The sequence below is a fragment of the Streptomyces klenkii genome (assembly GCF_003626645.1).
GTDB classification, from domain to species: Bacteria; Actinomycetota; Actinomycetes; order Streptomycetales; family Streptomycetaceae; genus Streptomyces; species Streptomyces klenkii.
Genome location: NZ_RBAM01000001.1, coordinates 741,225 through 853,019 on the forward strand (window position 1 = coordinate 741,225; position 111,795 = coordinate 853,019).

110 protein-coding genes and 2 pseudogenes (2 of these 112 running past the window's edge) are annotated in these 111,795 nt (G+C 70.1%); 52 read left to right on the forward strand and 60 right to left on the reverse strand.

What is annotated here, in order from left to right; genetic code table 11:
- On the forward strand, positions 1–1,875 hold the 3' portion of the coding sequence (locus tag D7231_RS36915) for an eCIS core domain-containing protein (protein WP_199739291.1). It extends 78 nt beyond the left edge of the window; the window shows 1,875 of its 1,953 coding nt (coding positions 79–1,953); its start codon lies beyond the left edge, outside the window; it ends in the stop codon at positions 1,873–1,875.
- A gap of 49 nt (positions 1,876–1,924) precedes the next feature.
- Here the strand turns inward: D7231_RS36915 and D7231_RS02450 are convergent, their stop codons facing one another.
- A complete protein-coding gene (locus D7231_RS02450) occupies positions 1,925–2,725 on the reverse strand; it encodes a GNAT family N-acetyltransferase (RefSeq protein ID WP_120753201.1) in 801 nt (266 codons plus the stop codon).
- Positions 2,726–2,796: 71 nt separating this feature from the next.
- Positions 2,797–3,807, reverse strand: a complete 1,011-nt coding sequence (locus D7231_RS02455; RefSeq protein ID WP_120753202.1) for a GlxA family transcriptional regulator — start codon at positions 3,805–3,807, stop codon at positions 2,797–2,799.
- Positions 3,808–3,859: 52 nt separating this feature from the next.
- Here D7231_RS02455 and D7231_RS02460 point away from each other — a divergent pair, with 52 nt between their 5' ends.
- The gene (locus D7231_RS02460; protein WP_120753203.1) at positions 3,860–4,255 is read left to right on the forward strand and encodes a cupin domain-containing protein; all 396 of its coding nucleotides are present in this window, start codon (positions 3,860–3,862) and stop codon (positions 4,253–4,255) included.
- Between the two features lie 153 nt (positions 4,256–4,408).
- Complete coding sequence (locus D7231_RS02465; RefSeq protein WP_120753204.1) at positions 4,409–5,011, forward strand: CAP domain-containing protein; 603 nt, start codon at positions 4,409–4,411, stop codon at positions 5,009–5,011.
- A gap of 120 nt (positions 5,012–5,131) precedes the next feature.
- Here D7231_RS02465 and D7231_RS02470 read toward each other — a convergent pair whose 3' ends face one another.
- From D7231_RS02470 to D7231_RS02480, 3 genes are all read right to left on the reverse strand, one after another.
- Complete coding sequence (locus D7231_RS02470; protein ID WP_194961926.1) at positions 5,132–5,449, reverse strand: hypothetical protein; 318 nt, start codon at positions 5,447–5,449, stop codon at positions 5,132–5,134.
- A 284-nt stretch (positions 5,450–5,733) separates the two neighbouring features.
- Complete coding sequence (locus D7231_RS02475) at positions 5,734–5,919, reverse strand: putative quinol monooxygenase (protein WP_120753205.1); 186 nt, start codon at positions 5,917–5,919, stop codon at positions 5,734–5,736.
- Positions 5,920–5,981: 62 nt separating this feature from the next.
- A complete protein-coding gene (locus D7231_RS02480) occupies positions 5,982–6,377 on the reverse strand; it encodes a hypothetical protein (protein WP_120753206.1) in 396 nt (131 codons plus the stop codon).
- 359 nt (positions 6,378–6,736) lie between these two features.
- Here D7231_RS02480 and D7231_RS02485 point away from each other — a divergent pair, with 359 nt between their 5' ends.
- From D7231_RS02485 to D7231_RS02495, 3 genes are all read left to right on the forward strand, one after another.
- Complete coding sequence (locus D7231_RS02485) at positions 6,737–7,156, forward strand: hypothetical protein (protein WP_120753207.1); 420 nt, start codon at positions 6,737–6,739, stop codon at positions 7,154–7,156.
- Positions 7,153–7,482 carry a winged helix-turn-helix domain-containing protein gene (locus D7231_RS02490; RefSeq protein ID WP_120753208.1) on the forward strand — a complete coding sequence of 110 codons (330 nt, stop codon included), beginning with the start codon at positions 7,153–7,155 and terminating at the stop codon, positions 7,480–7,482. The genes D7231_RS02485 and D7231_RS02490 overlap by 4 nt, the downstream gene beginning before the upstream one ends.
- A gap of 253 nt (positions 7,483–7,735) precedes the next feature.
- On the forward strand, positions 7,736–8,413 hold the full coding sequence (locus D7231_RS02495) for a DUF4232 domain-containing protein (protein ID WP_120753209.1): 678 nt from the start codon (positions 7,736–7,738) through the stop codon (positions 8,411–8,413).
- A gap of 537 nt (positions 8,414–8,950) precedes the next feature.
- Here D7231_RS02495 and D7231_RS02500 read toward each other — a convergent pair.
- A complete protein-coding gene (locus tag D7231_RS02500; RefSeq protein ID WP_241999525.1) occupies positions 8,951–9,655 on the reverse strand; it encodes a FadR/GntR family transcriptional regulator in 705 nt (234 codons plus the stop codon).
- A 118-nt stretch (positions 9,656–9,773) separates the two neighbouring features.
- Here D7231_RS02500 and D7231_RS02505 point away from each other — a divergent pair, with 118 nt between their 5' ends.
- Entirely contained in the window at positions 9,774–10,256 is a 483-nt protein-coding gene (locus tag D7231_RS02505; protein ID WP_241999526.1) for a flavin reductase family protein, read from the forward strand.
- A 44-nt stretch (positions 10,257–10,300) separates the two neighbouring features.
- Entirely contained in the window at positions 10,301–11,503 is a 1,203-nt protein-coding gene (locus tag D7231_RS02510) for an acyl-CoA dehydrogenase family protein (RefSeq protein ID WP_120753210.1), read from the forward strand.
- 195 nt (positions 11,504–11,698) lie between these two features.
- On the opposite strand, the gene D7231_RS02515 is transcribed toward D7231_RS02510, so the two are convergent.
- Positions 11,699–12,124, reverse strand: coding sequence for a hypothetical protein (locus D7231_RS02515; RefSeq protein WP_228775176.1), 426 nt, complete (start codon positions 12,122–12,124; stop codon positions 11,699–11,701).
- Positions 12,125–12,391: 267 nt separating this feature from the next.
- On the opposite strand from D7231_RS02515, the gene D7231_RS02520 reads away from it, so the two are divergent.
- The 3 genes from D7231_RS02520 to D7231_RS02530 all read left to right on the forward strand — a co-directional run bounded on the left by D7231_RS02520 (position 12,392) and on the right by D7231_RS02530 (position 14,704).
- The gene (locus tag D7231_RS02520) at positions 12,392–13,384 is read left to right on the forward strand and encodes a hypothetical protein (RefSeq protein WP_147449672.1); all 993 of its coding nucleotides are present in this window, start codon (positions 12,392–12,394) and stop codon (positions 13,382–13,384) included.
- Positions 13,385–13,515: 131 nt separating this feature from the next.
- Positions 13,516–14,271 carry an ATP-grasp domain-containing protein gene (locus D7231_RS02525; RefSeq protein WP_120753213.1) on the forward strand — a complete coding sequence of 252 codons (756 nt, stop codon included), beginning with the start codon at positions 13,516–13,518 and terminating at the stop codon, positions 14,269–14,271.
- Between the two features lie 151 nt (positions 14,272–14,422).
- Positions 14,423–14,704 (forward strand): VOC family protein, encoded by a 282-nt coding sequence (locus D7231_RS02530; protein ID WP_120753214.1) that lies wholly within the window; start codon positions 14,423–14,425, stop codon positions 14,702–14,704.
- A 103-nt stretch (positions 14,705–14,807) separates the two neighbouring features.
- Here the strand turns inward: D7231_RS02530 and D7231_RS02535 are convergent, their stop codons facing one another.
- The 10 genes from D7231_RS02535 to D7231_RS02580 all read right to left on the reverse strand — a co-directional run bounded on the left by D7231_RS02535 (position 14,808) and on the right by D7231_RS02580 (position 26,962).
- Entirely contained in the window at positions 14,808–15,380 is a 573-nt protein-coding gene (locus D7231_RS02535; RefSeq protein WP_120753215.1) for a nucleoside 2-deoxyribosyltransferase, read from the reverse strand.
- Between the two features lie 8 nt (positions 15,381–15,388).
- Entirely contained in the window at positions 15,389–16,006 is a 618-nt protein-coding gene (locus tag D7231_RS02540; protein WP_120753216.1) for a class I SAM-dependent methyltransferase, read from the reverse strand.
- Positions 16,007–16,133: 127 nt separating this feature from the next.
- Entirely contained in the window at positions 16,134–18,035 is a 1,902-nt protein-coding gene (locus D7231_RS02545; protein ID WP_120753217.1) for a hypothetical protein, read from the reverse strand.
- 184 nt (positions 18,036–18,219) lie between these two features.
- On the reverse strand, positions 18,220–19,482 hold the full coding sequence (locus D7231_RS02550; RefSeq protein WP_120753218.1) for an MFS transporter: 1,263 nt from the start codon (positions 19,480–19,482) through the stop codon (positions 18,220–18,222).
- 82 nt (positions 19,483–19,564) lie between these two features.
- Entirely contained in the window at positions 19,565–20,860 is a 1,296-nt protein-coding gene (locus D7231_RS02555; protein ID WP_241999527.1) for an ATP-grasp domain-containing protein, read from the reverse strand.
- Positions 20,857–22,035 carry a DegT/DnrJ/EryC1/StrS family aminotransferase gene (locus D7231_RS02560; protein ID WP_120753219.1) on the reverse strand — a complete coding sequence of 393 codons (1,179 nt, stop codon included), beginning with the start codon at positions 22,033–22,035 and terminating at the stop codon, positions 20,857–20,859. The genes D7231_RS02555 and D7231_RS02560 overlap by 4 nt, the downstream gene beginning before the upstream one ends.
- Positions 22,032–23,258, reverse strand: coding sequence for an arginine 2,3-aminomutase (gene blsG, locus D7231_RS02565; protein ID WP_120753220.1), 1,227 nt, complete (start codon positions 23,256–23,258; stop codon positions 22,032–22,034). The genes D7231_RS02560 and blsG overlap by 4 nt, the downstream gene beginning before the upstream one ends.
- Before the next feature lie 109 nt (positions 23,259–23,367).
- Positions 23,368–24,339, reverse strand: coding sequence for a CGA synthase-related protein (blsF, locus tag D7231_RS02570; RefSeq protein ID WP_241999528.1), 972 nt, complete (start codon positions 24,337–24,339; stop codon positions 23,368–23,370).
- Positions 24,327–25,397 carry a cytosylglucuronate decarboxylase gene (blsE, locus tag D7231_RS02575; protein ID WP_241999529.1) on the reverse strand — a complete coding sequence of 357 codons (1,071 nt, stop codon included), beginning with the start codon at positions 25,395–25,397 and terminating at the stop codon, positions 24,327–24,329. The genes blsF and blsE overlap by 13 nt, the downstream gene beginning before the upstream one ends.
- Before the next feature lie 170 nt (positions 25,398–25,567).
- Positions 25,568–26,962 (reverse strand): hydroxymethylcytosylglucuronate/cytosylglucuronate synthase, encoded by a 1,395-nt coding sequence (locus D7231_RS02580; RefSeq protein WP_120753222.1) that lies wholly within the window; start codon positions 26,960–26,962, stop codon positions 25,568–25,570.
- Between the two features lie 422 nt (positions 26,963–27,384).
- Here D7231_RS02580 and D7231_RS02585 point away from each other — a divergent pair, with 422 nt between their 5' ends.
- Positions 27,385–29,049, forward strand: a complete 1,665-nt coding sequence (locus D7231_RS02585) for an ABC-F family ATP-binding cassette domain-containing protein (protein ID WP_120753223.1) — start codon at positions 27,385–27,387, stop codon at positions 29,047–29,049.
- Between the two features lie 68 nt (positions 29,050–29,117).
- Here D7231_RS02585 and D7231_RS02590 read toward each other — a convergent pair whose 3' ends face one another.
- The gene (locus tag D7231_RS02590; RefSeq protein WP_120753224.1) at positions 29,118–29,918 is read right to left on the reverse strand and encodes an inositol monophosphatase family protein; all 801 of its coding nucleotides are present in this window, start codon (positions 29,916–29,918) and stop codon (positions 29,118–29,120) included.
- Positions 29,919–29,985: 67 nt separating this feature from the next.
- Positions 29,986–30,486 carry a nitroreductase family protein gene (locus D7231_RS02595; RefSeq protein ID WP_241999530.1) on the reverse strand — a complete coding sequence of 167 codons (501 nt, stop codon included), beginning with the start codon at positions 30,484–30,486 and terminating at the stop codon, positions 29,986–29,988.
- Positions 30,487–30,538: 52 nt separating this feature from the next.
- On the opposite strand from D7231_RS02595, the gene D7231_RS02600 reads away from it, so the two are divergent.
- From D7231_RS02600 to D7231_RS02615, 4 genes are all read left to right on the forward strand, one after another.
- The gene (locus D7231_RS02600) at positions 30,539–31,030 is read left to right on the forward strand and encodes a TetR family transcriptional regulator (protein WP_241999531.1); all 492 of its coding nucleotides are present in this window, start codon (positions 30,539–30,541) and stop codon (positions 31,028–31,030) included.
- Between the two features lie 172 nt (positions 31,031–31,202).
- Positions 31,203–32,237: an AraC-like ligand-binding domain-containing protein gene (locus D7231_RS02605; RefSeq protein WP_120753225.1), complete on the forward strand. Its 1,035-nt coding sequence runs from the start codon at positions 31,203–31,205 to the stop codon at positions 32,235–32,237.
- Between the two features lie 77 nt (positions 32,238–32,314).
- Positions 32,315–32,683, forward strand: a complete 369-nt coding sequence (locus D7231_RS02610) for a hypothetical protein (RefSeq protein WP_120753226.1) — start codon at positions 32,315–32,317, stop codon at positions 32,681–32,683.
- A 285-nt stretch (positions 32,684–32,968) separates the two neighbouring features.
- On the forward strand, positions 32,969–33,163 hold the full coding sequence (locus tag D7231_RS02615) for a DUF5708 family protein (protein WP_120753227.1): 195 nt from the start codon (positions 32,969–32,971) through the stop codon (positions 33,161–33,163).
- A 187-nt stretch (positions 33,164–33,350) separates the two neighbouring features.
- On the opposite strand, the gene D7231_RS02620 is transcribed toward D7231_RS02615, so the two are convergent.
- The 4 genes from D7231_RS02620 to D7231_RS02635 all read right to left on the reverse strand — a co-directional run bounded on the left by D7231_RS02620 (position 33,351) and on the right by D7231_RS02635 (position 38,236).
- Complete coding sequence (locus D7231_RS02620; RefSeq protein WP_120753228.1) at positions 33,351–34,463, reverse strand: hypothetical protein; 1,113 nt, start codon at positions 34,461–34,463, stop codon at positions 33,351–33,353.
- A 386-nt stretch (positions 34,464–34,849) separates the two neighbouring features.
- On the reverse strand, positions 34,850–36,151 hold the full coding sequence (locus tag D7231_RS02625; RefSeq protein WP_120753229.1) for a ricin-type beta-trefoil lectin domain protein: 1,302 nt from the start codon (positions 36,149–36,151) through the stop codon (positions 34,850–34,852).
- A 184-nt stretch (positions 36,152–36,335) separates the two neighbouring features.
- The gene (locus D7231_RS02630; RefSeq protein ID WP_120753230.1) at positions 36,336–36,989 is read right to left on the reverse strand and encodes a response regulator transcription factor; all 654 of its coding nucleotides are present in this window, start codon (positions 36,987–36,989) and stop codon (positions 36,336–36,338) included.
- Complete coding sequence (locus D7231_RS02635; RefSeq protein ID WP_120753231.1) at positions 36,974–38,236, reverse strand: sensor histidine kinase; 1,263 nt, start codon at positions 38,234–38,236, stop codon at positions 36,974–36,976. Before D7231_RS02635 ends, D7231_RS02630 begins: the two co-directional genes overlap by 16 nt.
- Before the next feature lie 156 nt (positions 38,237–38,392).
- Between D7231_RS02635 and D7231_RS02640 the strand changes: the two genes are divergently transcribed.
- From D7231_RS02640 to D7231_RS38275, 3 genes are all read left to right on the forward strand, one after another.
- The gene (locus D7231_RS02640; protein ID WP_120753232.1) at positions 38,393–38,848 is read left to right on the forward strand and encodes a hypothetical protein; all 456 of its coding nucleotides are present in this window, start codon (positions 38,393–38,395) and stop codon (positions 38,846–38,848) included.
- 209 nt (positions 38,849–39,057) lie between these two features.
- Positions 39,058–39,876: a hypothetical protein gene (locus D7231_RS02645; RefSeq protein WP_120753233.1), complete on the forward strand. Its 819-nt coding sequence runs from the start codon at positions 39,058–39,060 to the stop codon at positions 39,874–39,876.
- A gap of 291 nt (positions 39,877–40,167) precedes the next feature.
- Positions 40,168–40,458 (forward strand): hypothetical protein, encoded by a 291-nt coding sequence (locus D7231_RS38275; RefSeq protein ID WP_324197062.1) that lies wholly within the window; start codon positions 40,168–40,170, stop codon positions 40,456–40,458.
- A gap of 159 nt (positions 40,459–40,617) precedes the next feature.
- On the opposite strand, the pseudogene D7231_RS02655 reads toward D7231_RS38275, so the two are convergent.
- Positions 40,618–41,118, reverse strand: a pseudogene (locus D7231_RS02655) (class I SAM-dependent methyltransferase); the annotation flags it as partial.
- A gap of 41 nt (positions 41,119–41,159) precedes the next feature.
- On the opposite strand from D7231_RS02655, the gene D7231_RS02660 reads away from it, so the two are divergent.
- From D7231_RS02660 to D7231_RS02670, 3 genes are all read left to right on the forward strand, one after another.
- Complete coding sequence (locus tag D7231_RS02660) at positions 41,160–41,600, forward strand: hypothetical protein (protein WP_158673704.1); 441 nt, start codon at positions 41,160–41,162, stop codon at positions 41,598–41,600.
- A 183-nt stretch (positions 41,601–41,783) separates the two neighbouring features.
- Positions 41,784–42,680: a hypothetical protein gene (locus D7231_RS02665; protein ID WP_277875534.1), complete on the forward strand. Its 897-nt coding sequence runs from the start codon at positions 41,784–41,786 to the stop codon at positions 42,678–42,680.
- Between the two features lie 18 nt (positions 42,681–42,698).
- A complete protein-coding gene (locus D7231_RS02670) occupies positions 42,699–44,927 on the forward strand; it encodes an MMPL family transporter (RefSeq protein ID WP_158673705.1) in 2,229 nt (742 codons plus the stop codon).
- Positions 44,928–44,939: 12 nt separating this feature from the next.
- Here D7231_RS02670 and D7231_RS02675 read toward each other — a convergent pair whose 3' ends face one another.
- Complete coding sequence (locus tag D7231_RS02675) at positions 44,940–45,677, reverse strand: SDR family oxidoreductase (protein ID WP_120753239.1); 738 nt, start codon at positions 45,675–45,677, stop codon at positions 44,940–44,942.
- 151 nt (positions 45,678–45,828) lie between these two features.
- On the opposite strand from D7231_RS02675, the gene D7231_RS02680 reads away from it, so the two are divergent.
- Together D7231_RS02680 and D7231_RS02685 are read left to right on the forward strand one after the other, a co-directional pair.
- Positions 45,829–46,629: a helix-turn-helix transcriptional regulator gene (locus D7231_RS02680; RefSeq protein ID WP_120753240.1), complete on the forward strand. Its 801-nt coding sequence runs from the start codon at positions 45,829–45,831 to the stop codon at positions 46,627–46,629.
- A gap of 215 nt (positions 46,630–46,844) precedes the next feature.
- On the forward strand, positions 46,845–47,840 hold the full coding sequence (locus D7231_RS02685) for a zinc-binding dehydrogenase (protein ID WP_120753241.1): 996 nt from the start codon (positions 46,845–46,847) through the stop codon (positions 47,838–47,840).
- Between the two features lie 168 nt (positions 47,841–48,008).
- Here D7231_RS02685 and D7231_RS02690 read toward each other — a convergent pair whose 3' ends face one another.
- The gene (locus D7231_RS02690; protein ID WP_120753242.1) at positions 48,009–48,572 is read right to left on the reverse strand and encodes a GNAT family N-acetyltransferase; all 564 of its coding nucleotides are present in this window, start codon (positions 48,570–48,572) and stop codon (positions 48,009–48,011) included.
- Between the two features lie 212 nt (positions 48,573–48,784).
- Here D7231_RS02690 and D7231_RS02695 point away from each other — a divergent pair, with 212 nt between their 5' ends.
- On the forward strand, positions 48,785–48,985 hold the full coding sequence (locus D7231_RS02695; RefSeq protein WP_120753243.1) for an SCO3870 family protein: 201 nt from the start codon (positions 48,785–48,787) through the stop codon (positions 48,983–48,985).
- A 57-nt stretch (positions 48,986–49,042) separates the two neighbouring features.
- Here the strand turns inward: D7231_RS02695 and D7231_RS02700 are convergent, their stop codons facing one another.
- The 4 genes from D7231_RS02700 to D7231_RS02715 all read right to left on the reverse strand — a co-directional run bounded on the left by D7231_RS02700 (position 49,043) and on the right by D7231_RS02715 (position 51,912).
- Positions 49,043–49,597 carry a GNAT family N-acetyltransferase gene (locus D7231_RS02700; protein ID WP_120753244.1) on the reverse strand — a complete coding sequence of 185 codons (555 nt, stop codon included), beginning with the start codon at positions 49,595–49,597 and terminating at the stop codon, positions 49,043–49,045.
- Positions 49,598–49,654: 57 nt separating this feature from the next.
- Positions 49,655–50,032: a VOC family protein gene (locus D7231_RS02705; RefSeq protein ID WP_120753245.1), complete on the reverse strand. Its 378-nt coding sequence runs from the start codon at positions 50,030–50,032 to the stop codon at positions 49,655–49,657.
- Between the two features lie 396 nt (positions 50,033–50,428).
- A complete protein-coding gene (locus D7231_RS02710) occupies positions 50,429–51,052 on the reverse strand; it encodes a hypothetical protein (RefSeq protein WP_120753246.1) in 624 nt (207 codons plus the stop codon).
- A gap of 380 nt (positions 51,053–51,432) precedes the next feature.
- A complete protein-coding gene (locus D7231_RS02715) occupies positions 51,433–51,912 on the reverse strand; it encodes a MarR family winged helix-turn-helix transcriptional regulator (RefSeq protein WP_120753247.1) in 480 nt (159 codons plus the stop codon).
- 85 nt (positions 51,913–51,997) lie between these two features.
- On the opposite strand from D7231_RS02715, the gene D7231_RS02720 reads away from it, so the two are divergent.
- Both D7231_RS02720 and D7231_RS02725 read left to right on the forward strand, forming a co-directional pair.
- On the forward strand, positions 51,998–52,948 hold the full coding sequence (locus D7231_RS02720) for a quinone oxidoreductase family protein (protein ID WP_120753248.1): 951 nt from the start codon (positions 51,998–52,000) through the stop codon (positions 52,946–52,948).
- 269 nt (positions 52,949–53,217) lie between these two features.
- Complete coding sequence (locus D7231_RS02725) at positions 53,218–54,516, forward strand: phosphatase PAP2 family protein (protein WP_120753249.1); 1,299 nt, start codon at positions 53,218–53,220, stop codon at positions 54,514–54,516.
- Positions 54,517–54,616: 100 nt separating this feature from the next.
- On the opposite strand, the gene D7231_RS02730 is transcribed toward D7231_RS02725, so the two are convergent.
- The 4 genes from D7231_RS02730 to D7231_RS02740 all read right to left on the reverse strand — a co-directional run bounded on the left by D7231_RS02730 (position 54,617) and on the right by D7231_RS02740 (position 59,636).
- Positions 54,617–55,327, reverse strand: a complete 711-nt coding sequence (locus D7231_RS02730) for a DUF4232 domain-containing protein (RefSeq protein ID WP_120753250.1) — start codon at positions 55,325–55,327, stop codon at positions 54,617–54,619.
- Positions 55,328–55,507: 180 nt separating this feature from the next.
- Positions 55,508–58,327, reverse strand: a complete 2,820-nt coding sequence (locus D7231_RS02735) for an AfsR/SARP family transcriptional regulator (RefSeq protein ID WP_120753251.1) — start codon at positions 58,325–58,327, stop codon at positions 55,508–55,510.
- A gap of 123 nt (positions 58,328–58,450) precedes the next feature.
- Positions 58,451–58,612, reverse strand: a complete 162-nt coding sequence (locus tag D7231_RS36405; RefSeq protein ID WP_158673706.1) for a hypothetical protein — start codon at positions 58,610–58,612, stop codon at positions 58,451–58,453.
- Positions 58,613–58,700: 88 nt separating this feature from the next.
- Positions 58,701–59,636 carry a LysR family transcriptional regulator gene (locus D7231_RS02740; RefSeq protein ID WP_120753252.1) on the reverse strand — a complete coding sequence of 312 codons (936 nt, stop codon included), beginning with the start codon at positions 59,634–59,636 and terminating at the stop codon, positions 58,701–58,703.
- 256 nt (positions 59,637–59,892) lie between these two features.
- On the opposite strand from D7231_RS02740, the gene D7231_RS02745 reads away from it, so the two are divergent.
- A complete protein-coding gene (locus D7231_RS02745; protein WP_241999550.1) occupies positions 59,893–61,185 on the forward strand; it encodes an MFS transporter in 1,293 nt (430 codons plus the stop codon).
- 156 nt (positions 61,186–61,341) lie between these two features.
- Here D7231_RS02745 and D7231_RS02750 read toward each other — a convergent pair whose 3' ends face one another.
- On the reverse strand, positions 61,342–62,235 hold the full coding sequence (locus D7231_RS02750) for an NADP-dependent oxidoreductase (protein ID WP_120753254.1): 894 nt from the start codon (positions 62,233–62,235) through the stop codon (positions 61,342–61,344).
- Positions 62,236–62,305: 70 nt separating this feature from the next.
- Here D7231_RS02750 and D7231_RS02755 point away from each other — a divergent pair, with 70 nt between their 5' ends.
- On the forward strand, positions 62,306–62,890 hold the full coding sequence (locus D7231_RS02755; protein ID WP_120753255.1) for a TetR/AcrR family transcriptional regulator: 585 nt from the start codon (positions 62,306–62,308) through the stop codon (positions 62,888–62,890).
- A 196-nt stretch (positions 62,891–63,086) separates the two neighbouring features.
- Here the strand turns inward: D7231_RS02755 and D7231_RS02760 are convergent, their stop codons facing one another.
- Positions 63,087–63,686 (reverse strand): TetR/AcrR family transcriptional regulator, encoded by a 600-nt coding sequence (locus D7231_RS02760; RefSeq protein ID WP_120753256.1) that lies wholly within the window; start codon positions 63,684–63,686, stop codon positions 63,087–63,089.
- 94 nt (positions 63,687–63,780) lie between these two features.
- On the opposite strand from D7231_RS02760, the gene D7231_RS02765 reads away from it, so the two are divergent.
- Positions 63,781–64,491, forward strand: a complete 711-nt coding sequence (locus tag D7231_RS02765) for an SDR family NAD(P)-dependent oxidoreductase (protein WP_120753257.1) — start codon at positions 63,781–63,783, stop codon at positions 64,489–64,491.
- Between the two features lie 296 nt (positions 64,492–64,787).
- Here D7231_RS02765 and D7231_RS02770 read toward each other — a convergent pair whose 3' ends face one another.
- The 5 genes from D7231_RS02770 to D7231_RS02795 all read right to left on the reverse strand — a co-directional run bounded on the left by D7231_RS02770 (position 64,788) and on the right by D7231_RS02795 (position 69,731).
- Positions 64,788–65,459, reverse strand: a complete 672-nt coding sequence (locus D7231_RS02770; RefSeq protein WP_120753258.1) for a cutinase family protein — start codon at positions 65,457–65,459, stop codon at positions 64,788–64,790.
- Positions 65,460–65,620: 161 nt separating this feature from the next.
- Positions 65,621–65,812 carry a hypothetical protein gene (locus D7231_RS02775; protein ID WP_120753259.1) on the reverse strand — a complete coding sequence of 64 codons (192 nt, stop codon included), beginning with the start codon at positions 65,810–65,812 and terminating at the stop codon, positions 65,621–65,623.
- Between the two features lie 349 nt (positions 65,813–66,161).
- On the reverse strand, positions 66,162–67,577 hold the full coding sequence (locus tag D7231_RS02780; RefSeq protein WP_120753260.1) for a DEAD/DEAH box helicase: 1,416 nt from the start codon (positions 67,575–67,577) through the stop codon (positions 66,162–66,164).
- A 1,027-nt stretch (positions 67,578–68,604) separates the two neighbouring features.
- Positions 68,605–68,991, reverse strand: coding sequence for a hypothetical protein (locus D7231_RS36120; RefSeq protein ID WP_147449673.1), 387 nt, complete (start codon positions 68,989–68,991; stop codon positions 68,605–68,607).
- A 302-nt stretch (positions 68,992–69,293) separates the two neighbouring features.
- The gene (locus tag D7231_RS02795; protein ID WP_120753263.1) at positions 69,294–69,731 is read right to left on the reverse strand and encodes a glutaredoxin domain-containing protein; all 438 of its coding nucleotides are present in this window, start codon (positions 69,729–69,731) and stop codon (positions 69,294–69,296) included.
- A gap of 430 nt (positions 69,732–70,161) precedes the next feature.
- Between D7231_RS02795 and D7231_RS02805 the strand changes: the two genes are divergently transcribed.
- On the forward strand, positions 70,162–71,127 hold the full coding sequence (locus tag D7231_RS02805) for a helix-turn-helix transcriptional regulator (RefSeq protein ID WP_158673707.1): 966 nt from the start codon (positions 70,162–70,164) through the stop codon (positions 71,125–71,127).
- 77 nt (positions 71,128–71,204) lie between these two features.
- Here the strand turns inward: D7231_RS02805 and D7231_RS02810 are convergent, their stop codons facing one another.
- On the reverse strand, positions 71,205–72,377 hold the full coding sequence (locus tag D7231_RS02810; protein ID WP_241999532.1) for an MFS transporter: 1,173 nt from the start codon (positions 72,375–72,377) through the stop codon (positions 71,205–71,207).
- Between the two features lie 278 nt (positions 72,378–72,655).
- Here D7231_RS02810 and D7231_RS02815 point away from each other — a divergent pair, with 278 nt between their 5' ends.
- Entirely contained in the window at positions 72,656–73,162 is a 507-nt protein-coding gene (locus D7231_RS02815; protein WP_120753267.1) for a MarR family winged helix-turn-helix transcriptional regulator, read from the forward strand.
- A gap of 69 nt (positions 73,163–73,231) precedes the next feature.
- On the opposite strand, the gene D7231_RS36410 is transcribed toward D7231_RS02815, so the two are convergent.
- The 4 genes and pseudogenes from D7231_RS36410 to D7231_RS02830 form a co-directional block, all read right to left on the reverse strand.
- The gene (locus D7231_RS36410) at positions 73,232–73,402 is read right to left on the reverse strand and encodes a hypothetical protein (RefSeq protein WP_158673708.1); all 171 of its coding nucleotides are present in this window, start codon (positions 73,400–73,402) and stop codon (positions 73,232–73,234) included.
- A gap of 29 nt (positions 73,403–73,431) precedes the next feature.
- A pseudogene (locus D7231_RS38415) lies at positions 73,432–73,515 on the reverse strand (hypothetical protein); the annotation flags it as partial.
- 101 nt (positions 73,516–73,616) lie between these two features.
- Positions 73,617–74,777: a trypsin-like serine peptidase gene (locus tag D7231_RS02825; RefSeq protein ID WP_120753269.1), complete on the reverse strand. Its 1,161-nt coding sequence runs from the start codon at positions 74,775–74,777 to the stop codon at positions 73,617–73,619.
- 365 nt (positions 74,778–75,142) lie between these two features.
- Positions 75,143–75,565 carry a cysteine/serine endopeptidase inhibitor gene (locus tag D7231_RS02830; RefSeq protein ID WP_120753270.1) on the reverse strand — a complete coding sequence of 141 codons (423 nt, stop codon included), beginning with the start codon at positions 75,563–75,565 and terminating at the stop codon, positions 75,143–75,145.
- Positions 75,566–75,938: 373 nt separating this feature from the next.
- Here D7231_RS02830 and D7231_RS02835 point away from each other — a divergent pair, with 373 nt between their 5' ends.
- Together D7231_RS02835 and D7231_RS02840 are read left to right on the forward strand one after the other, a co-directional pair.
- Positions 75,939–76,844 carry a chitinase gene (locus D7231_RS02835; RefSeq protein ID WP_120753271.1) on the forward strand — a complete coding sequence of 302 codons (906 nt, stop codon included), beginning with the start codon at positions 75,939–75,941 and terminating at the stop codon, positions 76,842–76,844.
- A gap of 508 nt (positions 76,845–77,352) precedes the next feature.
- The gene (locus D7231_RS02840; protein ID WP_147449674.1) at positions 77,353–77,631 is read left to right on the forward strand and encodes a hypothetical protein; all 279 of its coding nucleotides are present in this window, start codon (positions 77,353–77,355) and stop codon (positions 77,629–77,631) included.
- A gap of 126 nt (positions 77,632–77,757) precedes the next feature.
- Here the strand turns inward: D7231_RS02840 and D7231_RS02845 are convergent, their stop codons facing one another.
- The gene (locus D7231_RS02845) at positions 77,758–80,763 is read right to left on the reverse strand and encodes an AfsR/SARP family transcriptional regulator (protein WP_158673709.1); all 3,006 of its coding nucleotides are present in this window, start codon (positions 80,761–80,763) and stop codon (positions 77,758–77,760) included.
- Between the two features lie 223 nt (positions 80,764–80,986).
- Between D7231_RS02845 and D7231_RS02850 the strand changes: the two genes are divergently transcribed.
- Complete coding sequence (locus tag D7231_RS02850; RefSeq protein ID WP_158673710.1) at positions 80,987–82,501, forward strand: AfsR/SARP family transcriptional regulator; 1,515 nt, start codon at positions 80,987–80,989, stop codon at positions 82,499–82,501.
- Positions 82,502–82,510: 9 nt separating this feature from the next.
- Here D7231_RS02850 and D7231_RS02855 read toward each other — a convergent pair whose 3' ends face one another.
- The gene (locus tag D7231_RS02855; RefSeq protein WP_158673711.1) at positions 82,511–82,954 is read right to left on the reverse strand and encodes a hypothetical protein; all 444 of its coding nucleotides are present in this window, start codon (positions 82,952–82,954) and stop codon (positions 82,511–82,513) included.
- A 334-nt stretch (positions 82,955–83,288) separates the two neighbouring features.
- Between D7231_RS02855 and D7231_RS02860 the strand changes: the two genes are divergently transcribed.
- Positions 83,289–84,812: an RICIN domain-containing protein gene (locus D7231_RS02860; RefSeq protein ID WP_120753276.1), complete on the forward strand. Its 1,524-nt coding sequence runs from the start codon at positions 83,289–83,291 to the stop codon at positions 84,810–84,812.
- A gap of 166 nt (positions 84,813–84,978) precedes the next feature.
- Positions 84,979–86,196: a basic secretory protein-like protein gene (locus tag D7231_RS02865; RefSeq protein WP_120753277.1), complete on the forward strand. Its 1,218-nt coding sequence runs from the start codon at positions 84,979–84,981 to the stop codon at positions 86,194–86,196.
- Positions 86,197–86,384: 188 nt separating this feature from the next.
- On the opposite strand, the gene D7231_RS02870 is transcribed toward D7231_RS02865, so the two are convergent.
- Positions 86,385–87,032 carry a response regulator transcription factor gene (locus D7231_RS02870; protein WP_241999533.1) on the reverse strand — a complete coding sequence of 216 codons (648 nt, stop codon included), beginning with the start codon at positions 87,030–87,032 and terminating at the stop codon, positions 86,385–86,387.
- A 303-nt stretch (positions 87,033–87,335) separates the two neighbouring features.
- Between D7231_RS02870 and D7231_RS02875 the strand changes: the two genes are divergently transcribed.
- The 5 genes from D7231_RS02875 (at position 87,336) to D7231_RS02895 (ending at position 94,211) form a co-directional block, all read left to right on the forward strand.
- Positions 87,336–88,331, forward strand: a complete 996-nt coding sequence (locus tag D7231_RS02875; RefSeq protein ID WP_158673712.1) for a LysR family transcriptional regulator — start codon at positions 87,336–87,338, stop codon at positions 88,329–88,331.
- Positions 88,332–88,403: 72 nt separating this feature from the next.
- Positions 88,404–89,609, forward strand: coding sequence for a sensor histidine kinase (locus D7231_RS02880; RefSeq protein ID WP_120753280.1), 1,206 nt, complete (start codon positions 88,404–88,406; stop codon positions 89,607–89,609).
- Between the two features lie 263 nt (positions 89,610–89,872).
- Positions 89,873–91,471 (forward strand): MFS transporter, encoded by a 1,599-nt coding sequence (locus tag D7231_RS02885; protein ID WP_120753281.1) that lies wholly within the window; start codon positions 89,873–89,875, stop codon positions 91,469–91,471.
- Positions 91,462–92,568, forward strand: a complete 1,107-nt coding sequence (locus tag D7231_RS02890; protein ID WP_147449675.1) for an FUSC family protein — start codon at positions 91,462–91,464, stop codon at positions 92,566–92,568. The genes D7231_RS02885 and D7231_RS02890 overlap by 10 nt, the downstream gene beginning before the upstream one ends.
- 134 nt (positions 92,569–92,702) lie before the next feature.
- Positions 92,703–94,211, forward strand: coding sequence for an MFS transporter (locus D7231_RS02895; protein ID WP_120753283.1), 1,509 nt, complete (start codon positions 92,703–92,705; stop codon positions 94,209–94,211).
- 107 nt (positions 94,212–94,318) lie between these two features.
- On the opposite strand, the gene D7231_RS02900 is transcribed toward D7231_RS02895, so the two are convergent.
- A complete protein-coding gene (locus D7231_RS02900) occupies positions 94,319–95,128 on the reverse strand; it encodes a hypothetical protein (RefSeq protein ID WP_199739293.1) in 810 nt (269 codons plus the stop codon).
- A gap of 171 nt (positions 95,129–95,299) precedes the next feature.
- Positions 95,300–96,619: a hypothetical protein gene (locus D7231_RS02905; RefSeq protein ID WP_120753284.1), complete on the reverse strand. Its 1,320-nt coding sequence runs from the start codon at positions 96,617–96,619 to the stop codon at positions 95,300–95,302.
- 433 nt (positions 96,620–97,052) lie between these two features.
- Between D7231_RS02905 and D7231_RS02910 the strand changes: the two genes are divergently transcribed.
- From D7231_RS02910 to D7231_RS36415, 4 genes are all read left to right on the forward strand, one after another.
- Positions 97,053–97,559: a universal stress protein gene (locus D7231_RS02910; protein WP_120753285.1), complete on the forward strand. Its 507-nt coding sequence runs from the start codon at positions 97,053–97,055 to the stop codon at positions 97,557–97,559.
- Positions 97,560–97,904: 345 nt separating this feature from the next.
- A complete protein-coding gene (locus tag D7231_RS02915) occupies positions 97,905–98,357 on the forward strand; it encodes a spore-associated protein A (protein ID WP_147449676.1) in 453 nt (150 codons plus the stop codon).
- A 487-nt stretch (positions 98,358–98,844) separates the two neighbouring features.
- Entirely contained in the window at positions 98,845–99,399 is a 555-nt protein-coding gene (locus tag D7231_RS02920) for a hypothetical protein (protein ID WP_120753287.1), read from the forward strand.
- 66 nt (positions 99,400–99,465) lie between these two features.
- Positions 99,466–99,624, forward strand: a complete 159-nt coding sequence (locus D7231_RS36415; RefSeq protein ID WP_158673713.1) for a hypothetical protein — start codon at positions 99,466–99,468, stop codon at positions 99,622–99,624.
- A gap of 170 nt (positions 99,625–99,794) precedes the next feature.
- Here D7231_RS36415 and D7231_RS02925 read toward each other — a convergent pair whose 3' ends face one another.
- The gene (locus D7231_RS02925; RefSeq protein ID WP_120753288.1) at positions 99,795–100,253 is read right to left on the reverse strand and encodes a cupin domain-containing protein; all 459 of its coding nucleotides are present in this window, start codon (positions 100,251–100,253) and stop codon (positions 99,795–99,797) included.
- A 219-nt stretch (positions 100,254–100,472) separates the two neighbouring features.
- Between D7231_RS02925 and D7231_RS02930 the strand changes: the two genes are divergently transcribed.
- Positions 100,473–101,072: a protein-L-isoaspartate O-methyltransferase family protein gene (locus D7231_RS02930; protein ID WP_158673714.1), complete on the forward strand. Its 600-nt coding sequence runs from the start codon at positions 100,473–100,475 to the stop codon at positions 101,070–101,072.
- Positions 101,073–101,104: 32 nt separating this feature from the next.
- On the opposite strand, the gene D7231_RS02935 is transcribed toward D7231_RS02930, so the two are convergent.
- Positions 101,105–101,857: an NsdA family TPR-like regulatory protein gene (locus D7231_RS02935; RefSeq protein ID WP_120753290.1), complete on the reverse strand. Its 753-nt coding sequence runs from the start codon at positions 101,855–101,857 to the stop codon at positions 101,105–101,107.
- Between the two features lie 457 nt (positions 101,858–102,314).
- On the opposite strand from D7231_RS02935, the gene D7231_RS02940 reads away from it, so the two are divergent.
- Both D7231_RS02940 and D7231_RS02945 read left to right on the forward strand, forming a co-directional pair.
- Positions 102,315–103,007 carry a DUF4232 domain-containing protein gene (locus D7231_RS02940; RefSeq protein ID WP_120753291.1) on the forward strand — a complete coding sequence of 231 codons (693 nt, stop codon included), beginning with the start codon at positions 102,315–102,317 and terminating at the stop codon, positions 103,005–103,007.
- A gap of 415 nt (positions 103,008–103,422) precedes the next feature.
- Positions 103,423–103,896: a nuclear transport factor 2 family protein gene (locus tag D7231_RS02945; protein WP_120753292.1), complete on the forward strand. Its 474-nt coding sequence runs from the start codon at positions 103,423–103,425 to the stop codon at positions 103,894–103,896.
- 379 nt (positions 103,897–104,275) lie between these two features.
- Here the strand turns inward: D7231_RS02945 and D7231_RS02950 are convergent, their stop codons facing one another.
- On the reverse strand, positions 104,276–104,914 hold the full coding sequence (locus tag D7231_RS02950) for a TetR/AcrR family transcriptional regulator (protein ID WP_120753293.1): 639 nt from the start codon (positions 104,912–104,914) through the stop codon (positions 104,276–104,278).
- A 104-nt stretch (positions 104,915–105,018) separates the two neighbouring features.
- Between D7231_RS02950 and D7231_RS02955 the strand changes: the two genes are divergently transcribed.
- Entirely contained in the window at positions 105,019–105,747 is a 729-nt protein-coding gene (locus D7231_RS02955; protein ID WP_120753294.1) for a hypothetical protein, read from the forward strand.
- A 117-nt stretch (positions 105,748–105,864) separates the two neighbouring features.
- Positions 105,865–107,421, forward strand: coding sequence for a serine hydrolase domain-containing protein (locus D7231_RS02960; RefSeq protein ID WP_241999534.1), 1,557 nt, complete (start codon positions 105,865–105,867; stop codon positions 107,419–107,421).
- Positions 107,422–107,517: 96 nt separating this feature from the next.
- Here D7231_RS02960 and D7231_RS02965 read toward each other — a convergent pair whose 3' ends face one another.
- Genes D7231_RS02965 through D7231_RS02980 form a run of 4 tightly spaced genes read right to left on the reverse strand, consistent with a single transcriptional unit; the run spans position 107,518 to position 110,644 of the window.
- Positions 107,518–108,390, reverse strand: a complete 873-nt coding sequence (locus D7231_RS02965) for a ketoacyl-ACP synthase III (protein WP_120753295.1) — start codon at positions 108,388–108,390, stop codon at positions 107,518–107,520.
- Entirely contained in the window at positions 108,387–109,262 is an 876-nt protein-coding gene (locus D7231_RS02970; RefSeq protein WP_120753296.1) for an alpha/beta fold hydrolase, read from the reverse strand. The genes D7231_RS02965 and D7231_RS02970 overlap by 4 nt, the downstream gene beginning before the upstream one ends.
- Before the next feature lie 49 nt (positions 109,263–109,311).
- Entirely contained in the window at positions 109,312–109,596 is a 285-nt protein-coding gene (locus D7231_RS02975) for an acyl carrier protein (RefSeq protein WP_120753297.1), read from the reverse strand.
- A gap of 10 nt (positions 109,597–109,606) precedes the next feature.
- Positions 109,607–110,644 carry a beta-ketoacyl-ACP synthase 3 gene (locus D7231_RS02980; RefSeq protein ID WP_338419816.1) on the reverse strand — a complete coding sequence of 346 codons (1,038 nt, stop codon included), beginning with the start codon at positions 110,642–110,644 and terminating at the stop codon, positions 109,607–109,609.
- On the opposite strand from D7231_RS02980, the gene D7231_RS36125 reads away from it, so the two are divergent.
- The gene (locus D7231_RS36125) at positions 110,643–110,846 is read left to right on the forward strand and encodes a hypothetical protein (protein WP_147449677.1); all 204 of its coding nucleotides are present in this window, start codon (positions 110,643–110,645) and stop codon (positions 110,844–110,846) included. The genes D7231_RS02980 and D7231_RS36125 overlap by 2 nt on opposite strands.
- 65 nt (positions 110,847–110,911) lie before the next feature.
- Here the strand turns inward: D7231_RS36125 and D7231_RS02985 are convergent, their stop codons facing one another.
- Together D7231_RS02985 and D7231_RS02990 are read right to left on the reverse strand one after the other, a co-directional pair.
- Positions 110,912–111,115 (reverse strand): hypothetical protein, encoded by a 204-nt coding sequence (locus D7231_RS02985; RefSeq protein ID WP_120753299.1) that lies wholly within the window; start codon positions 111,113–111,115, stop codon positions 110,912–110,914.
- 259 nt (positions 111,116–111,374) lie between these two features.
- Positions 111,375–111,795: the 3' portion of an aminotransferase class IV gene (locus D7231_RS02990; RefSeq protein ID WP_120753300.1), read on the reverse strand. 368 nt of this gene lie beyond the right edge of the window; only the last 421 of its 789 coding nucleotides appear in the window; its start codon lies beyond the right edge, outside the window; the stop codon is at positions 111,375–111,377.

Consider the following 111,795-nt stretch of genomic DNA (forward strand, 5'->3'; position numbering starts at 1 on the left):
CCGAGCGACATGTACGAGCAGCAGGCCCGGGCCGCCGCTTCGCCGGCCGCAGGCGGCCGCCCGTCACTGTCGCGTATCGGCCCGACCGCTGCCGGGCCGCCCGGGTTCACCCGGTCCTCGGGCAACGCCGCCCGGACGGGGATCGCGCGGGTACTCGTGGAACCCGGTCAGGCGCTGGAGCCGGCTACGCGGAAGGCGATGGAATCGCACCACGGCCACGATTTCAGCCGGGTACGGGTACACACCGACGCGCGTGCGGATGCCTCCGCGCGGCTGATCGACGCGGCGGCGTACACGGCCGGGCGGCACGTCGTCTTCGCTGCTGGCCACTATCGGCCGGCCACGCCCCGGGGACGGGCGCTGATCGCCCACGAGCTGGCCCACGTCATCCAGCAGGAGCTGTCCGTACGCCCGGACGGACCGCTTTATGTGCAGCGCTCCGGACGGTTCGGTTTCCTCGGTGACCTCTTCACCCAGGGCCCCTTGGAGGCCTTCTCCCGCATGTTCGGTGAGGGGGAGTTCAAGCCCGAGGAACTGCAAAGCTACCTCGGCAAGCTGCGCCGCACCGGCAAGCCGGAAGGCGACTACGACAGCGACAACAAGGCACGTGCGGTCGTCGCCCTGTGGGCAGCCGGTTCCCCTTCCGTCGCCCTCGACCCGCAGCTGAAGAGACTCCTCGTGCGCGACTTGTACGACGGCGTGGTGAGCCAGGGCGATGCCCAGGCGATCCTCACCATCCTGGAGGGCAGCCTCGGCCCCGACCTCGCCGTTGTTCTCTCCGCCTCCGGCGTACTCCCCAAGGCCCTCCACAACTCCTTCGGCCGCCGGGAGCAGGCGCGCCTCCAGCATCTCCTTGACGAGCGTGTCAAAGGGGGTTTCGCCGAGGCGATGAAGGGCCGGGTGGTCCCCGCCGACGGAGCGCGCGCGGCCTCTCATCTCAACGACGAGACGTTCCGCAAGGAATGGGAGAAGGCCTTGCAGGAGGGGGTCGCCCGGCTGGTGCAGGCCAAGAAGGAAGCCCGCGGATGCGCCTTCCCACGGCCGGGCGAGCTGAGGTTCGACACTGAGCACTTCATGTCGGCACAGACGAGCGAAGACCAGTACATGAGTCGCGAGCGGATCGTCCCCAAGTCCGCGTCCCCCTACGCCGCCGTGGATCTGCTCTTCGAGAACCTGGACAAGTGGACGTGCGAGTGCCTGTTCTTCACTCAGCTCGCCCAGCTCTACGCGTGGAAGAAAATGCTGCCGGAGGCGGCGTTCAACCAGAGATTCGCCGCATTCGCCCTCGGAGGGGGCCGCGGCACGCCCGTGAAGGGCCTGGAGTCCGACGGACGCGGGATCAGTGACCCCGGCAGCCTCAAGCAGGCACCGGTCGGCTCGGTCGTGGTGTGGTTCAACAGGAGCGAGTACGCAAAGGGCACCGCATTCGAGTACGAGCATGCGATCAAGACGTCGTACGGGACCAAAGACGAACCGGAGAAATACGCCGCACATCCCTTCGAGGCCGAGTCACCGGGCGGTGAGACCAGGTGGCAGCTGACTGCCGACGAGATCAAGCGGCGCCTGGCCGAGGGGAACGCCGACTTCCCCCTCCACTTCCGGCTGACGACCGGCGAGGTCGATGAGCTGGCGCGCGAGGGAGTGGCTCCTTCGGTCATCACCGGCCTCCGGACGATCGTAGGGGTCGACCGGGTGACGTGGGTGGAGTACCGCAAGCTGCCGCCGGTACGGCAGCTTGCCGAGCTGACGAACCCTGAAGCGCTGCATCAGCTCGGCAAGGTCCGCACGCGCGCCCGGAAGCAGCCGGACGCGGGCGCGGCTGAGCAGTACATCGAGCGTGAGATCGAGCTCTATAGAATCGAGGTCCCGCGCTAGGCCCGATGCCGTTGCATTACGGGCCCGCGGGTCGGGGGCGGCAAGCCGGTCAGCTCTTCAGCACATAGAAGTGTATTGGCGAGTTCGGCTTGAAGCCGATGCGGGGGTATACGGGCGCCCCCGCCGCGGTCGCGTGCAGGGTGGCGCGGGTCTGGCCGGTGGCCCGGGCTCCCTCGTACAGGGCCTTTCGCGTCACCGCCTCTCCGTAGCCCTTGCGCTCCCATTCCGGAGCCGTGGCGACGAGCACGACGAAGAGACGCCCTTCCGCTTCCACCGTTGCGGCGCAGGTCACGGGGACCCCGTCCCGCACGCCCAGATAGGCATGCACCTGGTTCTTCCACAGCGCGGACCCGAGGAGCCCGTCGCGGCCGTCCTCGAGCGGGAACCCGTACGCGCGCGAGTTCAGATCCGCGTACGCCTGTAGCTGTTCGTCCGTGGTCACGCGTACGAACGTCAGGTCGGGGTGGGACGGCTCGGGGATGGGGAACAGGTCTCCGGCCATGCCGGTGCCGGGGAAGGCGTACTCGAGGCCCGCCTTCTCGGCCGCCGTCCGCACCCCTGCGCGTGCCCCGTCACCGAGGAGGCCCTCGAAGAGCCACAGGAACCCGGGGTGCCGCTTCGAGCGCATGATGTCCGCTGCCTGGTTGAGGCGTTGCTCGACGAGCGCCGCGTCCGCGCCGATGTCGGTCAGCGTGATGCAGTTCCAGAAGGCGAACCGGCAGTCGGCCCACCGGACGGCGATGCCGGGAAGGTCCCGCACATCGGCATCGGCGTCGCGGTCGATCGCCATGGCACGCCAGACCACGGCGAGCTGCTCCATTGATTCGATCGACTCCGTACGATCCGTCATCAGGGCTCCCCGAGCGGTGAATGACACAACGACCGTCCAGTAATACTCCACTTCGGAAACTGACGTCGGCTTCACCTCGTCCCCGGGCCGAACCGCTGCCGGTACGCGGAAGGCGTGAGCCCTCGCTCGCGGCGCATCAGGGCGCGCAGGTTGGCGGCGGTGCCCAGCCCGCTGCGCCGTGCGACGGTCTCCACCTGCGTAGCACCCCGTTCGATGAGCCGGCAGGCCAGGGCGAGGCGCTCCTGGGTGAGCCAGGCCAGGGGAGTGGTGCCGAGCTGGGCCCGGAAACGGCGGTGCAGCGTCGCCGGGCTGACCGCGGCGCGCGCCGCCAGGTCGGACACCGTCAGGGGCATCTCCAGGTGCTCCTGGGCCCAGGCCAGGACGGGTGCGAGGGACTCGTCGGGGAGGTCGGGGACGGGACGCTCGATGAACTGCTGCTGCCCGCCGTCCCGGTGGGCGGCGAAGACCAGCCGCCGGCTGACCGCGTTGGCGATGCCGGCGCCGTGGTCGCGGCGCACGATGTGCAGCCCGAGGTCGAGCGCGGCCGCGCTGCCCGCGGCGGTGAGGATGTCTCCGTCGTCGACGAAGAGCACGTTCTCCTCCAGGCGGACGGCGGGGAAGCGGGCCCGGAAAGAGCCGGCCCACTGCCAGTGCGCCGTGGCCCGGCGCCCGTCGAGCACCCCGGCCTCGGCGAGGGTGAAGGCGCCGCTGCACAGGCCGACCAGTCGCGCACCACGCGCGTGCGCCCGCCGGACGGCGTCGAGGACGGCCGGGCGGCGGGGCACGTCGACGTCGGGCCGGTTGGGAACGATCAAGGTGTCCGCCGCGTCCGCCGCCTCCAGACCGGCGACTCCCGTGAGCGTGAAGAACCCGTCCCGCATCAAGGTGCTCGGCTCGGGAGAGCAGAGGCGGAAGTCGTACAGCGCGCGGCCGATCTCGGGCCTGTGCAGGCCGAATACCTCCGTCGTGCAGCCGAGCTCGAAGGGGTTGGAGTTCTCGTCCACGATCACGACGACCCGGTGCGGCCCCTCCGCTGCCATCGGCGGTGCTACGGAACGCTGGTGCGAGGAATCTTGCGGCATATGCGATTCCTAGCACTCACGCGAGGCGGGCTCAAACGGTGACGATGACCGCATGAGCAATGAACCCATCGCCCTCGGCAAGGCCCTCGCTTCCTTCGACGCCTTCTGGAGCCCTCGCATCGTCACCCGTGTCAATGATTACGACGTCCGCGTCGCCAAAGTCCGCGGCGAGCACCTCTGGCACGTACACGACGAAACCGACGAGTTCTTCCTGGTCCTGGAAGGCGAGCTGAGCATCTCCTTGCGGGAACCGGCCGGTGAGCGAACGGTCCACTTGCCGCAGGGCACCGTCTTCACCGTCCCGCGGGGTACGGAGCACAAGCCGTCCTCCGCCACCGGCGCCGCGATCCTCATGTTCGAGCCCACCGGCACGCCGACGGTCGGCGACCGCCACGACGAGATCCCCGACCACGTCGACGCGACCACCGGGCACGCCCTCGACTGCTGACAGCCCGTCCGGACTGGCCCGGCTGATCCTGCTGACGCTGGTCCGGTCCAGGCGCGCCGCGTCCAGGGCGTTCGGGGGCGTCCGAGGGGTAGTGCAGAGGGCGTCTTACGGGTCGGGGCGAAACCCTGAGCCAAGGCACACGTTGTGCCGGGCATGACCACATCGAAGTACAAGCACAGCGTGCGACGCGCTGCCGTCCCCGCGTCCGTCCTGGCCGCCGCCTTGTCCGCCGTCGCCCTGCTCGCCTCCGTACCGCCCGTGCACGCGGCCGTGCCCGGCCTCCGGGCCGCGGCAGTGGACCGGGCGGCCCCCGGGGCCGTGCGGCAGGCGTACTACCCGAACGTGGACCGGATCGTCTGCGAGGTGAACAAGGAACGTGCGAACCGGGGCCTGGCCGCGCTGCTGATCTCGGACCCCGTCTCCGACGCGGCACGCCGCCACGCCCACGACATGGCCCGGATGGGGCGGCTCACCCCGACGGGCAGCGACGGACGTGACCTGCGAGCCCGGCTGAACGACGCGAACGTGTTCTCGTCCCACATCCTCGAGTACCTGTTCTTCGGCTACAACCACGACGGCTACTTCGCGGACATGGCCACCGATCCCGACCCGAAGAACGACATCTACAAAGGGCTGATGAACCGCGACACGGTGGCGGTCGGCGTGGGCTACGAGAACCGGTACTGGGACGTGGTTCTCGTCGGCAAGCACCGGAGGCTCGTCACCCGCCCGCCGGCGTGCGGGGCCGGCTCCTGACGCACGCCGTCCGGAGCCCCCGGAGCCGAGCCGAAGGAACGCGCCGAGAGTGCCGAGTCGACGTGTCGACTCGGCACTCTTCCGGTGCGGGCGGGCCCGCCCTTTGACGGTACGACCGACCTAGCGGGGATTGAAGATGACGCTGGCGAAGCGCGCGCGATTCGGCGCGGCCTGTCCCGAAGCCAGGCGCGTGGGAGTCCCCTTGCACTTCTTCCGGGGGTAGACGACGACCGGCTGCCTCGTCGCGTTGTGCGCGCCGCGAGCTTCCTGCCCGAGGTCGTAGCACTTGTTGTCCGGCGGATTCTGGATCGAGTACGTCCTGCCGTTGGGCCCCACCCAGGCGAACGTCCCGTTCGAGGCGACAGCGGAGCCCGTGCCGGCCGCGGCGAGGGTGAACCCGGCGAGTACGACGACGAGTGGACGGAGAATGCGCATCATGGTGCCCTTCGTGAGCAGCGGAAAACACGGCAGAAAGCGCTTATACCGGACCCAACGGTTCACCCGAACCGAAGGAAACGGTCGGATCCCGAACGGATCCCGTGTCGACCGGCCGCGGACGACCAGCGCTGCGCACTGCGCACGATCTGCGGGTGAGGGGAGCGGAGCGCACATGGGCGACACCCACAACGGAACCTGGACCTTGACACCGACCACTCCATGACCAGGAGAAAGGGGCCACCCGAGCCTGTGACCGGACCACCTTCACGCCGAACCGCTTGCCGTCATTCAGGCCTGCTGCGGATGAGTGAGCTCGGGTGCACTTCGCGCTCGATGCGCGGCATGATCTCCGGGATGTAGATCTTCTGGGTGGCGTCACCGGCGTCGTGAGCCTCCCAGTGGGCGCGGCTGGCCCATCGCTCGACCAGGACGAAGCGACCGGGTTCCTCGTGCGACTGAGTAAACGTCATTCGTCGCGGTTGCTGACCTGTTGTTCCACGAAGGATGCGGGCCGCCGTCGGCAGCCGCCGCGTCAGGAGTCCGTTTGGGCATCCTCGATGTCCGAGATGAGCTTGGTGCTCAGGTCGCTCTGCACCGCCAGCCGGGTGTGTCCGGCGTCCGGGCCGGTGCCCCAGGTGAGTGTGACGGTGGTGAACAGGTGCCCGGCGCCGGAATCGTGATAGCGGACTGCCCAGCCGGTGGGCACGTCCTGGGCGCGGAGGACGCCGTCGGCGTGGTTGGCCTCCTCCCAGGCGGCCAGCCGCCGGCGGAAGTCCTCGGTGAGGTAGTGGGCGCGAAGCTCCTGGCCCAGGTCATCGGTTCCGTCGTAGACGGCGTCGATGTAGGCGCCGTAGAAGTCGGCCACGCGGTCAACTGCGGAGTCCGGGCTCCCGCTGCGGACCGCGTCATTTGTCTGATCGTCCGGCATGAATCCCCCCTGAGGCAACGCTGTTCACTCCACGCCTTTGGTGGAAATCTGCCCCTGTGCTGTTGGAATCAGTCCTTCAGATGATATATGACTGAATGTGATGGTATGGCCTTTGGTTCCGGGGTGGCTGGGGAGTGTCGGGCGCAGCGCTACCAGTTCATGTGCGGCACCGAAAGCCTCTGCATCGAGGCCGAAGCGACCCTCGCTGCGACGCGTGCCGGCTGGTCGAGCTCCTCGTCGCAGGACAGCGCCGACCGCGCTGCCCCTGGAACCCGTTCCTTCGTACACTTGCCACTTTGGAAAGTGCTTGCCATTCTGGAAGGAGATGATGGGTGGGGTCGAGGGGTTGAGGGGGAGTCATGCGCAGATTCGCCGATGCCGAGGTGGCGTTGAGGCGGGCGGCTGACGTAGAGAAGGCCGCGCGGGAGCGGAGCGGCTGGCATGCGCGCTACTTGTGGGCGTTCGCCGCCGGGCAGTTGGTCCTCGTCCCGGTTGCCGTGCTGTGGCACGGCTTCGCCTCGGCCGTGGCCTTCGGGCTCGGCAATACGTTCTTCGTGACGGGACTGAGTTTGTACGCCGCACGGCAGCGCGTGGTGCGTCGCGGCTTCGGCGTCAAGCACGGGTTGGTGGTGGGGACTTGGGCTGTCGTCTTTGTGCTGTCGGTTACGCTCGGGAGCTCGGCATTCGGGAGCAGCCCCGCGTTCGCGGTAGTGGCCGCGCTGATGTGCGCGTTGCCGCTCGCGACGGGTGCCTGGCTTGAAATGCGGCGGTCGTCGTGACGGCCGAGAAGACCACCCCCGCCGTACCACGGGGCAGCCATCCTCGGCATGACCTCGCGCCTCTGCTCAACGCACCCGTGCGCCTGTCGGTCGTGGCCGCATTGGCCCCGGCGCAGAAGGCTGAATTCGGCTTTGTGCGTGACCTGGTGGAGGTCACCGACTCGGTTCTCTCCAAGCAGGTGTCGGCACTGGAAGAGGCGGGCTGGGTGGCTGTCGATAAGGGTCGGGTCGGTCGGCGACCGCGGACGTGGCTCTCCCTGACGGCCGAGGGGCGAGCCGTCTACCAGAGGCATTTGGCGGCGCTGAGGGCCATCGCCGAAGGCTAGCCCGGTGCGAACCGAAGGCTGAGCGCTGATTCGCATGACCCTGTTCAGGGTCTTCAAGAGTCACCCGCTCCGCCACTGCTTGTCCCTTCCCTTGTTCCTTGACCTCGTGATTGTGTCACCGGTTTGGAACAGCGTTGTCGTGGAACGACGACGTCGGTATCACCTCGGTTCACAGCCCTGTCATAGTGATCAAGTAAGTGCCGAGGGGCCGAACCGGATTCGGCTTCAACCGTTGGATACCAAGGGGTCTTTCATGTCCGGCAACCGTCGCAAGGCCATTCTCGTCTCCGCAGCACTCGTCGGCGGGACTCTGCTGATGACCGCGTGTCAGGACACGGACGCGGACGCCGCGAAGGGCTCTTCGTCCGCCCCTGCGGCTGACAAGCCGGCCACCTCGCCCGGCGCGTCGACCACCGGCGGCAACCAGGGCAGCGGGAAGGACTCCGCCGGGAAGGACTCCAGCGGGAAGGGTACGGCCGCCGGGGGCGGTTCCGGCGCGAACGGCAAGGTCGGCAAGTGCCGCACCGACGACCTGGAGATCACGGCGTCGGACAGCACCATCACCGGCGACACCGATGGCACCGTCGCGGTGACGCTGAAGAACCTCGGCCACGACTGTGCGATATCCGGGTTCGCGGGCGTCGACCTGAAGACCAGCGCCGGGTCGCTGTCCGCGAAGCGTACTGCGGAGAAGTCCGGCCAGAGCATCCTCAAGAGCGACAAGTCGGTGTCCTTCGGCATCACCTACCCGATCAACAACTCGGGCGGCTCCGGCGTCCGCATCACAGGACTCCGCGTGACCCCGCCGAACGAGACGAAGTCGGTCACCCTCAACTGGCCGGGCGCTGCCACCCTGCCCGTCACGGAAGACGGCGGTTCCCCCGTCAAGGTCGGCCCGATCGGAAGCGCCGGCCAGGGCGGAGCCCAGTAAGCACTCATCGCGAGGCCGGGCCCGTGCGCTCCCGGCCGACGCCGGTCTGACCAACCCGCTCAACCTTCACTGAGAAGGCAGGCGAGAGTCCTCGAACTTCCCCGGACGCCTCCCACGTAACTTCCTGAGCCGCCAGAATCCCCCTATGGATTCAGGGGTGGCCGCGGTCGTGGGTGCCGCCGTAGGAGTGGTGGGTACGTCGCTTGCGGCTGCTGTCGCAGGCATCCGCCTCTACGGCGACTCGCCTCAAGGGTCAGGTCGCCTTCGGCCTGCCGACCTCTACCTCGGCGATGCCGACACCCGCATCTGTTCGGTGCGCTATCCCTAGAGCGGCTCTTCAAGTACGGGGATGCGCACTTCGTTGTTGTGACCGGGGTCCTCGCCGTCACGCACGTGCGTCACGCCGTATAACCCGGGAGCCGGCCTATCGGCAGGCTGTCCCACGCATCCCCCCCCGCCCCAGCGACCACAGGCACACGCCGGGCGACACCGTTTCGCCGCGGCCCGGTTCAGTCGAGTCCGCTCAGCCAACTCCGCTCAGTCAAGCCGGGCCAGTTCGAGCGCCTTCGCGCGATCACGGGATTCGATGGCGTCGATCAGGGCGGTGTGCTGCTCGTACCGGTCCTGGAGCTGCTCGACGGCATCGGGCTCGGTGAGGGGGAGGAGCGTGGCGTAGAGCGACCGCAGCAGAGTGTTGGGGCTGATGGCCGCCAGTCGCGTACGGAGCCGGTGGTCGGCGGCGGCGAAGGCGGCCGGGTCGGATTCTTCGGCGGTCTTGGCCAGGCCCGTCAGCTCCCGTCGAAGTTCGGCTACATCGGCCGGCGAGGCGTGCCAGAGGGCGTCCTCGACCAGGAGCGGGCCCAGGGCGTCACGGATCCGCCGGGCCTCCTCGGCGCGTGCGTCGTCCGGCTGGTGAGTGTCCAGCGCGAGAACGGAGTTGCCCAGGCGTCGCATGGGTGACTGTTCGGCGGCGAAGAGGCCGCCGCCGGGGCCGGGGCGCACCGTGACCAGCCCGCGGGACTGGAGCAGCCGCAGGGTTTCGTTGAAGGTGCCGACGGACACCCCGCAGGTGGTGCGGAGTTCCTCCTTGGTGCCCAGGCGTTCGCCCGGCTCCGCATCCATGACCATGGCCGCGATGCGTTCGGCGGCGACCTCGGCACGGGAGGCCGCGGTGCGTTCCCAGTCGCCGCGCCGCAAGGCGGGCGGCTCGATGCCCCCTCTGGTGTCGTCCGCGGCTCCCACGGGGCCTCCCCATCCTCAGCGCTATTGATTATGACCAATAGCAAGCGTACCCCTTGACGCTCTTTCAAACCTCCATGCATGATCACAGTAATCATCATGATGAATTGGAGGGGTCGCCATGATGACCGAGCAGGACTTCCGGGACCTGATGGCCGGGGTCTGCGCCCCGGTGACCGTCGTGACCGCCACCGAGGACGAAACGCCGTACGGGGCGACCGTCAGCGCGTTCGCGTCACTGTCCCTGTGCCCGCCGATGGTGTCGGTGGCCTTGGACCGCGGATCGGGGCTGCTGGCCCGCGTCCTGGCGACCGGACGGTTCGGGGTGAACGTCCTCGGCGCGCAACAGGAAGCGCTGGCACTGCGCTTCGCCCGCCGGTCTGCCGGCCGCTTCGCCGGGGTCGGGTGGGAGTACGACCACGGGCTGCCGCGCCTGCCGGACGCACCGGGCTGGCTGGTGTGCGAGCTGGCCTCGGTGGTCGAGGGCGGTGACCATCTCCTGCTTCTGGGGGCAGTCGTCCACGCCCGTACGGCCACGGCGGCACCACTGGTCTACGGTCACCGGACCTTCGGCACGCACTCCGCGTTCGCCCCGGTCGCGTAAACCCCACTACCTCATCACGTGCTCACGACCATGGAGACACCCACATGACCATCACCGGCACTGACACTTCCGCCCCGAACGCCGCCGAACTGGTGGCCCGGGCCACCGCTCTGCAACCGCTGCTGCGCGAGCACGCCGCCAGGATCGAAGCGGACCGCAAGGTGACCGACGAGGTGATCGAAGCCCTGGCGGACGCCGGGCTGTTCAAGCTGACCGTGGCGCGGCGCTTCGGCGGCTACGAGACCGACATGCGCACCCTGGTGGACGTGTCCGCCGCGGTCGCCGAGGGCGACGGCTCCACGGGATGGGTGCTGGCCGTGGTCAACACCTGCAACTGGCTCGCCGGCCTGTTCCCCCTCGCCGCCCAGGAAGAAGTCTTCGGCACCGACCCCGACGCACGCGTCACCGGTGTCTTCACCCCGGCCACCGCCACCAACCGCAAGGTCGAAGGCGGCTGGCGGATATCCGGCCGCTGGTACTACAACTCCGGCTCCTGGCACTCCACGTGGGCCGTGCTGGGCCTGCCGCTGAACGACGAGAGCGGTGAGGTGGTCGACCAGGCGATGGTGCTCGCGCCACGTACGGACCTGGAGATGCAGGACGTCTGGCACGTCGCCGGAATGTGCGGGACCGGCAGCAACTGCCTGATCGCCGAAGACATCTTCGTGCCCGAGCACCGCGTCATCTCCGTCCCGCGCGCGATCGACGGCGAACTGCCCGCCGTACACGGGCCGACGGGACTGTTCCGCTCACCGCTCTCACCGCTCCTCGCCCTGGGCCTGGCCGGGCCCCAAGTGGGCATGGCACGCGCCGCGCTGAAGCTGGTCACCGAGAAGGCCGGGACCAAGCCGATCTCGTACACCTACTACGAGACGCAGGCCGAGTCGGTGGCCGTACAGCTCCAGGTCGCCGAGGCCGCCATGCGGATCGACACCGCGCAACTGCACCTGCACCGGGCCGCCGCGGACATCGACGAGGCCGCCGCCCGCGGCGGCAAGCTCGACGCGCCGATCCGAGCCAGGGTCCGGGCGGACAGCGGACACGCCATCAAGAACGTCCTGGAGGCCATCAACACCCTGCTCAACGTGCACGGCGGTGGCGCTTTCGCCGACGTCAACCCGCTGCAGCGGATCTGGCGGGACGCGAGCACCGCCGGACGACACGCGGTCTCCACGCCCGCGGTGGGCATGGAAATCTACGGCAAGCTGCTGCTGGGCATCGAGGAGCGGATCACGCCCTTCGTATGAGACACGGGCCCGGCGCGACGACCATCGCGCCGGGCCCGGCAGTCACGCAGCGGGCACGGCCTCACCCCGAACCGGCCGCCTTGCCTCGAGGCGCACACGGCTACAGCCGCCCTGCCCCGAAGTGCACACGGCTGCGCCGGAACGGAACCTGTCAGCGGAGCTCCGCTGAACCGCAGCACCCTTCGAAGAAAGGCCTCAGCAGCACTTGGGCCAATCCCAAGTCCACCAGTTCGCACCGAGGTCGGGGCGCGTCTTGCCCACGATGGCGCCGTTGCTGTTCTTGAGAACGATGTGCGTTTCGAATTTGCCCTGCCCCTGCGCATCCGACACGCTGATCTTGCTCGTGGCGCGGGCATTGCCGAGAGGATCGGGCATGCCCATGGACACCCATCCGGTCCACTGCTTGCTGACGGTCCAGCGCGTCCACACCGCGTAGTCGAGGCCGACGAGGAACTGTTCCTTCTCGCCGTTCGGAAGCTTGTGGTCCGTCACGCCGTAATCACATACGTACTTGCCGCCGCCCCCCGCAGTGCAGGTGTCGGCCGCCTGAGCCGGCGTGACGGCGACGGCCAGTCCTGCCATGGTGGCGAGGGCGACAGCGACGGCCTTGATTCTCTTCAACCTGAGCATCCCGTTCTCTGAAATACGACCCGTGCGAGGCAGGGCTCCGGGCCCGTGCTCTGACACGCCGTCAGCCTACCGGTCGTCGGCTGACGGCTCGCTAACGAAGTGCTGACGTCGCTCTGACGTCCCCGCTGAGCTCCAGGGCGACCGCCGCCCGGCCTATCTCATACGGGCTCTTCTGCTGGTTGTCCTGTGTTTGGATACCGGAGCTCGCCTTTGTGAGGGGAAACGTTGACACGTACGACACCGCCGCGCCCACTGGACGTGACCGCGCAGCTTCCGGAGCTGGCCGATCTGGCCAGGACAGCCACTCGCCTGCACCCGCGGCCCGGTGCCCCCACCGTTCATGACAGCTCAGTGGGCGGCCCGCTGCTGTGGCCGACGGGTGAGCCCTGGCCGGAATACGAGCCGAAGCAGGCACCCTACGGGCCGTTGACCACTCTGGCGGACGTCCACACGCTACGGGGGATCGTCGAGCAGGAGCGGTCCCGGCCGAGGACCGGCGGCGAGATCCTGCCGACGGGGTGGCAGGCGGAGGTGATCGACCGGATCAGGAACGGGTACGCACCGGAGCTGTTGCCGGAGGGGCCGCTGCCGCTCATCCCGCTCGTGCAGCTCTACGCCCGGGATGTGCCCGGACTCCCATGCCCTGAGGGAACGGACATGCTTCAGGCTCTGTGGTCCCCGTTCGACGAGATCGAAGGGTGCTCCGGCGCTGTGCAGCTGCGGTGGCGGTTGTCCTCGGACGTGCGTGAGGTCCTGGCCGAGCCACCGGAGCCTGCCTACATCGACATGAGCGACCTTGTGCCGGCACCATGCGTGCTGCACCCGGAACAGGTGCGGGAGTTCCCTCCGCTGCACCTCCTCACGGAGGAACAGACGAAGCGCTTGGACGCCTGGACGAACTGGACGAAGGAGCGTTCGCCGGACTACGAGCAGCTTGATTACGAGGGAGATCTGTCCATTGCACCAGGCTGGAAGCTGGGCGGCTGGCCCGCGCACTTCACCTACCGCTATCCGGCGAGCTCCGGCGAGCTCCAGTGCGGGGAGTGCGGCGGTCCCGTCGAGGCGCTGCTGACCGTCGCCGGCAGCGAGTGGGACGGCAGGAGCCGCAGCTGGTGCCCGGTCGAGGACGTGGACGGACATCCGTACCACAGTCGCACACCCACGGTGGTGACGGTCGGGCGTGGCTTCACCTTGCAGATCTACATCTGCGTCGGCACACCGTCCCACCTACCGCGGACGATCATGCAGTAGCGCAGGACGGGGCTGCCACCTCGCCTCGGGCGCCGCGCTGGAAGGCTTCGCGGGAAGCGGCACGTTCGCCGGCGGGTAACGGCGGGATATTCCGCGCGGCCGTCCATGCGAATGAGACATGATCCTTCGCCATGAGAACCATGCTCCTTCCTCCTCGTCTGACCGCCTCTGCTGAGTCGGTGCGTGAGGCGGCCCAGCGGTACGGACTGCGGACCGTGCAGTTCACGTCGTTCACACTTCCCGACGGCCTGCGCGGGGCGGAACATCTGCACGCGGGCCCGGGTTTCGCGGACGTCGTGGTGCCGGCGTACGGAATCGCGCCGCTTGAGGCGCCGCGTGACTGGCTGGCCGGGCTGCCACGGGAGCTCACGCGCCGCGACGTACGGATCATGCCGATCGCTGAGGCCTACGCTCTCCGGCGGCCAGTGTTCATCAAATCCCCCAATGACAAGGGGATACGGGCCATGGTCTACGCGGACGGGTCGAGACTGCCCGGGCCGGATGCCGTGGATCCTGAGACGGTGGTGCTGGTCAGCGACGTAGTGACCTTCGAGGCCGAGTACCGCCTGCACTGCCTTGACGGGACAGTGCACACAGGGAGCCGGTACGCCGAGAACGGGCGGCTGGCACTGGGTCCGCTGTCGGAAGCGGCGAAGGCTTTCGGCACCGAAGTGCTCGCCGAGGCCGGCGCAGCGCTGCCCTCCGCCATCGTCGTCGACGTGGGCACAGCCGACGGGCACTGGGCAGTGGTCGAAGCCAACGCGGCATGGGCCAGCGGCCTCTATACCGCTTCCCCTGAGCTCGCTCTCGACGTGATCCTGCGCGCCGCCGGACCGGTGGGCGACGTCGCACCCCGCGACCGGCGGTTCATCCGCGTCCCCTCCTGAGCCGCCGTCGGACTCGTCGATTTACTCCAGTTGATCCAGTTACTCCAGCCCGGCCCCGTCGAGGGTGTCCGCGGCCCGGGTGGCTGTCAGTTCCAGTCCGCAGGGCCGGAGGGCGGGGGCTACGGGTTCCTATAGAAGGACGGCCGGATCGTTGGACGTCGTCTACACCATCTCCGGGCCCGCCGGCGGCGGCGAGAGCACCATGCACGGCGGCATCATGCAGCTGGCCCAGCAGAACCTGGACGCCGGATCGACCTCCGAATGGCACCCGTACTTCGAGGTCGAGGACTGCGACGCCACGGTCTCCCGCGCCCAGGAGATGGGCGCCACCGCCATCATCCCTGCCACTGACGCCGAGGGTGTGGGGCGTTTCGCGATGCTGCTCGACCCGTTCGGGGCCCCGTTCGCCGTCATCACGAGCCCCAAGGCCTGATCCTCCGCAGCCGGCTGCCTGCCAGCCCCGCACGGAAGGCAGTCGGACACCCGATGCCCGCCCCTGGAGTGCGCCATGCGCAGGGACGGGCATCGGCATACGGTCAGTGGCCGCGGGCCGCCTCGCGGTGGCGGGTTACCGCGCGGTGCAGGGCCCGGTCGACGGCGGGTAGCGCGTCGGCGATGTCCGTGTGGACGACGTACTCCACGGTGGCGACCGTGTGCAGTCCCTGGACGAGGAAGGTGTACTGCCGGTCCCTTTCCAGCAGCAGGACGATCGGCTTGCCGAAGGCGCTGGCCCAGCCCAATTCGATGTGCGTGCCGGGCGACGCCGGGAAGCCGGGGAGGGCGACGAACGCGTCGGCCTTGCGGATCTCCTCCTGGTCGATGCGGGTGCACACCTCCGGACGCATCAGCTCCGCGCCCCACGCCTCCCGGCGGTGCGCGTTGTGGACGGACAGCCGCTGCGCCTCGAAGTGCTTGATCAGCGTGTCGAAGGGGGCCCGGGCGTCGCCGGACATCTCTCCCGTGGCGGGGTCCAGAAGCTGGAGGAACGGACCGGCGAGGAAGAGCGAGCGGATGCCCGGGCTCTCCTCCGGCAGGCAGTCGGAGCCCGCGTCGGAGGGAAAGCCGGCGCCGGTGGTCGATGTGGGTTGAGTGCTTGATTCGATCGTCATCGGTTCAGTCAGTCCTTGCGGAAGCACTGGATGTAGGCGTCGCCGCTCGTGCCGTACGTGTACTCGGTGGTCTCGTAGGCCGTGTACGGGTGACGCTCGACGCGAATGCTGCGGAAGTGCGGCAGGTACTGCCAGCGCAGCTCGGGTTTGGTGCTGAAGAACGGGATGAACACCCCGCCGGGGCGCAGCACGCGCACGACCTCCGGCATCGTCCTCGCCCACAGCTCCTTGTCCGTCCAGACGTCCATGTCCAGGGCCGGGTCGAAGAACATGCCGTCGATGCTCTCGGACGGCAGCTCGAAGATGCGCCGGAAGAAGTCGCCGCGCTCGATGGAGAGGTTGCCGGGCAGGTCCGGATGGCGGGCGCGGAAGAGGTCTTCGACCTCGCCGAAGAGCTCCAGCACCGTGTGGCTGCGGGTGGCGGGGTTGCCGGCGATGCGCAGTGCGGACAGCCCGAGGCCCAGCCCCACTTCGTAGAAGTCACGGCCGTACTCGCACAGCATGTCGGCGCTCGCCCACATGAGGTCGCGCTCCCACGCCTGCATGGCCTGTTCGCCGCCGATGCTCAGCGTCACCTCGCCGTCCTTCTCGACGAGCTTGATGGGAGGTGGAGGTGGATTCTGCATGGCATCCGTCCTTCGTCCGTCGGGTGGTCGGAGCCCTCGCCGGGCCGTGCCCGGGTACGGGCCGATCGGATGGTGCGGGCGGTGCGGGCGGTGCGGGCCGTGCGGTGGTACAGGCGGTCCCGCCGTCTTACGCGTCGCGCGGGACGACCCCGAAGTGACGCCGGGCGGTCGAGACGGCGAGGTCCTGCACGGCGAAGACCGTGAAGTAGTAGGCCTGCGGCGCGGTCCCGGCAGCGAACCGCACCCGGAAGGTCACGTCCCGGGGGTGGTCGGCAGTGCCCCGGACCTTCACCGTGCGCGGCTCGACCACGGTGTCCTCGCGCAGGTAGGTCGGTACGAACAGGCCGATCCGTACGGGACCGGGCCGGGACGCCGTGAGCGCGGCACGTACCTCCAGCACGCCGCCCTGCTCGACCTCGTCGTCGGCGTACGCCAGGAGGGCCGGAGCCTCGGGCACCCGGAACGTCACGTCCCCGCAGCGCATGCAGACCGCGCACGTGGTGTCCAGGACGTACGGGAGCAGGCCGCGCCGGGTGAACTCCTGGGCGGGCCGGCCGCAGTGGCAGGTCACCTCGCGCACCTGCGGGTCGAGGGAGCTGCGGTCGCCGAAGTAGGCCGGGTAGTTCATGATCTCGTTCTCGGGGTTGTCGGCGACCTGCTCGGCGACGGTGTGGTCGAGCGATTGCAGGTCCGCCGCGAGCGAGGCGTGGATCTCGCCGGGCGACTGGTCGGCGAGGTGGGTGGGCCGGGCCGCCCAGAGGTCCACCTTGCGGGCGAGCTTCGTCAGCCGCGGGCGCAGAGCATGGTTGTGGGGCAGCAGCTCGGAGGCGAGCAGGGCGGTGAGCCGGCGCCCCGTGGTGAGCAGCAGCGGGTCGGGCCGGTGGTCGGCCGGCCGGGGCGCGGGAGGGGCTTCCTCCAGCTCGTCCGGCATGCCGAAGCGCATGAACGCCGGATACGGGTGCGACCCCGCCAGACTGGCGTTGAGCGTGTCGACGGAATCCGCGCCCACGAGGGCGGTGCGCATCCACGCCACGTTCTCCGGCCGGTCGGAATCGTGGACGGACACGGCGGAGACGACCGTACGGGCCGGGCCGTCGAGGGCATTGAGGAGCAACTGGTACTTGGGGTCGTAGAGCGCGAGGTCGGCAAGCGGACCGCTGTTGCAGGCGCTGAGCACCACTTCTACGGCTTCCACGCGGTGGAGGGGGATCAGCTTGTCCTCGGGCTTGTAGCACGGCAGCCCGTACGCGCAGCGCGGACCGAGCAGCCCGGGTACGGCGGGCACGGCCGGGTTGAGGCCGCAGATGGTGAACTCGCCGAGGTTGACGCTGTCGTCCTTGCCGTGGCCCTGGAAGACCACCCTGCGCCACCGGGTGCCGAGGACCTCCCCCTGGATGTCGGCGCGTTCGAAGTCACGGTCGTCGAAGACCTGTACGCCGGGCAGGTGGGGCGGCCGGTCGGTGTCGGTGAACAGGCCCAGCGCGTCCACGTCCCGGCCCGCGAAGGCGTACTGCTTGGCCACGTTCCAGGCCACGGAGGCACCGTCGCGTCCGCTCAGCAGGGTGAGTGCGTGGGCCGGCCCGCGGTAGGTGGAGAGCAGGAGAGACCGTACGGGGGAGAGGTTGAGGCTGTCGTAGCGGCCGATGACGAGCAGCGTTCCGGCGTGCCGGTCGTGGAAGCCGGCCGCGTCGTCGAGCTCCTTCTCGTCCACCCACCGGCGAGCGAGCGGAGCGGCCAGCTCCGCCACGCCCGGGGGCAGCTCCTCGGCCCCCAGCACGACGCCCAGGTCCAGGGGGGCGGGTACGCGAAGGCCTTCGTACAGGCCGTTCGCCGCGGTCACGGAGGGCACCAGGTCCGCACGGCCGTCGACCGGTACGGGCACGGGCGTCCGGCCGGGGGCCGCCAGGAACTCCGCGACGGCATCGGCGTACCGGTCGAGGGCGACCGGGTGGAAGACTCCGGGGCCGGGGCCGGGGCCGGGGACGGCGGACGGCTGCTGGTGCCGCTGGTCGCTGACGGCAGGGTTCATGTTCAAGACACCTCATGTTCGTGCGCTGACCTGGGGAGCAAGCCCGGCGGCCGGTCGGCTGACGGAGCCGGTCCGGGCGCGGAACGATGCGAGAGAGCGGAGGGAGGAGTAGGAAGCGAGGAGTAGAAAGGAGTAGGGGAGGCAGGACAGTCACCCGGCGGCCCCCTGCCGAGCCCGGCCCCGCTCACGCCGGCTGCTCCACCGCGACCGCCGCGCCGCGCCCCAGCAACTCCCGGCAGGCGAAGGCCAGACCGGCCCCGGCCGCGGCCACCACGGCCGCCACCGCGAACACCCCGCGCGGCCCGGCCGGGGCCATGAGCAGCCCGCCCGCCTGCTGGCCTACGGCGTCGCCCACCACCGTCGCCAGGGACGCCCAGGTGAACGCCTCCGCCAGCATCCGGCTGTCGGCGACCCGGCTGACCAGGGTCATTTCACTGGCCGACACCAGGGCGATGGGCACGCTGCCCACCGCCAGCGCCACGCCCAGCGTCAGCTCGGACATGGCCAGCAGGGGGAGTGCCGTCCCTACGGCGTAGGCCGACACCAGGCGCGGGAACCTGCGGTGCACCGCGACCTCCGACTGCGAGCGCCCCAGCCACAGGGCCCCCACCGCACTGCCGACGCCCCAGCAGGCGTACACCACACCCGTGCTGCCCGGTGAGCCGTGGTCGTCGACGAACGCCGGAATGGCCAGCGTCATCAGGCCGATGGGCACCGCGCACACGGCCATCACCGCCGTCAGCGCCAGCATGGCCGGCTCCTTCAGCGGTCCCAGCAGGGAGTGCGGAACGAAGCCCGCCCCCGCGTGGCCCTCCGGCTTCTCCAGTTCCTCCGGCTCCTCCGGCCTCTCCGAAGGCAGCCGGGTCAGGGCGAATCCGAGCCCGAGTGCTCCTACGCCCCCGATCGCCGCCACCGTCGCCAGCGCGAGTCCGGCGGACCCCGTCAGCATCAGGGCCGCCAGCATCAGCGGCGCGCCGATCACCAGCACCTCGGTGAGCAGGGCCTCCCACAGATAGGCGATGTCCCGTTCGCCGTCCGAGAGCGGCAGCCGCGCCCACAGCGACCGCATGCACGCGTTGGCGGGCGGCAGGGCCACCCCGGCGACGACGGCCGCGACCGGCTGCGCCCAGTCACCCGGCCGGGTGGCCCACACCAGCAGGCCCAGCGCCGACGGATAGACCAGTCCGGTGGCGACGAGCACCGGCCGCCGGCCCCGGCGGTCGACGTACCGGGCGACCAAGGGACTGCCGGCCGCCATGCCCAGCGTGTACAGCGCCGCCACCAGTCCGGCCTGCGCGTAACTGCCGCCCTGCTCCCGGACCACCAGCACCATCGCCAGCGACATCAGGTAGACGGGCAGCCTGGAGACGACGCTCCAGCAGGCCGCCGCCACCACATGATGATGCGTCAGCAGGTCGATGAACCGGCGGGGCAACCCGTTCGTCACGGTCTCGGTCTCCGTCTTCGTTCGATGGCGGCGCGATCCGGCGGTGGGGTCCGGCAGCGCGCTCCGGCGGCAAGGCGAGGGGCTACGGGTGCGTGGCACCGGCCTCCCGGGGCTGCACGGCGGGCGCCACATCGATCGTGAAAGTGCCGAGGACCTCGCGCATGCGGTTCTCCACCTCGCCGATCGATGTGCCGGTCACATGGACGTACCCGGACGCGTTGTGCGAGGCACGGCGTGCCGCGACGACGTCTCCGACGTCCACCTTGAGAACGGCGTCGACGACTCCGGGGATGCGCAACAGTTCCTCTCCGGGCGTGATGGCGCGGACGACGCCCGAGCCGGGGAGGGGGAGCAGCAGGTCGCCCGCGCAGCGGCGCTCGCCGTACCGGAGGAGGGGACGCCGGCCGAGGTAGACGTCGAGCGCGGCACCGAAGACGTCGAAGCCGTAGGCGTGCCCGTGGTTGGCGGTGATCTCGCAGCCGGCCGGCCGTACGCCGATCTCGCCCGCGTAGACCTCGCCGTCGATCAGGAAGAACTCCATGTGCACGTAGCCGTGGTCGAGGCCCATGCCGGTGGCGATGCGCTGAAGCATGCCCCGCAGGTCTACGGGCGGCCCCTCGCCGGTAGCCACGCTGATGTTGGCGTTCATCGCGCCGTCGACGATGTCCAGCGGACGGCACGGCATCGCGCTGGGCCAGGCGTCGAGCACCTCCCCGGCGTGGATGAGGGCGCACACCTCCCATTCGGTGCCGCCCAGATACTCCTCGACCATCCACTCGCGCGAGCCGAAGACGGCCGGGTCGGGGCAGGACGACGGCCCGGTCAGCCGGAAGGTGTCCACGCACGCGAAGGAGTCCACGGGCTTGAGCACCAGCGGCCAGCCGCACACGGCCGCGAACCGTTCGACGCCGGCCGCGTCCGCCACCCGCGCGTACCGCGCGGTGCGCAGCCCCAGCTCCCGGAACTTGTCCTTCATGGCGGCCTTGTCACGCACCCACGCCACTTGCTGTTCCGTCAGGTGCGGCAGGCCGGCCAGTGCGGCGAAGCGCTGTGCGACCGCCTGCCGGGGCTCCGAGGGGTTGCAGAAGCGTTCGGGCCGGGCGGGCAGTGCCGCCGCCCACGTCTCGTAACGCCGTACCTCCTCCTCCAGCGGCACGCCTGCGCGTACCCAGAACGCCGGAAGGTGCGCGGTCTCGCGCAGATAGTCGTCCGACAGGTCGCGGCGCACCTCCGCGAAGCGCAGCAGCACCAGCCGGCCGGGGGTGAGGGCCCGTACGGCGTACCGGGTGAAGGTGCAGGCCCGGTCGTCCGCCATCAGCAGCACCGGAGCGTCCGCGCTCATGGCACCCATCGCGCCCGTGGCACTGGTCGCGCTCATACGGCCTCCAGAGCCTGGCGCAGGGCCTTGACGGCCAGGACCTGGTCCTGCTCGGAGAGCTCCGGCGACAACGGCACGCACAGGGTGCGGTCCAGCAGGTCCCGGGTGCGGGCGAATCCGTCGCGGCTGAGCATCAGGGGCCCGCCGGGAGCGAGGCTCCAGGGGAAGCCGTCGGCGTAGAGGGAACGCCGGCCGGTGATCACCGGGTGTTCCGGCAGGAGGTACTTGCCGAGCGTCCAGTTGGCGATGCCGCGCTCGGTGAGCGAGGCGACGGCCGCGTCGCGCAGCTCCCGGCTCTCCCAGCGGAGACGCAGGCTGATCTTCACGTCGCCCGCGGCCCTCGGCAGGACCGCGAGGTCCGTGCGGTCCGGCAGGTTCTCCATGGCGATGGCGTGCTGCCGCTCCAGCCCGGCGAGCAGCTCGTCGAGGTGGCGGAACTGCTGGAACTGGATGGCCGCCACGCCCTCGCTGGTGACGAAGTTCTCCCCGTAGTGGGCGTCCGCGTTCCACGTCGGGTAGCAGCCGGGCACCCGCGCGGACCCGTGGTCGTGGTAGCAGCGCATGGTTGCCCAGGCCGCCGGGTCGCCGGTGACGAGCAGTCCGCCCTCGCCGGAGGTGAGTACCTTGTTGTGGTGGAAGCTGAACGTGCCCGCGTACCCGGCTGTCCCGGCGTGCCTGCCGTCGGGGAACGTGGCGCCCAGGGCCTGGGCGCAGTCCTCGACGACGTACGGCACGCCCTCGGGCAGGCGGCCGGCGGCCCCCTCCATATGGGCGACGATCACCCGCTCGGTGCCGGGCGGCAGCAGGGTGGGATCGAGGGAGAGGGAGTCGTCGACGTCGACGAGTACGGGGATCAGCCCGCTGGAGAGGACCGCGCCCGCCACCGCGACGAACGTGACAGCCGGGATGTGGACGAGGTCGCCGGTGCGGGGCCGGGTGGAGATCAGCGCCAGCCGGAGGGCCTCGGTGCAGTTGTGCAGGGCCAGGACGTGCCGGGCGCCCAGGCGTTCGGCGACCCGGCGCTCCAGCCGGGAGGCGATGGACTCGCCCTCCGTCTGGTAGCGGAAGAGCACGGCGTGGTCGATCGCCTCGCGCAGCTCGTGCATGTCCGGCCAGTCGAGGTAGTTGGCCCCGTAGGGCAGGAATCGCTGTCCCAGGCGCTTGTTGAGGCTCATGGCGCATCAGGCTCCGTGATCGGGTACGCGGCGGCGTCGACGACCATCTCCTCGCCCCGGTAGTTGCGCAGGCGTAGGCGCAGGCCGTCGGGGGAGGGCGTGAAGTACGGCTGGGCGATGGGGATCTTGCCGATCCTCGTGGTGAGGACGTACTGCGGCACCCCGAATCCGGTGATGTGGCCCTGCAAGCCCTCCATGATCTCCCAGCCCTTCTCCACGGAGGTCATGAAGTGCGAGACACCGGTGACGTTGTCGCAGTGGTAGAGGTAATAGGGGCGGACGCGGATGTGCAGCAGCTCGGTCATCAGCGTGCGCATCGTGGTGACGTCGTCGTTGATCCCGTGCAGCAGCACGGTCTGGTTGCCGACCGGGATGCCGTGCCGCAGCAGGCGGTCCACGGCGGCCGCCGACTCCGCGGTGATCTCCTTGGGATGGTTGAAGTGCGTGTTCAGCCATACGGGGTGATAGCGCGCGAGCATCTCGCAAAGGCCCTCGGTGATGCGCTGCGGCAGCAGCACGGGGAACCGGCTGCCGATGCGGATGATCTCCACGCTGGGGATCGCCCGCAGCCCGGAGACGATCTCCTCCAGCTTGCCGTCCTGGTATGACAGCGGGTCGCCGCCCGTCAGCAGTACGTCCCGGATCTCCGGGTGGTCGGCGATGTAGCGCAGGTCCTCCTCGAACGACCCGCCCTCGTCGTCGCGGAAGTACGTGCCGGACACGTCGGTGGTGTGGAACTTGCGGGTGCAGTGCCGGCAGTAGACCGGGCACGCCTCGGTGATCAGCATGATCACCCGGTCCGGGTACTTGTGCACCACCCGGTTGGTCTTGCGGTAGTACATGTCCCCGACCGGGTCGACGTCGGAGCCGGGGAACTCCGTCAGCTCGCCCGGCGCGGGCACGGCTTGCAACCGGACCGGGCAGGCGGGGTCGTCGGGGTCCATCAGCGACGCGTAGTACGGGGTGATGCTCCACCGGTACTTGCCGGCCGAACCGGCGACGGCCTTCTCCTCGTCGGACGTCAGGCGGATCCACTGCCGGGCCTTGTGGACGGTGTTGATGCGCTTGCGCATGTGCCAGCGCCAGTCGTCCCATTCCGCGGCGGGGACGCGGGGCCGGAAGCCGGCGAGGTCCGCGGCCTCGGCGATGTCTGTGGGCTCTACGGTCTCTGTCGTATCTACGGGATCTGTGGTCGCGTCGTGTTCGCCGGGTGTGCCGGACATGGCGGCTCCAGTGTCGACAGACGATGTCTCAAAGTGGCTTAGGTGACTTAAGCGGCCCAGGCGGCCCAGCCGGTGGCTTAAGTTGCCCAAGCGGATGTGGTGCCACGGTTCACAGCGGTGCGAGCGAGAGCTGGCGGAGGCTGCGGGCAATGCGCTGGGCACCGCGCAAGTCGTCCCCGGGGCTGTCCACCGCCTGCCACAGCGTGTCGGCCGGAGGCACGTACGGCAGGGGCTTGCCGGCGTGGCCCTCGGCCACGGGTACGGGAACCACCCGCCGTACGCGCTCGGCCAGGGCTCTTTGTGCTGCACCCAGCGGCGGCAGGAAGCACAGGGGAGCGTGCCGCGCTTGGGCGAGCCCGACCGCAGCCAGCGTCGGGGAGGCCAGGAAGACCTCGCTGCCGGCGTGCAGTGCGTCGACGTCCACGTCGGCGGCGCGGTGCAGTCGCACCGCCTCGGGAGTACCGTCGGCTGCGAGGGAGGAACGGACGGCCGCGAGCCCGGTGTCGCACACCACGTCGCAGTGTCCGGCATGGTCCGCCGCGGCCCGTACCAGCGCCCGTAGCGGCCCGTCGGTGAAAGCCCGTACCTCGTCGTCCGGAACGCCCCACAGCGACAGGAGCAACAGGGCGCCGGTGCGGTTGCGGTCCCTGGCCGTGCGTACGGGCGCGAGCGTCCCGGCGGCGCGGACGCCCGGTCCGAGGGGCTCGGCGGCGGGGAGCCAGTCCGGCCGGTGCAGCCATCGCAACGCCGGCCCGGCCATCCCGGCCATCCCGGTCACCTCGGCCACTCCGGTCCCCTCCGGCCCCCGTCCGCCCGAGAACAGGTGCACCACCGGCACACCCCGTGCCGGCAGCTGTACGGTGGCCACCTCGTCGTCGCAGACCAGGGCGGCGACCGGCGGCGGTTCGGCGGACCGGTCCGTGGTGACGGCGAGCTCGCCGAGGTGCGCGGCGACGCGGCGGAGGGCGAGCAGCGAGTCCAGCTCCTCCTCCCGCGATACCAGCAGCACCCGCTGCCGCGTACCCGGGCGGCGGCTCTCGGGCGGCGGGGAGCTCGCGCCGCCGGGGGTCAGTACCGCCACGGCGGCACCGACCCGAGCCGGGCGACGTCGTCGCTGTATCCCGCGGCCGTCGTGGAGCAGCCCGAGCACAGCTCGGGGCCGTGTTCGCGGAAGTAGTCGGCATGCGCACGGAAGACGGGCGTGTCGAGCCCGATCGCCCCGCCCTCCCGCAACGGCGCACCGCCTCCCGGGCCGTCGCCGGCCTCGCGGTGCGGCAGACAACTGCACGCGTACATCCGCCCGAACCGCCCGTCGATGTAGATGACGTCGTCCACGACGTGGCACAGCGGCCGCGAGGCGCGCGGCGTCAGGGACTCACCGAAGTACCGGTCCCGTTCCTCCGCGGTGTCGCCGTAGAACCGCTTCCCCAGGGGGACCAGCAGGACGTCCGGGCCGGCGTCGTAGACGGGGTCGCACACCTCCCGCACGTGAGCGGGATCGGGATAGGTGATCGTACGGTCCAGCTTCAGGGCGGACAGTTCCCACTGGACCACGCCCGCTTCGGTCAGGACCTTCTGAAGCTGCGGCACCTCGGTGTAGTTGTGCGGCCCGACCACCGTGTTGACCCGCGGCAGGATGCCGAGCGCCGCGGCGGCGCGCAGCCCGGTCAGCCCGTTGTCGAACATGCCGGGGGAGCGGCGGTAGACGTCGTGGGTCTCCCCTGAAGCGCCGTCCAGGCTCACGATCACCTGGGCCAGGCCCGCCCCGGCGAGCCGCTGCACCATCCTCGGCAGCAGCATTCCGTTCGTGATGACGGACATCCGCATGCCCGCCGCCGTGCCCCGGCGCACCAGCTCCACGACGTCCCGGTGCATCAGCGGTTCGCCGCCGGTGAAGCGTACGTACCGCACTCCGGCCGCGCGGGCCCGGGGCAGCAGCTCGTCGAAGTCCTCGACGGAGAAGCGGTAGGCGTCGCGCGAGAGCGCGAACTCGCACATGAAACAGTCGGCGTTGCAGGCTTCCAGGATCCTGATGAAGAGATAGCGGTCTCGGTCACGGTCTTGGTCTTGGTCATGGTCACGCATCGGGGCGGGGCCTTTCGGGTCCTTCGGGTCCTTCGGGTCTCTCGGGTCTTTCATGGAAGGTTCAGGTCCTTCACGGGAGGTTCGGGTCCGTCAGGAGAGGGGGAACGGCCTGCTCGGGGCGGGCGGGGCGCGCAGGGCGCGTGGCAGGGATGCGACGTGCCGGTTACGGGCGAGGGGACGGGTACCGGTACGGGTCGGGTACGGGCGCGGCCGGGCTGCGGCCCTCAGGCGGTCGAGGGCTGGGCCTGCCGCACCGTGGCCAGGAGCGCATCGGCGACCTGGGCCGCGCCGCCGGTGCCGACGGCCGCGGCCAGAGCTCCCCATTCGGCGCCCTGCGCCGCCCGCCGCACCGCGGCCAGGACGGCGGAACGAAGGTCGGTTGCCGGGGGCGCGGCATCCGCTTGTACGGCTTGTACGGCGTCGGCTCGTACGGCCGCGTGCCCGATCCCGCCGTAGATCAGTTCCAGGGCGTGGTCCTCGCCCTTCGCGCGCAGCCCGAGCGCCTCCTCCTCTCCGAAGATGCTCTCGGGCCAGGTCACCCGTACGTCGGTGCCGACGGCCCGGCTGTGATAGCGGCCGTTGAAGATCTGGCTGAGGTTCTGCGGCGGCAGGCAGACCGTGGGCACCTTCAGCCGGTCCGCCTCCAGCAGCGTGGTGAGGCCCGGGGAGGTGAGGAGAACGTCGCAGCGGGTCAGTTCGGTGAGGAACGCGCTGTGGGGGAGCGGCCCGGCCGTGACCCGCAGCCCCGCGGGCGACCGCGCGACGAGACCGGCCAGGACGCCGTCCGGGAGGTTGCCGGCCAGGTGGGCTTCCTGCACGCCGTGGTCGGCCAGCGCGTCAAGGACGGCGGGCACGACGGCGCGCGGGTACGCCGTCCAGTCGGGCAGAGAGGGTGCGCGCAGGCCGCCCAGGCTGATCAGGGCCTTGCGCCAGGGCCGGCCGCCGGTACGGGACTCGGAGGGGTCCGGGGTGCGACGATCCGGGTGCCCGGGAGCCAGGGGGCGAAGGGCCGGGGGACGAGGATCCAGGCAGCTGCCCGGGGGAGTGCCGATGACCGCCTCGACCCAGCGCAGCGACGACACGGACGCAAGAACTCCCTCGTGCTCGCGCTCAAGAGAAACCCCGGGATACTTCTGGGCGCAGTACACGGTGGCGTCCAGCGGCAGTGCGCCACGGTCCCCGTCGGTCCACATGAAGGGCAGGCTGTCCACGAACACCGTCGGCACACCGGCCGCCTCCAGCTCCGACGCGACCGCACCGTCCAGAACGACCACCGCTGCCCGTACCCCGTGCGACTGCACGATCCGCCCGACGGCGGCGCGCCGCTCGGCCGCGGACTCCGGCAGGTCGTACCAGCAGTCGACCGTGTGCTCGGCGAGCAGGGGACGGCCCAGACCGGAGGCGAGGCCGACGAACCGCAGGGGCGGTTGTGCACGCCGCAAGGGCGGTTGCGCACGCTCGCGCAGTGCGGACAGGACGGCGCTCAGCTTTCCCGAGCTGCCCCAACCGAATTCGACCCCCGCGAGGGCGACCGTGACGGGCCGTGGGTGCGCCGCGGGCTCCGGGAGATCGGCGGCCGTCCGGGGGCCCGGCGGTCGTACATCGGGAACACGGCGCATCAGTGCCTTTCCGGCTTCCTCGGGCGGGCGGCTGCCCGTCGGGCGGACGAAGGGCGGGACGCGGCCCGGAGGACGGGACGCGGCCACGGGTGTGGTGCGGACGTGCTGCGAACGCCTCGCGTTACGAAACGTGCCGGGCCAACGTTCACGTATGCCTTCCCGCCGGACAAGGGCCCTATAGGAAGATTCCGGTCACTAGCGGATGATTCATCTGACAGCCGATAAGTAGGTTAAATACTCTTTCGTTTGTCTATGGGGCATGACAGTAAGAGGCCCGGGACGGTGTATGACGCACGGGGTTCCTGTGACCCGGGCAGGGCCGCCGGGCGACGGTGTGCGCCGGGGGCGCGCATCGCGGCGGATGCCAACGGCCTGGCCTTAATGAACCGGAGGGCCGGGCTCTGTGAGGCTAGGCTGCCCGCATGGGCTACCTGGAGGCCGGCGCTCTCGCCCACACCCTGGCCGACGGGCGCGAGCTGTTCCGCGACGTGTCCTTCCGCGTACCGGGCGGCGAGACCGTCGCCCTCATCGGTGACAACGGCGCGGGCAAGACCACGCTCCTGCGCATGCTCTCGGGAGTGCTGCCCGTCCCGCACGGCACCGTGCGCAGCCAAGGGGCAGTAGCGGTCATGCCCCAGTTCATCGGCAGCGTCCGCGACGGCCGGACCGTACGCGACCTGCTCCTGTCCGTAGCACCCCCGCACCGGCAAGAGGCCGCGGCCGCGGTCGACGCCGCCGAACTCGCGCTCATGGAGAACGACGACGAAGCCGCCCAGCTGCGCTACGCCGAAGCCCTCACCTCCTGGGGCGAGGCCGGCGGCTACGAGAGCGAGGTGCTCTGGGACACCGTCACCGTGGCCGCCCTCGGCCTGCCCTTCTCCACCGCCCAGTACCGCGACGTCTCCACGCTCTCCGGGGGCGAACAGAAGCGCCTCGTCCTGGAGGCGCTCCTACGCGGTCCGGCCGACTTGCTCCTGCTGGACGAGCCCGACAACTACCTCGACGTTCCGGGCAAACGCTGGCTGGAGGAACAACTCCTCCGCACGCGTAAAGGCGTCCTGCTCGTCACGCACGACCGCGAGGTGCTCAGCCGTACCGCCACCCAGGTCGTCACCCTCGAAGGCGGCTCGGCATGGACCCACGGAGGCGGCTTCGCCACCTGGCACACCGCCCGCGAGGCCCGCTGGGAACGAGCGGCGGAACTGCGACGGCGCTGGAGCGAGAAGCACGACCAGCTCAAAGAACTCGTCCGGACCCTGCGTCAGCAGGCCTCCATCAGCGACGAGATGGCCTCCCGCTACCACGCCGCCCAGACCCGGCTGGCCAAGTTCGAGGCCGTCGGCCCTCCACCCGCCCCGCCCCGTACCCAGCGCGTCGCCCCCGCTCTGCGCGGCGGCCGAACCGGCCTTAGGACGATCACCTGCCGCAGCCTCGAACTGACCGGCCTCATGCGCCCCTTCGACCTGGAGGTCTTCTTCGGCGACCGCGTCTGCGTCCTCGGCTCCAACGGCTCGGGCAAGAGCCACTTCCTGCGCCTGCTGGACGAGTCGGCCGCCGACGCTCCGCCCGACGCCCCTCCCGGCTCCCCGCCCGGCGTCGCGCACTCCGGCGAATGCCGCCTGGGCGCCCGGGTACGACCGGGGCTCTTCGCCCAGACCCACCGGCACCCGGAGTGGACGGGCCGCACCCCCGCCGACATCCTCGGCCGCGGCGACGGCGACCGGCAGGGAGTGGATCTCCAGGACGCCATGTCGGCCCTGAGCCGCTACGGCCTCGCCGGCGCCGGCCGGCAACCCTTCGAAACCCTCTCGGGCGGCCAGCAGGCCAGGTTCCAGATCCTCCTCCTGGAACTGGCCGGAGCCACCCTCCTGCTCCTCGACGAGCCCACCGACAACCTGGACCTGATCTCCGCCGAGGCCCTGGAGACGGCCCTGAACGCCTTCACCGGCACGGTCGTCGCCGTCACCCACGACCGCTGGTTCGCCCGCGCCTTCACCCGCTACCTCGTCTTCCGCGAGGACGGCCGGGTCGTGGAGACCACCGAACCCGTATGGGACGAGGGCCGCGTGGCCCGCGCCCGGGGGTGAGGAACGGCTGGCCGGTTGGTTTCTTGGACAGTGGCAGGCGTCGTGCCCCGGAGGGGTGCGCCGCGGCACTAGCTTCGGCTGCGCGTCATCGATATCAGCAGCTCATGGGTCTCCTGGTCGGCGGCGGCCACGAGCCCACGGCCTGCCTCACCGATCGGGGCGCCGTCAATCCCGGTGACAATGCAGCCGGCAGCCCGGCACAAAGCGATGCCGGCTGCGAAGTGCACGCTGTTGGACAGGTCGCCGCCGTCGGTGACGTACGCGGCGCGCTTGCCGGTGGCGACCCAGGCCAGCGCGAGGGTCGTAGATACGACCCGGGGCCGAAAGCGTTCGACGAATTCAGGGTGGGCCAGCAGGTCCACGGCCCGGAATCCGGGCGCACTCGGGAACGGCGGATCCAGGTTGACGTCCACCAGTCGCGTAGCGGGCGAGGGCGTCAGCCGTTCGTCGTCGGCCCCGTCATGCCGCACCCAGGCGGTCTTCCCGCCGGTGAAGAAGACCTCGCCGCTGAACGGGTCGGCCACCGCCGCCGCCCCATCGCGCAGCGCCACGTTGACGGCCACCAGCATGTTGCCCACGGCGTAGTTCAGCGTGCCGCACAGGGGATCCACCAACCACTGGCGCACAGCGTCGGCAGCGCCCTGCTGCCCGCCTTCCTCGCCGAGCACCGCGTCATCGGGCCGTGCGGCACGAATGAGGCCGAGGATCGCCTTCTCCGCCTCCACATCGGCGGCGGTGGCAAAGTCCCCGGCCCCCTTGTCGATGCGGTTGAGCCGTTGGCCGTACATGTTACGGACGACGTCCGCGCCGGCCCGCGCCCCGGCTATGGCGACTTCAGTATCGTCGGAACTCGCATATGAGTTGATCATGCTGAGCAGACTATGAGCAGCCTACCGAGGCCGGCGACCGACCCGGCGAACCTTTCCGGTCAGAGCACTATCCGTGGAACGTCGTGGTCGTCGCCAGCGCTGCGCGTCCGGCTCGGCCCCGGTTCACCGGTGCGGTGCCGTCGGCATAGCCGAACGAGACTCCGACGAGCAGTTTCCCTTCGGCGGCGCCGAGTTCGCCGCGCACGGTATCGGCGTAGAAGCTCAGCAGCCCTTGCGGGCAGCTGTCCACGCCGTACGCGGCCATCGCCAGCAACAGCGTCTGCATGTAGGCGCCGACGTCCACCGCCGTCCGCGCATCGGCGCGGCCGGAGGAGACGAAGAGGAACGCGACGTGCGGTGCGCCGTAGAACCGCAGGCTCTCGGCGTCGTAGGCCGCGCGGGCGGCGACGTCATCCCGGTCGGTGCCCAGTGCGCCGTAGAGCTCGGCGCCGAAGGCGGTCCGCCGCTCCTGCTGCATCGGTGCGTACATGTCGTCGCGGTACGGGAAGTCGGCGGAGGTGCGGCCTGCTGCGTGGGCCGCCTCCAGGGCGGGGCCGCGGGAGCGCATCCTGGCCGCCGCCGCCCGACTGTTCGCGGAGCGAGGGATCACCGCGACCGGCATGGAGCAGATCGCGGAGGCGGCGCCGGTGTCCAAGCGCACCCTCTACGCCCATTTCCGGACCAAGTGCGACCTCGTGGTCGCCCATCTGCGGGCGCTCACCGCGTCGGGGAACACGCTGGAGAGCGTGCTGACCCGTGAGGACCTCAGTCCCCGGGAGCGGATCCTCAAACTGTTCGACCCGCCCGTCGCGGGCGCGGACCCGGTGCGGGGATGCCCGTTCATCGATGCCGCGGCGGAGTTCCCCGACCCGAGGAGTCCGATCCACGCCTATGCCCGCGAACAGAAGCTGCTGATGACCCATCTGGTCACCACGCTCGTGGCGGAACTCGGCTGCGCCCGACCCGACGCGCTCGCGGAGCAGCTGGTGACCCTCGCGGACGGTGCGGCCAGCCGCGCCATGGTGCTGAACGAGGCGGACTACGGCCGGCACGCACGCGCCGCCGCGGAGACCCTCCTCGCACACGCTTTGCCCCGGACGGCCGCTCCCTGACTTGTCGGACAGGGGCTTGCGCCTGTCGGGCAGGGGGCTTGCGGTCTCATGCGACACTCCAAAACCTCTCGGCCATGCGGGGAGCGCGCTGAGCCATATTGGCGGAGGGCAATTGTGGCGAGCGGTCGGCAGGCACATGCTCAACGCCGTCGCATCCCTTGGAGGGAGCCCGATGGCGTATACGGAGCTCGACACGACCAGCCTGCCGCCGGAGGACCGTTTTGCCTGGTGGCGCGAGGTGGTGGGGCAAGGAGTGGCGCCCATCCGGATCACCACGGATCACGCCGCGAACTTCGTGGGCCGGGCGGGATTCCTTCCTCTGGGGCCCGTGCAGCTGACGACCATGTCCTTCCCTTCGCTGTCGTCGGACCGCCCCGCGCACCTCGTCCGCCGCTCCGACCCCGAAACGTACGAACTCACGCTGATCCTGGGTGGTGCCATGCGCGTGGCTCAGGAGCGCTGTGAAGCCCGCTTTTCCGCCGGGGACTTCGCGATGTGGACTTCCTCGCGCCCCTACACCGGGCAGGCCGTGAGCGGCCCGGAGGCCGATGCGCCGCGCGCCGTCATCCTGCATCTGCCGCAGGCGCTCGTCCCTCTGCCGCAGGACAGGGTCAGGCCGTTGCTCGCCCGTGGACTGCCGGCGCGGTCGGGGATGGGCAGGATCTTCGCCCAGTACCTGGAATCTGTCGTGCAGGAGGCGCCCTTCCTGGACGAAGAGGTCGCAGGCCGGCTCGGCAGGACGAGCCTCGACCTGGCCGCCGGCTTCCTCGCCCAGCAGGCCGGCGCGCAGGAGCGGCTCCCGCCGGAGACCCGGCACCAGGTCCTGCTGGCCGCGATCGACACCTTCATCGAAGACAACCTTGCCGATCCCCGGCTTTCCCCCGGCGCGATAGCCGCCCGGCACCACATTTCCGTGCGTCTTCTCCACCAGCTCTTCCGCGGCCGTCCGGAGACGGTGTCCGCCCGGATCCGGCGCAGACGGCTGGAGCGGTGCCGCGAAGACCTCACGGCACCACGGCTGTGCGACCTGCCGGTGTACGCCATCGGCGCGCGGTGGGGCCTGACCGACCCGGCCGGATTCAGCCGCGCGTTCCGTGCTGCCTACGGCCTCTCCCCAGGAGAACACCGCAACGCGTCCTCACGCGAGCCTGCCTCTTCGCGACGCAGTGCACACAGAGCCAACGTTTCCCGCACGCTCGGCCAATGACCACTCCTCGGTGCCGGGGCGAGACTGACGGAGCACGAGAAGTTGACCGAACTCCGTCACGAACCTCCGGAGGAAGCATGCGCAAGAAGATCTATACCGCCGTGGCGGTGCTCGCCCTGGCCGTGGCTCCCGCGGTGGCACCGGTGGCCGCTCAGGCTGCCGCCCCTTCCACAGGAGAAAGAGTCCAGGTCTGCCCGGAACCGTTCGGCCTCGAGCGCAGCCACGGCAAGATGAGCGGCACCATATGCGGCAACCACCTGCACGGCTGGGTGGAGGACACCAAGGCCGACGGCCGCTGTGTCTTCGGAATGTTCCAGTTCAGTGGGGGTTCCGATATGTACTACACGAACTGGGCCGCTCCGAAGGGGAAGAAGATCGAGTTCGACATCTGGGGGCCCGCCGGTTCCTACCCGTCGTATTTCGAGGTCGGATCCATCCCCTGCTAGGGCCCTCGCCTGCGACCGCCGGCGCGGGGAGGGCCGTCGCGGCCGGGCGCGGTGTGATGGGGGATACCGCAGCGGCCGTCCGCTTCCCACGCCGGTCGTCTCGACCAGGATTGATCACGGGGCGGCCGTGACAGGATGAAGGCCGCGGCTTCCGGTCCATCGAAGTGTGTAGTGCGCATCTCATCCAGCGGGTTGAGGTTGTGCCCCCGCGTCCCTACCTAGGGTTGTGGGCGAGCAACAGCCCTGGGCACCAGGGACGGAGCGACCTCAAGGAGATCAGCCACCATGGTTCCCGCCTCGAAGAACATCGCCGAGGGCGCAGTTTGTGCCGTCATCGGACTTGCGCTGCGCTTGTTCACCGAGGATGTCCACATTCCCGTCTTTACGCTCACGAAGGTGGGCGTGGTGCTGATGGCTGTCGGCGGCATACAGCTGCTCTACGGCGTGTACCAGACGTTCAGCGCGCGGAGTGCGGAGTAGCGGACGGCCGGGCAGCGGGCGCTTCGCTTGGGCCGCGCTGCCTGCCCTTGCGGATTACCTTGACCGACCGGGGAGTTTGCGACGCCGCCCCGATCCGGCCGGTGTTGTTCGACACCCCGTACATGGACCGTTTGCTCTGCCCGGCCCGTAGACCTCGGCCCGCCCGACCACGTGGCAGGGTCACGGGCTAGAAAATGCCGGCGCGCATGTGGTGCGTGAGGTTCTCCAGGATCTCGCGCAGCCACGGGCTGCGGACGGCCGGCAGCCGGACCAGGGTGTGCTGGAACGCGTACCCGTCGGCCCGGAAGAGGCGATCAGGGCGCGATATGGGTGGGTCGAAGTCGTCGCGGAGGACGCCGTCGGGTATGCCGCCCGCCGCGGGAACGGGCAGATCCGGCTCGGGGAAGGCCAGCCACAGCCACACTCCGAACGGCAGCGGCACCGGGTACGCCGGGACGGCCGGGACGGCCGGAGTCCAGGCCTCCCCGGTTTGCGGATGGGCCGGCACGAGAAGGATGCCGGCGTCCGTGTCGGGGGCGGGGAGTCCCGGGCCGGCCAGGACGGCGCGTCGCGCCGGCGGACCCGTGGGCAGCAGGGCGTCGAGGGCGCGTTGGAACACGTCCTTGGCCAAGCCATCCGGGACCGTCACCGGCCGGCCCGCCGAGGCCACCAGCAGGTGGGCGAGTGCCCGGCCGGCCGCAGCTTCCCACTGCGGGCTCCACGACCACCGGCGGATCGATCCCAGCGGTGACCCCCACGTGGTGAGCGGCTCGAACGGGGGCGTGCTCTTTCCCTCGGCCATCAGCTCCGCCCAGGAGAGCGGTGGGGTGTCGGCGCCGTCGACGGGGAGGCGGCGTACGGCGTCCGGGGCGAGCCACATCGCCTGCCAGAGCGAGCAGTCGTCGATCCTGCTCGCCACGGGCAGGCCGCACGCCTCGCAGGCCATGTTGGGGCCGTCGGCCCCGTCGAGGCCGCAGCAGTACCCGCCGCCCTTCTCCGGGATCAGCAGAGTGCCGCGGGTGTCGCCGGGTGCGATGACGATCGCGCTCGGCGCTCCGTCGGACAGGGAGTAGACCGGCGCGTAAACACCGCGGGCAACCGCCTCGTCCGGATGGATCTCCTCCCACCTCCGCCACGGCGGCCCCCAGGGCTCCGGGTCCACGGCGAACGTGCCGGGTTCCATGAGCACGGGGAGCTGAACCCCGTTCCCGTACTTCTGATGGGCGTGGGCCGGCAGGGCGACCTGGGACAACGGGGCGGTCAGCTCGGCGCCGCACCCCGCACACACAAAAACGAACAAATGTCCTCCGCTTAGGAAACGAAGGCATCATCGCAGTTCGGCAGCGGCCCGGCCAATCAGTTTTGGGGTGGGGCCCGGTGGGAACCGGAGGGAAGGCGCTTGGAGGAGGTGACCCGCCGAGCGGTCGACGCGGACGTGCTGCGCGACCGCCGGCTGATGGCGGTCAAGGCCGTGTGGGAGGCCCTACGCCCGCTGGAGCCGGGCCTGTACGAGGCCCGGCACCATTGTGGGCACCCCGGCATCGATCGGGGCTGCCCCACGAGCTGCTCGGCAAGTAGTCCGCGGGGCTGTGGGCGGCCTGCCCTGGTAGACGTCTACCGGCGTCTACCAGGGCAGGCCGCTCCTGACGGTCGCGCCCGCCCCCGTAAAGCGGGCGGCGGTGGCCGCTACTTCGGGGTGGTCCAGAGCTGGCGCTTGTACGTGTTGGCCGTGTGCAGTTGGACCTTGGTGCCGTCGGCGGTGCTGCCGCCGGTCACGTCGAGGACCTTGCCGGACGCGACGTGCACGATCTGCCCCTTCGCGTTCACCGACCAGCGCTGCGAGGCGCCGCCGTTGCAGTCGAAGAGTTCGATCTTGTTGCCGTCGGCGCTCGCGTTGCGCGCGTTGTCCAAGCACTTGCCCAGCGCGCGGAACGTGCCGTCCTTGCCCACGATCCACGACTGCGCCGCGGAAGTGTTGCAGGTGTAGAGCTGGATCTGGGTGCCGTTGACCGCCTTCCCGCCCTTGACGTCGAGGCACTTGCCGCCGAGGCCGGCCACCTTGCCCTGGGGCGGGACGGCCGCGCCGGCACCGGCGGCGAGGTAGCGCAGGCCTTGCACGTCGAACTGCTGGATGTAGTCGCCCACGCGACCGTCCTGGTAGCCGTGGTTCGCGGTGCACATCACCGGCTTCTCGCCGGAGTCCTTGCCCACGGCGCAGTCGCCGCGCGTCGCGCTGCGGTCCGCGTGCGTCAGGCCCATGGTGTGGCCGAGCTCGTGACTGATGTGGTTCGGCATGAACGTCTCGCCCCAGGAAGGCAGGGGCTTGCCGTCCGCGGTGAAGAACGAGCTGTCGATGTAGGCGTGCCCGCTGGTCACGGTCCCGGGGATCGACGAGGAGATGAGACCACAGCTCAGGTTGGGAGTGCCCGAGCCGTCGTGCACGATCTTCCAGCCGGTCTGGCCGTTGTCCGCCGGCGGCACGCACGGGTGCTTGAGCACACCGATGACGATCTCGCCCTTGGGCCGGGAGTAGTTCCAGCCCACAGGGGTGGTGTCGACGGAGATGGGCAGGTTGGTGATGCGCTTGAGGTCGGCTGCGGACGCCTTCACGTAGCGGCCCAGCCAGTCCACGGACTTCTGGTCGTAGAACTTGATCGTGTAGCCGGTCGACAGCGACTTGGTCACGCCGTTGCCCAGCTTCCACCCCTCACCCTGCGGTGCTCCTGCCACCGCCGCCTTCGCGTGCACGGGCGCGGGGCCCAGCGACATCACACCGTTCTCGAAGGCAGTGCCGTCGGTCGTGGAGACACCGGAGTCCGCCTGGTCGGGCAGATTGTCCACCGGGCCGGAACTCGCCGGTGCCGCGGCGGGCTCCGTCGTCGTGCTCTCCGTGCCGAAGGCACCGGGCGAGAGCTGCACCGCCGCCGCGATCGCCGCCGCGGTACCTGCGGCGGCGACGGCTATTCGGCGCTTGCCGGTAAGTCTCATGTCCTGAATACCCTTCCCCGTTGTTCACTGGCCGCCCGGGCCCGGACCGTTCCGGTCTCCCGGGGCGGTGTGATCCTAGGCCGTCGGTCCGACAACCGATCACGCAGGGACGTACGGATGCAGGGGCATACGGATGCAGGGACGCACGGAAGGCTGTCCGGATGCTGTCCGGTGCGGTTTCCAGCTAAAGCCAGGGCTTGTTGAGGTAGGTGAGGACGGCGCGGACCCGGCGGTTGCTGTCGTTGTCGTCGGTGATGCCGAGCTTGCCGAAGAGCGAGGTCGTGTACTTGCTGATGGCGCTTTCGCTGAGGAAGAGGCGGCGTCCGATGGCCTGGTTGGACAGGCCTTCGGCCATGAGGCCCAGCACGGAGTACTCGCGTTCGGTGAGCTGTTCCAGACCCCGGCTCGGGGACCCGCTGGAGAGGAGTTTGGCGATGACGGCCGGGTCCATGGCGGTCCCGCCGCCCGCGACGCGTTCCAGGGCGCCGATGAACTGGTCGGCGTCGAAGACGCTTTCCTTGAGGAGGTAGCCGACACCGCCGGAGCCGTCGGCCAGGAGCTCGCGGGCGTAGAGCTGTTCGACGTGCTGGGAGAGGATGAGGACGGGCAGCCCGGGCATCTCGCCGCGGGCGGCGAGCGCGGCCCGTAGACCCTCGTCGGACTGGGACGGCGGCATACGGACGTCGATGACGGCCACGTCCGGGCGCCATGTCCGCAGTGCGTCGAGCGTCTCGGGCCCGGTGGTGGCCGTGGCCACGACCTGGTGGCCGCAGGCCTCGATGAGGCGGACCAGCCCGTCGCGCAGGAGGTAGAGGTCTTCGGCTACAACGATTCGCATGGCACCGCCATCTTGACACGCGTCGGGCCGCCCGGCGGGCTGCTGATCTCCACGGTGCCGTCGAAGACGGCGAGGCGGCGGCGCAGGCCCGCGAGCCCGCCGCCCGCCCGGACGCCGGCTCCGCCCCGGCCGTCGTCCTCGACCTCGGCGGTGATGCCGCTGCCGTCCCGGGTGAGGGAGACGTGCGCCCGGGATGCCCGGGCGTGCCGGACGGTGTTGGTCAGCAGCTCGGCGATGCCGAAGTAGAGGGCGGCCTCGATCGGCGCCTCCAGACGGGGCGGGGTGTCGGCGCTGACGGTCACGTCGAGAGGCATGTCCAGGGCGAGCGCGCGGACGGCGTCGGTGAGCCCCCGCTCGGTCAGTACGGGCGGGCTGATGCCCTGGATGAGCTCGCGTAGCTCGGCCAGTGAGGCGGTGGCACCGGCTTGTGCCTCCCGCAACAGTGCCCTGGCCTGGGCAGGGTCGGTCTCCATCAGCTGCCCGGCGGTCGCCAGGGAGAGCCCGAGCGCCACCAGGCGGGCCTGTGCACCGTCGTGCAGATCCCGTTCGATCCTGCGGATCTCGGCGGCCTGCGTGACGGTGGTGTCCGCGCGCTGGGCGGTGAGTTCCTCCACCCGGTCCGCCAGCGCCATCGCGGGCGACGGGCGCAGGAAGCGGACGGCCACCGGCTCGACGGGCCGCCAGGCGTACGGGGCGGAGGCGACGGCCACGACCAGGCCGAACGCCCCGGCCAGGCGCGCGGCAAGCCCCGGCTGGCCGCCGAATCCGAGGACCGCCGTAGCCAATCCGGCCGGCGGGAGGGACGCGACCAGACCCGCGGTGAACGGGGCGATCGCCGTGAAGCGCAGGTCGCGCCAGGTGGCGGGATCGCTCCAGCGGAGCCGCCACTTCTGGTCCATGAGGGCGTCCCGGCGGCTGCGCTCGTAGGAGGAGCCGTTCCACCAGTACCCGGTGGACATCTGCGTCACCGGCCCGGCCTGCCGGTATCCGGCGGGGATGACGGTGGTGGTCCACCGCGCGACGAGGAAGCGAACGACCCGGCAGACCGGGCGGCACAGCGCGAGCGTGCCCGCGCACACCAGCACGAACGGCGCGACCCACGACCACGGGTTCGCCGCACCCCACCAGATCCCCAGCGCCACGGCGGCGGCCCACACGGCCGGGACCAGCATGCTGACGGTCGCCACGACGCACGCCCGTACGAACCCCACGCCGACGCGCGCCGGCCACGAACCCAGCTGTCTCATCACTTCTTCTTCCTCCGCCTACCCCTTCGATGCTCCCACTGTGCACCGCGCCGAGCCGGCTACCGCCCTGATCAGCGGGGGAGTGGGGCTAGCCCCACCCACTCGTGCCTCCAGGCCGATACCGCGCCGGCCAAGCGCTCCGTAGCGTCGGTGAGCATGGAAACCGACACGCACACCACGAACGAGGCACTCCTCCTCAACACCCCCCGCGCCCAGGAAGCCCTCGGCAAGACGAAGAACAGCATCAAGATCTACGGCGTGCTCAGCGCCGTCGCCCTCGCGACGGTCATCGGGGTGTCGGGCAGCGGCCATACGGTGAACACGTTCATGTGGGTCCGGGCAGTCCTGCTGCCTGTGGTCGCGGTGTTGATCTACCGGATGACCCTCGCCGCTTCCCGGGGATCCCGGCGGGCCTTCGAGCGCGTGAGGACCCTGGCCCTCATCATGCCGATCGCCATCGTCGGCGTGGACCTGATCCCGGGGGTCTGCCCGCTCTGGTACGCCGTGATGCAGATCGTCTGCATGCTGCCCGTCGTCCGAGCGGCGTTCATCACCCGCGGCTCCGCACTGCGCGCCGCCTTCCCCAAGCCGCCCTTGACGCCGCGGGCCTGAGCGGCTGCGTACACAGTGCGGGCAGCAGACCCCGTACATAGTGCGAAGCCGCAGACACCGAAGACGGGGCGCCGGCCACCGGGATGGGGCACCGCGCCACGCCCATCCCTGGCACGGGAACCGGCTAGGAGAGTGAGTCGCCGTTGCCGGCAACGAAAACGATCGTTTTCCCGGACGTCCAGAAGTTTCCCCCGTATTCCTCTCGACGAATGGGGTTCACCGTGCGTTCTGCGTGTCCTCGGACCCGGCGGAATATCCTTCTCGTCAGTGTCGCCGGTGTCACCGCGGCCGGCCTCGTGGGATTGGTCCACACTCCGGCCACCCCTGTGTCGCGTGACCAACGCGAGATCTCCGACTGCCTAGGCAGGGAGGACGGCTACGACCGCACGCCCTTGCTGAACAACAAGGAATGGGCGCGGGCGGAGAACCGCAGCCTGGGATACGGCAGGTACGCGACATGCCGTTTCACCATCACACACGACTCCAGGTACGTGGACTTCGGCCAAAGGGCCGTGTCGGACACCTACGGCGCTTGCGACGGGCCGGCATGGAGTGTCGAGCTGATTGTCAACGAGTCCGTGGCCAGATCAAAGGCGACGACCTGGGAGAGGGAGAGGACCAGGAGAAAGGAGCGGTCGATCGAAAGGAACGTCTCGGGGACGATCACGGCGGCCATCGCGGACGTGCTGGACGTCAGCCTCGGCCGCAACGCCACCCTGGGCCGCCGAGAAGAAACCGAACAGAGAAAAATGAGAGGCGACACCACGGCATGGACCGACAGCAAAACCGATGAGAAGAAGAGCATCGTCGGCATGCCCGAGGGAAAGAGGGTGTACCTCCAGTCCGCTCCGTGGCTCCAGAAGAGCTCCGGATACCTGGAGATGAGCTACTGGGAGGGTGAGTCCGGCGGCCGCAGCAGGGCCGTGAAGAAGATCGACCTGACGACTCACACCCCGGTCCTGAGGGAGGGCAAGAAGCCGCGCATGGACTACCAGACGAGGTGGATGGCGTGCCCCAAGAAGAAGTGACCTCCGGCCGGCCCGGCGAATGGCCCATAGCGCCTGGACCCCGCCGCTCGGGGACAGAGTAGCGGGGCGCATACTGGGCTGATGGCCTCGCTGTCCCCTTCGTCTCGGTTTCGGGACCCACAGCTCAAAAAGGGAGCGTTCGTCGGCACTGTTCTTGTGTGCTGCCCACGCTGCGCCCGGCCTGCCCACGTCGTGCCGGCCTCCGGACTCTCCGGCAGCGGGGCGTCCTCGATGTCTGCTCAGCGGAGTCTCGTGTGCCGCAGCTGTGGCCTGTCGCGGAGACACCCGGGTGTGCCGCTTGTCTTCCGTTTCGGCACGGGACCGATCACGGACCCTTATTTCAACGTGCCGCTGTGGCTCCAGACCGAGACCCGGCATGGCCTGCTGTGGGCCTACAACCTGGAACACCTCACGCTGATCGGGCAGTACGTGCAGGCGCCGTTGCGGGAGCGACCCCCGCCGTCAGAGGCGGGGTGCACGATGTCGTTCATCGCCCGGCTGCCGGCATGGATCAAGCGGGCGAAGAACCGCACCGAGGTCCTGCGAGCCATCGACCGCATGCGGACCTCGCTGGTGAGCTGACCTACCGCTCGATCCTGCGCCGGGGCTATGTGTTAATGAGGTGCTCGGCGAGGTTCCCGGCGCGGTGCGGGTCAGCAGACGACTCCGGGCCCGCCGCGCGCAGAGCCACCCCCCACAACCGCGGTCCGTTCCTCTCCGCGCCGTGCCCCCGCCGTCGCGTCACGCGGAAGGTGGCGTTTCCGGTTTGCGGGCCTCCCAGAAGTCGATGAGGAAGGCTCCCTCGCGGGCTGCCCGGGTCAGGGCGCGGGCGCCCTGGACCATGAACTTCCTGACCGGGGAGTCGTCGAGCTGTTCGCCGAGGGCGGCCAGCTCGTCCAGGAAGTCCCATGTGGACGTGAGGTCTCCCGTCGCTTCGGTGTCGCCCACGACGATGTCGGTGAAGCCGACGCGCCGCAGTTGTCCGGCAAGCTGGGCGGGCGTGGCGAGGTGGGGCAGCGCGTAATAGCGGCAGACCGGCTCGATGAGGCGGTGGGCTTCTTCGGTGGTCAGGCCGTCGTCGGCGAGCCACTCGTAACCGATCGAGATCCCACCGGGCTTGAGGACCCGGGCGATCTCGGCGTGGGTGCGGTCCTTGTCGGCCGTGTGGCAGATGGCCTCGAAGGCGTAGACGACGTCGAACGAGGCGTCCTCGAAGGGCATGTGCATGGCGTCGCCGTCGCCCGCTCGACACCGCCGCCGGTGGCTCCGCGGCCTTCATGCCGGTGCCCGGCGCACACCGCGCGTACGAAGCCGCCTGCGCACGGCTGCTCGGCCTCCAGCACGAAAACGGTGCGTGGGAGGGCGAGATGGAGTGGAGCACCATGATCCTCTCCCAGTACGTCATCGTCCTGCACATCCTGGAACGCTCCCCGGACGAGCCGACGCGGCAGTCAATCCTCCAGTGCTTCCGGAAGGCCCGTACCGCTGAGGGGAGTTGGGGCATGCACCCGCAGGCGCCACCGTCGGCGTACGCCACGACACTGGCCTACGTGGCCCTGCGCCTGCTGGGTACCGAACCCCATGACTCCCTCGCCGCCGGTGCCAGGCGGTGGATCCACACGCAGCCGGGCGGTGCCGGCGCCGTTCCGCAATGGGGGTTCTTCTGGCTCGCGGTGCTGGGCCTGATGCCCTACCGGCAGGTGGCACCGGTTCCCCCGAGATGATGCTCCTCCCCAGGTGGGCTCCCCTGCACCCCGAACGGCTCCTGGGCTGGACCCGGATGCTCTACCAGGCCATGGCCTACCTGTACGGCGCGAAGTTCCACGCGGCCCCGAGCCCCGTCACCCGCGCGCTGCGCCGAGAGCTGTTCCCCGGACCGGGCCCGGTCCCGGGAGTCGACGGTCCGCCTGTCCGCAGCACGGACGTGTACGTCGCCGGCGGCCGCGCACTGCGCGTGCGGCGGCGACGGCCAAACCTCCATGGTGCGGCGTACGATCCACTCCGCCGGCCCGGCGACGACCGTCTCCCGAACGGCCAGCGTGCTGCTGCACGGCCCCGCCCTCCCCGAGGAGGGATACGGTCACGTCTTCGCGGGCGGCCCCGGCGCCGTCCTGGCCTACCGGCTCGACGACGACACCGTCCGCGTGACCATCGACATCCCCCTGTCGCCCCTGCGCTCCACGGACTTGCGGTCCTACGTCCAGCGCGTCTACTCCCGGTTCCTCCCCGGCACCCTGGCCGGGCCCCTGTCCACGGCTCTGGAGCGGAAGACGGTGCAGTGGGCCGCCAACCGGGTCCGGCTGCGCACCTTCCACGGCCGGGGGCCCTACGCCCTGGTCGGCGACGCGGTCGGCACCTGCCACCCGCTCACCGCCTCCGGACTGACCATCGGCCTGCGCGACGCCGAATGCCTCGCCCGTACCGAGGACGTCGCCGCCCACGGCCGGCGCCGACGGGCCGCCGTGCGGGCACACGAACACCTCGCCGCCGCCATGCACCGCATCTTCTGCGACCCGGGCCGGACCAGCGGGGACCTGCGCCGCAGCATGTACGCCGTCCTGCGCGCCAGCGGCAGCGAACGCGAACGCGAACGCGAACGCATGATGCGGCTGCTGTGCGCGGAAGAGCTCGGCCCCCTCCCTCTGACCGGCGCCGTCCTGCACGTCGCCGGTCACGCACTGCGCGAACAACTGGTGACAGGCCGGTGCTGTACGACATGGCGCACGTCCGTCCGGGCGTGCGGGGACTACCTCAGCTGGCTGCGATGGATGAGCCGCTCCCCGGGACACGGCTGGGGCGGGTGACCGAGGAGGATGCGCCCCGTGCACCGTCGGCACAGCGTTCACGACACGGCAGCGGCCCGGGGCGCCTTCAGGCTCCTCGGAGCCGCCGTCCGGTGGCGGCCCTGGCACACGGTTCGCCTGACACTGGCCGCGTGCGTTCTCGGCACCCTGGCCATGGGCCTGTTCGGCACCGGAGGTCTGGACAGGCTCAGCATCACCGGGGCGGTCCCGTACGGCTCCGCCGCCACCCGGGACAGCGCCGCGCTCGGAAAACGCTACGGCTTCTCCGCCCCTGAACTGGTGCTGCTGCTGAGCGCCGCGTCGGACGTGCGCTCGCCGCAGGTCGCGGCGGCGGGCCGCGCGGTGGAGGAGAACGTACGGCGGGCACCGGGCGTCCGGGCCGCCTCCTCGTACTGGAGCACGAACGATCCCGCCCTGCTCTCCCGGAACACGCGCTCGGCACTGGTCACCGCCAACCTGACCGGTGACGAGTCACACCGGGCGAAGACCGCCCAACGGCTGGTTGCCGCCCTCGGCGAACACCGCGGGCCGGTGACGATCACGCCCACCGGAACGGCATGGACCCATGCCGAAACCCTGGACGCCAACCGTGCCGACCTGATCAGGGCGGAACTGATCTCCGCGCCGGCCTGTGCCCTCATTCTCCTGTTCGTCTTCCGCTCCCTCGTCGCGGCGCTGCTGCCGGTCGTCAGCGCACTGATCGCCACGGCGGGCACCCTGGCCTTCCTGCGACTGCTGACCTCCTTCATGGAGGTCTCGGTGTACGCCTCGAACATCGCCACCGCCCTGGGGCTCGGCCTGGCGGTGGACTACGGCATCCTGGTGGTCTCCCGCTTCCGCGAGGAATCCGTGGCCGCCGTGCCCTTGCAGGAGGCCATCGAGCGCAGCGTCCGCACGGCGGGCCGTACGATCGTCGTCTCGGCGAGCATCGTGCTGGCGTCCCTTTCCGCCTTGCTGCTCTTCCCCTTCGTGTTCATGCGCTCGGCCGCTTGGGCCGCAATCGCCGTGGTGGTCTTCTCGGCAGCGGCTTCCGTGATCGTGATCCCGGCCCTGCTGGCGCTTCTCGGACGGAGCATCAACCGGTTCGACCTGTTCGCCCGCTTCCGCCGGCACGGCCTTCCCGACCCCGGGGGAAGCCCGGGCTGGCGCCGGGTGGCCCTGGCCGTCACCCGGCGGCCCGGCGTGGCGGCACTCGCCGCCACCTGTCTGCTGGCCGTGCTGTCCCTGCCCGCATGGCACGTCGCCCTCGGCCCGACCGGCGTGGACGATCTCCCGCAGCACAGCAAGTCCCGTACGGCGGCAGTGATGATCCGTCAGGACTTCGCCTCGGCACCGGAACGGGACCTGACTGCCGGACTCCCCAAAGGGACACCGCGTGAGGACGTCGAAGGCTACGCCTGCACCGTTTCGGCGCTGCCGCAGACAGCCGCCGTCCGTACCCTCACCGGGCGGTACCGCGGGGGCACGAAGGCCGAGGCGCCAGGTCCATGGGACGTACACCTGGATTCACCGGGCGGCCCGGTGCTGGTCGTCACGTCACGCTTTCCCCCCGGCGCGGACGGCTCGGCGGCCCTGGTACGACAGCTGCGTACGCTTCCCGCCCACGGCCGCGTCCTCGTCGCCGGGGAGGCGGCAGAGGCGGTGGACGCCCTGTCCGCCATCCGGCGGACCCTGCCCTGGTGCTGCGGCCTCATCGCGGCCGGGACGTTCGTGCTCATGGCCTTCTTCACCCGCAGCCTGCTGGTGCCGTTCAAGGCCGTGGTGGTGGCGGTGGCCGGCCTGACGGCCACGCTGGGCTGCCTGGTGTACGTGTTCCAGGACGGACACCTGCGGGGTGTCGTCGGCGACTTCCGCGCCCCCGGCTACCTCTTCGACATGACGACCGTCTTCCTGCTGGCGACCGCCTACGCGCTGTCGGTGGACTACGAGGTCTTCATCGTCGCCCGCATCAAAGAGGAGTATCTCGCGTCGGGCGACAACACCTCCGCCGTCGTCGTGGGGATGCAGAGAACGGGCCGCCTGGTCACAGCAGCGTCACTCGTCTTCGCAACCGCCATGGCCGGCCCCGCGACCTCCCAGGTCACCCCGCTCAAACTGACGGGGGCCGGGCTGGCTCTGGCAGTCCTGCTGGATGCTGTTGTGGTACGGGGAGCTCTGGTTCCCGGCCTGATGACGCTGGCGGGCAAGGCGAACTGGTGGCTGCCGGGGGGATGGGGGCGGCGCCGTCAGGTTCGCCGCGGGGCGTGAGACGGCTGTTGGTCAGTTCTGAGCGGTGGGCCGGACGACGATCTCGTTCACGTCGATGGTTGCAGGCTGCTCGATGGCGAACGCGATGGCATGGGCGATCGCCTCCGGCGGGATCGCAATCCGGTCCCGCATCTCCGTAATCTGCGCTCGGACCTCCGGGTTCGTCGATGCCTCGGCGAAGGGGGTCCCTACCGCGCCGGGCGAGACGGTGGTCACCCGCAGAGAATCACCGGCCTCCTGGCGCAAGCCTTCGCAGATGGCGCGGACCGCGAACTTCGTACCGGCGTACACCGCCATGCTCGGCACGATGCGAAACGCGGCCGTGGAGGCGATCGTGATGAAGTGGCCCGCGCCCTGGGCCCGGAAGACCGGCAACGCTGCGCCGATTCCGTGCAGGATACCCTTGATGTTGACGTCGACCATCTGATCCCACTCGTCGACCCGCAGATCGTCCAGAGGCGAAATCGTGCCGACCCCCGCGTTGCTGACCAGCACGTCGAGCCGGCCGAATCGCTCGCCGGCCAGGGCGACCAGAGCGTGCAGGTTGTCCCGTCGCGTCACGTCCGTGCGGGTCTGCACGGCCGTGCCGCCCGACTTCTCGATCCGCGCTACCAGCTCCGCGAGGCGCTCGGACCGGCGCGCGCCCAGGACGAGCCGCGCGCCACGCTCGGCAAGCAGCAGCGCGGTCGCCTCGCCGATGCCGCTGCTGGCTCCCGTGATCGCCACGACCTTGCCGTCGATTCCCGACATGATGCCCGCCTCTTCACTCTGAATTATTGGTACTCGGTGACCCGCAGAGGCCATCGGTGAGAGCTGTACACCCCGCTCGGGATCCAGTGTGTGAGGTCTTTAGCCTGGTATCCAGATCGCGTTTATTCTGGAACCAGGAGTGCCATCCACCATGCAGACGCAGCCGAATCAGCGCCATGAGCTGGGCGCCTTCCTTCGCAGCCGCAGAGAGCGGATCACCCCTGACCAGGTCGGACTGCCGCGCACCGGCCGACGGCGGACCCCTGGTCTGCGCCGGGAAGAACTCGCGCTGCTCGCCGGGATCAGCGTCACCTGGTACACGTACCTCGAACAAGGCCGGGACATCCGCACCTCGGACCAAGTGCTCAACGCCCTCGCCTCGGCACTGCAACTCGACCGGTACGAGCGCGGTCATCTCTTTCAGCTCGCCGGTCACGCGGCCGCGGCCGAAACCGAAGAACCCGAGCCGCTCGCCGCCGAGGTGGCAGCCGTCCCCCTCCTGCTCCAGCCGCATCCGGCATACATCATCGGCGGCAACTACGACGTGCTCAGCTACAACCGGGCAGCCGACGAACTCTTCCCGCACCTCACCGCGGCGGCGGACCGGCCGGCGAACATCGTCCGCTGGGTGTTCCTCGAACCCGCCGCCCGGGACGTTCTGGTCGACTGGGAGCCCGAGGCACGCGGCCTGCTCGCCCGGCTCAGAACACTGGCCGGACGCCACCCGGGCGACCCCCGGTACACCCGGCTGATCGACGAGCTGAACACGGACAGCCCCGAAGTACGCGCCTGGTGGCCGCAGTACGACGTCCAGGCCCGACACGGCGGACGGAAACGGCTACGTCGCCCGGGACACGGGGTGATCGATTTCGCTTACACCGCTTTCCACTTGGCCGAACACCCGGAACAAACACTGGTGATCTACTCCGACAGCCGGGACTCGGCTGATTGAGCTTCCTCCCCGGTCCCGCGCCGGCCGCAACGGCGTGATCACCCTCCCGCCATGCGACCCGTCCGGCCCCCTGGCGCCGCAGGCAATGTTCGCCCTGTCGACGACGGCGCGTGGACGCCGGCCGTTCTCGCCGGCGTTTCTTCAAGGGGAACCCGGTCTGCGTGTCGCATCATAAAAGGCGTAAATATTGTCTTATGTGGCATTAGGTTCGGACTATGTTCGCCGCTTACGCCGCACGTATCGACCCTGACCAGCCGCTGAGCGCACTCGAGCTGGGCGAGCGCCCCGAACCCGAGGCGCGGCCCGGCTGGACGACCGTGAACGTCAAGGCCGCCTCGCTCAACCGCCATGACCTCTGGTCGCTGACCGGGGCCGCGCTGGGCCCGGTCCCGCTCAGCGGGGTCGAGGTGACCGAGGAACAACTGCCGATGATCCTCGGCTCCGACGCCGCGGGCATCGACGAGGACGGCAACGAGGTCGTCCTCCACAACGTCATCGGCCAGACCGGCTACGGCCTGGGCCCGGACGAGACGCCGGCCATGCTCAGCAAGCAGCACTACCAGGGCACCTTCGCCGAGCGGGTCCGCGTCCCCCTCTGGAATGTGGTGCCCAAACCGAAGGAACTGTCCTTCGAGGAAGCGGCCTGTCTGCCGACCGCATGGCTGACCGCCTACCAGATGTTGTTCACCAAGGCGGGCGTACGGCCCGGCCAGTCCGTCCTGGTACAGGGCACGGGCGGCGGCGTGGCCACCGCGGCCATCGTGCTGGCCGCGGCGGCCGGACTGCGGGTCTTCGCCACCAGCCGCGACAAGGCCAAGCTCAAGCGGGCACGCGAGCTGGGGGCCGAGGGCGCCTTCGAGACGGGGACACGGCTGCCGCACCAGGTCGATGCCGTCATCGACTCCGTCGGCGCCGCCACCTGGTCCCACTCGCTCACATCACTCAAACCGGGCGGCACTCTGGTGATCTGCGGTACGACCAGCGGGACGAACCCGACGGAGGCCGAGCTGCACCGCATCTTCTTCTACGAGCTCAAAGTCGCCGGCTCGACCGGGGGCACCAAGGAGGAGCTGGCGGACCTGCTGAACTTCTGCGCTGCGACCGGCGTACGGCCCGTCATCGACTCCGTACTGCCCCTGGACCGGGCCCGCGAGGCATTCGAGAAGATGGCGAAGGGCGGGATGTTCGGGAAGCTGGTGCTCACGGTATGACGGCGAGTGCGGACAGGACGCCTGCGTGAAGCAGGCCCCCGCCCGGGGGACGCTGAATGCCCGCCACCGCGACGTACCGCACGACCGCACGACCGGCCGGCCGCCGAGCACCGCTGGCCACCCGTGCCGCCGTTACAGGAGACTCGCCGTCCGCCGTCCTACGTGCCGTCAGGCTTGCCGGCGAAGGTCCAGCATGTAGAGGACCTTGTCGTAGCGGCGTCCGCCGGAGGCGACGAAATCAGGTAGCCGACCGTATTCAGTGAAGCCCAGCGACCGGTAGAGGTGCAGGGCATTGCTGTTGTCGCCGCGAGCGTCCAGGGTGAGGACCTCGATGCCCGACAGCCGGGCATCAGCGATCAAAGCAGAGGCCAGCGCCCGGCCGACGCCACACCCATGGGCGGCAGCATCCACCGCGACCTTCTCCAGATCGGCGTGCGGCCGGTGGGTCGGGCGGGTGTAGCGCAGCCAGTACCCCAGCCCGACCAGCCGACGGCCGAGGTATGCGACCCGCAGGGAACCATCACCGGCCTGCACCGCACTCACGACGTGGCTGAAGAGCGCCGCCACTTCACGGAGTGAGGGTGGTTCGACCCAGCCGAGTGCGGCACCTCCGCGGACCAGGTCCGCCAGGATGCGGTGGGCCGACTCAGTAAACCGGGCCTCAAGGTCCGGCTCGGAAGCCAGCTGCATCGCGTCCAAGATGAGCGGCTCAGCAGTCCCGCTGCTGTTCATGGTCGTACGCACAGCCGGATCCTATCCGGCAGTCATGGGGGAGTTGATGCGGCGCTTCCGGAAAGGGCTTGCCGGCCAACGCCGTTCCTGGCAGTCGCAGCAACTCATCCAGCATCGGGGGCCGGGTCCCGATCGCACCGGGACGGGGCACCTTGACGCACCGTGCTTAGACTCGAAGATCAAGCATCGGCTCATAGTTCAAGGGAGATGGGATGAAACAGCCTACTTTTGCCGGCCTGTCCGCCGCGCTTGCAGGACTGGGGACGGCGCTGGGCTTCCTCACGGTTCAGTTGCGCGCAGAGGGTTACGAGCAGTATGTCGAGTCCGTGGCCACCGCCAGCGTCGTGATGTGGACCACCGCATGCCTGACGGTCGTGACGTGGGTCCGCTACCGCCAGATGAACTCGGAGTGAGTCCCAGAATGCCGACGGGCGCCGGGGCATCAGCCCCGGCGCCCGCCGCGCACGGGCTCAACCGGAAGGCGTGACCGGCGACCACACGCCGAACCACTGCTCGGCGCCGTACTCCTCGAACCTTCCCGCTTCGGTGAACCCCAGTTTCGCCGCGAGGCGCATCGCGCGGTCGTTGGCGGTCCGGGTGCAGAGCACCACCGGCTCGCCGGGAAGTGCGTCGGCGCACCAGCCGAGTACCGCTGCGCATGCCTCGGCGGCGTACCCGTATCCCCACGCCTCCGGCAAAAACATGTAGCCGAGCTCGGCCTCACCGGCATCCGGGCGGACGTGACCCGGGCGCTCGGCTTCGCGCCGATCGAGCGTGACCATGCCGATCATCGCTCCGTCGAGATCTATCACGAAGAGGCCGGGGCGCCGCCCGGGCACCTCGGGCACCGCGCGCTCGAGCTCATCGCGTGGTCGAGGGCCACCGATGTAGGTGCCCACCTCCGGCGAGGCGAACAGCTCGATGAACGCCGCACGGTCCCGGGCCTCGGGCTCGCGGAGGACGAGGCGCTCGGTCCTGATCGGGGCAGGTGGCCAGGCGCAGGCGACGGCTCCGGGCTCAGTCATGCCGGTCAACCTGACGGGGGCGCGCCGCTCGCGCCCCGGCAATCAAACGGCAGGGCATCAACCGTTGGCCCGCTCTGCCGCGCTGCGTTCCACGCAGAATTCGTTGCCCTCGGGGTCGTGCAGCGTTACCCATCCGGTTCCGTCCGGCCTCCGGTGGTCTCCCTGGAGCGTGGCACCGAGCGAGAGCAGGCGCTCGACCTCCTCGTCCCGGGTACGGTCCTGGGGCTGGAGATCCACATGCACCCGGTTCTTCACCGCCTTGCGGTCATCCACTCTGACGAAGAGCAAGGTGGCCGTAGCAGTCGTGACCAGGGCTTCCGGGTCGCCCGGGAAGTCGTCATCAGCGAGCGCGCCGTCCAGGGCCTGGGCCCAAAAACCCGCAAGAGCATAGGGATCGGCGGAGTCGATGGTGATGTGACGAATCAAGGAACTCATGTTCGGAGTCGATCACGAATGCCTCCGACCGTCCAGAGGCGCCCAGTCTCTACCAGTTCGCCCGGCCGCCACGACCGGCCATCGACGGGACAGAACACCGCCGGGTCCGCCCACCAGCCCGGCCCGGCCACATGGCCTCGACTTGCTCAAGAACGCCCGGCTTTCCCTGCGAAGGACCGCTGCTCGGCCACCTGCCGGACGAAGAATTCATCCTGACCGGGCCCTTCGCACCAAAGGACTCAGACCACCGAGGCAGGACTCGGCAGCCTCTGCGGCGTCAGCCTGGTCATCTACTGGCCGGCGACGCGGCATCCCCCCTTCCTGCCCCGACGAGTCAGTGGAACTGACCGTACGGACACCCGGAACCCGGGCGCGGCAGAGAAGTGGAGAGGAGACTCAGGAGAGCGTGGCGTCGCCTTCCTCGGGCGAGGCCACGCTTGCCTGCTTCTGCCCGGGCCGGCCCGCCCCGTCCCGCTCGCGCGTCACGCTGTAGTTGACCGACCGTCCCTGCTTGCTGCGCTGCGCCTTACCCCGGGCCACGAGTGCTTCGAGGGTGTTGCGCACGACGGTCGCCTGCACCGTACGCGCCGGATGGGCGGCACTCACACCGTTCGTGATCTCAGCAACGGACTGCGGCCCCTGCTGTCCGGCCAGGTACGACGAGACGATCTCGCCCCACGTGACTTCCCCTCGCGCTGCCTTCGTCCCGCGGCGTCCGGCCCGTGCCGGCGCGGGCGGCTGGGACGAGCGCGGCCGGGGCACCTTCGCGTCCGGCTTCTTGTCGGCCTCCGGCTCAACGGCGGCATCACTCGGCGACGGCTGCACCGTTGCGACCGGCTCACCCGTGAGGGTGACCTGAAGCTTCAGCAGTTGCTGATGGTCGGCTTCCAGCGTCTCAAGACGCTGCTGGAGCGCCGAGATCTCCGAACGGACCTGCTCCCGTTCCTTGGACACGCGCTCGATGTCCGCGGTGACTTGGGCCGTGTACTGGTCTGTGAGGGAGTTGGCAGTGTCTGGCATGAGGTTGTCCCCAATCCGGTTGCCGTGTGTGAGCCGCGATGTTACCCATGCCGCCCCACCAGCGGCAGAGGCTTGGTTGATTGAAGAGCTGCTCGATATTGACGAACTGCTCGATCCGGGCCTCCCACCAGGGGCGTGGCGAGTCGGCCGCTGGTCGGCTCACTGCACTGCGTGCACTGCCACGTACGCGTCGGAAGGCCGCGGAGTACGAGGACGGCGAGCTCGTCCGCCTCCAGGCATGTGGCTCGCTTCAACCCGTGGTATGCGGGCGGTATTTGCCCACACCGAGAGCGATGTCCGGCGCTACTCGGGGGCGTACTCGACGGTGGGTGTGAAGACCACGAGGGCGTCGCCGGGCGCAGCCCGACGTCGGTGCCGGCTCACGTGGCCGCTCGGCGTGTCTGCTGGGCCAGGACGCTGGTGGCCCGTTCCAGGAGTTCGCAGAGTGCGGCGTGTTCGGAAGGCGTGAAAGCGTCGGTGAGTGCGCGCTCAAGGATAGTCACCTCCTGGTAGGCGCGGTCGAGGAGCGCCTGACCCTCCTCCGTCAGGGTGGCGATCTGCACCTTGGCGTGGACCGGGGACGCCTCGCGGCGGATGAGTCCCTTGGTCTCCATGTTGGCCAGCACGCTGCTCATGCTCTGCTGAGTCACCCCGCAGGAGCGGGCCAGCTGGGCGCCGGACATGCCGCCTCCACGGGAGAGGGCCAGCAGCACGGTGTACTGCGTCATGCTCAGCCCGTACGTCCGCAGCACCGACTCGTGGTGCGCCATCAGCGCCTGCTCCGCCCGCCTGATCCGGGTACAGAGGAACTCCTCGACCGGGCCTTCCACCATGCACTCCCACTCCAATGACAGGCTCATGGGTTGACTCAGGAGCCTTACATGCCATTACATACCTACAGTCCTCACGTATCAGGATACTGAGTCAACCCAAGGGGCTGTAACCATGAAGGCCGTCCTCCTCGACCACGATGACCAGTACCGGGTCGCCGAAATCGACGAACCCGCACCCGGTCCCGGCGAGGTGGCGATCCGGGTCGCCTACGCCGGGATCCAGTGGGGGGACACCATGGTCCGGGACGGTCACTTCCCCGTGCCGCGTCCCTTCGTGCCCGGCTTCGAGGCGTCGGGGCGCATCACTGCGGTCGGCGAGGGCGTCGATCCCGGCCGCGTCGGCGAGCCCGTCGCCGCACTGACCACGGCGGGCGCCTGCGCCGAGACGGTTCTGGCCCCTGCCGCGCTCAGCCTGGGCATCGGCGACCTGTCGCTACGCACCGCCGCGGGCCTCGGCTGGGCCGCGCCCACCGCCTACGACCTGATCAACACCGCCGCGCGGGTGCGGCCCGGCGAGAGTGTGCTGATCCATGGCGCGGCGGGCTCGGTCGGCACGCTTGCAGCCCAGTTCGCCCGGCTGGCAGGGGCCGGCCGGATCGTCGGCGTCGTCGGTAGCACTGCCAGGGCCGACTACGCCGCTCAGTTCGGTTACGACCAGGTTGTGCTGCGTGAAGAGTTCCCGGCGCGGCTCGGCGGCGGCGCGCCGTTCGACGTGATCCTCGACCCGGTCGGCGGCGCGACCCGCCGCGCCGCCCTGGAGCAGCTCGCGCCGCACGGCCGCCTCGCGGTCTACGGAAACCTCGGCACCTACGAACCGGTCTCGGCCGACATCGGCGACCTGCTGATGCAGGGCAAGTCGCTCATCTCGTACAACAGCAACCTGCTCAGCCGGACCCACCCCGAGCGGCTGGCCGACAGTGCCCGCCGCGCACTCGCCCTTGTCGCGGACGGCCAGGTGCGCGTGGACATCACCGCCGAATACGACCTGGCGGACCTGGCCACCGCCGTACAACGGCTCGCTGAAGGCGCCACCCACGGCAAGAGCGTCCTCCGCGTCGCCTGATCATCGAGCGCGGCGCCGACCCGCCCGCGTGGTGTCCGTGGCCAGTGAAGTTACCCGCGCCGCGTGATGGCATGATCGGTCTGAAGGACGAGCCCCCTCATCGCCCGCCCTTCACCGGAAAGCCACGTGATCCGGCATGAAGAGTGACATCTTTAACTAATACCTAACAAAACGGCCAAACATTGATATCCAGAGCATCGCGGGTGTTTTCGCGAATAGACAGCAGAATCAGCAGAATAAAGTGCGCCGCGCAGGGTCAGCCACGGACGATGCTGTGGGCAACGCTGGGTGTGGTGGCCCTCGGATTCCTCATCGCGCTGGAGATCGCCGCGCGTCACTACGCCGGTGTACCGGGACCGATCACCAACCAGGTGCGGGAGGTGATATTCGCCCCCAAGCCGGGACCGCTGTACGGCGGTCTGGCGTTGATGATGGTGGTGCTCACCTGGCGGCAACGGTTCATCGCGGCCGGTGTCGCGATCGGCATCGATGTCGTTTTCGTGCTGGTGCGCTGGGCGATCGGCGCCAAGACGCCCGACGGCCACTTCTTCGGCAACGGCGCGTTGTGGGTGATGCTGGGCTACGCGGTCATCGCCGTCACGCGCCGCACCGGCAAGGAACGTGTCCTGCTACTGAAGGGCGTCGGGCTGGGCCTGCTGCTGGTGGCCGGCCGCAAGACCGGTGACACCTGGCTGCTCATCACGTCGAAGACGCGCCCGACGGTGCTCGACCAGTACGTCGCAACCGCCGATCACGCACTGGGCAACCCGTCGTGGCTGGCAGGCCGGATCCTTGAGGCCACCGGCCCGATCGGCACCCATATCCTCGACGGGGTCTACGCTCAGCTCGCGGTGGCCGCGGTCGTCGTCGCGCTGTACCAGCTGCGCAACGTGGTGGCCGAGCGCCGCTTCCCGAGCCATCACCTGGTGCGCACGTTCCTGGTGATCGGCCTCCTCGGGCCGGCCATCTACATGATCTTCCCGGTCGTCGGCCCGGTCTTCGCCTACGGCCCGGGCGCATCCGGTACCGGTGGCGTGGAATGGGCAGTGGCCAACGTATGGCCGGACACGCTGCCGTCGATCGGCCTCCCGCACCCGGTGCCGTACGACGGGATCACCCCGCGGAACTGCATGCCCAGCCTGCACACGGCCTGGGCCACCGCGATCTTCATTCATTCCCGCAAGGGCCCACGAATTCTGCGATTCGCGGGCGCCTTCTGGCTGATTGCCACGCTCAGCGCAACGCTGGGCTTCGGCTACCACTACGGCGCGGATCTCGTTGCCGGCGTGGTGTTCTCGCTCACGATCGAAGCAGCTCTGCGCTCGCTCGACCGCGGCTGGGACCGGTCGGGAACCCAGCTGGTCGCCTACGGCACAGTGGTCTTCACCGCGCTCCTGCTCTCATACCGCTATCTCCCGATGGAAATGGCCAGGCATCCGTGGGTGTTCGGACCACTTCTCATTCTGGCGATGCTTTCAGTGCTCTTCGGCTACGTACGGACCACCAGAATGTGGGAGCCGAAGCCCACACCGGCGCGGCAACTGGAACTGCAACCCGAACCAGTCTGAGTCATATGGAAACGGCGTTCCTGTGACCCGTCACGACCACACAGTTTCGGGCCGACGGCAGTGTGCCGTCGGCCCGAAACTGTCCCCTTCGCCGGGTAGCTCAGAAGTCGTAGGGCTTGGCGGTGTTCCAGTTGAGAACGCTCGCCTCGGTCCAGGTGAACTTCGACGGCGTGCCGTCGCTGCCGAAGGAGGTCTGCTCGACCGCCGGACCGGTGTCGCCCGTCTGGTCGCGCATGGCGACGGAGAACTCCTCCGAGGTGTGGGTGTTCACGTTGCCGGAGAAGAGGGCCACGGCCGAGTAGACCTTTCCGCCGGGCTGGACCGTGATACGGGTGTTGCCGCCCGGGGCGTCCTTGTCCGAGTGGGGGAGGACGTTCACGCTGTCGCCGAGCATGACGGACGGGTACGACGTGACCCAGCACGGCTTGGAGTCGGTGTTCTTCGCGGTGATGAGCAGGTGCTCCCCGTTCTGCTTCGGGAAGCGGTGCAACACGGAGTAGGACATCTCCTGGCCGTCGCACGCGCGGACGTCCGCGGCGGCTGCCTTGCCGGTGATGGCCTTCAGTGCGTGAAAGCGGGTGCTGAAGTCCGGCTTGGAAGTGGTCTTGGAAGTGGGCTTGACGGTGGGGGAGCCCCCATGAGGCGGGGCCGTCCGGTGGACCATCGCGCGGGGCGTCGCCCCATCCGTGCCGCCGTTGCCGCCGGTGGCTGCCGTGGAGCCACCGGCGGCGGTCAGGGTCAGGGTCAGGGCGAGCGTGGCGGTGGCTGCCGCGGCGGCCGCTGTGATGGTACGGATGCGAGAAGTACGCATGGGGGCTCCCCGGGTAAAGACGTGGATCTCGCGGTACGTTCCCGCGATGTGCTCATCCTTGCCGGGCCGGCTGATGTACCGCTCACGTCCGGCTGATGTCCCACTCACGTCCGGCGGGCCGCCGCCGCCGTTCACGCGCGTCTCACAGTCCCACCACCCCGCCACCCCGCCAACGCACGCTCACGGCCGAGCCGTAAGCCTCCCCAGCGCCGCGTCGTACCGCGCCCGGAACCCCTCATCCGCCGACACCCGCAGCAGCGCTGCGAGCGCCCGTACCTCACCGTCCTCGTAGCCGGACGACTCCGCCTCCCGCGCCGCCAGGTCGAGCTGCCGGATGCCCTCGGCCTCGTCCCCGAGCCCCAGCAGCGCCTCTCCCTTCACCATGAGCAACAGCATCCGGGGCACGTCGGCCGTGCCCGATCGATCGCCGGCGGCGAGGGCCTCGGTCGCCGTGTCGAGGGCCGAGCGCCACTGCCCGGCGTCGACCTGATGCCGGGCGAGGTGTTGCAGGGCCAGTCGCTCGGTGGTCCGGTCGTCGGCCTTGCGCGCCAGCTCCACCGCCCGCTCGCAGCTTCGCGCGGCCTCGTCCGGGCCGCCGAGCGCCGCTTGGGCCATGGCCAGGACGATCAGCGCGTTCGCCTCGGCGCACGGGTCGCCCGCCCGGGAGGCGAGCGCGGAAGCGATGCTCAGGTGAGTGAGCGCCTCCGCGATGCGCCCTTCCTCGATCAGCACCCAGCCGAGCACGTTCAGCACCCGCGACTCGCCGTGCTGATCGGCGACGGCCCGGGCCGCCTCCAGCCCGGTCTCCAGGAGCGGTACCCAGCCGTCCCGCACGCGCCACACGATCAGCGGCCACAGCGTCAGGACGATCCGCCAGGTCCTGTCGTGCAGCCCGGCGGTACGCGCCGCGGCCACCGCCAGCGTGAGGTCGTCCCGCTCGGCCGCGTACCAGGCCACGGCGGCGGACCGGTCGCCGAACTCCCGTACGGCGGCGGGCGGTAGGAAATCCGCCGGCAGCGGGAAACAGTCCTCGTTGCCGGGTTCGGCCGCCGCCATGGCCGCGATGGCCGTGGCGATGTAGAGGTCGAGTACCCGCTTGAGCGCATCGGGCCCGGCGTCCAGGCCACGCGCGTAGAGTCGTACGAGATCGTGCAGCGTCCAGCGGCCCGGAGCCGTCTCCGTGACCAGGTGCGCGACGGCCAACCGCTCCAGGGCGCTCTCGGCGGCGGCCGGGTCGGTGCCCGCAAGGGCAGCCGCCGTGTACCGGTCGACGTGCGTGCCGGGGTGCCGGCCGAGATGGGCGAACTGATGGGAAACATGCCCAGGGAGCTGTTGCAGGGTCAGGCGCAGCGCTGCTCGTACGCCGGTGTCCTCCACGTCCAGCAGGCTCAGCCGACGCGTCTCGTCGGACAGCTCGGCGGTCATCGCCCCCAGCGACCAGGCCGGCCGCTGCGCCAGCCTGGCGGCGGCAACCCGGAGCGCCAGCGGCAGCCCGCCGCACAGCTCGGCCAGCTGCCGCGCGGCCACCGGCTCCGCGAGCACCCGTTCCGTACCGAGCACCCCGGCCAGGAGCGCCGTGCTGTCCTCCGGGCCGAGCACGTCCACGGGAACGGGCCGGGCGGCGTCGGTGACGATCAGCCCCGGCAGCCGGTGTCTGCTGGTGACGACGGTGACGCAGCGGAGACCGCCCGGCAGAAGCGGCCTGACCTGCTCGGAGTCACGCGCGTTGTCGAGCACCACGAGGAGCTGACGGTCGGCGGCGAACGACCGGAACAGCGCGGCCGCGCCGTTCGCCGACTCCGGTATCCGGTGCAGCGAGACCCCGAGCGCAAGCAGGAACTCGCGCAGCACCTCGATGAGGGCCGGCTCGCCCGTATCGCCGAAGCCGCGCAGGTCGGCGTAGAGCAACCCGTCGGGGAAACCGGCACGGCCGTGGTGTGCCCAGTGCAGCACCAGCGCCGTCTTCCCGACCCCGGCGGGCCCGGTCACCAGGCAGACGGGCGCCTCGCCCGCGGCAGCCCGCGACAGGGCGGCGAGCTCCGCCACCCGCCCATGGAAACCGCGCGGCGCGCGCGGCAGCAGATCGGGCCCACTGGTGTGGGGAACGGCGGCCGGTACGGGAGCAGGAGACGGGGCCTGCATCGATGTGGCCGGGGGAGAGGCCTGAGTCGTGGTGACCGGGCCCGATGCCTGAACTGTGGCGGCGGCTTTCGTCATGTCCCCTGCGGTGGCCTCCGCCGTCATGTCTCCTTCCCTGCCTTCCCCGCCGCACAGGGCCACGGCATAGGCGTCCGCAAGCTCCCGGCCCGGGTCCACACCCAGCTCGTCGGCGAGCAACCGCCGAGTGCGATGGAACCAGTCGAGCGCCTCCGAGCGACGGCCCGCCCTCCGGAGCGCCTCCATGAGGGCGACGGACAGCGATTCGCGCAGCGGATGGGCGACGGCCTCCGCGCGGAGCACGGCGGCGGCCCGGGCGTGCTCACCCAACCGCGCGTACCCGCAGGCCAGCTGCTCCACAGAAGCCAGCCGGAGCTCCTCCAGCGCGTGCGCGGCGGCCTGGAGCGGCGGACTCGGATACGCGTCGGCCAGCGCGGGCCCCTGCCACAACGACAGCGCCTCCTGATACATCGCCACCGCGTCGGCCGGGGCGCGCTGCTCCCGGGCCAGGGTTACGAGCTCCTCGAAGCGGTACGCGTCCAGCAGCGTCTCCGGCATCCGCAGGACGTAGCCCGCGCTCCGGGTGATCAGCTCGACCCCGAACGTCTCGGCGCCGGCGGCCGTCAGCAGGGTCCGCAGCTTCGACACATGGCCCTGGATGACCCCGCGGGCATGCAGCGGAGGCTCGTAGTCCCACAGAGCAGCCGTCAGCTGTTCGACCGAGAGCGAGTAGTTGGGCCTCAGCAACAACGCGGCGAGCAGACTGCGCCGTTTGGCGGGGCCGAGCGGGACGTCGCCGTTCTCAGTGCCGATCGCCACCGTTCCAAGCAGCCGGAATTCCACAGGTTTCCATGCCTCCTCATATGAAAGGAACAGGATGCCTGCTGGAGGACGGTTACCCGGTCATGGGCCACCTGCTGCCGGCCCGGGCCGAACCCGCCGCCGCCTACCGGGCGCGGGGAAGAGTCAGTCCTCCCCGACCCAGCTCAATTCGCGGGCCGAATCGCGGTGGGGCCCGGTGTGGCCCGCAGGCAGGCTGCACTTGGGCCATCCGAAGTCGTCCATGCGGTTGTCGGGGCCGAGGGCGGCGCAGCGCGGCTCGTCGGGTGCTGATGTGTTGTTGATCATGCGCCAACTCTCGCACACCTGGTCGGCCGACCTCGGGGTGAGGGTGGAGTGGGCAGGAGCGCTCGGTTGATCGCAGACGCGGCGGCTTTCAGTGCCGAATCACCCAGCCGGGCACCCAGGTCCCGGCGGCGTCGTGCCCGGCCGCTGTGGCGGCGAGGTGGGCGCGGAGGGTGGCCAGCGCCGGGTGGGGGTTGTCGCGGTGCCAGAGGAGCGAGTGCGGGTAGACGGGCGTCGGGTCGGTCACCGGGATGCGGCGCAGGCCGTGCCCGGAGGGCCAGACGAGGCGGGTGTGCTCGCCCATGAAGGTGGCCAGGGCCGGGGTGTCGGCGACGGTGTCGAGGAGTGCGTCGGAGCCGAAGTTGGGGCCGGTCGCCTCGATGGTGAGGCCGAACTCGGCGACGAGGTCGTCGTAATACGCGGCCCACTCGGTACCGGGGATGATGCCGGGCATCCAGATCCGGTGCCCGGCGAGCTGGGCGATGGTCACCGACCTGGCGCCCGCCAGCGCGTGGCCGGGGCCGGTGAGGAGCTGGAGCGGCTCGTCGAGCACCCGGACGGATTCGATGTCCTCGGGGAGGGGCCGGCCGGGCGCGGCGACGGCGCGGAAGGAGGCGTCGATCTCACCGGAGCGGATGGCGGTGACGGCCGTCTCGATGTCGAGCAGCATCAGCACGTCGAGGTCGATCTCGGGGTGCGCCTGGTGGAAGCCCCGCATCAGGCCCGACGCGGCGCCGCGCGAGGCGATGATGTCGACGCGCAAGGGACGGCGGCCGGTACGTACGGACGCGACCGCGCGCTCGGCGACGCGCAGCAGCTCGCGCGCGTGGGGCAGGAACGCCTGCCCGTCGATGGTGAGCTCGGCGCCGCGCGGCGTGCGGGTGAACAGCCGTACGCCGAGGTTGCGCTCCAGCGCGCCGATGCGCTTGGAGACGGCCTGCTGGGTGACCGCCAGCTCGGCGGCGGCCTCCCGGAACTGCCCCGCGTCGGCGGCGGCGACGAATGTCCGGACGGTATCGAGGTCCATGCGGACACCCTAGGGGTACAACCATTGGTTGTGGCTGACGCCTCTGCGGTTGTTTGATCGCTGGTTACGGTGCTCGCTTTGATGCTCCTGATCGCGGATCGGTTGTGCGGGGGAGTGGCGAGGGGCGGCGGGCATGAAGAGCGGGCACTGGTGGGGACAGCGCTGGCGGGGACAGCGTGGGCGGGGCCGGCACCGGCAGGGCCGGTACCGGCGGGGGCATCTACTCGGCCCTTTGTTCGGACAGCTGCTCAGCCCCCTGCTCGGGCATCGGCTGGGGCGGCAGTTCGGGTGGCTCTGGGGAGCGTACGGGGCCAGCGCGCTCGGCACGTGGCTCGCCTTCGGCGCGTTCCCGCTGATCGCCATCCAGGTGCTGCACGCCGGCCCGGCCGAGGTCGCCGCGCTCTCCTCCGTAGGGGCTGCGGTGGGCGCGGCCGTGGCGGTGCCGCTCGGCCCGTGGGTGGAGTTCCGCCGCAAGCGGCCGGTGCTGATCGCGACGGACCTGGTGCGGTTCGCGGCGCTGCTGACGATCCCCGCCGCGTTCGCGCTCGGCGTGCTCACCTTTCTCCAGCTCCTGCTGGTCTCGGTCGTCGTCGCGGCGGCCGACATCACCTTCCGCGCCGCCTCCGGCGCGTACCTGAAGACGCTGCTGCCGGCCGAGGACCTGCTCGTCGCCAATGCCCGATTCGAGTCCACGGCCTGGACGACCACGATCATCGGACCGCCGCTGGGCGGCATGGCGATCGGCCTCCTCGGTCCGGTGGCGACGGTGGTGGCCGACGCGCTCAGCTACCTGCTCTCGGCCCTGGGCATCCGCGCGACGGGCGGGCGCGAGCCGCGGCCCGATCGCCGGCAGGCCCCGCGCATGCGGGCCGGGGACCTGCTCGACGGCTGGCGGTACATCCTCGCCGACGCGACGCTGCGTCCGCTGTTCTTCAACACCGCCTTGTTCAACGGCCTGGTGATGGCCGCCGAGCCGCTACTGGCCGTCCTGATGCTCGGCCGGCTCGGGTTCGCGCCCTGGCAGTACGGCCTCGCCTTCGCCGCGCCCTCGATCGGCGGGCTGCTCGGTGCGCGGCTGGCCCGGCCGCTCGTCACCCGGTTCGGGCAGCACCAGGTCCTGGTCGTGGCCGGGACCCTACGCGCGATCTGGCCCGTCGGCCTGGCTTTCCTGGGCCCGGGAACCGGAGGGCTGCTGCTGGTGATGGGAGTCGAGCTCGGGCTCATCTTCTGCTGCGCGGTCTTCAACCCCGTCTACGCCACCTACCGCCTTGAGCGCACCGCGACCGATCGGGTCGCCCGCACGCTGTCCGCCTGGGCGGTGACGACCAAGGCCTCGACGGCTTTCCTGACGGCCGTCTGGGGCGTGCTGGGCGTCCTGCTCGGCCCGCGCACGGCCATCGGCCTCGCCGGCGTACTCCTGCTGGCGACCCCACTGCTACTCCCTCGCCGCGCGGCAGGGCTTCGGCTACTGCGGCTGCGACTGTGGCTGCGGCCGCGCGTCAGGGACGCACTCGGTACGGGCTTCGGACGCGGCGGTGGAGGGCGTTGAGGTCACGAATCGTTCCCGCATGCTCATCGCCCGGGAGTTGAGCCGACCTCGCCGCCGGCCGGCTGGTCAGCCGACCGGCGGCGAGGTCGGCGAGCCCTGGGCTGACTGCGATCGACCCACAAATTCTGCTTGATTGAGGACGCGCTCAGTCGCCTTTCAGACGACCAGGACCCGGCGGCCGCGCGTGTGACCGGCCTGGCTGTCGATGTGTGCCTCCGCGGCCTCGGCGAGCGTGTACGACTTCTCGACCGGGATGTGGAGCTTTCCCCGCGAGATGAGGCCGACGGCCTCGGCGAGCGCTTCCGGCACGCTCCCGGCCACGCCGGAGAACCGGACGCCGAGCTCCGGCGCACCGAGATCGGCGATGGAGACCACCTTCTGCGGATCCCCGGTCAGCTCGACGAGCTCGCGGATCACGCCCGAGCCGGCCAGATCGAGGGCTGCGTCGACGTGGCCGAACTGCCGTACCCGCTCGACCCAGCCCTCGCCGTACGTCGTGGCGAGGGCACCCAGGCTCCGTAGATAGTCCTGGTTCGCGGCCCCGGCCGTACCGATCACTGTGATGCCGCGGTCGCGGGCGATCTGCAACACCGCCGATCCGACTCCGCCGGACGCGCCGCTGACCAGCAGCGTCTGCCCGGACCGCACACCGACCTCGCGGATGATGCGCAGCGCGGTCTCCACCACGGAGGGGTACCCGGCGGCCTCTTCGAACGTCAGCTGCTCGGGCATACGGGCCCAGGCCGACAGCACGGCGAACTCGGCATAGGTGCTCGCCCCTTCCCCGAACACGTGGTCGCCGACCTCGACCCCTTCGACCCCCTCGCCGACCTCGTCCACCACCCCGGAGGCGTCGAGCCCGACTCCGGAGGGCAACTCGATGGGATGGGCCTTGAGGATCTGGCCTTCACGGATCCTCCAGTCGACCGGGTTCACGCCCGCCGCCCGCACGGCGATGCGTATCTGGCCGGGGCCCGCGTGGGGCTCCTCGGCATCCACGAGTTGCAGAACGTCCGGACCGCCGAACTCGGCGAAGCTCACTCTCTTCATGCGGCCGACCGTAACGCTAACCGTTAGCGTTTCGCAACGGTTGCGCCTTTGTAACTGGTAGTGTCAGGGCATGACCGTGCCGTCCGGACGCCGTGAGCGCAAGAAAGCCGCGACCCGCCAGAAGATCGCTGATGCCGCCCTGCGGCTCTTCCTGGAACGCGGGTACGACGCGGTGGGCATCCGCGACGTGGCCGCCGAAGCCGACGTGGCCGTCACCACGCTCTTCTCCCACTTCGCCTCGAAAGAGGCCCTGGTGTTCGAGCAGGACGACAACTTCGAGCAACGCCTCACGCAGGCGGTCACCGGACGGGCACCGCACGAGCCGTTCCTCCCTGAGCTGCGCCGCGAGATCCAGGCCCTGGTACGACATTGCACGGCGGACGGCGCCGCCCCGATCTGGCGCATGATCGACGAATCGCCTGCCCTGCGGGAGTACGAGGAGTCGATGAGGCTGCGTCATGCGGAGTCGCTGGCAATGGCTATCGCCGCCGATCCTGACCTGTCGCAGACGACAACGGCCTGCCGGACGATCGCAAGGTTCGTGATCGACGCCTATTCGGTGGCTCGTGAGGCGGCCGACCCGGAGGCCGCGGTGGACGAGATCTTCCGGATGATCGAGGCGGCCTGGGAGGCCACCGGCCCGTCCAAACCGTAGTCAGGACTCGCCCTCGCCCGGCGCCGTTTCGCCGAGCCTCGGCGGCGGAGTGGGTCAGTGCGCCAGGGCCTGTCCGACGAGTCATGGCCGGGTCCGCGGCGCCCGGCACGGCAGTCAGACCGTCGTGACCTGCAACTTCGTAGCGTCACGCACGATTTGAAACGGCCTTGGGTCCCGTCCTGGCCTGAGCGGACACTCAGTTTGAACGGGGCCTGAGCAGGTCCTCGACAAGGGTGTCCACGAGACCACTGGGAATGCTCGACCCCGTCAGGGCGCAGTAGACGATCGGGCCGATGAGGGCGTCGATCGTGGCGTCAGGGCCGATCCTGGGCGAGACCTCGCCGGCGTCGGTTCCGCGCGCGAACATTTCCCGTTCTTGTTCACGTCGCGGACCGAGATAGCGCTTGTGGAAGCTCTTGGCCGTGTCGGGATCGTGCTGCGCCTCGGCGATGAGCGCGAGCAGGACTTTGCCGGCCGGGTTGCTGGTGAGGAACCGCTCGAAGCCGCGGAGGTAGCCACGGATGCTCTCTGCCGTGGGCTTCTCCGTCGGCACGGGAAGGTGTTTGTCGCTGTCTTCGATGAGCGTGTCGAGGAGAATCTCGACCTTTGAAGGCCACCAGCGGTAGATCGTCTGCTTGGCGACGCCGGCACGGCGCGCGATGGCCTCGACGGTCAAAGCGCCGAAGCCGTGCTCGGCGAGCAGGTCGTCTGCGGCGTGAAGCACTGCGAGTCGTGCGGTTTCGTCGCGCCGGCTGCCGGAGCGCGGCCTGCGGGGCTGAGGACTGGCTGCGGGCATGCGAGACACCATACCTGTCCCGTCGGCAGCTCTATGGTGTTGTCTAGACGCAACGGCGCGTCTAGTCTAAATGCTCCACTGCGAAGGAGTGCGCATGTCCACCACGTCCAAGCCTGACCGTGCGGCCCTCATCATCGGAGCCTCCCGAGGCTTAGGCCTCGTCCTCGCCAACGAGTTGGCTCGACGCGGCTGGCGAGTCATCGCCACGACGCGCCGGAGCGGCGGCGAACTGCAAGCGAGCGCCGATGCCTGGAACGGCCGGCTGACGGTCGAATCGCTGGAGATGACAAGCCCCGAACAACTGGCCGCGCTGCGCGAGCGGCTGGAGCGGCAGGAAGGCTGCCGACTCGACCTGCTCTTCGTCAACGCTGCGATCGACCGAGGGAATCTGCCGATCCACGAGGTCTCGACCGACATGTTCGCCGAGGTGATGACCACCAACGCGTTGAGCCCGCTGCGCGCCCTCGAGGCCCTCCGCGGACTCGTCGCGCCCGGCGGTACCGTCGCGGTCATGTCCTCCGACCAGGGCAGCATCTCGCGGAACACCGAAGGCGGTTATGAGCTCTACAAGGCCAGCAAGGCCGCGCTCAACCAGCTGATGCGCAGCTACTCCACCCGCCATGCCGACGACGGACAGACCAAGCTGCTCATCGACCCCGGCCACAATCAGACTCAGCTCGGCGGACCCGACGCGCCACTCATCCCCCAGGAGAGCATCCCGGCCGTCGTCGACGTCCTCGAAGCACAGACAGGCGCCCCCGGCCTGCAGTTCTTGGACCGCCACGGCGAGACCGTCCCCTGGTAGAACTCCAGGCCGGCGCGCCGGGGCTGCCGCCTCCCTCGTTACGTCGCCGGTTTCCGTGGTCCGGTCAGGGCCACACGTTCCGGGAATCAGCGGCTCGGGCACGGACAGTCAATTGTCTGTCAGGCTCCGGTCAATGATGCCGACCCGCTTCCACCACCGGATACGGCCGTTGCGGCAGCGACGCCTCGCCTGACCAGTGGCAACCAACAGAGCCCCTTGGAGCCGGTGCGGCGAGTGGAATCACCACGTCGGCGACAAGGGGCCCTGCCGCGTCACCACCACGAGCCTTCCCTCGGTTACCAGGGATACCAGGCGCCGTTGTACCACTGCTCGTTGGCGTCGTCGTTGTGGTGATCCATGTTGAAGTCCGGCCAGTAGTTGTCGTTGTGGTTCTTCGGGTAGGTCCCGATGCCGGCGGACTCGTCGCAGATGTAGTCCCAGTAGCAGATCGACTTGACCGGCACGTTGCCGAAGTTCCGGTCAGCGCCTGCGAGCGGGTAGCCGATGAGGGGGCCCCAAGGCGTGGTGCTGCCGTTGGTGCCGGGCCCGCCCTGACGCTTGGGGTCCGCGAGGAGAATGGCGTTGACGTTGTCGAACGTCCTCCAGTTCTCGCTGATCCAGACGTGCACCACCGCGGCGCCCAAGGAGTACCCGCCCATCTTGACGTGCTGTCCCGGGCACGCGGCACGTTGGTCTCGGACCAGCCGGTTCAGCTCGTTCACGCCCGACCGGACGCCCAGGCCGGTGGGGACATCGCTCATGTACCCAACGTGCTGCTGGATGTTGCCGGTGAAACGGTCGTTGTTCCACCTGCTCCACGTGCCCCCGACAACAATCGTGTACGTGCCCTCGCACGGAGCTGTTGCCACCCGCGCCGTTGCCGCCTGCGCTGTGGCCCCCTGCGCCAGTGAAAGCCCGGATGTCAGCAGAAGAGCGGCCAACGTGGCCGCGATCCTTCCTCTTCGCATTCGATTCTCCCCATGTAGTGGGCCTACGCGTCTGCCGACCGATGCGGTGCGCGGTCGGTCGGCCGAGTTCGCTGGACGACAGTGGCAGTGGCCGATGAAATCCCTGTGAAACCCGTAGGGCCCGAGCGGACTCACGCCAAGGGTGGGCCGCCGACCGGTGCTCACGGTGACCAGTTGCCGCTGGGCACGAGCTGGTAGCGGCCGTTCAACGGGCCGGCGGAGATCCTGGCGATGATCTCGATGCGCCCGTCGGCGTTGGCACCGAACCCGGCCCCGGACGCGCCGAGGCCGAGGACCTCCCGGGCGTGGCACGACGGGACGGCCCTGGACGACAATCCACCGGGCAGCACCATTCGTGCACCTGACGGGCCCGTCCGAGGTGTCCGTCCGACCACGATCCCGCGCGCGGGCGCCTCAGCGAATACCCCGACCGATTCGGCACGGCGCACGAAGCGGTGACGCCGGCTGTGCGCGAGCTGCCGCCTGGCCTCGGCCCGGCATGCTGTCGCTGGGCAGGGCCGGTGGGGGAGAAGCAGGCGTACCGCCTTCGCCCCCGCTCGGGACTCGGCAGTACCCGCTCGCGGCCGGGTGTCACACGGGCCGCTCATCTCGTAGGCGTGCGTGCGCACAGGAGAGCCTCGGGCAGGCCCGAGGCCGCCGGCCATGTGATCTGGAACGTTCCGGTTGCGAGGGCGGTGGTTCTCAGCTGCCGCGGCGTATCCGGGCCGCTTGGCGCGCTTCGGCGAGCTTGCGGGCCTCGGTGGCCTTGCGGGACTTGCCGCCGGTGCGGCGGGTGGCGTCCTTGCTCGTGCCCAGACCGCGGAAGGGGGCATTCGTGTTCTTGGCCCCCGCCGCCGCGGGCTTGCCGTCGAGCGGGGTGCCGGAGGGGGCCTTGGCCCCGGTGATCCGGCTCAGCTCCGCCTCGCCCGAGCGCACCTTGGTGATCAGCGGCTCGATGCCTGCCTCGGTCATCAGCCGGCTCATGTCGCGGCGCTGGCCCGGCAGCACCAGCGTGACGACGCTGCCGGACTGACCGGCCCGGGCGGTGCGGCCCGCGCGGTGCACATAATCCTTGGGGTCGGTGGGCGGGTCGACATTGACCACGAGGTCGAGGTCGTCGACGTGCAGACCACGGGCCGCGACATTCGTTGCCACCAGGACGGTGATCGCGCCGTTCTTGAACTGCGCGAGGGTCCGTGTGCGCTGCGGCTGGGATTTGCCGCTGTGCAGGGCCGCGGCGTGCACACCGCTGGCCCGCAGATGCCGGGTGAGCTGGTCGACGGCGTGCTTGGTGTCCAGGAACAGCAGGACGCGGCCGTCGCGGGCGGCGATCTCCGTGGTGACGGCGTACCGGTCGGGGCCGTGGACGACCAGCACATGGTGGTTCATCGTGGTGACCGCGCCCGCGGACGGGTCGACTGAGTGGACGACGGGGTCGTGGAGGTAGCGGCGGACCAACTGGTCGACGTCACGGTCCAAGGTGGCCGAGAACAGCATCCGCTGGCCGTCGTGGTGCACCTGGTCGAGCACCTGGGTGACTTGCGGCAAGAAGCCCATGTCGCACATCTGGTCGGCCTCGTCGAGGACGGTGATCCGTACCCGTTCGAGCCGGCAGGCCTTGCGCTCAATGAGGTCGTGCAGCCGGCCGGGGGTAGCGATGACGACCTCGGCCCCGTCGCGCAGCGCGGCGGCCTGCCGACCGATCGACATACCGCCGACGACCGTGGCCATCCGCAGCCGGAGCGCGTCGGCGTACGGCGCGAGCGACTCGGTGACCTGGATGGCCAGCTCCCGGGTGGGCACCAGGACCAGGGCGAGGGGCTGCTTCGGCTCCGCGCGCCGCCCGGCCGTCCGGGCGAGCAGGGGGAGGCCGAAGGCGAGCGTCTTGCCCGATCCGGTACGCCCACGCCCCAGGACGTCGCTTCCCGCGAGGGCGCTGGGCAGCGTGGCTGCCTGGATCGGGAAGGGCTCGCTCAGGCCGCGCTCGGTGAGTGTGCGCAGCACCGCGCTCGGCAGTTCCAGGTCGGCGAAGGAGGCGACCGGGGCGACCGCCGAAGAGAGAGCCACAGACCGGGCGGGGTCGCCGTACGAGGTGCCGGGGTGGTCCGGGTGGTTCATGAAGAGCCTTCCGCATGGGGGACGTACCGAGGAAGGCCCGGCAGGAATGAGCAGCTGACGAAGAAGAGGAACCTGAAAGGGACGGGTCCGCCGACCGTTACAGCCGTCCAAACGCCTAAGGATAACACGGAGTGACAGGTCGACCCGGTACTGTGGTGTAGATCGTACTAATCGCTCGTCGGTGCCGGTGAGGAGCAGTGGTCCGGCCCGACGGGGACGCCGCCGCACGTTCGATGGTTCTTTGCCCTGGCCTGCTGCTGTGCCGGCGGCAAAGGAGCAGGCCGAAGCCGCGGACCTTGCTCTGCCGTTCTGACGATCACGGTGGTCACCGCCCTCGGGCCGGCCCTGCCCAATGCAGTTGCTTTTGATCTTCGAGGGCCGTTGCTCGGTGTGTGAAGGGGGAGCGCTGGGCAACGGGCGCGGATCGGGGTCCTGACGAAGGTGTCACGCCTGAGCTGGTCGACGCGGCGATAGCCGGGAACGGCTGTGCCGAGCAGCGGCGCCGTCTGCTCCCGGCCCGGGGCGCGGCTCGGCGAAGGCGTGCTGGAGACCTTGTTTAGGCAGGTCGCGGGGCCGCCGGCAGGCCCGGACACGCCGGGAGCGTGGTCGGCGAGCGCGCCCTCGCCTACCCCTGCCGGCTCTGCCGGCCCCGGCGACCTGGTCGTCGCCGACCGCGGCTTCTGGGGAGTCGAGTTCGTCTCCGCCTTCACCACGAACGGCGCGGATCTCCTGGTCAGGCTCCAGCCGGAGCACCTGGGCGCCATCCAGGAGGAACTTCCCGACGGATCGAAGCCATCGACGATGCGGCCGGGCAAGAGGGACTGGCCGCGAGCACGACGCGAGGGCCGACAGCGCGACCGCCGACTACCCGCACTCTGCTCATGTCGGCGGCCGGCGCGGCGGGCCTGTCGGCGGTGTCACGGACTCCTTGCGGTACAAGCCATCACGGATGGCTGCCTGTATTGACGGGCTCCATTGCTCCACGTCAAAAGGCCCGCCGGCTCACCTTGCGTGACCTGCGGAAACGCTAACTGCTTTCACAGGCCAACTGTGCCGGGGTCGGTCGCGCTGCGGTGAAGCACACGCGTTCAGCGACCACCAGTGTGCTGCCGCTGTCCCACATGCCTCCGTTCTTCTCCAGGACCTGGATCCTGTTGGCGCGGGTGCAATTTGTGTTCTTGTACACGATAGCGAAGGCAGTTGTGCGGTTGGTCGCGTTGATCGCATTGCCTGGGATCGTCCGGCACAAGTCGTTGGGCGGGTCAGAGATCGCGTCGTTCTGGTGGGTGTCCACTCGCAAGTACTGGAAGTCGCCGCTCGCCGCGTAGGACGAGGCGGGAAGTGCGGCCAAGAGCAGGAGAGCCCCGCCGGCGGCCAGTCCGGCCCTGAGTGTTCCCTTACGTGAGTACGACATCGGAGACGCCTCCTCTTACCCCTTCGGGGTGCTGGTACGACACGCAATGTTCGTAAACCCCTCGGATAGGGCATCCCCGCGCAGAATGGCATGAATCCTGAATCACCCAAATGAGTGACTGCTGGATCGAATTGACCCGATCTGTCCGGCATTATGTGAGTTATTCAGGGTTCGGCGGAGATTCTGCCTCCCGGAGACCAGGGGTCTCTACCTCCCCCTTTCTCCTTGACCGACTCCTCGGCGAACGACGCTGCCGCCGGCTCGGGCCTGCCGGTGTCTCTCCGATGGTGAGCGCCTCCTGATCAGGCTGAAGGGGAAACCTGTTGGCGCACCCATTCGGGATCGGGGTTGGTGTGTGGCCGGCCCGCCACGACGACAGTCGGCACGGTCTCGTTGCCGTCGTTGGCTGCCTGCACTGCTGCGGCTCCTGCCGGATCACGCCAGATGTCGACCCAGTGCAGCCGGCGGGCACCATGGCCCAGCCGGATGCGCAGTCGTATGCAGTACTTGCAGCCCGGCCGCCAGAAGACGACCGGTCGGCCATCGACCGCGCTGCGGCGCTGTGCCTCCAGCGCACCGATCGACCGCGGGAAGATCAGAGGCGAGTGCACTCCTGCGAGCAGCACAAACACCAGCAGGAGTGCCGCGGCTGCGCCGGGGCTCCCGCTCAGGATCAGGCCGGCCGCAACGACTGATCCGCAGAACACAAGCAGTACTGGGAAGATCCAAGCGCGCGTCATGACGACGAAGGCTATTGACGACTCGAAATGTTCCTCGAACTGAGGTAGTGCTCTTCGGGCTGCTCGGTTTCCGGAGTCCTAGAGGCGACTGCCGATGAATCTCCCCCCTGACTACTGGTTCCGATGCTGCGATATGCAACGTGCGGCGGCTTCCCGCTGCTGACGCGATGCGGGGGCCGCAAGCCCCGGCTCCGGGCGTCCAACGCCGTGGTGTTCTCCCCGTCCGGGACACCTGAGGCCGAGTTCTGCGTCGGTGATCAAATTCCGGATACGGATACGGATGGGGTCGGCGTCCCGGCATTTGACCTCCCGGCGGCCGGGTGATCATGGTGAGCGCATGACAGCCGAGCCCACACTCATGACCACAGCGACCGCAGGGCAGCCGGGCACGGTAGCGCAGCCGGGTGCGGCGGATGTCCTGAGTGCCGCCGTGAACGTACGCGAGGCGGCTCGCCGCGCCGTACGTGGTGAGGGCAGCGGAGCGGAAGCCGTCCTGACGGAGCTGTCCGCGGTGATCGACCACGACCACGCCTCACTGTCCCGCTGGGACCCGCTGCTGCACCGCCACGTGACGCTGGCCGCAAGCTACCCGGCGGGCACCACCCGCTACATCGAGAGACACCTGCACGACGATCCGGCCTTCGCGCTCATCCGGCACGCGCCGTCCGCCGCGAGCTGGTGGCACGACGTGCCCGCGCCGGTCCGGGGCGCCTCCACCGGGTTCCAGGACGTCCTTGAACCCCTGGGCGTCAAGGACGGGGTGGCCCAGTGCCTGTTTTCCGCGGACGGCCGGTACGTGGGCATCCTCAACCTCAGTACGACACGGGCACGGTGCGACGAGCCGGCCGTCCGGGCCGTGATGACCTTGCTGGCCGAGTGTCTGGCAGCCGTCGCCGACCCGCTCACCGGAAACCACTCCACCGGGCCCGCCGGCGATGCCGGTCACGCCTGCGTCGTGCTCCTGCCCGCCGCCGACGACGAGGGCGACGGGGCAGCCGCTGTGACCGTGAGCGGGGTGCCGCTGCCCGGTCTGACCGAGCCCGGCTCCCCCCTCGCGGCCCTGCTGCGGCGCACGGCCGCACGGCGGACGCTTCCGGCCACGGTGCTGGTGCCCTACCGGCAGCGAATGCTGGAGCTGCACCTGACCCGCCGGGGCGAGGGCACGCTCGTGGTGTGCCGTGCGGTGGCCCGCCCGGCGGCGCTCTCTCTGCGCGAGCTGGAGGTGCTGGCGGAACTCACCCAGGGCCGGACCAACCGGGAGATCGCCGACCGCCTCTACGTCAGCCCGCGTACTGTTGCCACCCACATCGAGCACATCCTCGCCAAGCTCGGCGTCCCCAACCGCGTGGCCGCCGCGGGCCGAGCCGTCGCCTGGGGCCTGGAACCAGCTCCCTGACCACCCCGGACCGGTCCGTCGGCTTTCATCCCCCAGAAGCACAGCGCAACGGCGGCGGCGCGCCCGTGAATTCCGGGTCAGCCGAGCACCAGCGTCGTCGCCAGCGCCGGACCGAGGGCCCCACCCATCAGGTAGGCGAGTGTGAACAGACCGATGACGGTGGGGCGTTGGTGGCCGGGGGCGGAAGTCGCGGCTTCCATGGACTGGGTGCCGTTGGCGGCGGTGGCGCTGAAGGCGGCCAGGCCGATCGCGAGGAGCAGGAGCGGGGCGCTGTGGGCGAATACAGCGGCCGCAATGGCCGGCAGTCCTGCCGTGAACAGTACGGCGCGCACCCTGACCCGGCCCAGGCGTGCCGCCCGCGCGGTGAAGACGAGGGTGAGTGCCGATCCGGTGACCATGGCGACCAACTGGCCCACCGCCACCGTGCTCGTCGACCAGCCGGCCCGGTCGGTGATCAGGCGGGGCACCGCGAAGAGGAGGGTGAAGTAGGTGCTGGACAGGAGGAGGGCGACCAGGGCCGCGCTGCGGAACTGGCCGGAGCGCAGCGCGGCCGCGGGAACGTAGCCCTCCGGGCGGCGCCGGACGTGCACGGCCAGGAAGATTCCGGCGAGGGCTGCCGAGGTCAGGGCGGGCAGCGGGTAGGTCGGCAGCAGCACCAGGCCGGCGGAGAGAACGGCCAGGAGCAGCGCGCCGCGGGAGTCGAAGCGAGCCTCGGCGGAGGGTGAGGCCTGTCCGGCGTACCGGCTCACGGCGGGGACGGCGAGGAGCGTGACCAGGAGCAGGGCCAGCGAGGCCCGCCAGGAGACCGCGTCGGCGAGGCGCTGACCGAGCAGCGGTCCCACCGCGCCGAGGATGCCGGAACCGGCGCTGATCACTCCCATCCGGCGGGTGGTGCCGGCCAGGTTCATCGCGACCGTCATCATGCCCGCGCCGCCCGCCGCCTGCGCGACCCGTCCGGCCAGGATGAGCGGCAGCCACGGCGAGGCGACCACCACCACGGTGCCCGCCACCACGAGGGCGGCGCTCAGGAGCAGTGCGGTGCGGCTACCGCGTCTGCGCAGCAGCGTCGCCATCAACGGTGTCGCCACGGCGAGGGACAGGGCGAACACGGTGACCAGCCGGGACGCGGTGGTCGTGGCGACACCGAGCGAGGTGCTCATGTCACCGAGGATCAGCACGGTCGCGTTGTTGGCTGCGGCGACCGGCGTGGCGAGCAACGCCAGCCAGAGGATGGGGGCTTGGCGCGACACCGGCTCTGTAGATGTGTGTGCATGGCGAGGGCGTTGCGCGACGAGGTTGGGCATGGCTCTCCTTGCAGGTGGATCGGTGGATCGGTGGATCGGTGGTGAGCCCGACCGGCTCAGGCCGGGTGACGACCTCGTCGTAAGCAGGTGGCATGGGGGCTCCAAGCATGTACTTCACGACCATGTCTCTTAGTCATGAAATAAAAACACGCTTGTCTTTTACGGTCAAGTCTTTTAGGTTTGAAACGGTTGAGTCCGGATGAGCGCCGATGAGGAGTTACGGCATGGCCGACGCGATGGATCTGATCGCCGAGCAGTGGCGTAAGGAGCGCCCTGACCTGGCGGATGAGCTGGGGGGCATGGAGCTCATGAGCCGCGTCCTGCGGATGCAGAACATCTTCGAGCGGCACTTCAAGGGGCTGTGCGCTGAACACGGCCTGGGCATGGGCGAGTTCGACTTCCTCTTCACCCTGCGCCGCTCCGGTCCGCCCTACACACTCAGCGCCGGCGCTTTCCTGAAGGCGGCCATGGTCACCGCGGGCGCCGTCACCAACCGCGTCGACCGCATGGAGGCCAAGGGCCTGGTCGAGCGGGTACGTGAGAGCAGCGACCGGCGCTCGGTACAGGTCCGCCTCACCGAGCATGGCAAGGCCGTCGCCGACGAGGCGATCGCGGCGCACCTTCGCGGCTATACGGACATCGTGTCGGTCCTCGCCCCCCAGGAGCGCGAACAGGTCACTGCAGGGCTGCGCAAGATCCTCGAAGCGCAGGGCGACACCAGCATCGACTGAGCAGCCGATCAACTGAGCAACTGGTCAACGTCGGCAAACGGGGGGGCGTCGGGTGGCCCTACTCGTCGGCTAGGCGGGGGAGGGGCCGGTCCGGCCGACCGGGACGCGGTAGAGGTGCTCGGGCGTCTCGGCCAGCAGCCTGACCAGCGGGGCGGCAGCGGAGGGCGCTGGATTGCGTCCGTTTTCGTCGGCGGTGTACAGCTCGGCGGGGGAACCGCGGTGGCGCCCGCGCACAGGCATCCGAGGAACGCCACGACGCGCTCCGGTCCCTCGGGGTGGAGCAGCAGCGCGCGATCGCCCGGAACGTACCTCTGGAGGAGCGCGGTCGCGATCGACCGCGCTCGGAGGTCCAGCTGCTCCTACGTGAAGGATGTGCGGCCGTCGGCAGCGTCGATGTCGTGCACGAACGTCACCGCCGTACGGATCGCGTGGGCGTAGTTCCTCTCGCCTACCGTCATCCCTTTGTGCCGCGGGGCGCGGCGCCTGAGGGCCCGGCCGTGTGCGCGGAAGACGTGCGCGCGCCGGCCGACGACGGTCCGCCCGCCGGGTCGGCCGACTGGGCGTAGTCGTACACGGCCTGCTCCTCGGCACCGAGGTGGGTGGAGCTCAGGTTGGGTCCCTGCAACCAGCCGATGATGCCGATGATCTGCCCCGGGTCGTCGTAGCGGGAGAAGACCCCGACCTGGACGCCCTCGCCGGTGGCGGGGTCGAAGCCGGCCAGCAGGGGGCCGCCGCTGGTCCCCGGTGACAGCGCGCCGCGCATGACGTCGCTGTAGTAGACCGGGTCCGCCCGCGAGGCGCCCTGCGCCATCATCAGGGAACGGCCGTCGAACATGCGCTGGAGGCCCGAGGGCACGTTGCCGGGACGGTAGTAGTTCCGCTCGTTGATGGTGGGGTAGCCGAATACGTGGTGCTGCTGGTTCTGCGGCTGGTCGAAGGCGATCCGCTGGGCGCCGGTGACCTGGGCGATCGGCCGCGGCTCGTCGGGGTTGTCCACCAGGATCGCGGCCATGTCGTGCCCGAGCAGCCAGTCGGCGCTCTGACTCCAGGTGTTGGTGAAGAACTCGCGCGTCACGCCCCAGACCCCGTACGGCGCGATGTCCTTGCCGGGAAGTGCGGTACTGGTGGTGTGGCGGGGGAGGTTCGCCCCGTTGAACCCCGGCACGAAGACCATGTTGGTGACGATCGTGTTCCCCCACCCCATGCCGAAGGGGGTGTGGACGCGCACGCAGTGCGCAGCGGTGAGAACGGTGCTCTCGTTGGCGCCGGAGACTACGTTGCCGGAGCACGTGGACCGGTCGACGGCACCGCTGTCCAGGTCCTTGGTCTCCAGGAAGATCTTGCCGGCGGTACGGGAGATCAGCCCGGCTTTCCGCGGCCACGGCTTGCTGAGATCGTCCCAGCCTCCCGGCGGCGGGGCCGCGTCCTGGTTCTCGTGGTTGAGGCCGGCGGCGGCCATCTTGTCCAGGGTCCAGTACTCGACCTCGGCCCTGAGCCGCTTCTCGTAATCCGCGCCGGCCGGAACCAGCGGACGCAGCTCGAACGCCGGCACGGCGGCACTGGCGGGCGGTGCCGCCGTGAGCAGCGCGGCCATCAGGCCGAGTGCGCCGAGCACGCTCGTTCTCGTACGTCTTGACCATTTCCCGAGGGACATCGTCTTTCCCTTCGAAGGATTCCGGGGCTGCTGCGGGCGGGTCAGTCGACCCGGAACTCCGGTTCGGCAGGCCTGCCGTTGCCGTGCAGGAAGTACAGGACGGGTAGTGGTTCGGCACCGGACACCGGAATCTCATCGCAACGACCGGCCCCGCGCCATACGGGAAAGCGGCCCACTTGGGCCACTGGCGCAGGTGGGCCAATTCCGCAGGATGGCTCGGTAAGGCTCGGTGGCCGGGGCGCCCAGCAGCCGGGGCGCCCGGAGGAGCCCGCCGCCGAGAACATCGTCATGGCGACGGGCTCCGCTGCCGGGGAAGGCCTCCGGACTCAGCGCACGAACTTCCAGGTGATGCCGTTCACGACACCCCGGTCGAGCGGTGCCAGCTTCTGGAAGGCCGGCCGGCCGAGGTCAATGTGGGTGCGGTCGCAGGAGAGACACTTGTCCCGCACCGGCACCCTGATGGTCTTGCCGTTGTAGCTGACCTCGACCGATATGCCCTTGCAGAGAGGGTCGTTGTTGGGATTGGCGGAGGTCCACCACGCGGGCGAGACCGCGACCAGGTCCTGGGAGTTCGCGTCGATGGCCGTTCCGCAGGCGCCGTATCCCTGGTCGGTGTAGTAGGTCATCTTTCCGTTCATCGGCTGGCCGATCGGAACGTCGGCGGCCGCCGGTCCCGCGGCGACGGCAATTCCGGTGGCCGCGGCGGCCAGGACGACGGCTGCGGAGCGCGCAGCTCTGCTTCCACGCATGGGGTCTCCTCGTTCAGGGGTAATGGCGGGCGGGTGCACTCCATGAACGAACCCGTGGAGTGAGCGCCCCGGAAACCGGCATTACGGAGCCGTCACGGCTCGCCGGTCAGGAAGTCGAAGGACAGCGGCATTTCTTCGGCACGCGTCCGTCTTTCGGTCCATGAGTGCCATGCGGGACGACGTCGACGCAAGTCCCCGTAGGGACAGTTGTCCGGAATCGATTGCCAAATGCACCTGGTTTGGCCGCGCATGATGCATGTTATTGACAACGAAGTTGAAGAGTTATTCACTGCGCAAGGGCGACGGCCGCAGCGCCTTCCGCCGGCCTCATCGCGCTCTGAGCAAGCGAGTGTCACCTCAGCGATCCGACCCCATGGGAGCTGCCGTGAGAAGAAACCGCTTCGTCACCTTGCTGCTGGCCGTACTGGCTCTGATCGGTACGGTCCTCCTCGTGCCGTCCGGCACGGCGAGCGCCGCCGGCCCGTGCGACAATGCGCCCAACTGGGCTGCCGGCACCTGGTATCCGACGGGCATGGTCGTCCGGTACACGGACGGCAAGTACTACATCGCCGAGCACGAAAACCCCGGTTACGACCCGATCATCAGCACGTGGTACTGGGACCCGTACACCTGCCAGGGAGGCGGGAACCCGGGAACCGGAAAGTTCCCCGTGACGGAGGCCCAGTTCCAGCAGATGTTCCCGGGCCGGAACCCCTTCTACACGTACAACGGGCTGATCGCGGCGCTGGCCGCGTACCCGGGATTCGCTGATACCGGCAGTGACCAGGTCAAGCGGCAGGAGGCCGCGGCCTTCCTGGCCAACGTCGACCACGAGACCGGGGGTCTGGTCCACATCGTGGAGCAGAACACGGCCAACTATCCCCACTATTGCGACTGGAACCAGCCCTACGGCTGCCCGGCCGGGCAGGCCGCCTATTACGGCCGCGGTCCGCTCCAGCTCAGCTGGAATTCCAACTACAAGGCGGCGGGCGACGCCCTCGGAATCAACCTGCTGAACAACCCGTCGCTCGTCCAGACCGACGCGGCCGTCTCCTGGAAGACCGCCCTGTGGTACTGGAACACCCAGCGCGGCCCCGGCACCATGACGCCGCACGACGCGATCGTCAACAGCCGTGGATTCGGGGAGACCATCCGCAGCATCAACGGCGCCGCGGAGTGCAACGGCCGCAACCCCGCCCAGGTGCAGAGCCGGGTGAGCAGCTACCAGCGATTCACCCAGCTGCTGGGTACGGCTCCGGGCGGCAACCTCTACTGCTGACCTCCGGGGAATACTGCCCCCGGGAATGCCCCCCAGGGGAATGCGACCGACCGGCAGGCCGGCGGTGCATCCCCTGAGCCTGGGCCCGGCACCACCGTGCCGGGCCCCCGCGCGAGCGCGGGCGGGGAGGGGTGGGGCGCGGCCCGGCCGACTGCGTTACGGTGCAGGCTGGTAACTTCCTGGCCTTCGCCCGCCCGTCCGCATCGTACGAACCCGCACTCGCACCCACAGCCGCACTCGCACTTGCGCCCGCATCCGTAACCGCCGACTCACCCATGTCCCATGGAGACGGAAGTTAAGGGATATCCGGGACCGGTAAAGCCTCCCGGCGTCTTCCCGATTGAGTGCAACTCCCCATCAGCGGCTAGGATTTGGTCGTACTTGAGAAGGGGCGCTGATGGGCATCAGGTTTATTGAGGTAGACGAATCGCGGCGAGGCGAGCCGGGCGTGCGGAAGGGAGGCAGAACATTGACGGTAGGAGACCAGTCCATCACCCAGGAGACATGGGTGAAGGTCGAAGCTTACGACGACCTCGATCCGACCGTGACCGGGGATGTTCACCTGCACACGTTCGCAGTCCCAGGGATGGAAGTGCGGGTCGGGGCCGCGAAGGATGATGAGGACGGAAGCAGCGAATTCGAAACCAGATTGATCCCGTCTGTCCAGTATTACCAGATCGAGCTGGGGCCCGACTCGCTGAATAAGCTCCACGACGCGCTCAAGCCCTTCATCGCGGCCGCGAAGGAATGCGAGCCGCCGAAGGGCCGCAAGGTACGCGGCAAGTAGTCCGCAATGTCCCCTCCCGCGAGGGGACATTGCCATATCGCACACGGCAGGGCTCGCCTTGCCGGAACAGCCGTCGTCGAGGCTTCCCCATCCCGAGAGGCTTCCGTCTCACCGGAGGCGTCCCTCTCACCGGGGGCTTCCCTCTGACCCGAAGTCCGCGAGCAGGGCGCGCGTCTGGTCGGCGTCCGCCTGCGCCTGCCGCTGCTCGAACAGCCCGAGCGCGGCTTCCAGGCAGGTGCGGGCCCTGGCGCGCTGGCCGAGGTGGTCCAGGCCGCGGGCGAGGGCCCGCAGCAGGCTCGCCTCAAGCATGCCGCTCGTCCTGCGGGCCACGGGCAGGAAGGTCTCGGCGACATCCGCCGCCAGGCGGTGCCGGCCCGCCTGGACGTGGAGGTCGGCGATCAGGGCGCCCGTAGCCGCTTCGAATGCCGGCACGTTCAGGGAACGGAACAGCTCCAGCGCCTCCTGGGCGCGGTGCAGCGCCTCGCCCACGTCGACGCACAGCCGCAGCACACGGGCCAGGTAGTACAGGCCGATCGCCTTGGACACCGACGGCTCCCGGCCCACCAGGCGCGCGCCCCGCTCGGCCGCGGCGCGGGCCTCGGCGAGTCGCTCCTGCCGGGCGTAGTTGAACGCCAGCTCGCCCAGTGCGGTGCCCTCGGCGGTCCCGGCGCGCGAGGAGCGGAAGAGCCGCACGGCCGCCTCGCCGTGCTCGACCGCCTCGTCGGTCCGGCCGCCGACGCGCGCGCCGGCGCACAGGGTGAGATGGGCCCAGCCGCGCAGCCGCGCGTCGCGCGCGTCGCCCGCCCTGCCCGCGTCGCCCGTACCGCCCGCGTCGTCGCACAGCGCGATCGAGCGCCGTAGCTCGGACTCGGCTTCGGCAAAGACGTTCGCGTGCCACAGGGCGTTGCCGCGCACGTAGCGGGCGAGGGCTTCGGACGTCCGGTCGCCGCGCGCCGCCGCCACCGCGGCGACGTTCCCGGCCTGGGCGATCACGCCGGTCTGGTGGGCAGTGCCGGGCAGGACGTTGTTCAGCTTGTCCACGAGGTCGGCCGCCTGGGCCAGCGGCAGGGACTCGTCCGCACAGGCGCGGTCGATCAGCGCCCGCTGAACGGGTATCTCCTCGTGCATCCAGTTCGTCGCCGCCTGCGCGCTGCCGAAGCGGAGGCCGGCCGCGGTCACCGGCACGTCGATGAGCCGGCGCTCGGCGGGGTCCACGGAGTGCGAGGCCGCATCCGCGGCACGCGCGGTGGCCAGGCAGAAGTCCAGCAGCCGGGCGAAGGCCCCGGACGTCCCGGCGGGGGAGCCGTCACGGGCGTTCCTGGCCCGCGCGAAGACCCGTACCAGGTCGTGGAAGTGGTAGCGGCCCATCCGCCGGGACTCCACGAGATTGAGGTCGACCAGGGACTCGAGGAGGTCCTCGGTGGTCTCCGGGTCCCGGCCGAGGAGTGCGGCGGCGCAGTGCAGGCCGAGGTCCGGCGCTTCCACGGCCGACAGCAGCCGGAAGGCGCGGCCCTGTTCGGGAGACAGCTTGGAGTACGAGAGCTCGAAGGTGGCTTCCACGGCGAGTTCGCCGGTGGACAGCTCGCTCAGCCTCCGGTGCTCGTCGCCGAGCCGGCGAACCATGTCGGACAGCGGCGTGCCCGGCTCCGCGGCCAGGCGCGAGGCGACGACCCGGACGGCCAGCGGAAGACAGCCGCACGCGGCGACCACGGCCGCGGCCGCCTCGGGCTCGGCCGCGCAGCGCCGCTCGCCCACGATCCGGCCCAGCAGCTCCAGCGCTTCCCCGGGCGGCATCACGTCGAGCCGCAGGTGCAGCGCCCCGGCCAGGCCGGTCAGCCGGGCGCGGCTGGTCACCAGGACGGCGCTTCCCCCCGACCCGGGCACCAGCGGCTGTACCTGGTCGTCGGAGGCGGCGTTGTCGAGCAGCACCAGGACCCGGCGCTCCGCCATCAGCGAGCGGTAGAGGGCGATGCGTTCGTCACCGTCGGAGGGGATCCCGCCGTCGGCTACGCCCAGCATGCGCAGGAACGACACCAGGACCGCTTGCACGGCCAAGGGCTCGCGGTCGGCGCCGCGCAGATCCGCGTACAGGTACCCGTCCGGAAAGCGCTCGGTGACCTGTCGCGCCGCGTGGACGGCGAGGGCGGTCTTGCCCACGCCCGGAACGCCGTTGACGGCGGAGATCACAATGGCCCGTGCGGGACGGTGCCCAGCGCCGGGGTGCGTGAGCATGCCGGTGAGAGTGCCGACCGCATCGCCCCGCCCGGTGAAGTCGTCGATTCCGGGAGGCAGCTGGTGGGCGCCCGGGACGCCGTCCGCGGTGAGGGCCGAGCGGGCCGGCCCGCCGGTCCCGGTCATGGGCTCCGCGCGCAGGATGCGCTGGTGCAGCTCCCGCAGGGCCGCGCACGGCCTGCGCTCGGACGGCGGGAGGTGGGACAGCCGGTGCTCCAGGAACCGCCGGGTGTCCTCGTAGACGCTCAGCGCCTCGGCCTGCCGGCCCGTCTGATAGAGCGCGAGCATCTGGACGCCGCGCAGCCGCTGGCTCGCCGGATACTCGATGACCAGGTCGCCCGCCTCGGCATGCAGGTCCGGCCGGTCCCCGATCTCGGCATCGAGCTCCAGGCGGGCCTCCAGCAGCGACTGCCGGACGGCGCCGAGACGGTCCCGCTCCGCCCGGGCGTGCGGGCCGTGCAGGCCGGCCAGCGGCTCGGCCGACCACAGTTCGAGCGCGCTCGCCAGGACGTCCCGGGCCTGCTCAGCCGTGCCCCCCGCGGCCCGCAGGCGCCCGGCCTCCGCCTCCGCCCGCTCGAACGCCCAGGTGTCCACGGCGCCGGCCGGCACGCGCAACGCGTAGCCGTCGCCGACGGTCACGAGCAGCGGCGTCTCGGCGCAGTGCCCCAGCACCTCGCGCAGCCGGCACACGTGGGTGCGGACGGAGTGGTCCGGCCTGGACGGCCGGTCCGCCTCGTCCCAGACACCCTCCGTGATCAGGGGCAGCGACACCGTCCGCGGCGCGGCGCCGAGCAGGATGGCGAACACCTCGCGCTGCTGGGGTCTGCCCAGGCGGAGTTCCACGCCGTCACGCCAGGCCCGGACCGGGCCCAGCAGAGAGAAGCGGAATGCCGGTGCCACTGTTGTCTTGGACGCCTCAGACACCTCGGACGCTTCGGATGCCTCAGACATCTCGGATGCCTCGGACGGCCGACACTCCGCAAGGGAATCCGTGTGCGTCTCCATGGCTTGCTTCCTCTCTCACGGACTAAGTTCCCTGGGGAGTGCGTACGGGAGTACGTACGTGTGATGAGATGTCGGATATCCGGAATGCCGTGGTGACACGGCCGGCATGGGGCGGGAAGTGACGGTTCGATTCCAGACGCTGGGACCGCTGCGCATACGACGGGACGGCAGCGAGTCTCCTGCGGGGCGGCCCCAGCAGCAGGCCGTTCTCGCGGCGCTGCTGGCGGCCAGGGGCAGGCCGCTGACGGCCACCCAGCTCCTGCACGCCGTATGGGGAGAGGACGATGACCGGTGGCCGGCCCGTCCGAAGAGGGTCCTGGCCACCCATGTCTACCGCATCCGTCAACTGCCGGCCTTCTCGCCGGCCGGTGCCGGTGCCGATGCCAGTGCCCGTGCCAATGCCGGTACTGGTGCCGTCCTGCACCAGACCGGTGACGGCTACCGGTTGTCGGTCGAGGACGGGGCCGTCGACATGCACCGCTTCGACGACGCGGTGCGGGCGGCCGCGGCAGCCCGCAAGAAGGGTGATCTGGATGCTGCCCATGCTCTCCTGACCCGGGGGCTGGACCTGTGGTACGGGACTGCTTTGGAGGGAGTGCCCGGCCCGCTCGCCGGGCGGGTCCGGCAGCGGCTGACGGTCAGCCGCACGGCAGCCCTGGAGGCCCGGCTGTCCATCGACGTGGCCCGCGGCCGGCACGCCGAGGTGCTGCCGGAGATCGCCGCCCTGGCGGAAGCCCCGGACGCCTCGGGGCAGGCGCTGTCGTTGCTCGTCCTCGCTCTCTTCCGCAGCGGCCTGCGCGACGAGGCGTTCGCCGTCCTCGACCGGGCCCGGGACCAGGCCGGGGAGCTCGGCCTCGACCCCGCGCCCGAACTGGAGAGGGCGCACCAGGAGATCCTCGGCAGCCTCGCCCCCGCCGGACCCGCCCGGTCAGGGCCTCGCGGCCCCGTACGCCCGTGTCATCTTCCGCCCGACATCGCCGACTTCACCGGGCGGACCGCCGAAGCCACTCGGCTCATGTCAGCCCTGGCACCCGCCGACGGGTCCACCCACCGGCCGGCGATCGTCCACGGAGCCGCCGGGACCGGGAAGACCGCCCTTGCCGTCCACGTCGCGCACCGGCTGCGCGACGCCTACCCCGACGGTCAGCTCTACGTCGGCCTGACCGGTTCGCACGCGCTGCCGGTACGTCCCGGCCAGATCCTCGCCGCCTTCATCCGGGCTCTCGGTGGAGACGTGCCCGACGACGAAGCGGCCATGGCCGAGGCCTACCAAGCAGCGCTCGACGGGTGCCGGGTCATGGTCGTACTCGACGACGTGCGGGACCTTGCCGCCATCCGCCCGCTGGTTCCCCGGCATCCGGGATGCGGAGCCCTGGTCACCGGCCGGGCACTCACCGGGCTCCTGCCCGGCGCCGAGTGGCTGGCCCTGGGGGCGTTCTCCCCGGACGACGCACTCGGCCTGCTCGTCCGTGTGCTCGGTCTCTCACGTATCGAGGACGAACCGGACGCCGCCCGGTCCCTGGCCGAGGCCTGCCGGTGCCACCCGGCACTGCTGCGCACGACGGCGGCGCGGCTCGCCGCCCGGCCGCACTGGTCGCTGGCGAGCATGGTCGACCGGATGGCCGGTGCGTGAGCGGAGGTGTCATGACCTCCAGAGCACGTCGCAGGAGAGAGGCGTGCTGTACGGGGCTGTGCTCTCGCACCATCTGCCGTTGTCACCGTAGATGACCAGGGCGCCAGTGGGGTCGAGGAAGAGCTTCACCGGGTAGGGGCGATCGCCCCGCTGGGTCCCACTGGACCAGCAGGAGTGCCCGTCCTGCGCGGAGACCACGAGGTTCCCGTTGGTCTGCATCACGGCCTTGTAGCCGCAGCCGACGGTGTTGCTGGCCCAGCGGGGGTTGCCGTTGACGTAGACGACGAGGTTGCCGTCCTTTTGCATGATGAGCCGGGCGGGACCGTTGTCCAGGTGCCAGTCCCCGTAGAGGGGCTCGTCGTTCCAGATGGCCGTGTGCTCGGGGTTGATGTCTGCGTGCGCCGTGCCGCCGGCGAACAGCAGGCCGGCCGTGGCGACCACCGCGGATGCCACGAGAGCGGTGAGGCGTCGGGCTGCCGAGGAACGCTTTGCGCTCGTGGGTGTCATGACGGTCCTTTCTGAGGGGGACGGTGACGAAGGGATGTGAGTGCGAGGTTTCCCACGAGTGTGTCCTCCACTAGTAAAGGAAAGTTCAACGAACGATAAATGCGCTGCGGGCGACAAGATTCCGGCTCGCCGCCGAGCTGACGCTGTGTCACTGCTCCGCGGCGGCCCCGCGCCCTGCGCCGCCGCGGGCTGGTCGCTGATGGCTGTCCACCGAGTGTTGAACTGATCCACCTACGGTCCGGGCACCACCACCCGCACTCGTAGATGGATGGAGCATCCGTTGCGCAGACACGTTGTCACGCTGGCGCTCGCCGCAGTCGGCCTGGCCGCTGCTCTCCCCACGGCCCAGGTGTACGCCGCCACCCCGGACGCAGGTCCCGCCGCATCCACGCCGCGCACGGCGGACGGCGGCGTCTATGCCCGGGCCACGGCCACCGACGCCCAGCAGCGTGCCTTCTGGACCGAGCACGACAAGAACGGCACCCTGCGCCAGTTCACGGGGAAACTGCCGGACTGGAAGCCGAAGGCCGAACCGCAGAGGGCCGAAGCGTCGAGGGCCGAACCGCCGAGAGCGAAGGGGCCGGACGCCGGGCGGATCGTGCAGGCGCCCGCTGTGGCGCCGCAGCAGAAGGGGAAGAGCCGGTTCGCGGCCGGCTCCCCGGGCGAAACCGGGCTGCGCGCCACCACCGGCCGCCTCCGGATCGCCTGGTCCGACGGGACCACCAGGTGGGGCAGCGCCTGCACGGGCAATGTGATCGCCAGCGACAGCAAGGACGTCGTCGCCACGGCGCGCCACTGCATCCCCCACGACACGCAGGGCCGGATCATCCCCGCGCAGTACGAGTTCACCCCCGGCTACTCCAAGGACGCCGACGGCACCGAGCACGCCCCGTACGGCACCTGGACCTTCCGCTCCGTCGGGGTCGTGAGCGACAGTGCCGGCCAGCAGAGCAGCGACACCGCGTTCCTGGCGTTCAACACCCAGAACGGCACCCACGTCCAGGACAAGGTCGGCGCGTCCGGCTACCGGTTCGGGATCACCTCCCTGCCGAACCAGGTGGTGATAGCGGGGATACCCGCCAATTCCAACCAGTTTCACACCTGCGTGAGGCAGCCTTATTGGGGGCCGGACAACCCACCGCAGATCCTGGGCCGTGGCGGACCCTGCACTGGTGACACCGAGCTCTCCGGTGGCGCGAGCGGAGGCCCGCTCCTCGACGGCGACACCTTCGACAGCGGCCCCGTCCAGATCGGCGACTTCTCCGGCAGCGTTCCCTGGGGCGACGCGGCTTCCGCGGTCTGGCGCGACGCGGCCCTCGCCGTCTTCCGCTCCCTGCAGGGCACGGATGGAGGCCGGCCGGGGCACGACAAGGTCACGACCTTGACCAACGCGAACAACAACCTGGCCGACCTCTACTCGTACCGCAAGGAGAGCGGCGCGCCGGTCTACGGCTACCACAACACCGGTGGCCAGAACCAGCAGTGGCACCTGTGGGACAAGGGCGACGGCTACTTCCTCATCGAGAGCCGCTACACCGAGCAGCAGGGCCTCACCGGGGCCGACTCCCGGGTCCTCGACTACAACTTCTCCAACGGCACCGCCTGGTCGCACCAGGTGAACGGCGCCGGATCCGACAACCAGCTCTGGCGGTTCCGCGCCACCACCGGCCGTCCCGGCTGGTACACGATCCGCAGCAAGCAGGGCGACCTGTGCCTGGGCGCCCCCGAGGGTGAGGGCCAGCTGACGGTCGCCTCCTGCGGCACCGCGGACGGCCTCGACTCCCAGCAGTGGAAGCTCCAGTAGCGGAGCGCGACGCCCCTGGTCGTACGTCGCGACGCCCTCGGTCGCACGTCGCGACGCCCTTGGTCACACGTACGAGTCCGGTTCCAGCCGGGCCCGCTTCCGGCCGTGCCTGCTTCCAGCCGGGCCCGCCTCCGGCCGTACCCCATCCTCACCGAAAGGCCCGTTCATGCGCATGCGCAACCTCTCGATCACGACCGCCGTGCTGACCGCCGTCGCCGGCCTCGCCGGTGGCCTCAGCGCCACGGCGGCCCACGCCGCCGAACCCCTGCCGGAATCCGGCGGCACCTACCGGATATCCAGCCACGCGGGCGGAGCCCTGCAGTGGGACGGCCCCCGCGACGGCGCGGGCGTGCGCGTCAAGGACTGGAACGAGAACCTGACCGAACAGACCTGGACCGTCACCGACGACGGCACCGGGAACTGGAGCGTCAGAATCCCCCGCACCAACTACGCCGTCGACCGCGACCTGGGCAACAACTCCGTCGCCGCCTGGAACGACATCAGCAGACCCAACCAGCGGTGGTGGCTGCAGAACCTCGCCGACAGCCGCGCCTGGCTGCTGCACAGCAGCGACCGCACCGGCGGCGACACCTGCCTGACCCGCCTCCCCGACCTGGGCACCGCGGCCCGCCCCTGCAATGCCGGTGACAAGGCCCAGCAGTGGAACCTCGACAAGGTCACCGCTCAGCCTCCCACGCCCTCCGTCCCCGTCACGCTGCAAATGGTCGACTCCGGCGGCTACGACCCGAACGCCCTGCGCTCCTGGTTCGACAGGAGCAGAGGCCTCCTCCAGGACCAGTACGGGAAGATCAAGCAATTCATGACCGGCGGCGCGTACGAGGTGAAGCCCGGCATCAACGTCGTCTTCGACGCCGGACACGAGAGCTTCAGGAACCCCGGCGTCGCGGCCGTCTTCGAGCCGAACGCGAAGCCCAAGTACAACAACGAAAAGTCGATCATCCTCCGCCCCGACTACGTGATGAGGAACCCGGGCGACACCGGATCGCTCATCCACGAGCTCACCCACCAGGTGCAGGACGCCGCCAACGGAGGCTGGCTGAACGAGGGCCAGGCGGACTACTACCGCAAGTACGTCTACAACGTGAAGGAGAAGCCGGGCGTCGACCGGGTCCGCGGCACCGACTACAACAGGGGTTACGACTCCACCGCCTTCCTGCTCAACTACATCGCCCACAAGCACCCGGCGGGCGAGTCCGTCATCCAGAAGATCAACAACGAGGTGCGGCGGCAGGGCTTCGGCGCCGACGGCGACCGCGTGCTGACCACGATCACCGGCAAGGACGGCCGGCAGTGGTGGAACGAGATGTGGAACGACATCCAGGCCAGCCCGACCCGGTGGACCAACCCCGCCTTCCGCGACTGAGCAGGGTCTCTTCGGCTGATTCCGGTGATTCCGGTGATTCCGGAGGAGAAGAGCCAGGGGGCCGACCGCAGGCGGCGTGGGTCGCCCGGCGGACGGCCCCTTGGGGCTCCCACGGAGTGCGAGGGCGCCGGCGCAGGCCACGAGATGCGGACCGGGCAAGTGCCGAGATGCGGACCGGGCAAGTGCCGTCACTCCAGCAGGCCGTGCCTCATCGCCTCGGCGACGGCGGCCGCACGGTCCGACACCCCCAGCTTCTCGTAGAGCCGCTGCGCGTGCGTCTTCACCGTGCTCGTTCCCAGGAACAGCTCCGAGGCCAGCTCGGGAATGCTCTGCCCCTTCGCGAAACCGCGCAGCACCTGCTGTTCGCGCTCCGACAGCACCACGGCGTCGCGCCCGGCACGCAGCCGGATCTCGCCGGCCAGCCCGTCCGTCAGCTCCTCGCCCACCACCCGTTTGCCCCGCGCTACTTTCAGCACCGCGTCGACGATCTCCGAGCGTTTGGCGTCCTTCGCGAGATATCCGCAGGCACCTTCCTCGATGGCCTTGTAGACGACGGCGCTGTCGGTGGTGGCGGACAGCAGCAGGGTGCGGGTGGGGAGCCGGTCGCGGACCACTGCGTGGATGACGGCGATGCCGTCCAGCTTGGGGATCCGGTAGTCGATCAGAGCGACGTCCGGCTCGTGCTCACGGATGGCTTCGAGCGCGGCTTCGCCGTCGGCCGCCTCCGCGACGACCTCCACTTGTCCGCTCAGCCGTAGCCCGCGTGTCATGCCCTCGCGAAAGACGGGGTGGTCGTCGGCCACGATCACCGTCACGCGCTCGCTAGCACCGGGCACGCCCATACCGCCTGCTCCCGCCTCCTGCCACGCCCCCGTGCCGTCACCTCGGCGCCTTGCACACAGAGCCTCCTCCGACGATAGGCAAGTTTCCGTTCAACCGCTCTCCGAAGCCGCCGTCCGCCTGTCCGCCCCTTCGCGCCTGCCGTCCGCCCGGCCGGAGGAAGCGGAGCTCGTACGGTCGCTCCGCCGGTCGGCCGACCTCTTTCCGCGCTCATCGGCGGAAAGCTGGCCGGAGGTCCAGGAGGGAAGGGGACGAAGGAGGCGATCGAGATGGGCGAATCAACGGGATGCTGCCGGGGCATGACCCGGCACGGGGACGACCGACCGGTACCCACCGCCGCGGGGCAGGCCGGCGGCACGCCGTACGCCGCGGGCGGCAACGGCGCCGGCAGCCTCTCCCTCCGCCAGCTCGAATACCTGGTCGTCGCCATCGGGGAGGGCCGCCTGACGCGTGCCGCACAACGCCTCCACGTGACCGAACCGACGGTGTCGCAGCAGCTCAAGGCCCTCGAACGCGCCGTGGGCACCCGCTTGCTCGTGCGTGGCCGCGACGGCATACGCCCCACCCCCGCGGGCGAGGCGCTCCTGCCGCACGCCCGCACAGCACTGTGCAGCGCCGGTGAGGGGCGTGCAGCAGCCCTGGCCGCTGCCTGCGGGCACCCGGACGTTCTGCGTGTCGCCACGCTCCCGGCCCTCCTCGACGGTCTCCTCCCCGCTCTACGGGCTTGGGCTCTCGCACGGCCGGATGCCCGTTTGTGCGTCGGCGTGCACGAGAGCGGGCGGTCATTGGAGGAGTCCGTCGCCTCGGGCGCCGCCGACCTGGGGATCGGGCCACGGCCGGCGGGGTGGTGCGGGCAGGTGCGGCCCTGGTGCACCGAGGAGCTCGTCGTGGCGTGTGCCGAGGACGATCCCCTGCGCGGTGAGACGGTGTCCGTGCGGGACCTGCTCGGTCGCCGGTGGATCCGCTGCCCGGATGACGGGCTGCAGCCGGTCCCGCCCCTCGCCACCGCTGCTGCTGACGACTCCGCCGCCGGTGAGGCCACGGCCGGTCCTCCACCGCCCGTGCTCGACGTGCCCACGCCCGGTGCCGCCGTGACCCTGGCGGCATCCGGCACCGGTATCGCCCTCGCACCGCTCGGCTCTCTGCCTCCCGGCCGGCGCTCGTGGACCATCCGGCTCGACCCGCCGCCCACCGTGGACGTTACGCTCTTCACGGCTCCGGACGCCCCGTCCGCCACCCTCGCGCACGCCGGGCTGCTGCGCCGCTGCGCCGCTGCGTCGCGCACGATCGGGTAGCGTCATCCACGTAATTCGCCTCATATGTATATGCCCATGTGCATATCTCGCTGAGAACCCGTGTGCGGTGCGATGACGACTCGGTGGCGTGAGCAGCAGATCAGCGGCGTGACGGAGCTGACCACCCGCTACGTGGCATGGCTGCGCCTGCCCTTGCTGGTTCCGGTCCTCCTCGCCGCCCTGGAACCGATGGAGTCCCTCAAGACCCCGTGGTTCCACGGCACGCTCGTGGCCTACGCCGCCTGGGCGGTCGCCCGCCTCGTGGCCGTCCACCGGTACCCGCGGGCCGGGGCCCACGGCGCGGTGTGCGCGGCCGCCATCGACGTGGTCGCAGTCGGTGTCCTCTCCGCCCTGTCCGGGGGACCCGATTCCGCGGTGCGTTACGCCTACTTCGTCCTCCCGATGGCCAGCGTCCTGTGGCAGCTGCCGGTCGTGACGGCATGGCTCGGCGCGGCCTGCATGGTTGCCTACGCCGCCATGGCCCTGCCGCACCTGCTCTCCGACGCGGCGCCGGCCGTCTGGCCGGTCGTCATCGACGAGGCGTATCTGCTGTGGGACGTCGGAGCCGGCGTACTGATCGCCGCGCTGCTGGAACGACGCAGCAGCCGGGTGGTGGAACTGCTGGACACCAGGGAGGCGTTGCTGCGGAACGCGCTCGACGCCGAGTCCCGGGAACGAGCGGTCCTGGCGGACGCGCTCCACGACAGCGCCGTACAGAACCTGCTCGCGGCCCTGCACGAGCTGGAGGAAGCCGCGGACGACGCCCCTTCGTCCGCCCTGGCGCGCGCCGAGGGCGAGGTCCGGGCCACGGTCCGGGAGCTGCGCGAGGTCATCTTCGACCTCCACCCGCAGGTCCTGGCCTCGGTGGGGCTCGCGGCCGCCCTGGAATCGGCGGGGGAGCACGCTGCGCGGCGCGGCGGCTTCACCGTCCACGACGACTTGCGGCTGGACGGCCGCGTCCGCGGCCAGACGCTGCTGTACTCCGCGGCCAGGGAACTCCTCGCCAACGTCGTGAAGCACGCCGGCGCGAGCAACGTCTGGGTGACCCTGGCACGGGACGGCGACGACACCGTCCTGACGGTGCGCGACGACGGGGAGGGATTCGACACGGACGTCGTCCGGCAGCGCATGGAGGCCGGCCACATCGGCCTGGCCAGCCACTACGTGCGGATCGAGAGCGCCGGTGGCCGGTTCACCGTGGACAGCGCGCCGGGACGCTCCACCACGGTCGAGGTGCGGTTGCCGTACGGGGCCGAAGATACGAATGCGGTCCCTTGACCGCCTTGACCGCCTTGATCGAATACCGCCCGGCCACACCCGGGTCCTACGGATCTCCCTCCCGCCCGGCCTGGTGGAGACCCGCGTCCCCCACGCGGTCCGCCAACCGGTGGACGCAGGAAACACCGCGCTGCTGCCTACGGTCGGGACCGAGACCGATATCGAGACCGGGGCACAGGCCCAGGCCCAGGCCCAGGCCCTGACCCGGGCCCGTCCTCCAGCCCCCGGTCACCGCTGACGCAGCCCGACGGGGAGGTCCGTACATGATCACGCTGAATTCCGCCCGGGGCAGGCTCGTACTGACGGTCTGCTGCCTGGCCACGCTCATGGTGGGGATCGACAGCACCGCGGTCAGCGTCGCGCTGCCGGCGCTCGAACGATGCCTGGGCGCCTCCGTCTGCGGCATGCAGTGGGTCATCGACGCGTACAACCTGGTCGTGGCGTCGCTGATGCTGCTCGCCGGCGCCATGGGAGACCGCTTCGGCCGCCGCCGTACGCTCCTGGCGGGGTACGTCGTCTTCACCGTCGGCTCGGCCCTGTGCGGAGTGGCGTCAGGTCTGGACGGTCTCATCGGTTTCCGGGCGTTGCAGGCCCTCGGGGGCGCGATGCTCGGCCCCGTTTCGCTCTCGGTCATCACGCACACCTTCACCGGCAGGGCGGAGCGCGGCCGGGCGATCGGCGTGTGGAGCAGCGTGTTCGGCATCGGGCTGGCCGCCGGGCCGCTGGTCGGCGGTGTGCTGGTGGCCGGTGACGGCTGGCGTTCGGTGTTCTGGGTGAACGTGCCGATCGGGCTCGTCGCGCTGCTGCTGACCGTCTTGTGCCTGCCGGAGTCGCGCGAGGCGGCGTCCCGCAGGGCCGATCCGGTGGGGCAGCTCCTCGTCGTCGTCCTGCTCAGCTGCCTGACCTACGCCGTCATCCAGGCGCCCCGCCAGGGCTGGGGAGCGCTGCCGGTGTCCGGTACTCTCGCGGCCGCCGTCGTCGCGCTCGCCTTCCTGGTGCCCTACGAGCGCCGGATCTCCGACCCGCTGATCGACCCGCGGTTCTTCCACAGCCTTCCGTTCAGCGGCTCGGTGGCCGTCTCTCTGGCCTCGTTCGCGGCGCTCGGCGGCTTCCTGCTCATCAGCAGCCTCTACCTCCAGGACGTCCGGGGCCTGTCCGCCCTGCCCGCCGGCTTGTGGATGCTGCCGATGCCCGCCATGACCGTGCTCCTCGCGCCGGTGGCCGGGCGGCTGACGGGTGGCCGCGGGGCGCGGCTTCCGCTGCTGCTCGCCGGGGCGGCGATGGGGCTGGCCGGGCTGATGTGCGCCGCGTTCCACGCCGAGGACTCCGTCGTTGCGCTGCTCGTCGCGTACGCGCTGTTCGGCGCCGGCATCGGGCTGGTGGACGTTCCGGCGACGGCCCTCGCGGTCTCCGGCATGCCGCGCTCACGGGCGGGGGTCGCCTCGGGGGTGAGCATGGCGACGTGCCGGGTGGGGGTGTCGCTGGGGGTGGCGGTCTTCGGCGCGGTGCTCTCGTCAGGGCTGCACGGCGGCTCTCCGACGGGCGCGGGCGCGGCCGGGTTCGCGGACGCGGCCCGCCCCGCGTGGTGGATCGTCGCCGGCTGTGGTGCCGCCGTGATGATGCTGGGTGCCCTTGTGACCAGCAGACGGGCGGAGCGGAGTGCCCGTGAAACGGCCGTCCGGCTGTTCCCGGGCGGCGATCCGGCCGAGAGCCCGGCGGCCTCCGGCGGCACGACCGTCGAGCAGCCCGTCCGGCAGCGGGCCTTGACGCCTGCGCTCCGACGTACGACGGACGACGCCCCGCCCGGCCCGGGCGCACGATCCACCAAGGGTTCGCCCGGTACGGTCACGCCGTGGCCGTGACTCTTCGCGGGCGAAGCGCAGGGCGGGCGGCGCCCGCCTGCGTGGATGCGCTCGCCGCACTGCTCCGCCCGCAGGGGCGGCCCGCCTACGCCGACGGCATCGCGGCCGGCGTGGCGATCGCCGGACCCCTGGTGTTCGGCGCCCGCACCGGCCACCCCGGCATCGGCGCCACGGCCGCCCTCTGCGCGGTCCTCATGGCCATGCCCCTGCCTCCCGGCGCCGGGACCGTCGAACGGGCGCGGCACCTGGCCGCCCGCGGCCTGTGGGTGACGGCAGCCGGGATCTACGTGGCCTCGGCGGGCCGTTCGGTGGCGGCGCTGGCTCCGGGCGTGGCCGCTGCCGCGTTCGCCGGGGCACTGCTGCCCCGGGTGGGTACGACGGCGGCCCTGGCCGTCGTGCTCTTCGGCATCACCGGCGAGGCCGGCGACCCGTCGCAGTGGCCCGGCGTCGTGCAGGCGGCCGGCTGCGCATGGACCGCACTCCTGCTGCTCCCGCGCCCCTCGCGCGCCCGGCCTGCCGGCGACGGGCCCGGGCAGAACCCCCGGGCGGCCCCGGACCCGGGCGGCACGACCGGCGCGGACGGTCACGGCCCCGCCCCGGCGGACCCGCACCCCGCAGCACCGCCGCGTGCCCGTGGCCGCCCCGTCCGGCACGCGGTCCGCACGGGGATTCTGACCGGCGTGGTCACGGCGGTGACCGGCTGGCAGGGCTCCTTGTGGGGCCAGGGTCACTGGCTGGTCACCTCGCTCCTGCTCAGCCTGCGGCCGACGCGTCGAGAGACCCGTACGAAGGCCACCAAACGACTGTTCGGCAATGCCCTCGGGGGAGTGGTGGCAGCCTTGCTGCTGCTCTGCCGGCCGGGACCGGTGGCCGTCGCCGTGCTCGTCGGGATCTCCGGGACGGTGGCCTACACCTTCCGGCCCGCCAACTACGCCTACTGGTCGCTGGCTTCACCCGTCCTGCTCCTCCTGCTCAGCGATTACGACTCCCCGCTGCCTTGGTGGGCAGCCGTCGTGCGGGTGGGGATGGTGTTGTCCGGGGGAGTCGTCGCCGTACTCGCCAGCCGCTGGCTCTGGCCCGCGCAAGACGACACGTAGCCGCGGCGGAGGGCGATCTGGGCGCCCACGGCAGCGGTGTGGGGGAGACTCGGTCACGAGCGTTCTCACACGGGTGCCCTTGCACGAGTGTTCTTGCGCGAGCGCCCTTGCACGGGTGGGTCACCGGGAGAGTCGTGCACGCATCCAGCCCCGAACCAGCCGACGGCGCGGCACGCGCCCGCCTCGTCCTGGCCATCTCCTGCACCGGGCTGTTCCTCGTCGGCGTCGACCTCACGGCCCTCAACATCGCGCTGCCCGCGATGGAACGGGACCTGGCCGCATCGGTGACCGGTATGCAGTGGGTGCTCGACTCCTACAACCTCGTCCTGGCCTCCTTCATGCTCCTGGCCGGCTCGACCGCGGACCGGTTCGGGCACCGCAGGATCTTCCTGTGCGGATTCATGCTCTTCGGCGGCGCGTCGGCACTGTGCGCCCTGGCACCCGCGACGGAGTACCTCGTCGCCTTCCGGGCCCTGCAGGCCCTGGGCGCGGCCGCGCTCGGACCACCGTCCCTGGCACTCGTCACGCGCGCGTTCCCCGACGGCGAACGCCGCTCCCGCGCGATCGGCGTGTGGACGAGCGGATACGGGCTGGGCATGGCCCTGGGCCCGGTACTCAGCGGCGCGCTGGTCGGCAGCATCGGCTGGCGCTGGGTCTTCTGGGTCAACGTCCCGGTCTGCCTCCTCCTCGCGGCGGCGACCTGCCGCTGGGTTCCGCGCTCGCGCGCCGAGGCGCCCCGGCGCCTGGACCCGGCCGGCCAGCTGCTGGTCACGGCGTTCCTGGTCACCCTCACCTACACGGTGATCGAGGGCCCGCACCAGGGATGGGACTCGCCGGCGGTCCTCACCTGCGCGGTCACGGCCCTCGTGGCCGTGGCCGCCTTCGCGGCACGGGAGCGCCGCTGCGCCGCGCCCCTGATCGACCTGCGGTTCTTCCGCAGCTGCCCGTTCACCGGCGCGGCGGTCATCGCGCTGTGCACGTACGCGGCCTACGGCGGCTTCCTCTTCACGAGCGCGCTGTACCTGCAGAACGTCAGAGGGCTGTCCCCGCTGCACGCGGGGCTGCTCATGCTGCCGGTGGCGGCGATGAACGCGGTGTGCGGGCCCGTGGCCGGTCACCTCGAAAGCAAGCCGGGCCCCCGCCCGCCCCTGGTCGCGGCCGGCGCGGCCATCGCCCTGAGCGGTCTGATCCTGGCGCTGTCCGCCTCCTCTACGGCCCTGGCCCCGCTGCTCGGCGGCTTCCTGCTCATCGGCATCGGCACCGGGCTGGTCCTGCCACCCGTCCTGGGGCTGGCCGTCTCCGGCATGTCACGGGCCCAGGCCGGTCTCGCCGCGGCCATCGCCCCCACCGGCGGCCGGATGGGGTACGCCCTCGGGGTCGCCGTCATCGGCGCGGTGCTGGCCGCCGGCCTGCACAACATGACCCACCCCGGCGCGGCGGCGTTCGCCCGTGCGGTCCGCCCCGCGTGGTGGATCGTCGCGGGCTGCGGGGCGATGGTGCTCCTGCTGGGCGTCCTGGTCACGACGCGCTGGGCGCAGGACACGGCGAGGCGGACGGGGCGTCTCTTCGTAGAGGGCGCCGAGGGCGCAGAGGCGGAGGACAGCGTGGCGGGGGACGGAGTGGCGGGGGACGGCGCGGCCTGAGGTGCGGCGAAGGGCATGTCCGAGGGTGCTCTCCATCAGGCGCGAGCCGACCGGCCGGGGGATGGAACTCCCCGACCGGTCGCGGCAGTACGCCTCTCAGTGAGCGGTCACGCGGCGGCTCCTGCGTCTTCGCCCCCGGCGTTCTTGCGCTCGACCGCGGGCGGGGGCGTCCCGTCGTCGCCGGGTCGCGGAGCGGTCCCGCCGGTGTCCTGGTCCGGGCCGGGGGACACCGGCTCGGTGGCCTCCGCCTTGGTGGGGGAGGTGAAGACCTGCGCGTTGTGGGAGGCGCACGACTTCTTCTCGTCGTCCGTCATGGGGCGGGACTTGACGACCACGGCGTTCTTGACGCCATCGGTGTCGTTGGGGGCGGGGCTGGTGACGGTGTCCTTCCAGTACCAGTAGTAGTGACCCCAGTGCGGGTCGTCGTAGTGGGTCTGCCACATGCCCTTGACCTGGTGCATCACCTGGGCACGGGATATCCAGCCGACCTCGCCGGGCTTGACCGTCATGCCCATGCTGCCGCCGTCGGAGTGCTCGGTCTTCCAGGTGTGGCCGTACTTCGCGGTGACGCTCAGGTCGACGATGCCTGCGATCTTTCCGCCGCTCGTGATGGAGAACTCGGCCGAGTCGCTCGATCCCACGGTGTCGGACCAGTTGAGTCCCTGTGTGGCGTCCGAGGTGCTGCAGTTGTAGAGGGTGTCGGACACCTGGTGGTAGTTGCCCAGGTAGGCCTTCTGGACGACGGGGTCGTTGAACGTGCACTTGCCGACGCCGTCGGCGCAGTCCGACATGAGCCGGTCGACGGTCGGTTCGTCGGCCGCGGCGGCGGGCAGTGCAGTGGCGCCGGCCGTGATGGCCGCGGCTGCCGTGGCCAGGAGCAGGACGCGCTTGCCGCGGATGATCCGGATCTTCGACATGGGTGTCACCTGTGCCTTTCTGGAGTGTGTGAGGGTGCGACGGCTTCTGAGCGTGGGGGTGGGAGTGGGGGTGGGGGGCTGGTGACGGCCGGGGAACCGGCCGCCGCCTGAGGACGTACGGGCGTACGGGGCGTACAGGGTGCGGCCGGTGTTCCTCCGGCCCGCGGAGACTCACACATCGCTGCCCGCCAGCTTGTGTTCGTAACGCAGCGGAGGCAGTTCCCAGTCCTTGTCGAGGACGCGGGTGCCGAAGATGTCGAGCCGGGCGAAGAAGGAGCCGTTGACCTTGAGGCCTGCGTAAAGACCCCAGCTCGCGGAGGCGCCTTGCGGCGTGTTCTGCGCGGTGGCGGTCGCCTTCAGGTAGGGCTCGGCGTCGGCGGCGACGCCGACGGATCCGTAGAGCCCGACCTGGGCGTGGCTGCCCACTCCGCCCTTGGCGGTCGCCGACCCCGTGATGAGGGCGGGCGTCGCGGTGCTGACCGGCTCGGGTCCGGACAGGGCGCTCCAGCCTTCGCCGGCGTCGTACCGGGCCCCGATCTCCAGCCGTCCGTCGGTGTGTTCCTCGGCGTCCACGGCGATTGTGCCGTCGGCCGAGACGTCGTAGAAGTAGTCGACCTTGAGGCTGAGGACGATGGGCACCGGCCCCAGCCACACCGTCTTGTCGACGTTCACCTCGGCGGCCGGGATCCGCAGAGGCTTGTGCCCGGTGGCGTAGGAGGCACTGCTCTTGGCGTGGACCTTCACTCCGTACTGGTAGTCGGCCGCCATGCCGATCCGTGCACGCGACGGCTGCACGCCGTACCAGTGCGCGCGCTCGTAGGAGAAGAGGAACTCGGGGCTGAGGTCGAGCGATGCCGACAGGGCGGATGCGTGCCCCTCGGTCGGCTCGACGCCGTCCGGGACGGGAACGTCGACATTCAGCCGAACCCCTCGGCCCTGCGGCCCGGCACCGGCCGTGACCTTGCCGCCGGAGGTGAGCGGCTTGGCCTTCAGATCGCCGGGAGTCAGCGGAACCGTGGCGTCGACCTCGGCGTCGCCGAGCGCGTCGGCCAGCGTGGCGGGGACGGTGTCCACGGCTATCGAGCCGTCACCGTTCGCGTGCACGGCGGCCACCTTCACAAGCACACCGTGCGGCGTGTCCTGGGTCGTAGGGCCGGCGACCACGTCTCCGGCGTGCACCTGGGCGAGGTCCCCGGGGCCGTTGCCGGCCGGTGACCGGGCCGGGGCGAGGACGAGTCCGCCTGATGGCCCGCGGGCGGTCAGGCGCGCATCGCCCACCGGGACGGTCGCGACGGATCCGTCCGGCGACGGGCGCGTCACGGCCACCGCTGCCTTGTCGGCGGGGCCGTCCGTCAGCCGAAGCACGGGGGGCGCCGTGCCGCCGGCGCCGCCGTCCGCCCCGGCGGGGCCGGCCGCGAAGGAGGCGGAGGCGGGGACGACCGTGCCGAGAAGGGCCAGGGGTACGGCCACCACGTACAGAGAGAATTTCATGGCTTTCCTTGCCGGGACGAGAACAGGGGCGGATACGGGAAATGCGGAATTCTGCCGCTGTCTGGAAGGAAAACCCGGCGTGCCGTGGGGAATCAAGAAGAATTCATCGATGCCGGAATAGGAATGTTCTATCGGCGGCGGGGTGCACCGGACGGTCCGGCGGATCCGCGGCCCTGAGGACCGGGACCGGCAGGCCCCATGTGACGGACCACACCCTCCGGAGCGCATGGATCCCAGGTGAGAGGGTCCGATCGGTGGACGGGGTCTGATCGGTGGACGGGCGGGTCCACCACTCGTCGGGCCGATCGGCCGATGCCGCGTTCCGCCGGGGGTGCGTAGCGTGGAATCACGAAATCAAGCCCGTGCCGCACAAAAGAAATGCGGCGAGTGGAAGCAGACCGTGCCATTCCGTACGGGCGGAGACGGAGGAGAAATGAACCGCGCCATACGCCGTGTCGTCGTCGGCGTCGATGGGTCGGCAGGCAGCCTGGTCGCCCTGCGAAAGGCGGCGAAGGAAGCCCGGCACCACCACGCCACGCTCCGCCCGGTCCTCGCCTACTCCTCGCCCATGGGCGACTACGTCGACATGATCTGGCCTCCGGACCCCCAGACGGCCCGGAGCCTCGACCGCGCGGCGTTCCGGCAGCTCATCGACGCCTGCGAGCGCGCCCTCGGCGGCCTGCCCGGCGACCTCCGGTGCGCTCCCGCCGTCGGCCTCGGCCAGCCTGCACCCATGCTGGTGCAGGCCTCCGCCGAGGACGGGGACGTCCTCGTGGTGGGCAGCGGCTCACAAGGGGCGCTGCACCGTCTGCTGAAGGGTTCGGTGAGCCGCTACTGCCTGCGGCACTGCGACTGCCCGGTCTTGGTCGTCCCGCCCACCGACTCCACCGACTCCACCGGCCCGGACCGGCAGCCCAGCCGTGCGGCGTCGTCGATCTGACGAGACAGCACCCTTCCTGCGGCCTTGCGTGGGGCTGCCCCGCCTGCACGGCCGAACGGTCTCACGGGGTCTGCCTGGCTTCGATGAACGCGGCGACCAGGCCGTGGGCCCTGGTGTTGCCGGAGCCGATCTCATACTTCGCGGGTGCCGGGTGCCGGCGTCACGTGGCCGGAATCGCGGGGGCTGTGGGGCGCATGCCGCTGTGTGGCGCGGTGGCTGGTTCTGCATTGTGGGGATGAGGGGGCGTACAACCCCTTTGGGGTGTGCAGGGTCTGTGTGGGCACGGAGACGGCCGTCCCGCGTACGCCCATCGACCGGCACCATACGACTGCTGCGGAGGACACAGTGAAACGTGCTGCACGTGCCCGTGTTGCGGGAGCTGCGCTGCTCGTCACCGCCACGACAGGAGCCACGCTGGTGGCGGGCAGCGGGACGTCCGTTGCCGCTCCGGTCCGCGCCGCCGCGTACAACCAGGAGTGCGGTAGCGGTTACGCGCAGGTCAACCAGATTCCGATCCCTGACCGCGGGACGGTCTTCCTGGCCTACAACAAGGCCACCGGCAAGAACTGCGTGGTGACCAAGCGGAACAGCTCGGCCGGCTCGCGACTGTGGATGGGTTCCTGGATCCAGCGCAACCAGGAACTGAAGTCGAAGCAGGAACAGTACGGCTTCTTCACCTCGTACTCGGGACCGGTCCACTTGGACGCCAAGGGCAAGTGCGTTGACTGGGGCGGCGAGATCGACGGCTACGTCGTGGCCCGCTACAAGACGAACTGCGGCACCCTGGACCAGACCTGATGGCAGGCCCGCTGACCCACTGACCCGCGGGCCGAGACGGTGAGCGGAGCGGTGCGCAGGCGGGACGTACGGCCCCGGTCCGCCGCTCCGCTCACCGCCGGCCCGAGCTCGGGGGTGGGGACCATCGGACATCCGGCCCTGGGCGCCCGGCCCCCCAGAACCTGGCAGCCGCCCGTCACGGCCGAGTGCTGCGAAGCACCGTAATGAGGCAACCTTGACGGGGCATCAGGGAAGACCCTGACAACCACTAGGCAGGCCGAAATCAGCCGCCAAAGCGGCCGGATCGCCCGCGCCCGCATCACCCCGCGGCAGCGTCCGCGCTGTGGGCGGCAACAGCTGCTCCTGACCGGCAGGTCGCCGTGGACACCGCACGAGGGGGTACGGAACCGGGGGAGCCGAGGAGCGGCGGTGGCCGGTTCGGCCCGTGCCGCCCGGGAATTGGCGTGCTGTACCTTCTGAACGTCCCGCCGGGCCGGGAGGCTGAGAAATGACTGAGCGCCATGCCACGACGGAGAACCCCTTCTCGTGGCGCAAGCCTGCTCCGCTCGGCTGGCCGGTCGCCTCCGACGAGATGCTCACGATCGCGGCACCTCTCCTGGCCGGCGCGAGCATCACCCTGCTGGGAGTGGCGATCGAGCAACGCGACGTGTTCCGCTGGGCGGATCCCCTGCTGCTCGCGCTCGTCCTTACGGTGATCTTCATGATCGTGGCGATGGTGTGGGGAGTCAGCGCCCGCGGGCACCTGTACTCCCGCAGCGATCTCCAGGACTGGTGGGGCCCGCTCGACATGCTCCCTCCTGAACTGAACGAAGAACTGATCAGGGAGCAGCAGAGCCAGTTCGCGAGGTGGCTCAAAGGAATACGCCTTGCGATGCGCTGCTTCAACCTGGGCCTCGTGCTCCTGGCGGTGAGCGGCATCCTGGCGCTGGTACCGCCGGAGCACGAGGCCACGCCCCTATGGCGCTGGACCGCTGCCGGAGCCGTGGCCGCCACCGTCGTGGGTATAGGTGTCGCCAGGGTATGGCCGAGGGGCCGGAGATGAGGGAACCCCTCCCGAGCCCTCGGCAGCGACCCCGCTCGACTCGACACAACAGTAAGGAGAACAGCGATGCCAAGCGCGCCTTCCCGGCAGTGTCCTCTGTGCGGCGCCGCTCACGGTGAAAGGTCGGACCACTATCCCGGCTGCCCCCTGAAGGAGAAGGGCATCCCGTTCGCGGATGCGGTCAAGATGACGCAGGAGGAAGCCGAGGAGCTGCTGAACCAGTAGTTGCCGACGCGGTCTGACCGCCTCAGCGCTGCGGACGGCCGGCGTGAGCGCGTCAGTGCAGCCCTTCCAGGAAGTGGCCGGCGCGGGCGGATCCGTCCATTGCGCTGGTGCAAGTGCTGCGCGGTCCGTCCGCGCGTCGGGGCGGCGGTTCGGGAGAATCCCTGACCGTCTCAGCGGGGCTGATCGCACTGGGAGAGGTCCGTCTCCGCCAGAGGCTTCCCCTCCGGGGTCATGTACGTAGCCCAGAGCACCAGGGGAGCGGATCCTTCGTTGCGCCCCTCGTGGACGTATCCCCTGCCTTCGGTGATGGAATCGCCCGTGCGGTACACGTGGACCCCACCCGGGTACACGGGCGCGTAGTGGGTGAGCGTGCCGGATTTGACGACGCCGACCAGCTGGCCGTGATGGCAGTGCCTTCCTGTGGAACCGCCCGGCGGGATGGTGATTTCACGGAAGTTGACCTGTACGGGGCCTGAGACAGCCACTTTCACCGGACCGGCCTGCGTCCCTTGCGCGATCTCCTTGATGCCGGGCGCCGAACTTGAGGCATCCGAGGGGAGGCAGAATCCCGCCGTCGCCACGAAGCACACTGCGCTGATGATCGCCTGCCGCCTGCGGGAGAGTGCCATGACCTGACTCCTTGTCATCGTCGCGCTTTGCGTTCTTCTCGGTGTGAATGACGGGCACGGGTGGTGTACGGCAACACGGTAGTGCCGGTCAGCCGTGGGAAGGCCTCCCCGGCTGCGCCTGTTGCTCACGTCGGCCGGCTGCTGGCCGACGTCACCGAGCTCCTGGGCCGGCAGCTGCCGGCCGGGTGCGAGCGTGCGCTGCGTACGGTCCCACGGCACGTGTTCCTGCCCAGTCGGCTGTGGCTGCGCGACGGCGAAGGCGGCTACCGGCCCTGCGACCTTTCGACGGACCCGGACGGATGGCTTACCGCGGCCTACACCGACACCCCGCTGGTCACCCGGTTCACCGACGGGCTCCCCTCGCCGTCGGCCTCCATGCCCTCCATGGTGCTGGAACTGGGTACCGGAACGGGCTTCAACGCCGCCCTCCTGTGCGTCCTTCTGGGTGATGACGCGGTCAGCACGGTCGAACTGGACCCGCTGCTCGCCGTACGGGGCGAGCGGAACCTGCAAGCCGCGGGCTTCGCACCGGCGGTCTCCTGCGGTGACGCGGCCGCCGGCCGGCCGCCCGGAGCTCCGTACGAGCGGGTGGTCGCGACGTTTTCCGTCGACCGGGTCCCGACGGCCTGGGTGGAGCAGACCGGAGCCGGCGGGCGCATCGTCACGCCGTGGACCTCGGCCTGGTGCCGCTACGGAACCCTCGCACTGACGATCGGCCCCGGCGGCACCGCACACGGACGCTTCCACGCCTTCGCCTCTTTCATGCCCATGCAACGCCCGGACCAGGACACGGCGGGCCCTGCACCTGCACCCCACTGAACGTCACGGATCAGGGGATATGGCACAGCTAGTCAGCTCGATCCGGCCCGCGATTCCCTGCTCCCCGCGTGTGCACGGGCTTTCTGGTGCTGGAGGAGTTCGGTGAGGTGCCTATTTGTGTTCCGAAGGGTGCGTGGAACGGAACGACCCTGCTTGATGATGTGGGTGGTGCCGGTGAGCGAGTTGAGGGACCGTACCGAGCCGATGCGGGGCACGGTGTCGACGAGGGTGGACAGCCATGCGTCTGCCTCTCGCCAGGCACCGGCCCGGGCAAGGGCAGCTCCCAGTTCGGTGGAGAAGAGGGAGCGGTAGGCCGGGGCTCCGCCGGGTGCTGCCGCTTCGTAGAGGTGTGAGGCAGCCGTCTTGAGATTCCCCAGGGCAGCGTGGGCCAGCCCTTGGTGACCAGTGAATTCTGTACGGTCGAACCACCAGGTCCAGGAAGGGTCGCGCTCGGAAGGCTCTTCGGTAAGGAGTTCCTCGGCCGCGTTCAAGGACCAAAGGGCTTTCTTCTGCTGCTGCAACTGGGCATGGGCGCGCGCCTCACGCACATGGAAGATCGCAGCTACCCGCTCCGGAAGGTCTTTTCTGGTGAGCACGGATGAGGAGATGTGCAGAGAGCTGCCGGGGAAACCAAGGTGTTCCTGCTGGAGGCACAGCACGGAGAGGATCAGCAACTCGATGGACCGCTGATCTTCGGGCAGTCGACGGGACAGGTTCCATGCCTGGTGGCTGAGGGCGCGGGACAGCCCGTGCCGCTCGGCGTCGAAGAGGATCCATGCAGCCACTTGGAAGAGCTCGGCGAGTGCTGCTAGTGCTCCGCAGGAGAGTGTGTGTGAGCCTTGGGCCTTCCGTCTGGCAATGCTGACCGCCCGCAGTGCCTGGGGGGCTGCTCGGCGGGCTCCGGATGTCCGGTCCGTCCGGATGAGCTCCGCCGTTAGTGCAGCAATTAGTGCGGCGATGTCGTGTGAACCGACGTCGCCGGTGTCTTGTATCAGCTGTGGGTAAGCTTGCACTTTGCGGCTCCTCCTGACCTGTGGCGGCTCTGACACTGAATCCTGGCGGAGAGGGCCGCTACCAGCGAGCCATTTGAACGTCAGCGGTGCGGCATTGCGGAGGAGAGCTCGTACGCGAGACATGAGCGGTACGTGAGCAGGACGTCAGTAGAACGGCAGGGCAGAGGCCGAAGCTGTGCGCAGGTCAGTTGTTCGCACATGGAACTGACCGCATCACACGGGAGCCCTTATGCGTACCTCCATCCGCCCTGCCGTATTCGCCGCGACCGCCCTCACCGCCCTCAGCCTGACGCTCACCGCCTGCGGCAGTGACGGCAGCAAGGACGAACAGGCCGCCTCGAAGGCCGTCGGCGCCGGGAAGAAGGGCTCGGCTGCCAACGACGAAGCGGGGCAGGGCAAGGCCGCCGCGGAAGCCACCGAATCCGGCAGCTCGGGCTCCGGCACCGCCCCTCCCACTCGGCCCGGTGCCATGCAGAAGACCGGGGGCAAGGCCCCGGCCTGCACCGTCGGTGACGTGAAGATCTCCGCAGGCAAGCAGGACGGCGTGCCCACCACGCACATCACGCTGACCGCGACGAACGTCTCGGGCCACGCCTGCACGCTGCTGCGGTACCCGCTGATCGCGTTCGGCGACATCCAGACCGCCAAGGATGTTCCGGCCGTTGCCAAGAGCAAGCCGGGCACCGCCGTGGTGGTGGCCGCCGGCGGCTCGGCCTATGCAGCCGTGCGGCTCAATCAGGGCGGTGTCCACGAGGAGAACCGCGTCGTCACCTCCTTCAACGTGAACCTCTTCGCCGCCGACGGCCCCGCCGAGGGCAGCAAGGTGGTCACCGCGCCCGCAGGCGGCATTGCGGTCGACGACGCGGTCGCGAAAACTGGTTACTGGACGCCCGAGCTCCGCAACGGTGCCGACGAATTCTGATGCGGAGCACCCGAGCGCTGCCCCGGATGAGCACTCGTGGGCCCTCGTACTCCCGGCGCGGCCGAGGGCCTGGCCGGCCGTAGCGGGACTACGGCCTCCCTGGACCGACCGCGGCCACATGCGGTCCGACGGAGGGACGGTGCATGCACTCCGGGTTCTCGCGGGCGAACCAGTGTCCCCGCAGCCGGACAATGGCACTTCGTGGGCGTTCTACTGGGGTACCGGCGCTGTGGTGACGGTGCATACGGTCAGGTCGGTGCGGTCGGAACGCGTACCCACCCGCCGGTGAGAGGGCAGCCGGTCTGTCCCGCCCGGAGAGGGTTGTCCGCTCGAAGGGGATAGGAGATCGCTGAACCATACGATTACGTAGGCGAGACCCTCCCGCTTCCGCGCGTGGGCCTGATATGAGTTGATCATGGATGCTGAGACGCTTGACCCGATGGAACGTCTGATAGCCGAGCGGGCCTGTGAGCGATTGATCGTCGAGTTCGTCCGTCGGCTCGACCTCGGGGACCCGGGTTCGGTAGCGGAGCTGTTCACGCCGGACGGGAGCTGGTCGTGGCCCGCAGGCGATCGCCGTATAGCGGGCCGTGAGGCTCTTCGCGACTACTTCGGAGGCCGGCCCGCGGACCGGCTGTCACGTCGTATGTGCACCAACATCCTGGTTACCGTTACCTCTCCGGATACCGCCGCTGCCACCTCCTACTTCGCTACATACCGGGTCGACGGCTACTCCGGGGGCATGGTGCCGCCCCGGCCCCCGGCCCAGGTCGGGCATTACGAAGACAGCTTCCGCAAGGTGGACGGATTCTGGCTGCTCTCGACGCGGACCACGTTCCTCTCCTTCGCCGGGCCCACAGAACGCCTCGACGGGCCTGGCGATTCGTGACGCCGACCTGAGCGCGGCAGCCTCCCAGAAGTCATCCGGCCCCTCGAGTTCGATTCCTCTGGCACCAGCCGCTCAGCTGCTCGAGATGCCAGGCACCGACACCGGCACCGGCACCGGCAAACAGGCTGTGGTCCGGGCTCGCCCCAAAGCCTGACGGCGTCGCCGAGTGGGCCTCCTGCATCTGCAACAAGGCGAACTGAACCGGTTGTCCGTGTACGCACCCCCGCACTGCGGAGGTCCGGTGCCCCCGGCGGGCTCCGGCCGCATGCTTTCCCCCTGGCGACCGCCGCCGCTGCCCTGGACTTCCTGACGGCGGTCGGCCCAGCACTGTGGCTCGTCGGCGGGCCCGGCGACGACGCGGCCGGCCAGCCAGCCGGCTCTACGCGACGCCGGGCGGCTCGATCAGTGTGCCGATTCCGGCGCAGAGCATCCGTACGCTTCGCAGGAACTTCTCTTCCTGGTCGTAGGCGGCTACGGCGGCCACGGTCAGGGGGAAGCGCTCGGGGAGGCCGGCGACGTCCTCGGCGGTGACGGGGAGGGCGGGCGACTCGCTCTCTTCCTGGAGTACGTAGCCGGTGATGTGGCTGAGCAGCGTGTCCGCGGCGATGGTGAGGTGCTCGTCGGGCACGCCGGCGTCGCGCAGGGTGTGCAGGAGCCGTTCCATCAGTGACAGCGCTCCGGAGCTGAGCATCTTCGGGCTGTCGGCGAACATGACCGCGCCACCCCGGTGCCGCCGGATGCTCTGCCGCAGGGTTACGGCCTGGGCCTCGATCGCTGTCTTCCAGTCGGACTGGTCGGGGAGCGCGGCCAGTGCGGCACTCCCCGCGTCGTAGGCCTGCCGGGCGACCCGGTCGGCCATCAGCTGGAGCAGCGCGCTCTTGCTCGGTACGTGGTAGTAGAGGCTTCCGGCGTGCACGTCCAGGCGCTCGGCCACCTGGCGCATGGACAGTCCGTGGTAGCCGGACTCTGCGAAGACGGCCATGCCTGCGTCGATGATCCGGTCTGCGGTCAGCTTCATGGGACAATCTTAACCACTACTTTCAAACAGTGTTTGAATTTGGCCGTCGCCCCCGCTACTGTCGTGTCCAGCACAAGAAACGGCATACAAGGGGGCTGGTGGCGATGGGCGCACTGCTGTTCAACGTAACCACTGCGGCACTGATGATTCTGATGTTCAACGCAGGGCTCGCCCTCGTCGGACAGGACACCTTGGGCAGGCGCCGCATCCCCTGGGCCGCCGTTGCGCTGACCGCGGTCGCGCTCGCCGGGGTCGTGACACAGCTCTGCTGGTCGGGGGCGATGGACGCCTTCGACAGCGACCCGAGCAAGTCGGGCTGGTGGCGCGTGGTCACGTCAGTCTTCATGCAGAACGGCGGATTCCTCGGCGGGGCCTGGAACATCGCCACCCTCGCCGTCATCGCCGCCCTTGCCCAGTGGTTCTGGGGCGGCCCCCTGATGGTGGCCCTGTTCGCCGCCGGCATCCTCCTGCCGGAGCACATCGACGCGCTCTTCGGCCAGACGGGTGGCAGCACCGACCCCCGCAACTTCGCCGGGAGTTCGGGCTCTACGTACTTCCTCGCCGCGACCCTGGCCGCCGGCCTCCTGCTGCGCGGCCGTGAGCGCAAGGACGTACTGCTCGCGATCGCCGCTCCCGTGTTCGGCCTGGGCATGTGGTTCGCCCAGTCCAACGGCCACGGCATGGTGACGGTGTACGGCTTCGTCCTCGGCCTGCTGGTCCGGACCCTGGGAAGCCGCTTGATCGACCCCGACCGCGACCTCCGGCAGCCCCCGCAGACGACCATGGCCTCACTGGCCGGGCTCGTCGGCAGGCGGCCGCGCCAGGCCGGCTAGTCACCGGCGGCAAGTCACCGGCGGCTAGTCACCGGCCGCGGCACCGAGTTCAGCAGCGAATTCAGGACCGAGTTCAGCAACCGAGTGCAGCACCGAGTCACTCTGGGGGGAGACGTCATGCCCGAGAACGTGTACGAGGAAGTGTCGAGGGTCGTGGACGAGGAGGTGAAGAACGTGTACCGGGAGGTGTCGAGGCTCGTCGACGAGGAGGTGGCGAAGCTCATGGACCGGACCAACCGCGAGGTGGACCGGGTCGTGAACCGCGCCCTGGGCGTGGCCGCCCCTGAAGGCTTCGACACCCGCCACTGGCAGGACCGGCTCGATGCGCTGCTCGCCACCCACCGCATCCCGGGCGCCGTCCTGGCCGTGCTCGCCGACGGGGAGATCCACGAGCTGGCGAGCGGCATCCTGCACACCGGGACCGGCGTCGAGGTGACGACGGACTCCGTGTTCCAGATCGGCTCGATCAGCAAGGGCTACACGGCCGCGCTCGCCGTGCTGCTCGCCGACGCCGGGAAGCTCGACCTGGACGCCCCCGTCGCGAACGTCCTGCCGGACTTCGCCGTCGCCGACGCCGAGGCATCGCGTACGATCACGCCGCGCCAGCTGCTCAACCACACCAGCGGCATCGAGGGCGACTACGTCAACGACACCGGCCGCGGCGACGACTGCCTGGCCCGCTACGTCGAGGCCGCACGGAACGTCGGCATGACGAACCCGCCCGGCGCCACCATGTCGTACTCCGGCACCGCCTACAACATCCTCGGCCGGATCGTCGAGGTCATCACCGGCAAGACCTGGGACGAGGCGCTCAAGGAACTGCTCCTCACTCCGCTCGGCCTCGACCACACGATGACCCTGCCCGAGGAAGTGCTGCGCTTCCGCGCGGCGATGGGGCACATGGGCGATCCCGGCGAAGACCCGGTCCCGACCCCGCTGTGGAACATGCTGCCCCGCTCCGCCGGGCCCTACGGCGGAATCAGCGCCACCGCCGCCGACGTCGTGCGGTTCGCCCGGCTGTTCGTCGACGGCGCCACAGCACCGGACGGCACCCGCGTACTGTCTTCCGCCGGCGTCGAGGCCATGCTGAACCGCGAGGTCGAGATGCCCGACGAGTGGTTCTTCGGCGCCCACTGGGGGCTGGGATGGGGCCTGTTCGAGTGGGACGGCGCGCGCGGCTTCGGCCACGACGGCAGCACATTCGGGCAGCTCGCCTACCTGCGCGCCATCCCCGAGAAGGGCCTCGCCATCGCCCTCCTGACCAACGGCGGCGGCGCCGCGCCCAAGGTCTACGAGGCCCTGTGCCGTGAACTGACCGCCGAACTCGCCGGGGTCAGCATGCCGGCGTTCGGACCGCCCGAGCAGCCGCTCACGGTGAACACGGCCCCGTTCACCGGCGCCTACAAGCGCGAGGGCTTCCTCATGACCATCACCGACCGCCCCTCCGACGAAGGCGTCCTCCAGTTGACGTACGAGGGCGCCGACGGCCTGGCGGGCAGCTTCGACCCCCTGGTCTGGCACCTGACCCCGGTCTCGGACAGCCCGGCGAGAACGGTCTTCGCCGGCCGCCGCAACGAGAAGGACGGGTGGATTCCGGTGGTCTTCTACGCATTGGCCGACGGCAGCCGCTACGTCCACTTCGGCGCACGCGCCACGGCGAAGTCCGCCGCCTGAGACCGGCGGTCACCGGGACACACAGCCCCGGTGACCGCCGTGAGGCATAGCGGCCGGGCTGTGTCAGGCCGCGCACGGGAACGGCATGGCGGGCCGTCAGCGGGCGGCTACTGAGGCCGACCCCGCGTGGCCGAGTGCGCGGACGACCCCCGCGGTGCCGTCCTGCTGGTCGATCACTGCCCCGATGCGGCGCGTCCGTTCGCGGTATCGGCTGTCGGTGAGGAGCCGGGTGAGGGCAAGGCGGAGGTTGCTCCAGCGCGCGGCCTCGGCGGCGGCGAGCGCGGCGGCGCTCATGCGCTTGACCGCGTTGCGTACGACCTCGGCCCCGCGCAGGTGCAAGAACGCGTCGGCACCTCCGAGTTCCGGTGCGGGCGCGCGCCGGCGGGAGCCCCCGGCCGGGATGGCGATGGCGTCGGCGAGGGTGCCGTCGCTGCCCCACACCGTTGGGCCGAAGGACGGCGACTCGCCCGGTTCGGCCCGCCGCAGCACGGCTGCGCCGGCGCCGTCGCCGAAGATCGGGGCGGTGCTGGAGTCCTGGGGATTGATCATGGTGGAGCAGGTCTCGGCGCCGATCACCAGAACCGTTCCCGCGGTGGCGGCGGCGATGAGCCCGCGGGCGAGTTCACAGCCGTAGAGGAACCCCGAGCAGCCGGCGTTCAGGTCGAAGGCGGGGATGCCGGTCATGCCCAGGCGGCTGGCGACTTCGGGTGCTCCGGCAGGGCAGAGCCGGTCCGGAGTCGTGGTCGCGAGGATGACCGCGTCGACTCGTGAGGCGTCTGCCGAGGCCAGTGCGCGGGCGCCCGCCTCCGTAGCCAGGTGAACGGTGGCCTCGCCGTCGCCGGCGCGGTGCCGGCGGGCGATGCCGATCCGGCGCCGCACGAAGTCGTCCATCACGGGGCTCATGAGGTCGGCGTTGGTCACCACGGTGGGCGGCAGCCAGCACCCCAGTCCCGCCAGCACGGTGTTCACCCGGCAGCCACGGCCGGTTCGACCAGGTAGCCGAGATCAGTGAGCGGCTGGTCAGTGAAGAACCGCATCACCAAGTCACTCGCCTCGAAGCGTCGCTGGAGGAACACCCAGTGATCGGCTTCGCCGATCGCGGCGAACGTGCAGTCCTCGATCGTGGCCGCGAACTCCTTCTGTTCCTGTAGGGAGCTGATGGTGTCGTGCTCGCCGCAGAACACCAGCGTGGGAACGCCGTTCAGCCCGCCCCGGGGGTCCAGGTTCTCCAGAACCGAACGCTCCATCGTCCGGAACCCGTGCGCGCTGCTGGTGACGGCCCGCAGGGTCATCCGCTTGACCAGCTGACGCACCACGTCCCGGTTCCTGATGGTCGCCTCGGTGTCGGAGCACAGGAACATCTCCGCCAGGACGTCGACGAACCCGTTCGCGTCCCCCGACAGCATCCGCCGGGCGCCGCGCATCCACAGGTCGATGAGTTTGCCGCTGATGCGGACGGGCACGCCGCCCAACGCCAGCCTGGCGTACCGGTCCGGTCGCCTCTGCGCGCAGCGGAAGGCGACCGCCGACCCGAAGGAGTATCCGAGGAAGTTGACGCGCTCCAGACCGAGGTCATCGATGATGATCTCGGTGGCCCGGCACATGGTCTCCATGTCCTGCTCGGGCCGCAGTGGGGTGGATTCACCGGCGCCGGGGAGGTCCACCGAGATCAGGCGGGCGTGGGGCAGGACGTGACGCTCCATGATGGACCAGCCGTGCATGCCTTGCAGAACACCCCCGAGGACGAGCACGGGCTCTGTGCCGGGGGTATCGCTGTTCACCACCTGGTAGGAAAACGACAGCCCGTCCAACTTTAGGGTGTGGGTGGTCGCTTTGGTCACAGCTCTCCATTGCAGGTCGGATCGTGCTGATGCGGGCGGCGACGGCGTTTCAGTCGATCGCGGACGCGTCCTGCTGCCGCCCGCCGGCCGCCTCCAGGGCCTCCTGTACGAGATCGGCCGTCTCCTGGAGCGTGGTGTTTCCGCGGGCCAGCGAGTCGTTCAGCTGGATCCCGTAGTGGTCGGATACGGTCACGAACATTTCCACCTGGGCGATGGAATCCAGTTCGAGGCTGTCGAACGAACGGCTGCCGGTCAGTTCCCCGGGATTCAGGCCGTAGGCGGTGGCCAGGTAGTCGCGGATGAAGTCGAGCGGCCGCTGGACCGGGTCCCCCATGAAAGACTCCCTACTGTCGTACGGGTTTGAGGTCGGGCCAGGACAATGCGGCCGCTCCCCACACGGCGCCGCCTCCGAACGCGGTCAGCAGCGTCCGCGTACCCGGGGCGACGGCCTGGGACCCGACCAGTTCGTCCATGACCAGAGGAATCGATGCCGAAGAGGTGTTGCCGACTCTGTGAATGTTCCCGAAACGGCTGGCACCGGGCACGCCGACCAGATCGGCCACCTTGTCCAGGATCCGCTGGTTGGCCTGATGACCGATGAACGCCCCGACGGAGTCCACCGGCCAGCCCGCCCTCTCCAGCAATTCCCGGGACACCTCCGTCATCCGGCGCACCGCGTGGGCGAACATCTGCGGGCCCTGCATCCTCAGACAGCGTTCCGCGATCGGAGCGACACCGCCCGGGTCGGGCCGGCGGGAGCCGCCGGATCCGACCACGGCAAGGTCCTTCTGCGTGCCGTCGCTGCCCAGGCAGGTCGCCTGAACGGCGCCGGGCTCGTCGAGCTCGCCGCTGCGCAGCACCACGGCCCCGGCCCCGTCGGCGAACACCACGGCAGTGCCGCGGTCCGCGGGGTCGGTGATCGTCGACAGCGTCTCCGAGGCCACGACCAGCACACACTCCGCCAGCCCCGCCCGGATCCACGCGTCACCCACGGCCAGCCCGTACGTGAAGCCCGAACAGGCGGCCGCGACGTCGAACGCCGGCAAGGTGCCCAGCCCCAGCCGGGCCGCGACCCACGGAGCCGTCGCCGGTGAATGGTGGTCCGGCGTCGTGGTCGTCAGGACGACGAGGTCCACGACCGGATCGCCGGCGCTCCGCAGAGCCGCACGGCCCGCCGCGACCGCGAGGTCCCCGGTGCTGGTTCCCGGCTCCACCCACCGCCTGCACTCGATTCCGGTCCTGCTGCGAATCCACTCGTCACTCGAACCGAGATTCGCAAGCGCCGGGTCGTCGTTGCGGACCACGCGCGGAAGGAGGTGAGAACCGACACCGGCCACGACGGAAGCAGAACTGGCCATACAGATCCCCCGGATCGACAGCATGCCTGTGGTCGTGCGTCAATCGCGAGCTACTGTATTTCAGTTATTAAGCGGTCGTCAAAGAAGTCCGGGAATCATTCGGGCGGATAATTTCGGCGCGCAACGAAGTGTGATCGTCGAACGAGTGGATGTTGGAATTCTTGTTCTGGGGCTGGATGTGTTGCGGGATGGTCGTGAGGCGATCGATGTGATCGCCTCACGATGACCCACCTCGCCGGACCCGCCTCCGGCCGTCTTCCTTCGGTCAGCCCGGCAATCCGAACGAACTGCCTAGCTGTTGCCGCCGGCTTCCTCGCCGTTTTCCTCGTCGGCTGCCTGAAGGCTGGTGTTGTCGCCCGCCAGGAGGTAGTTGGAGCTGGTGCCCGCTGAATGGGCTCCACCGGCGGGACAGACGCCGTTGGTAGGGTTGCCGTTGAACCACAAGCCGAAGCACTTGGTGCAATACCGCCAGTTGGCTTGACCGAAGATGGCCATGATGATTCCTGTTCCGACTGGGCATCGCATGAGACAGCCAAGGCAGCCCAGCCTGCTGAGCAGAGGGGCCGGAACTAATCCCCGGGTGCCCAGTCTGCGCTTGGGCAGATCGGAAGGGGAGACTCCGGCAACAGGCGTGCGAGAGCACTGTCCGGACAACGGCGCGCGCCCGGAGTGAAGCCAAGGAGGGCGGCCCAAGCGTCCCCCGGGCCAGGCCGGCGGCGGCCGGCGAAGCCGGCCCGGCCCCGGCCCGCCGTGGTCAGATCACGTCCCACGGCGCGGCCTCGTACAGCCGCTTCAGCGTGCGTACGGGCTCCGCGTCCAAAGGGAACCGCACGTCGTCGATCAGCGGTACGGGTGAGACGCCCACGGAGTTGCAGACGAAGGCCGCGTCGAAGCGCGCCACCTCATCCAGCCGCACCGCCTGCCGCCGCCACGGCAGGCCCGCCCGGTCCAGCTCCCGCTGGAGCACCAGCATGGTGATGCCGTCCAGAGCCGGGGCCGAGGGCCAGATGACTGTGTCTCCTCCGAGGAAGCCCACGTTGGTGATGGCACCCTCGGACACCGTGCCGTCGGGCTCCACCAGCAGCGCCTCGTCGAAGCCCGCCGCCTTCACCTGGCGCAGGTAGTAGGCCTGCCCGAAGACCCCCACGTGCTTGAGATGGGCGGTGGGCCGGGCG

Excerpts from the sequence above, each read along its gene's own strand:
- D7231_RS02450 (WP_120753201.1), bottom strand. The coding sequence starts at position 2,725 with ATGACGGATCGTACGGAGTCGATCGAATCAATGGAGCAGCTCGCCGTG.
- D7231_RS02455 (WP_120753202.1), bottom strand. The coding sequence starts at position 3,807 with ATGCCGCAAGATTCCTCGCACCAGCGTTCCGTAGCACCGCCGATGGCA.
- D7231_RS02460 (WP_120753203.1), top strand. The coding sequence starts at position 3,860 with ATGAGCAATGAACCCATCGCCCTCGGCAAGGCCCTCGCTTCCTTCGAC.
- D7231_RS02465 (WP_120753204.1), top strand. The coding sequence starts at position 4,409 with ATGACCACATCGAAGTACAAGCACAGCGTGCGACGCGCTGCCGTCCCC.
- D7231_RS02470 (WP_194961926.1), bottom strand. The coding sequence starts at position 5,449 with ATGATGCGCATTCTCCGTCCACTCGTCGTCGTACTCGCCGGGTTCACC.
- D7231_RS02475 (WP_120753205.1), bottom strand. The coding sequence starts at position 5,919 with ATGACGTTTACTCAGTCGCACGAGGAACCCGGTCGCTTCGTCCTGGTC.
- D7231_RS02480 (WP_120753206.1), bottom strand. The coding sequence starts at position 6,377 with ATGCCGGACGATCAGACAAATGACGCGGTCCGCAGCGGGAGCCCGGAC.
- D7231_RS02485 (WP_120753207.1), top strand. The coding sequence starts at position 6,737 with ATGCGCAGATTCGCCGATGCCGAGGTGGCGTTGAGGCGGGCGGCTGAC.
- D7231_RS02495 (WP_120753209.1), top strand. The coding sequence starts at position 7,736 with ATGTCCGGCAACCGTCGCAAGGCCATTCTCGTCTCCGCAGCACTCGTC.
- D7231_RS02505 (WP_241999526.1), top strand. The coding sequence starts at position 9,774 with ATGATGACCGAGCAGGACTTCCGGGACCTGATGGCCGGGGTCTGCGCC.
- D7231_RS02510 (WP_120753210.1), top strand. The coding sequence starts at position 10,301 with ATGACCATCACCGGCACTGACACTTCCGCCCCGAACGCCGCCGAACTG.
- D7231_RS02525 (WP_120753213.1), top strand. The coding sequence starts at position 13,516 with ATGAGAACCATGCTCCTTCCTCCTCGTCTGACCGCCTCTGCTGAGTCG.
- D7231_RS02535 (WP_120753215.1), bottom strand. The coding sequence starts at position 15,380 with ATGACGATCGAATCAAGCACTCAACCCACATCGACCACCGGCGCCGGC.
- D7231_RS02540 (WP_120753216.1), bottom strand. The coding sequence starts at position 16,006 with ATGCAGAATCCACCTCCACCTCCCATCAAGCTCGTCGAGAAGGACGGC.
- D7231_RS02545 (WP_120753217.1), bottom strand. The coding sequence starts at position 18,035 with ATGAACCCTGCCGTCAGCGACCAGCGGCACCAGCAGCCGTCCGCCGTC.
- D7231_RS02555 (WP_241999527.1), bottom strand. The coding sequence starts at position 20,860 with ATGAGCGCGACCAGTGCCACGGGCGCGATGGGTGCCATGAGCGCGGAC.
- D7231_RS02560 (WP_120753219.1), bottom strand. The coding sequence starts at position 22,035 with ATGAGCCTCAACAAGCGCCTGGGACAGCGATTCCTGCCCTACGGGGCC.
- blsG (WP_120753220.1), bottom strand. The coding sequence starts at position 23,258 with ATGTCCGGCACACCCGGCGAACACGACGCGACCACAGATCCCGTAGAT.
- blsE (WP_241999529.1), bottom strand. The coding sequence starts at position 25,397 with ATGAAAGACCCGAGAGACCCGAAGGACCCGAAGGACCCGAAAGGCCCC.
- D7231_RS02580 (WP_120753222.1), bottom strand. The coding sequence starts at position 26,962 with ATGCGCCGTGTTCCCGATGTACGACCGCCGGGCCCCCGGACGGCCGCC.
- D7231_RS02585 (WP_120753223.1), top strand. The coding sequence starts at position 27,385 with ATGGGCTACCTGGAGGCCGGCGCTCTCGCCCACACCCTGGCCGACGGG.
- D7231_RS02590 (WP_120753224.1), bottom strand. The coding sequence starts at position 29,918 with ATGATCAACTCATATGCGAGTTCCGACGATACTGAAGTCGCCATAGCC.
- D7231_RS02595 (WP_241999530.1), bottom strand. The coding sequence starts at position 30,486 with ATGCGCTCCCGCGGCCCCGCCCTGGAGGCGGCCCACGCAGCAGGCCGC.
- D7231_RS02600 (WP_241999531.1), top strand. The coding sequence starts at position 30,539 with ATGGAGCAGATCGCGGAGGCGGCGCCGGTGTCCAAGCGCACCCTCTAC.
- D7231_RS02605 (WP_120753225.1), top strand. The coding sequence starts at position 31,203 with ATGGCGTATACGGAGCTCGACACGACCAGCCTGCCGCCGGAGGACCGT.
- D7231_RS02610 (WP_120753226.1), top strand. The coding sequence starts at position 32,315 with ATGCGCAAGAAGATCTATACCGCCGTGGCGGTGCTCGCCCTGGCCGTG.
- D7231_RS02615 (WP_120753227.1), top strand. The coding sequence starts at position 32,969 with ATGGTTCCCGCCTCGAAGAACATCGCCGAGGGCGCAGTTTGTGCCGTC.
- D7231_RS02625 (WP_120753229.1), bottom strand. The coding sequence starts at position 36,151 with ATGAGACTTACCGGCAAGCGCCGAATAGCCGTCGCCGCCGCAGGTACC.
- D7231_RS02630 (WP_120753230.1), bottom strand. The coding sequence starts at position 36,989 with ATGCGAATCGTTGTAGCCGAAGACCTCTACCTCCTGCGCGACGGGCTG.
- D7231_RS02635 (WP_120753231.1), bottom strand. The coding sequence starts at position 38,236 with ATGAGACAGCTGGGTTCGTGGCCGGCGCGCGTCGGCGTGGGGTTCGTA.
- D7231_RS02640 (WP_120753232.1), top strand. The coding sequence starts at position 38,393 with ATGGAAACCGACACGCACACCACGAACGAGGCACTCCTCCTCAACACC.
- D7231_RS02645 (WP_120753233.1), top strand. The coding sequence starts at position 39,058 with ATGGGGTTCACCGTGCGTTCTGCGTGTCCTCGGACCCGGCGGAATATC.
- D7231_RS02675 (WP_120753239.1), bottom strand. The coding sequence starts at position 45,677 with ATGTCGGGAATCGACGGCAAGGTCGTGGCGATCACGGGAGCCAGCAGC.
- D7231_RS02680 (WP_120753240.1), top strand. The coding sequence starts at position 45,829 with ATGCAGACGCAGCCGAATCAGCGCCATGAGCTGGGCGCCTTCCTTCGC.
- D7231_RS02685 (WP_120753241.1), top strand. The coding sequence starts at position 46,845 with ATGTTCGCCGCTTACGCCGCACGTATCGACCCTGACCAGCCGCTGAGC.
- D7231_RS02690 (WP_120753242.1), bottom strand. The coding sequence starts at position 48,572 with ATGAACAGCAGCGGGACTGCTGAGCCGCTCATCTTGGACGCGATGCAG.
- D7231_RS02695 (WP_120753243.1), top strand. The coding sequence starts at position 48,785 with ATGAAACAGCCTACTTTTGCCGGCCTGTCCGCCGCGCTTGCAGGACTG.
- D7231_RS02700 (WP_120753244.1), bottom strand. The coding sequence starts at position 49,597 with ATGACTGAGCCCGGAGCCGTCGCCTGCGCCTGGCCACCTGCCCCGATC.
- D7231_RS02705 (WP_120753245.1), bottom strand. The coding sequence starts at position 50,032 with ATGAGTTCCTTGATTCGTCACATCACCATCGACTCCGCCGATCCCTAT.
- D7231_RS02710 (WP_120753246.1), bottom strand. The coding sequence starts at position 51,052 with ATGCCAGACACTGCCAACTCCCTCACAGACCAGTACACGGCCCAAGTC.
- D7231_RS02715 (WP_120753247.1), bottom strand. The coding sequence starts at position 51,912 with ATGAGCCTGTCATTGGAGTGGGAGTGCATGGTGGAAGGCCCGGTCGAG.
- D7231_RS02720 (WP_120753248.1), top strand. The coding sequence starts at position 51,998 with ATGAAGGCCGTCCTCCTCGACCACGATGACCAGTACCGGGTCGCCGAA.
- D7231_RS02725 (WP_120753249.1), top strand. The coding sequence starts at position 53,218 with ATGCTGTGGGCAACGCTGGGTGTGGTGGCCCTCGGATTCCTCATCGCG.
- D7231_RS02730 (WP_120753250.1), bottom strand. The coding sequence starts at position 55,327 with ATGCGTACTTCTCGCATCCGTACCATCACAGCGGCCGCCGCGGCAGCC.
- D7231_RS36405 (WP_158673706.1), bottom strand. The coding sequence starts at position 58,612 with ATGATCAACAACACATCAGCACCCGACGAGCCGCGCTGCGCCGCCCTC.
- D7231_RS02740 (WP_120753252.1), bottom strand. The coding sequence starts at position 59,636 with ATGGACCTCGATACCGTCCGGACATTCGTCGCCGCCGCCGACGCGGGG.
- D7231_RS02750 (WP_120753254.1), bottom strand. The coding sequence starts at position 62,235 with ATGAAGAGAGTGAGCTTCGCCGAGTTCGGCGGTCCGGACGTTCTGCAA.
- D7231_RS02755 (WP_120753255.1), top strand. The coding sequence starts at position 62,306 with ATGACCGTGCCGTCCGGACGCCGTGAGCGCAAGAAAGCCGCGACCCGC.
- D7231_RS02760 (WP_120753256.1), bottom strand. The coding sequence starts at position 63,686 with ATGCCCGCAGCCAGTCCTCAGCCCCGCAGGCCGCGCTCCGGCAGCCGG.
- D7231_RS02765 (WP_120753257.1), top strand. The coding sequence starts at position 63,781 with ATGTCCACCACGTCCAAGCCTGACCGTGCGGCCCTCATCATCGGAGCC.
- D7231_RS02770 (WP_120753258.1), bottom strand. The coding sequence starts at position 65,459 with ATGCGAAGAGGAAGGATCGCGGCCACGTTGGCCGCTCTTCTGCTGACA.
- D7231_RS02775 (WP_120753259.1), bottom strand. The coding sequence starts at position 65,812 with ATGGTGCTGCCCGGTGGATTGTCGTCCAGGGCCGTCCCGTCGTGCCAC.
- D7231_RS02780 (WP_120753260.1), bottom strand. The coding sequence starts at position 67,577 with ATGAACCACCCGGACCACCCCGGCACCTCGTACGGCGACCCCGCCCGG.
- D7231_RS36120 (WP_147449673.1), bottom strand. The coding sequence starts at position 68,991 with ATGTCGTACTCACGTAAGGGAACACTCAGGGCCGGACTGGCCGCCGGC.
- D7231_RS02795 (WP_120753263.1), bottom strand. The coding sequence starts at position 69,731 with ATGACGCGCGCTTGGATCTTCCCAGTACTGCTTGTGTTCTGCGGATCA.
- D7231_RS02815 (WP_120753267.1), top strand. The coding sequence starts at position 72,656 with ATGGCCGACGCGATGGATCTGATCGCCGAGCAGTGGCGTAAGGAGCGC.
- D7231_RS36410 (WP_158673708.1), bottom strand. The coding sequence starts at position 73,402 with ATGCCTGTGCGCGGGCGCCACCGCGGTTCCCCCGCCGAGCTGTACACC.
- D7231_RS02830 (WP_120753270.1), bottom strand. The coding sequence starts at position 75,565 with ATGCGTGGAAGCAGAGCTGCGCGCTCCGCAGCCGTCGTCCTGGCCGCC.
- D7231_RS02835 (WP_120753271.1), top strand. The coding sequence starts at position 75,939 with ATGGGAGCTGCCGTGAGAAGAAACCGCTTCGTCACCTTGCTGCTGGCC.
- D7231_RS02865 (WP_120753277.1), top strand. The coding sequence starts at position 84,979 with ATGCGCATGCGCAACCTCTCGATCACGACCGCCGTGCTGACCGCCGTC.
- D7231_RS02875 (WP_158673712.1), top strand. The coding sequence starts at position 87,336 with ATGACCCGGCACGGGGACGACCGACCGGTACCCACCGCCGCGGGGCAG.
- D7231_RS02880 (WP_120753280.1), top strand. The coding sequence starts at position 88,404 with ATGACGACTCGGTGGCGTGAGCAGCAGATCAGCGGCGTGACGGAGCTG.
- D7231_RS02885 (WP_120753281.1), top strand. The coding sequence starts at position 89,873 with ATGATCACGCTGAATTCCGCCCGGGGCAGGCTCGTACTGACGGTCTGC.
- D7231_RS02900 (WP_199739293.1), bottom strand. The coding sequence starts at position 95,128 with ATGTCGAAGATCCGGATCATCCGCGGCAAGCGCGTCCTGCTCCTGGCC.
- D7231_RS02905 (WP_120753284.1), bottom strand. The coding sequence starts at position 96,619 with ATGAAATTCTCTCTGTACGTGGTGGCCGTACCCCTGGCCCTTCTCGGC.
- D7231_RS02910 (WP_120753285.1), top strand. The coding sequence starts at position 97,053 with ATGAACCGCGCCATACGCCGTGTCGTCGTCGGCGTCGATGGGTCGGCA.
- D7231_RS02920 (WP_120753287.1), top strand. The coding sequence starts at position 98,845 with ATGACTGAGCGCCATGCCACGACGGAGAACCCCTTCTCGTGGCGCAAG.
- D7231_RS36415 (WP_158673713.1), top strand. The coding sequence starts at position 99,466 with ATGCCAAGCGCGCCTTCCCGGCAGTGTCCTCTGTGCGGCGCCGCTCAC.
- D7231_RS02925 (WP_120753288.1), bottom strand. The coding sequence starts at position 100,253 with ATGGCACTCTCCCGCAGGCGGCAGGCGATCATCAGCGCAGTGTGCTTC.
- D7231_RS02940 (WP_120753291.1), top strand. The coding sequence starts at position 102,315 with ATGCGTACCTCCATCCGCCCTGCCGTATTCGCCGCGACCGCCCTCACC.
- D7231_RS02945 (WP_120753292.1), top strand. The coding sequence starts at position 103,423 with ATGGATGCTGAGACGCTTGACCCGATGGAACGTCTGATAGCCGAGCGG.
- D7231_RS02950 (WP_120753293.1), bottom strand. The coding sequence starts at position 104,914 with ATGAAGCTGACCGCAGACCGGATCATCGACGCAGGCATGGCCGTCTTC.
- D7231_RS02955 (WP_120753294.1), top strand. The coding sequence starts at position 105,019 with ATGGGCGCACTGCTGTTCAACGTAACCACTGCGGCACTGATGATTCTG.
- D7231_RS02960 (WP_241999534.1), top strand. The coding sequence starts at position 105,865 with ATGCCCGAGAACGTGTACGAGGAAGTGTCGAGGGTCGTGGACGAGGAG.
- D7231_RS02975 (WP_120753297.1), bottom strand. The coding sequence starts at position 109,596 with ATGGGGGACCCGGTCCAGCGGCCGCTCGACTTCATCCGCGACTACCTG.
- D7231_RS36125 (WP_147449677.1), top strand. The coding sequence starts at position 110,643 with ATGCCTGTGGTCGTGCGTCAATCGCGAGCTACTGTATTTCAGTTATTA.
- D7231_RS02980 (WP_338419816.1), bottom strand. The coding sequence starts at position 110,644 with ATGCTGTCGATCCGGGGGATCTGTATGGCCAGTTCTGCTTCCGTCGTG.
- D7231_RS02985 (WP_120753299.1), bottom strand. The coding sequence starts at position 111,115 with ATGGCCATCTTCGGTCAAGCCAACTGGCGGTATTGCACCAAGTGCTTC.